General features: G+C 35.4%; 110 protein-coding genes, 1 tRNA gene and 1 riboswitch (1 of these 112 running past the window's edge). Of the genes, 25 read left to right on the top strand and 86 right to left on the bottom strand.

The features are described 5' to 3' along the window. The 5 genes from ACSV4D_RS09765 to ACSV4D_RS09745 all read right to left on the bottom strand — a co-directional run. Window positions 1-285, bottom strand: partial view of a cellulose binding domain-containing protein gene (locus ACSV4D_RS09765; RefSeq protein ID WP_439228139.1) — the start only. 6,330 nt of this gene lie to the left of the window's left edge; 285 of the gene's 6,615 nt are visible here — the first part of the coding sequence; its start codon is at window positions 283-285; the stop codon falls past the left edge of the window. A gap of 723 nt (window positions 286-1,008) precedes the next feature. Further along, window positions 1,009-2,058: an IPT/TIG domain-containing protein gene (locus ACSV4D_RS09760; protein ID WP_439228138.1), complete on the bottom strand. Its 1,050-nt coding sequence runs from the start codon at window positions 2,056-2,058 to the stop codon at window positions 1,009-1,011. Between the two features lie 81 nt (window positions 2,059-2,139). Then, the gene (locus ACSV4D_RS09755) at window positions 2,140-3,915 is read right to left on the bottom strand and encodes a RagB/SusD family nutrient uptake outer membrane protein (protein ID WP_439228137.1); all 1,776 of its coding nucleotides are present in this window, start codon (window positions 3,913-3,915) and stop codon (window positions 2,140-2,142) included. A gap of 35 nt (window positions 3,916-3,950) precedes the next feature. Continuing rightward, window positions 3,951-7,214: a SusC/RagA family TonB-linked outer membrane protein gene (locus ACSV4D_RS09750; RefSeq protein WP_439228136.1), complete on the bottom strand. Its 3,264-nt coding sequence runs from the start codon at window positions 7,212-7,214 to the stop codon at window positions 3,951-3,953. Between the two features lie 452 nt (window positions 7,215-7,666). Then, window positions 7,667-11,857 (bottom strand): two-component regulator propeller domain-containing protein, encoded by a 4,191-nt coding sequence (locus ACSV4D_RS09745; protein WP_439228135.1) that lies wholly within the window; start codon window positions 11,855-11,857, stop codon window positions 7,667-7,669. Window positions 11,858-12,371: 514 nt separating this feature from the next. Between ACSV4D_RS09745 and ACSV4D_RS09740 the strand changes: the two genes are divergently transcribed. Then, on the top strand, window positions 12,372-13,094 hold the full coding sequence (locus tag ACSV4D_RS09740) for a hypothetical protein (RefSeq protein ID WP_439228134.1): 723 nt from the start codon (window positions 12,372-12,374) through the stop codon (window positions 13,092-13,094). 77 nt (window positions 13,095-13,171) lie between these two features. On the opposite strand, the gene ACSV4D_RS09735 is transcribed toward ACSV4D_RS09740, so the two are convergent. The 20 genes from ACSV4D_RS09735 to ACSV4D_RS09640 form a co-directional block, all read right to left on the bottom strand. After that, window positions 13,172-13,834 (bottom strand): DUF3826 domain-containing protein, encoded by a 663-nt coding sequence (locus tag ACSV4D_RS09735; protein WP_439228133.1) that lies wholly within the window; start codon window positions 13,832-13,834, stop codon window positions 13,172-13,174. Between the two features lie 84 nt (window positions 13,835-13,918). Further along, entirely contained in the window at window positions 13,919-14,878 is a 960-nt protein-coding gene (locus tag ACSV4D_RS09730) for a M20/M25/M40 family metallo-hydrolase (protein ID WP_439228132.1), read from the bottom strand. A gap of 30 nt (window positions 14,879-14,908) precedes the next feature. Continuing rightward, window positions 14,909-15,247, bottom strand: a complete 339-nt coding sequence (locus ACSV4D_RS09725; RefSeq protein ID WP_439228131.1) for an L-rhamnose mutarotase — start codon at window positions 15,245-15,247, stop codon at window positions 14,909-14,911. A 49-nt stretch (window positions 15,248-15,296) separates the two neighbouring features. Next, window positions 15,297-16,349: a sialidase family protein gene (locus tag ACSV4D_RS09720; RefSeq protein ID WP_439228130.1), complete on the bottom strand. Its 1,053-nt coding sequence runs from the start codon at window positions 16,347-16,349 to the stop codon at window positions 15,297-15,299. Between the two features lie 10 nt (window positions 16,350-16,359). Continuing rightward, window positions 16,360-17,682, bottom strand: coding sequence for a sugar MFS transporter (locus ACSV4D_RS09715; protein ID WP_439228129.1), 1,323 nt, complete (start codon window positions 17,680-17,682; stop codon window positions 16,360-16,362). 56 nt (window positions 17,683-17,738) lie between these two features. Beyond that, window positions 17,739-18,464 carry a copper homeostasis protein CutC gene (locus tag ACSV4D_RS09710; RefSeq protein ID WP_439228128.1) on the bottom strand — a complete coding sequence of 242 codons (726 nt, stop codon included), beginning with the start codon at window positions 18,462-18,464 and terminating at the stop codon, window positions 17,739-17,741. A gap of 106 nt (window positions 18,465-18,570) precedes the next feature. Next, a complete protein-coding gene (locus ACSV4D_RS09705; RefSeq protein WP_408082085.1) occupies window positions 18,571-20,157 on the bottom strand; it encodes a SusD/RagB family nutrient-binding outer membrane lipoprotein in 1,587 nt (528 codons plus the stop codon). Window positions 20,158-20,173: 16 nt separating this feature from the next. After that, entirely contained in the window at window positions 20,174-23,260 is a 3,087-nt protein-coding gene (locus ACSV4D_RS09700; protein ID WP_408082086.1) for a SusC/RagA family TonB-linked outer membrane protein, read from the bottom strand. A gap of 362 nt (window positions 23,261-23,622) precedes the next feature. Then, the gene (locus tag ACSV4D_RS09695) at window positions 23,623-26,271 is read right to left on the bottom strand and encodes a glycoside hydrolase family 3 N-terminal domain-containing protein (protein WP_439228127.1); all 2,649 of its coding nucleotides are present in this window, start codon (window positions 26,269-26,271) and stop codon (window positions 23,623-23,625) included. Between the two features lie 14 nt (window positions 26,272-26,285). Continuing rightward, on the bottom strand, window positions 26,286-28,499 hold the full coding sequence (locus ACSV4D_RS09690) for a GH92 family glycosyl hydrolase (RefSeq protein ID WP_439228196.1): 2,214 nt from the start codon (window positions 28,497-28,499) through the stop codon (window positions 26,286-26,288). A 54-nt stretch (window positions 28,500-28,553) separates the two neighbouring features. After that, the gene (locus ACSV4D_RS09685) at window positions 28,554-30,038 is read right to left on the bottom strand and encodes an alpha-L-fucosidase (protein WP_408082089.1); all 1,485 of its coding nucleotides are present in this window, start codon (window positions 30,036-30,038) and stop codon (window positions 28,554-28,556) included. Between the two features lie 38 nt (window positions 30,039-30,076). Then, entirely contained in the window at window positions 30,077-32,398 is a 2,322-nt protein-coding gene (locus ACSV4D_RS09680) for a glycoside hydrolase family 20 protein (protein WP_408082090.1), read from the bottom strand. A 4-nt stretch (window positions 32,399-32,402) separates the two neighbouring features. Continuing rightward, entirely contained in the window at window positions 32,403-35,678 is a 3,276-nt protein-coding gene (locus ACSV4D_RS09675) for a glycoside hydrolase family 2 TIM barrel-domain containing protein (protein ID WP_439228126.1), read from the bottom strand. Continuing rightward, entirely contained in the window at window positions 35,569-36,582 is a 1,014-nt protein-coding gene (locus ACSV4D_RS09670; protein WP_439228125.1) for an isoaspartyl peptidase/L-asparaginase family protein, read from the bottom strand. Before ACSV4D_RS09670 ends, ACSV4D_RS09675 begins: the two co-directional genes overlap by 110 nt. Window positions 36,583-36,626: 44 nt before the next feature. Further along, window positions 36,627-37,706 (bottom strand): family 10 glycosylhydrolase, encoded by a 1,080-nt coding sequence (locus tag ACSV4D_RS09665; protein WP_439228124.1) that lies wholly within the window; start codon window positions 37,704-37,706, stop codon window positions 36,627-36,629. Between the two features lie 11 nt (window positions 37,707-37,717). Continuing rightward, window positions 37,718-38,860 carry a glycoside hydrolase family 18 protein gene (locus tag ACSV4D_RS09660; RefSeq protein WP_439228123.1) on the bottom strand — a complete coding sequence of 381 codons (1,143 nt, stop codon included), beginning with the start codon at window positions 38,858-38,860 and terminating at the stop codon, window positions 37,718-37,720. Between the two features lie 30 nt (window positions 38,861-38,890). Further along, window positions 38,891-39,970, bottom strand: coding sequence for a carbohydrate-binding family 9-like protein (locus tag ACSV4D_RS09655; protein WP_439228122.1), 1,080 nt, complete (start codon window positions 39,968-39,970; stop codon window positions 38,891-38,893). Window position 39,971: 1 nt separating this feature from the next. Continuing rightward, on the bottom strand, window positions 39,972-40,937 hold the full coding sequence (locus ACSV4D_RS09650) for a glycoside hydrolase family 130 protein (protein ID WP_408082096.1): 966 nt from the start codon (window positions 40,935-40,937) through the stop codon (window positions 39,972-39,974). A 38-nt stretch (window positions 40,938-40,975) separates the two neighbouring features. Next, window positions 40,976-42,853 carry a sodium:solute symporter family protein gene (locus tag ACSV4D_RS09645; RefSeq protein WP_439228121.1) on the bottom strand — a complete coding sequence of 626 codons (1,878 nt, stop codon included), beginning with the start codon at window positions 42,851-42,853 and terminating at the stop codon, window positions 40,976-40,978. Between the two features lie 2 nt (window positions 42,854-42,855). Then, on the bottom strand, window positions 42,856-45,111 hold the full coding sequence (locus ACSV4D_RS09640) for a GH92 family glycosyl hydrolase (protein WP_439228120.1): 2,256 nt from the start codon (window positions 45,109-45,111) through the stop codon (window positions 42,856-42,858). 123 nt (window positions 45,112-45,234) lie between these two features. On the opposite strand from ACSV4D_RS09640, the gene ACSV4D_RS09635 reads away from it, so the two are divergent. After that, window positions 45,235-46,302, top strand: coding sequence for a sensor histidine kinase (locus tag ACSV4D_RS09635; protein ID WP_439228119.1), 1,068 nt, complete (start codon window positions 45,235-45,237; stop codon window positions 46,300-46,302). 59 nt (window positions 46,303-46,361) lie between these two features. Beyond that, a complete protein-coding gene (locus ACSV4D_RS09630) occupies window positions 46,362-47,075 on the top strand; it encodes a LytR/AlgR family response regulator transcription factor (protein ID WP_408082100.1) in 714 nt (237 codons plus the stop codon). A gap of 108 nt (window positions 47,076-47,183) precedes the next feature. On the opposite strand, the gene nagB is transcribed toward ACSV4D_RS09630, so the two are convergent. Both nagB and ACSV4D_RS09620 read right to left on the bottom strand, forming a co-directional pair. Then, on the bottom strand, window positions 47,184-49,097 hold the full coding sequence (gene nagB / locus ACSV4D_RS09625) for a glucosamine-6-phosphate deaminase (RefSeq protein ID WP_408082101.1): 1,914 nt from the start codon (window positions 49,095-49,097) through the stop codon (window positions 47,184-47,186). Between the two features lie 134 nt (window positions 49,098-49,231). Beyond that, the gene (locus ACSV4D_RS09620; RefSeq protein ID WP_439228118.1) at window positions 49,232-51,328 is read right to left on the bottom strand and encodes an alpha-L-fucosidase; all 2,097 of its coding nucleotides are present in this window, start codon (window positions 51,326-51,328) and stop codon (window positions 49,232-49,234) included. Between the two features lie 172 nt (window positions 51,329-51,500). Between ACSV4D_RS09620 and ACSV4D_RS09615 the strand changes: the two genes are divergently transcribed. Beyond that, window positions 51,501-51,851 (top strand): tetratricopeptide repeat protein, encoded by a 351-nt coding sequence (locus ACSV4D_RS09615; protein WP_439228117.1) that lies wholly within the window; start codon window positions 51,501-51,503, stop codon window positions 51,849-51,851. Window positions 51,852-52,061: 210 nt separating this feature from the next. On the opposite strand, the gene ACSV4D_RS09610 is transcribed toward ACSV4D_RS09615, so the two are convergent. Then, complete coding sequence (locus tag ACSV4D_RS09610; protein ID WP_439228116.1) at window positions 52,062-52,583, bottom strand: DUF4252 domain-containing protein; 522 nt, start codon at window positions 52,581-52,583, stop codon at window positions 52,062-52,064. 200 nt (window positions 52,584-52,783) lie between these two features. Here ACSV4D_RS09610 and ACSV4D_RS09605 point away from each other — a divergent pair, with 200 nt between their 5' ends. Together ACSV4D_RS09605 and ACSV4D_RS09600 are read left to right on the top strand one after the other, a co-directional pair. Further along, complete coding sequence (locus ACSV4D_RS09605; RefSeq protein ID WP_439228115.1) at window positions 52,784-54,238, top strand: S41 family peptidase; 1,455 nt, start codon at window positions 52,784-52,786, stop codon at window positions 54,236-54,238. A gap of 56 nt (window positions 54,239-54,294) precedes the next feature. Continuing rightward, entirely contained in the window at window positions 54,295-54,429 is a 135-nt protein-coding gene (locus ACSV4D_RS09600; RefSeq protein ID WP_439228114.1) for a hypothetical protein, read from the top strand. A gap of 80 nt (window positions 54,430-54,509) precedes the next feature. Here the strand turns inward: ACSV4D_RS09600 and ACSV4D_RS09595 are convergent, their stop codons facing one another. The 8 genes from ACSV4D_RS09595 to ACSV4D_RS09560 form a co-directional block, all read right to left on the bottom strand. Further along, complete coding sequence (locus ACSV4D_RS09595; protein ID WP_439228113.1) at window positions 54,510-56,441, bottom strand: TonB-dependent receptor plug domain-containing protein; 1,932 nt, start codon at window positions 56,439-56,441, stop codon at window positions 54,510-54,512. Window positions 56,442-56,540: 99 nt separating this feature from the next. Continuing rightward, a riboswitch (cobalamin riboswitch) is annotated at window positions 56,541-56,796 on the bottom strand. Between the two features lie 95 nt (window positions 56,797-56,891). After that, on the bottom strand, window positions 56,892-57,413 hold the full coding sequence (gene cobC / locus ACSV4D_RS09590) for an alpha-ribazole phosphatase (protein ID WP_439228112.1): 522 nt from the start codon (window positions 57,411-57,413) through the stop codon (window positions 56,892-56,894). Next, window positions 57,398-58,189, bottom strand: a complete 792-nt coding sequence (locus tag ACSV4D_RS09585) for an adenosylcobinamide-GDP ribazoletransferase (RefSeq protein ID WP_439228111.1) — start codon at window positions 58,187-58,189, stop codon at window positions 57,398-57,400. The genes cobC and ACSV4D_RS09585 overlap by 16 nt, the downstream gene beginning before the upstream one ends. A gap of 164 nt (window positions 58,190-58,353) precedes the next feature. Next, entirely contained in the window at window positions 58,354-58,794 is a 441-nt protein-coding gene (tnpA, locus tag ACSV4D_RS09580; RefSeq protein WP_439228195.1) for an IS200/IS605 family transposase, read from the bottom strand. A 199-nt stretch (window positions 58,795-58,993) separates the two neighbouring features. After that, window positions 58,994-60,670: a nicotinate-nucleotide--dimethylbenzimidazole phosphoribosyltransferase gene (gene cobT / locus ACSV4D_RS09575; protein ID WP_439228110.1), complete on the bottom strand. Its 1,677-nt coding sequence runs from the start codon at window positions 60,668-60,670 to the stop codon at window positions 58,994-58,996. 95 nt (window positions 60,671-60,765) lie between these two features. Beyond that, a complete protein-coding gene (locus tag ACSV4D_RS09570) occupies window positions 60,766-61,407 on the bottom strand; it encodes a diphthine--ammonia ligase (protein ID WP_439228109.1) in 642 nt (213 codons plus the stop codon). After that, window positions 61,404-61,919, bottom strand: a complete 516-nt coding sequence (cobU, locus tag ACSV4D_RS09565; RefSeq protein ID WP_439228108.1) for a bifunctional adenosylcobinamide kinase/adenosylcobinamide-phosphate guanylyltransferase — start codon at window positions 61,917-61,919, stop codon at window positions 61,404-61,406. Before cobU ends, ACSV4D_RS09570 begins: the two co-directional genes overlap by 4 nt. Window positions 61,920-62,025: 106 nt before the next feature. Further along, entirely contained in the window at window positions 62,026-62,412 is a 387-nt protein-coding gene (locus tag ACSV4D_RS09560; RefSeq protein WP_439228107.1) for a DUF5522 domain-containing protein, read from the bottom strand. A gap of 71 nt (window positions 62,413-62,483) precedes the next feature. Between ACSV4D_RS09560 and ACSV4D_RS09555 the strand changes: the two genes are divergently transcribed. The 3 genes from ACSV4D_RS09555 to lpdA all read left to right on the top strand — a co-directional run bounded on the left by ACSV4D_RS09555 (window position 62,484) and on the right by lpdA (window position 66,413). Continuing rightward, on the top strand, window positions 62,484-63,626 hold the full coding sequence (locus ACSV4D_RS09555; RefSeq protein ID WP_439228106.1) for an ABC transporter substrate-binding protein: 1,143 nt from the start codon (window positions 62,484-62,486) through the stop codon (window positions 63,624-63,626). Between the two features lie 6 nt (window positions 63,627-63,632). Beyond that, the gene (locus ACSV4D_RS09550) at window positions 63,633-64,664 is read left to right on the top strand and encodes an iron chelate uptake ABC transporter family permease subunit (RefSeq protein WP_439228105.1); all 1,032 of its coding nucleotides are present in this window, start codon (window positions 63,633-63,635) and stop codon (window positions 64,662-64,664) included. A gap of 360 nt (window positions 64,665-65,024) precedes the next feature. Next, the gene (lpdA, locus tag ACSV4D_RS09545) at window positions 65,025-66,413 is read left to right on the top strand and encodes a dihydrolipoyl dehydrogenase (protein ID WP_439228104.1); all 1,389 of its coding nucleotides are present in this window, start codon (window positions 65,025-65,027) and stop codon (window positions 66,411-66,413) included. Between the two features lie 263 nt (window positions 66,414-66,676). On the opposite strand, the gene ACSV4D_RS09540 is transcribed toward lpdA, so the two are convergent. The 20 genes from ACSV4D_RS09540 to ACSV4D_RS09445 form a co-directional block, all read right to left on the bottom strand. Next, window positions 66,677-67,315: a thymidylate synthase gene (locus tag ACSV4D_RS09540; protein WP_439228103.1), complete on the bottom strand. Its 639-nt coding sequence runs from the start codon at window positions 67,313-67,315 to the stop codon at window positions 66,677-66,679. 168 nt (window positions 67,316-67,483) lie between these two features. Then, a complete protein-coding gene (locus tag ACSV4D_RS09535; protein WP_439228102.1) occupies window positions 67,484-68,017 on the bottom strand; it encodes a phage tail protein in 534 nt (177 codons plus the stop codon). Between the two features lie 13 nt (window positions 68,018-68,030). Continuing rightward, window positions 68,031-69,413 (bottom strand): hypothetical protein, encoded by a 1,383-nt coding sequence (locus tag ACSV4D_RS09530; protein WP_439228101.1) that lies wholly within the window; start codon window positions 69,411-69,413, stop codon window positions 68,031-68,033. Window positions 69,414-69,419: 6 nt separating this feature from the next. Continuing rightward, entirely contained in the window at window positions 69,420-70,196 is a 777-nt protein-coding gene (locus tag ACSV4D_RS09525) for a hypothetical protein (RefSeq protein ID WP_439228100.1), read from the bottom strand. Next, entirely contained in the window at window positions 70,193-70,654 is a 462-nt protein-coding gene (locus ACSV4D_RS09520; protein ID WP_439228099.1) for a hypothetical protein, read from the bottom strand. Before ACSV4D_RS09520 ends, ACSV4D_RS09525 begins: the two co-directional genes overlap by 4 nt. Beyond that, on the bottom strand, window positions 70,644-71,477 hold the full coding sequence (locus ACSV4D_RS09515; RefSeq protein ID WP_439228098.1) for a nucleotidyltransferase: 834 nt from the start codon (window positions 71,475-71,477) through the stop codon (window positions 70,644-70,646). The genes ACSV4D_RS09520 and ACSV4D_RS09515 overlap by 11 nt, the downstream gene beginning before the upstream one ends. A gap of 1 nt (window position 71,478) precedes the next feature. Then, window positions 71,479-71,778 (bottom strand): hypothetical protein, encoded by a 300-nt coding sequence (locus tag ACSV4D_RS09510; RefSeq protein WP_439228097.1) that lies wholly within the window; start codon window positions 71,776-71,778, stop codon window positions 71,479-71,481. Next, window positions 71,756-72,124, bottom strand: coding sequence for a hypothetical protein (locus ACSV4D_RS09505; RefSeq protein ID WP_439228096.1), 369 nt, complete (start codon window positions 72,122-72,124; stop codon window positions 71,756-71,758). Before ACSV4D_RS09505 ends, ACSV4D_RS09510 begins: the two co-directional genes overlap by 23 nt. Further along, window positions 72,125-72,625, bottom strand: coding sequence for a hypothetical protein (locus ACSV4D_RS09500; RefSeq protein ID WP_439228095.1), 501 nt, complete (start codon window positions 72,623-72,625; stop codon window positions 72,125-72,127). It abuts the gene before it with no gap. Next, window positions 72,625-73,599: a late control protein gene (locus tag ACSV4D_RS09495; RefSeq protein ID WP_439228094.1), complete on the bottom strand. Its 975-nt coding sequence runs from the start codon at window positions 73,597-73,599 to the stop codon at window positions 72,625-72,627. Before ACSV4D_RS09495 ends, ACSV4D_RS09500 begins: the two co-directional genes overlap by 1 nt. Beyond that, window positions 73,599-74,198, bottom strand: coding sequence for a DUF6046 domain-containing protein (locus ACSV4D_RS09490; protein WP_439228093.1), 600 nt, complete (start codon window positions 74,196-74,198; stop codon window positions 73,599-73,601). The genes ACSV4D_RS09495 and ACSV4D_RS09490 overlap by 1 nt, the downstream gene beginning before the upstream one ends. Beyond that, window positions 74,198-75,946 carry a tape measure protein gene (locus tag ACSV4D_RS09485; RefSeq protein WP_439228092.1) on the bottom strand — a complete coding sequence of 583 codons (1,749 nt, stop codon included), beginning with the start codon at window positions 75,944-75,946 and terminating at the stop codon, window positions 74,198-74,200. Before ACSV4D_RS09485 ends, ACSV4D_RS09490 begins: the two co-directional genes overlap by 1 nt. A gap of 217 nt (window positions 75,947-76,163) precedes the next feature. After that, window positions 76,164-76,712: a hypothetical protein gene (locus ACSV4D_RS09480; RefSeq protein ID WP_439228091.1), complete on the bottom strand. Its 549-nt coding sequence runs from the start codon at window positions 76,710-76,712 to the stop codon at window positions 76,164-76,166. Between the two features lie 67 nt (window positions 76,713-76,779). After that, a complete protein-coding gene (locus ACSV4D_RS09475) occupies window positions 76,780-77,193 on the bottom strand; it encodes a hypothetical protein (protein WP_439228090.1) in 414 nt (137 codons plus the stop codon). Continuing rightward, a complete protein-coding gene (locus tag ACSV4D_RS09470; RefSeq protein ID WP_439228089.1) occupies window positions 77,193-78,371 on the bottom strand; it encodes a DUF2586 family protein in 1,179 nt (392 codons plus the stop codon). Before ACSV4D_RS09470 ends, ACSV4D_RS09475 begins: the two co-directional genes overlap by 1 nt. Continuing rightward, a complete protein-coding gene (locus tag ACSV4D_RS09465; protein WP_439228088.1) occupies window positions 78,371-78,898 on the bottom strand; it encodes a hypothetical protein in 528 nt (175 codons plus the stop codon). Before ACSV4D_RS09465 ends, ACSV4D_RS09470 begins: the two co-directional genes overlap by 1 nt. 3 nt (window positions 78,899-78,901) lie before the next feature. Continuing rightward, on the bottom strand, window positions 78,902-79,312 hold the full coding sequence (locus ACSV4D_RS09460) for an N-acetylmuramoyl-L-alanine amidase (protein ID WP_439228087.1): 411 nt from the start codon (window positions 79,310-79,312) through the stop codon (window positions 78,902-78,904). Window position 79,313: 1 nt separating this feature from the next. Continuing rightward, a complete protein-coding gene (locus ACSV4D_RS09455) occupies window positions 79,314-79,721 on the bottom strand; it encodes a hypothetical protein (RefSeq protein ID WP_439228086.1) in 408 nt (135 codons plus the stop codon). A gap of 1 nt (window position 79,722) precedes the next feature. Further along, entirely contained in the window at window positions 79,723-80,565 is an 843-nt protein-coding gene (locus tag ACSV4D_RS09450; protein ID WP_439228085.1) for a hypothetical protein, read from the bottom strand. A gap of 19 nt (window positions 80,566-80,584) precedes the next feature. Beyond that, window positions 80,585-81,583: an HK97 family phage prohead protease gene (locus ACSV4D_RS09445; protein ID WP_439228084.1), complete on the bottom strand. Its 999-nt coding sequence runs from the start codon at window positions 81,581-81,583 to the stop codon at window positions 80,585-80,587. Window positions 81,584-81,751: 168 nt separating this feature from the next. On the opposite strand from ACSV4D_RS09445, the gene ACSV4D_RS09440 reads away from it, so the two are divergent. The 8 genes from ACSV4D_RS09440 (at window position 81,752) to ACSV4D_RS09405 (ending at window position 88,149) form a co-directional block, all read left to right on the top strand. Further along, entirely contained in the window at window positions 81,752-82,039 is a 288-nt protein-coding gene (locus ACSV4D_RS09440) for an oxidase (protein ID WP_439228083.1), read from the top strand. Beyond that, window positions 82,023-82,511 (top strand): hypothetical protein, encoded by a 489-nt coding sequence (locus tag ACSV4D_RS09435; RefSeq protein ID WP_439228082.1) that lies wholly within the window; start codon window positions 82,023-82,025, stop codon window positions 82,509-82,511. Before ACSV4D_RS09440 ends, ACSV4D_RS09435 begins: the two co-directional genes overlap by 17 nt. Further along, the gene (locus ACSV4D_RS09430; protein WP_439228081.1) at window positions 82,504-84,093 is read left to right on the top strand and encodes a hypothetical protein; all 1,590 of its coding nucleotides are present in this window, start codon (window positions 82,504-82,506) and stop codon (window positions 84,091-84,093) included. Before ACSV4D_RS09435 ends, ACSV4D_RS09430 begins: the two co-directional genes overlap by 8 nt. Then, window positions 84,090-84,575: a hypothetical protein gene (locus ACSV4D_RS09425; RefSeq protein ID WP_439228080.1), complete on the top strand. Its 486-nt coding sequence runs from the start codon at window positions 84,090-84,092 to the stop codon at window positions 84,573-84,575. The genes ACSV4D_RS09430 and ACSV4D_RS09425 overlap by 4 nt, the downstream gene beginning before the upstream one ends. A gap of 2 nt (window positions 84,576-84,577) precedes the next feature. Continuing rightward, the gene (locus ACSV4D_RS09420; protein ID WP_439228079.1) at window positions 84,578-85,009 is read left to right on the top strand and encodes a phage protein Gp36 family protein; all 432 of its coding nucleotides are present in this window, start codon (window positions 84,578-84,580) and stop codon (window positions 85,007-85,009) included. Then, a complete protein-coding gene (locus tag ACSV4D_RS09415; protein WP_439228078.1) occupies window positions 84,999-85,496 on the top strand; it encodes a phage morphogenesis protein in 498 nt (165 codons plus the stop codon). The genes ACSV4D_RS09420 and ACSV4D_RS09415 overlap by 11 nt, the downstream gene beginning before the upstream one ends. Before the next feature lie 2 nt (window positions 85,497-85,498). Next, window positions 85,499-86,761 carry a phage portal protein family protein gene (locus ACSV4D_RS09410; protein WP_439228077.1) on the top strand — a complete coding sequence of 421 codons (1,263 nt, stop codon included), beginning with the start codon at window positions 85,499-85,501 and terminating at the stop codon, window positions 86,759-86,761. Window positions 86,762-87,000: 239 nt separating this feature from the next. After that, entirely contained in the window at window positions 87,001-88,149 is a 1,149-nt protein-coding gene (locus ACSV4D_RS09405; RefSeq protein ID WP_439228076.1) for a phage minor head protein, read from the top strand. On the opposite strand, the gene ACSV4D_RS09400 is transcribed toward ACSV4D_RS09405, so the two are convergent. The 26 genes from ACSV4D_RS09400 to ACSV4D_RS09275 all read right to left on the bottom strand — a co-directional run bounded on the left by ACSV4D_RS09400 (window position 88,128) and on the right by ACSV4D_RS09275 (window position 100,276). Then, window positions 88,128-88,301: a hypothetical protein gene (locus ACSV4D_RS09400; RefSeq protein ID WP_439228075.1), complete on the bottom strand. Its 174-nt coding sequence runs from the start codon at window positions 88,299-88,301 to the stop codon at window positions 88,128-88,130. The genes ACSV4D_RS09405 and ACSV4D_RS09400 overlap by 22 nt on opposite strands. A gap of 55 nt (window positions 88,302-88,356) precedes the next feature. Next, window positions 88,357-88,575: a hypothetical protein gene (locus ACSV4D_RS09395; RefSeq protein ID WP_439228074.1), complete on the bottom strand. Its 219-nt coding sequence runs from the start codon at window positions 88,573-88,575 to the stop codon at window positions 88,357-88,359. A gap of 89 nt (window positions 88,576-88,664) precedes the next feature. After that, entirely contained in the window at window positions 88,665-89,033 is a 369-nt protein-coding gene (locus ACSV4D_RS09390) for a hypothetical protein (RefSeq protein ID WP_439228073.1), read from the bottom strand. Then, complete coding sequence (locus tag ACSV4D_RS09385; protein ID WP_439228072.1) at window positions 89,030-89,236, bottom strand: hypothetical protein; 207 nt, start codon at window positions 89,234-89,236, stop codon at window positions 89,030-89,032. Before ACSV4D_RS09385 ends, ACSV4D_RS09390 begins: the two co-directional genes overlap by 4 nt. 37 nt (window positions 89,237-89,273) lie before the next feature. After that, complete coding sequence (locus tag ACSV4D_RS09380; RefSeq protein WP_439228071.1) at window positions 89,274-89,600, bottom strand: hypothetical protein; 327 nt, start codon at window positions 89,598-89,600, stop codon at window positions 89,274-89,276. Window positions 89,601-89,604: 4 nt separating this feature from the next. Further along, a complete protein-coding gene (locus ACSV4D_RS09375; RefSeq protein ID WP_439228070.1) occupies window positions 89,605-90,099 on the bottom strand; it encodes a hypothetical protein in 495 nt (164 codons plus the stop codon). Between the two features lies 1 nt (window position 90,100). Next, on the bottom strand, window positions 90,101-90,523 hold the full coding sequence (locus ACSV4D_RS09370; protein ID WP_439228069.1) for a hypothetical protein: 423 nt from the start codon (window positions 90,521-90,523) through the stop codon (window positions 90,101-90,103). Further along, a complete protein-coding gene (locus ACSV4D_RS09365; RefSeq protein ID WP_439228068.1) occupies window positions 90,501-91,247 on the bottom strand; it encodes a hypothetical protein in 747 nt (248 codons plus the stop codon). Before ACSV4D_RS09365 ends, ACSV4D_RS09370 begins: the two co-directional genes overlap by 23 nt. A gap of 5 nt (window positions 91,248-91,252) precedes the next feature. Further along, window positions 91,253-91,492, bottom strand: a complete 240-nt coding sequence (locus ACSV4D_RS09360) for a hypothetical protein (protein WP_439228067.1) — start codon at window positions 91,490-91,492, stop codon at window positions 91,253-91,255. Window positions 91,493-91,500: 8 nt separating this feature from the next. Further along, window positions 91,501-91,941, bottom strand: coding sequence for a hypothetical protein (locus ACSV4D_RS09355; RefSeq protein ID WP_439228066.1), 441 nt, complete (start codon window positions 91,939-91,941; stop codon window positions 91,501-91,503). Further along, entirely contained in the window at window positions 91,942-92,274 is a 333-nt protein-coding gene (locus ACSV4D_RS09350) for a hypothetical protein (protein ID WP_439228065.1), read from the bottom strand. It lies immediately after the preceding gene. After that, window positions 92,271-92,630 (bottom strand): hypothetical protein, encoded by a 360-nt coding sequence (locus tag ACSV4D_RS09345; protein ID WP_439228064.1) that lies wholly within the window; start codon window positions 92,628-92,630, stop codon window positions 92,271-92,273. Before ACSV4D_RS09345 ends, ACSV4D_RS09350 begins: the two co-directional genes overlap by 4 nt. 397 nt (window positions 92,631-93,027) lie before the next feature. Beyond that, the gene (locus ACSV4D_RS09340) at window positions 93,028-93,282 is read right to left on the bottom strand and encodes a hypothetical protein (RefSeq protein WP_439228063.1); all 255 of its coding nucleotides are present in this window, start codon (window positions 93,280-93,282) and stop codon (window positions 93,028-93,030) included. Then, complete coding sequence (locus tag ACSV4D_RS09335; RefSeq protein WP_439228062.1) at window positions 93,282-93,629, bottom strand: hypothetical protein; 348 nt, start codon at window positions 93,627-93,629, stop codon at window positions 93,282-93,284. The genes ACSV4D_RS09340 and ACSV4D_RS09335 overlap by 1 nt, the downstream gene beginning before the upstream one ends. Continuing rightward, complete coding sequence (locus ACSV4D_RS09330; RefSeq protein ID WP_439228061.1) at window positions 93,616-93,852, bottom strand: hypothetical protein; 237 nt, start codon at window positions 93,850-93,852, stop codon at window positions 93,616-93,618. The genes ACSV4D_RS09335 and ACSV4D_RS09330 overlap by 14 nt, the downstream gene beginning before the upstream one ends. A gap of 22 nt (window positions 93,853-93,874) precedes the next feature. Then, a tRNA-OTHER gene (locus ACSV4D_RS09325) sits at window positions 93,875-93,998 on the bottom strand. 19 nt (window positions 93,999-94,017) lie between these two features. Beyond that, window positions 94,018-94,167 (bottom strand): hypothetical protein, encoded by a 150-nt coding sequence (locus tag ACSV4D_RS09320; protein WP_439228060.1) that lies wholly within the window; start codon window positions 94,165-94,167, stop codon window positions 94,018-94,020. Window positions 94,168-94,169: 2 nt separating this feature from the next. Then, on the bottom strand, window positions 94,170-94,379 hold the full coding sequence (locus ACSV4D_RS09315; RefSeq protein ID WP_439228059.1) for a hypothetical protein: 210 nt from the start codon (window positions 94,377-94,379) through the stop codon (window positions 94,170-94,172). 137 nt (window positions 94,380-94,516) lie between these two features. Further along, entirely contained in the window at window positions 94,517-95,197 is a 681-nt protein-coding gene (locus tag ACSV4D_RS09310) for a DUF3164 family protein (RefSeq protein WP_439228058.1), read from the bottom strand. Next, window positions 95,197-95,439, bottom strand: a complete 243-nt coding sequence (locus tag ACSV4D_RS09305) for a hypothetical protein (protein WP_439228057.1) — start codon at window positions 95,437-95,439, stop codon at window positions 95,197-95,199. The genes ACSV4D_RS09310 and ACSV4D_RS09305 overlap by 1 nt, the downstream gene beginning before the upstream one ends. A gap of 21 nt (window positions 95,440-95,460) precedes the next feature. Further along, window positions 95,461-95,682 carry a hypothetical protein gene (locus tag ACSV4D_RS09300; RefSeq protein WP_439228056.1) on the bottom strand — a complete coding sequence of 74 codons (222 nt, stop codon included), beginning with the start codon at window positions 95,680-95,682 and terminating at the stop codon, window positions 95,461-95,463. Window positions 95,683-95,933: 251 nt separating this feature from the next. Continuing rightward, on the bottom strand, window positions 95,934-96,338 hold the full coding sequence (locus ACSV4D_RS09295) for a hypothetical protein (RefSeq protein ID WP_439228055.1): 405 nt from the start codon (window positions 96,336-96,338) through the stop codon (window positions 95,934-95,936). Between the two features lie 12 nt (window positions 96,339-96,350). Continuing rightward, the gene (locus tag ACSV4D_RS09290; RefSeq protein ID WP_439228054.1) at window positions 96,351-96,989 is read right to left on the bottom strand and encodes a hypothetical protein; all 639 of its coding nucleotides are present in this window, start codon (window positions 96,987-96,989) and stop codon (window positions 96,351-96,353) included. Further along, entirely contained in the window at window positions 96,970-97,422 is a 453-nt protein-coding gene (locus ACSV4D_RS09285; RefSeq protein ID WP_439228053.1) for a helix-turn-helix domain-containing protein, read from the bottom strand. The genes ACSV4D_RS09290 and ACSV4D_RS09285 overlap by 20 nt, the downstream gene beginning before the upstream one ends. After that, entirely contained in the window at window positions 97,403-98,269 is an 867-nt protein-coding gene (locus tag ACSV4D_RS09280) for an AAA family ATPase (RefSeq protein ID WP_439228052.1), read from the bottom strand. The genes ACSV4D_RS09285 and ACSV4D_RS09280 overlap by 20 nt, the downstream gene beginning before the upstream one ends. 63 nt (window positions 98,270-98,332) lie before the next feature. After that, on the bottom strand, window positions 98,333-100,276 hold the full coding sequence (locus tag ACSV4D_RS09275) for a hypothetical protein (protein ID WP_439228051.1): 1,944 nt from the start codon (window positions 100,274-100,276) through the stop codon (window positions 98,333-98,335). Window positions 100,277-100,378: 102 nt separating this feature from the next. Between ACSV4D_RS09275 and ACSV4D_RS09270 the strand changes: the two genes are divergently transcribed. Then, a complete protein-coding gene (locus ACSV4D_RS09270; RefSeq protein WP_439228050.1) occupies window positions 100,379-100,789 on the top strand; it encodes a hypothetical protein in 411 nt (136 codons plus the stop codon). Here ACSV4D_RS09270 and ACSV4D_RS09265 read toward each other — a convergent pair. Next, window positions 100,776-100,976, bottom strand: a complete 201-nt coding sequence (locus tag ACSV4D_RS09265; protein WP_439228049.1) for a hypothetical protein — start codon at window positions 100,974-100,976, stop codon at window positions 100,776-100,778. The two genes, ACSV4D_RS09270 and ACSV4D_RS09265, sit on opposite strands and share 14 nt — an antisense overlap. A gap of 88 nt (window positions 100,977-101,064) precedes the next feature. Here ACSV4D_RS09265 and ACSV4D_RS09260 point away from each other — a divergent pair, with 88 nt between their 5' ends. Beyond that, entirely contained in the window at window positions 101,065-101,457 is a 393-nt protein-coding gene (locus ACSV4D_RS09260; protein WP_439228048.1) for a helix-turn-helix domain-containing protein, read from the top strand. Window positions 101,458-103,053: 1,596 nt separating this feature from the next. Here ACSV4D_RS09260 and ACSV4D_RS09255 read toward each other — a convergent pair. Next, complete coding sequence (locus ACSV4D_RS09255) at window positions 103,054-103,263, bottom strand: hypothetical protein (protein WP_408082120.1); 210 nt, start codon at window positions 103,261-103,263, stop codon at window positions 103,054-103,056. A gap of 313 nt (window positions 103,264-103,576) precedes the next feature. Here ACSV4D_RS09255 and ACSV4D_RS09250 point away from each other — a divergent pair, with 313 nt between their 5' ends. The 4 genes from ACSV4D_RS09250 to ACSV4D_RS09235 all read left to right on the top strand — a co-directional run bounded on the left by ACSV4D_RS09250 (window position 103,577) and on the right by ACSV4D_RS09235 (window position 110,617). Then, window positions 103,577-106,318 (top strand): hypothetical protein, encoded by a 2,742-nt coding sequence (locus ACSV4D_RS09250; RefSeq protein WP_439228047.1) that lies wholly within the window; start codon window positions 103,577-103,579, stop codon window positions 106,316-106,318. Window positions 106,319-106,443: 125 nt separating this feature from the next. Then, entirely contained in the window at window positions 106,444-107,238 is a 795-nt protein-coding gene (locus ACSV4D_RS09245; RefSeq protein WP_439228046.1) for a DUF1961 family protein, read from the top strand. A gap of 66 nt (window positions 107,239-107,304) precedes the next feature. Next, entirely contained in the window at window positions 107,305-109,389 is a 2,085-nt protein-coding gene (locus ACSV4D_RS09240; RefSeq protein WP_439228045.1) for a beta-galactosidase, read from the top strand. A 448-nt stretch (window positions 109,390-109,837) separates the two neighbouring features. Beyond that, complete coding sequence (locus ACSV4D_RS09235; RefSeq protein ID WP_439228044.1) at window positions 109,838-110,617, top strand: hypothetical protein; 780 nt, start codon at window positions 109,838-109,840, stop codon at window positions 110,615-110,617. 163 nt (window positions 110,618-110,780) lie between these two features. Here the strand turns inward: ACSV4D_RS09235 and ACSV4D_RS09230 are convergent, their stop codons facing one another. Then, on the bottom strand, window positions 110,781-111,626 hold the full coding sequence (locus ACSV4D_RS09230; protein ID WP_439228043.1) for an NAD(P)H-hydrate dehydratase: 846 nt from the start codon (window positions 111,624-111,626) through the stop codon (window positions 110,781-110,783). A gap of 179 nt (window positions 111,627-111,805) precedes the next feature. On the opposite strand from ACSV4D_RS09230, the gene gcvT reads away from it, so the two are divergent. Together gcvT and ACSV4D_RS09220 are read left to right on the top strand one after the other, a co-directional pair. After that, on the top strand, window positions 111,806-112,888 hold the full coding sequence (gcvT, locus tag ACSV4D_RS09225) for a glycine cleavage system aminomethyltransferase GcvT (RefSeq protein ID WP_439228042.1): 1,083 nt from the start codon (window positions 111,806-111,808) through the stop codon (window positions 112,886-112,888). A gap of 56 nt (window positions 112,889-112,944) precedes the next feature. Beyond that, window positions 112,945-113,667, top strand: a complete 723-nt coding sequence (locus tag ACSV4D_RS09220; protein ID WP_408082127.1) for a YebC/PmpR family DNA-binding transcriptional regulator — start codon at window positions 112,945-112,947, stop codon at window positions 113,665-113,667. A 231-nt stretch (window positions 113,668-113,898) separates the two neighbouring features. Here ACSV4D_RS09220 and ACSV4D_RS09215 read toward each other — a convergent pair whose 3' ends face one another. Then, a complete protein-coding gene (locus ACSV4D_RS09215) occupies window positions 113,899-115,236 on the bottom strand; it encodes an MATE family efflux transporter (RefSeq protein ID WP_439228041.1) in 1,338 nt (445 codons plus the stop codon). Window positions 115,237-115,343 lie beyond the last annotated feature (107 nt).

The raw sequence follows: 115,343 nt of genomic DNA, 5'->3' as shown, positions 1-115,343 counted from the left end.
AATCATATCTGTTTTCCATGCACCATTGTTTAAATCCGGTGCCCGGGTTACTGTCGCAAAAGGACCTCTCATTGTGTAAGAAAGCTGCGATCTATAATCATTTTTTAAAGCATTATAGCCCGAAAGCCAAGGCTCTTGGGATATATTTGTTTTCAACTGATCTAAATCAGATTGGGTAAAAGGAATCCCTGGATGGACAAATGTCTTTTGTGCTATTATGGATGGATTAAATCCGAAGAATAGCAACAAAATTCCAAGTAATAGAATTGGATTAAGTTTTCTCATGGTTTTAAAAAATTATAATTTGTGGTTTGTTAATAGTGAATTCTATATATTTTAAAATAATACAATAGATAAGAGAATTTATGGACTTGATACTTTGTTCTTGAAATAAATTAAAAAGTGGTCTGTTCTTAAACAGATTTTAATATCTAGTCAGTATTTTAAGACTATTAAAAAAGACAATCATACTATTCATTAAAAAAATAAATAGAAATTAAAGTAGTTGTTTTTGCATACTGTTAAAGGTAAAACGCGGTTAATAATTAACTAAAATGAGACTATTGAGTTTTTTTAAAACCCAATAGTCTTACTATTATCAAATTATTTCAAAGTATAAATTAAAGTACAATCACATATCCCAATTAGCTCAATAATGAGAAAAACAAGCTGCATTGTGTCTTTCTAAAAAATCCTGACTAGTTGGTAAAATCAACGGTTCAATATTGGCATCCACTCTACTTTTTATCCGATTAAAATCGGCTTGAGTATGTAATAACCGTGGATGTAAAATGTCTTGTTACGGTTAATTGGGATAGGAGTAATGCGGAGGTACTATAGCTGGCGGGTGTGTTTTTGGATTATCTTCATCCAAAGAATTACTACCGCATAAGACTTAATATCATTATAGTTTTAATAAAAATTAAAAAAAATCATGATGCTATTTTTCATTTAATTAAAATCCAACCTACCTTATTAACCTGATAGGTTGGATAAATTCTAGAGATTCTATTCTTTTTTACCATAAAATTCTATTTCAGCTACATTATTACCATTTCCAGCAGTATCATTGAAATAATAAATGTAACGGTAACTAGTTGAAGTGTCTGAAATTACTAGTTGATTCCATGCATACAATGGTAATACTGAAATTGTAGCTAAAAGAGTTCCTCCATTAGTTCCCACCTTAGTAGGATCATTTGTACCATAAATTTTAGCATTTAACATTCGAGAAGCAAAAGTTGCTCTAGGATAAAAACGAACTGCTTTTAGTTTTGCCTTAACAGTTGCTCCAAAATCATATCCCAAATAATAAGTTGTCCCTGCCGCTCCATCAACAAACGTTGAAGTATTTCCATCAAATGCTGCAGCAATTGTAGCATTAGCATTATTGTTCCAAGATCCAGGCGTACCAATGATAGTACCTGTTATCTTTTCAGCATCTACAAGAAAAAATCCGGCATCAATTTTTTGTAAACCAACATATACATTCATAGTACCAGTAATACCGCCTACTGGAATTTTTGCTTGAATTTGGGTATCAGTAACGGAGATAACTTCTCCATATACTCCACCAAAAGCTACTTTTATATCATTTTTTACAGTTCCAAAATTCTTCCCAACTATAGTAACTAAGTCTCCCTCTAGACCTAACAATGGTGAAACACTGGTAACTTGTCCTCCGGTTATAAAAGTAAAATCGCTTGATAATAATGGTTTAGTATATTTCCAAACCTTTACCGTTATTTGACCTGTACTTTGAGTATTATCAGGAACGGTAACAATAATTTTATCATCTACAACACTCACTATATTTGCCTGAGGTACAGCTATACCATTAAAATAAACAGTTACAGCTGGTTTTAATGTTCCAAAATTAGAACCATTAATTGTCAATTCTTGTGTAGGTCTGGCAGTTACTGGTGAGAAATCTGTTACTGAAAACTCTGGATACTCATAAATTTTAAAATTGGCATCTTCTTCCTGACAACCTGTAAAAGTAATCAGAGTCCCAATTAACATCATCAATTTGATGCTAAATTTTAATACTATTTTCATAATTAAAAAAATTAAGTTGGATAATTATATTTTTTAGAATTGGCAAGTTTAACCAATAGTAAACTTGCCAATTTCATATTGTTAGTTATAGCCTGGGTTTTGTTTCAGAGCAGGATTTAAATCTCTTTGTTTTTGAGGTAAAGGCCATAAATAGTTTTTCTTTGAAAAATTACGGTTTAGTTTACTGTCGATAACCACACATTTTAAAGGTCCTTTAGCTGTTTGAACAATTTCTTCTCCCCAAACATAAGCTGACGGATTATAAGCAGCAGTTGCAGCACCTGTTCCGTCTCTGTATGCTGTAGTGTAAGAAGCATCACCTACTACCTGACCACAAGTAGATTGATTTAACTCTGCTTCGGCTATACCCCAACGTTTCAAATCATCATACCGAAATCCTTCTTTATACAACTCTAAAGTTCTTTCTCTTCTAATTTCAGTTAACATATCTAAACTATTAGCTGCAACCAAGGCATTAGTTAAATTGGCAACACCTGCTCTTGCTCTAATTTTATTAATTGACAGATTTAAATCAGCATCTGAAATTGTTCCATTTTTTTCAAACAAAGTTTCTGCATACATTAAATACACTTCTGCCAACCGGATAATAGGATAATTAGGTGACTCTTGATTTGCATTTCTATAGATTCCATATTGATACGAAACAAATTTTCTATTTCCATACCCCGCCACTCCATTAGTGATAGGTGCTGTAGTAGGAGTAACGCCTATATAGCCTAAAATTCTCAAATCTCTATTTTTATATTCATCCCCTATTGCATGATATCCTTGAAACAATGGAGATTTAGAAGCTGGTAAACCATCGGTGCACAAGAACATATCCATCATTTTTCTGCTTGATCCTGAGTTTTGAGATGTTAGGGATAAATTTTGATTTCCTGTTCTCAAAACAACATCATATACACCATAAAGAATAAATTCCTTGTTAGTCGCTTTGGTAAATCCTCCAGGATTACTTCCTGCATCTTCTAAGTTGAATAAATAATAATAACTCTGATTTGCAATAGAGGTATTACTGTTATAATTCCACAACTCATACCCTCCATTATCCATGATATCTTTACATTGATTGACAGCATCAGTTAAAAAAGTATCAATCTGATCTGAAGCAGGACCTGTAGAACCTTCAAAATCAGTTGAAGTTCCATTGTATTTTCGCCAAGTCGCTTCGTACAATTCTACCTCTGCTTTTAAGGCTTTGGCAGCCCATTTACTAATACGTCCCTTATCTGCACCAGGAATAGATTGTTCTGTTGGCAGATTCGCTATAGCATTATCTAGATCCGATAAAATTAAATCCACCACTTCATAACGACTATTACGTGGTCCGAATAATTCTGGTGAATTAACCTCAAGTACTCCTGTTACAATAGGAACACCACCAAAAGTTTTTAACAAGCTGTAATAAGCATTTGCTCTAAAAAAATAGGCTTCTGAAACATAAGGTGCAATATCATTAACGTTACCAGGATAGGAATCGACTTTTGACAATAGGATATTGATTTTTCTAATCCATGAATATGGATTATTCCAGCGATTATCATCATTTACTATTTGTATTGTACCACGACCTACATCCGCTTGAAAATTAAAATAATTAGACAAATCAGAAGAAAAATCCATATTATTATAAACTGTATTACCTCCATAAGGTGATCTCCATCCCATCAATTGGCTGTAAAAATCCCCTGTATATGCTTTAAAATCAGATGGCTTTTTAAAATAAACTACATCTGTAAATTGATCTTGAGGATCTAAATCCAAATAGTCATCCTGACATGAGAAAAGCCCTAATGAAAGCCCTCCTATCAAAGTCATATATATAAATCTTTTCATATTATTTCTATTATTTTACTATTAAATTAATTTGCTTATAAACCTACATTAATACCAAAAGACAGGGTTCTGTAAAAAGGATAACCCACATTTTGAGTAGTCTCTCCCATCTCAGGATCATAACCATCTTTAATTTTAGAGGTTTCCCATAAATCATTTCCTGAAAAATAAAATCTTACTTTTTCTAATCTAATTTTATCTGTAATAGTTTTAGGTAATGTATATCCTATAACCAAAGATTTCAAACGGATATAAGCATTGTTTTCTAACATAAAATCATTGTTTGCATAATTCCATCGGGCTCTATTTGAATTTACTGTCAAACGAGGATATTCGGCATTCGGATTTTCTTCAGTCCAAGTTCGTCCTTCAAAACTAGTAGGTTGATTAGTTGAAAGTACCGCAAAAGGATAGGCTAGAAAACCGGAACGCATAATTTGCTGTTTGCCAACTCCTTGAAAAAAAGCATTTAAATCAAATCCTTTATAGTTTCCTCCTAAATTAATTCCGAATGTATAATGTGGATTAGCATCTCCCATGTACTTGAGATCACTTGCATTATTAGTGTTATTACCCCCATTTCCCGTAATAACACCATCACCATTCAAATCAATTCTCTTAGTATCTCCTGGTCTTAAACCAGAAGCTGATCCTACTGGCACAGGAGATAAATCTGCTCCACCTGCAGCATATTGCGCATAATAAGCATCTACTTCAGCCTGATTTTTAAAATAGCCATCGGTTTGATACAAAAACCAAGAATTTAATGGGTATCCTACTACATTGCTAATTTTTCCTGGCGTATAATTATCTCTTCCTTGCATATCTTTCAAAAGACTACGCGTATCACCTATATTGAAAGACACATTATATGAAAAATCTTTAATTCTGTCTTTCCATGTAATTACTGCTTCCCATCCTTTAACATTCAGTTCTCCATTATTCGTTCTAGGAGCTGCACCACCTAATACTGATGGATAGTCTACATTTACTAACATTCCTTTATTGTCTTTAACAAAATAATCAAATGCCGCAGAAAGTCTTCTATCTAAAAAACCCAGTTCAATACCAATATTCTTTTGAGATACTCTTTCCCATTCTCTATCTCTACTTATTAATCCATTAGCTGCTAAAGAAGAAGATGCTTGCGAAGATGCAGGAAGTCCTAAAATAACTGTACCATTATTAATGGCCGAGATATAGTCATAATTACCAATACCTACATTATTTCCTGATACTCCATAAGTTGCTTTAATTTTTCCAAAATTTACAACTGAACGAATACCTTCTAAAAATTTTTCTTTAGTAAAAACCCAACCTACTAATACTGATCCAAAATTTTTGAATTTATATCCTGGAGCAAATTTTGAAGAACCATCAATACGCCCTGTAACTTCAGCAAGATATTTTTCATCATAATTATATTGTAATCTGGAAATATAAGCATATTGTCCGTTATGAAATTTACCTCCTCCATTACCTAAACTGGTTGCTGTAGCATCAGCAGCATTCAAATCATAAATTCCCAGATCAGTAAAAAAAGCACGGCTACCGGATAAAGTATTTACTTGCGTATGTTCTGCATTAATTCCTACCATAGCAGCAAAATTATGAAGATTATTCAATGTCAAATCGTACCTTAATCTTCCTTCATAATATTGATACAAAGAATTGTAAGTACTACTTTTATAACCTACATTAGAAGCGCTTTGTACAGTACTGGAAAGGTTCTCTACTGATTTGTTACCATACCAATCATACAATTGCACTGGATTTACATATCTTTCATCTCTATACTGTTCATTTTGAAGAGAAGCTATACCTTCAAAATTTAATCCTTTAACAATATTAACAGTAGCTTTCATATCTAATCTACCTGTTAAAGAATTTTTGTCAAAACGTCCCCCATCTGAAGTAGCTGCAGCTGCATTTCTGTTTCCTACATTACCAAAATTAGCATTCCATTGTCCGTAAGGGTTCTTAGCTGGAAAGAAAGGCATGTCTTGAGCATAAAGGGAACCGTCCAATCCTACTGAAGGTGCACTAGTAATGGCATTAACAAAACTAATTCCTGTTTCTAACTTTACTCTTTCTGACAGTTTATAATCGTAATTAAAGCGGAAGTTGTATTGCTTTTGTCCATCATAAGCTGTTGCTAAGTTTCCTTGATTGTCAGCAAAAGCAAGAGACAAACGATATCCCATAGTGTCAGTATTATTAGAAATACTTAAATTATGCTGATACGAAACGCGTTGAGCAAACATTTCATCGATTCGATTTCCTTTTCCTATAAAAACATCCCCCCAAAATTGAGTGGTATAAATGCCTTCGTCTCCAGCGGCCATTTTCTCCATATTCTCTTTAGTAGCCCAACCCCACCAATTTGGAATTGCCTCTTCCTTATTTGCGGCTAACCAAAGGGATGCATACTCCCTTCCTGTTGCTGAATATCCAGTAATCCCATTTACCGTAAAACGAATGTTATTACTATAATCAATTCTTACCTTGCCTTTTCCCTTCTTAGTAGTTACTAAAATAACTCCATTAGCTGCTCTAGCACCGTAAATACCCGCAGCAGCATCTTTCAGTACACTAATACTTTCGATGTCATCTGCATTCATATTCTGAAATGAGTAAAAATTAATTGCAGGAACTCCATCAATAACTACTAAAGGCTCTCCTCCATTTACTGAAGTTGCACCACGTATCTGAAAATTTATACCTTCATTTCCTGGTCTAGAGGAAGATCTGGTAACCAGTAATCCTGGTGTTTGTCCTTGCAGAGCTAAACCTACATTTGTAACAGCACGATCTTCAAAAGCCTTAGAGCTTACTACTTCCACAGCACCAGTTAAAGTAGCTTTTTTCTGAGTACCATATCCTACAACTACTACCTCATTTAATGTAGAAACATCAGCAGCCATAGTCACATTCATGATTGTTTGATTTCCAACTTTAATTTCCTGGCTTTTCATACCTACAGCGCTAAATACTAAAACGGCATTTGATAAAGGCACACTGATAGTATAATTACCGTCGATATCTGTACTTACTCCGCCAGCTACTCCTTTTATATTTACATTCACTCCCGGAATACCCATATTATCCTCGGCAGATATTACTTTTCCCTTAATTGTAATTTGTTGCTGAGAGGTATTTAAAGAAAATTTTTCGACCAGATTAAATTTCCCATTATTAACAGCAAATGACTGGGAAGAAACACAAACCAGAAAAGATAAAACCAAAGACGGTTTTAATCTGTTCCATAATTCGGTTTTATTCAAAACATTTATTCTCATAATGAATTGTTTTTTTCGTTATTAATTAATTGATTTAGTTATTAGTTTTTTTTATTAGAATTCACGTTTAAATTAGTGAATCGAAATTGGTAATGAAATTTAGTCCTTTTTACATTTAATTATTTTTTTCAGGTTAATAATTTTAATACTCATAATTTTTAATCATTAATTTTATCATAATGACTGGAATAGCATTACAATATTATATATTAAAAAAAAAGCAGTGTATAAGCTATAATCCAAACTGTATAACTTATCGACCATTTCTCTGTTTTCTCTTGTTTTACAAGACTTCCAAGCTTTCAAAACCTATTAACTTTTGAAAAAAAAATTTTAAAATCTTTTTTTATATGAAGGATTTTCCAGTAAAACACCTTAAATAAATATTTAAAAAAAGGCTCCGTTTTTGAATTAAAACGGAGCCTTTTTAGCAAAATATTATGTTATTGAATTTATTCTTCAGTAGTTTCATCCAGATTTTTTTGATTCTGAATATACTGTGTAGGGGTTACTTTAAAAACTTCTTTAAAGGTTTTTGTAAAATAAGCTGTAGAATTAAATCCGCAATTTAGTGCCACTTCTTTTATCGAATATTGATTTGTTAACAACATTTCGGAAGCATATTTTAAGCGAATAGTTCGAATAAAATTACTCGGATTTTGTCCTGTCAAAGAATTAATCTTTCTGTAAAATTGCGAACGACCCATTCCCAGACTTCCTAATAGATCATCCAAGGTAAAATCGATATTACTGACATTATCCACTACTACTTTGGTAGCTTTATCCAAAAAGTGTTCATCTAATGAGTTAATCGTAATTTCAGAAGAAGCAACTATCCCTCCAATAGCAGCAAAACGCTCTCTGGATCTTTTTCTGGCTTCAAGCAAATTATCAATTCGGGTTTTAAGTACTGCCATATTAAAAGGTTTAGACAGATAAGCATCAGCTCCGGTTTGATAGCCTCTAATCATATCTTCATCCAGATTTCTGGCTGTTAATAATAAAATAGGAATATGACTGATTTCAAAATCAGTTTTAAGCTGTTGACAGAGTTCAAACCCGTCCATCTTTGGCATCATCACATCACTAATAACCATATTTGGCTGGTACCTTCTGATTCTTTCCAAACCTTCTGCTCCATTCGTAGCTTCTTTTACCTGATAAAACTCTTTTAACTCACTCTTAAGATGATTACGAAGCACTTTATTATCTTCTACAATAAGAATCAGTGGTTTATTTTCACTATTAGAAGCCAGTGAATCCGGTTTCATTTTTTCGTCTGAAATAGCAATTTCATATTCTGCAGATTGAATTGCATTCATTTCTTTTCCTTGTGAATTCCAGCTATCCGACTGCTTTTGTTTTACTACTGCTTTTAAATCAACAGGGAGTATAATCGAAAAAGTAGTTCCTTTTTTATACTGACTTTCAACTGTAATATTTCCTTTATGCAATTCGACTAAGCTCTTAGTATAATTCAACCCAATACCTGTACCTGTTTTACTGGAATCAGCATGAAAAAAACGTTGAAACACTTCCTTCAATTGTTTCTTTTTAAAACCAATACCTGTATCGGAAATCTGAATTTGAATCCCTTTTACCTGATTTGTTGGACTAAAGAACATTTTTTTATATTTCTTTTCTGAAATCATCACTTCGGATAAGGAAAGCGTAATTATTCCACCATTATCGGTAAACTTTATCGCATTGGACAACAAATTAGCCAGCATCTTTTCTATTTTATCCGGATCAAATTGTCCGTAATACTCTTTCAATGCAGATTGAAAAACAAAACGGATATCCTTCTTTTTAGCTAAATCTTCAAAAAGAGAAAAAGTATCTCTGGCAAAAGCAACAATATCTATATTAGAAAGTTCTAAACGGGATTTACCCAAATCCATTTTTCTTAAATCCAAAAGCTGATCCACCAAATAAAGCAATCGCTTACTACTCTTTTGAATAATCAGAGCTGATTTTTTGACTTCTTCGGTATCATTAAAATGGGATAAAATCTTTTCTACCGGATTTAAAATTAAAGTAAGCGGGGTTCTGAATTCATGAGAAACATTGATAAAAAAGCGTAATTTCATCTGATCTAATTCATGTTCTTTCTCTTCATTAATTTTATTGGTATAATAATCAAGTCCAAACCATATTAAAGCAACAAGAAATGTAAGATATAAGATATATGCCCACCATGTTTTCCAAAATGGAGGAAGTACCCTTACCAAAATACTGGTTTTACCTGCATTTTTCCATTGCCCGTCAATGGCTGCCATAACTTCAAAGACATAAAGCCCCGGAGCCAGATTAGCATAATTAGCAACTCTGTTATTATCCACATTTACAAACTCTTCATCCAAACCGCTCATTTTATAGGCATATTTTACACGTTCCGGATTTTGATAATTCAAAGCCACAAATCCAAATGATATATAACCTTCGTTGTATTTTAATTCAATTTCTTTAACATTTGAAATTGCTTCGTTGTACAGCACCCTTCCGTTTACAGAATCACCAGCATTTATTCGTTTATTAAATATTTTAAGATCTGTAATAATAGGTTTTACTTCATCTGAATTCAACGAAATATCATTAGGATAAAATATATTAAAACCATTAATTCCTCCCACTATGATTCGACCATCAAAAGTCTTAACAATCGATTTACTTTGAAACTCTAAACCCTGTAATCCATCATGGATATTAAAGTTTTTAATATTCTTTGTTCTAGGATTTAGTAGTGATAAACCACTTTTGGTACTTATCCAGATATTCTTATTATTATCTTCCTGTAAGCCTACTACTAAGTTATTTGGAAGACCGTTTTTAGATGAATACGCCTGTTTTAATTTTAAATCAGTTCCTAGCTGGTACAATCCCATATCAGTAGCCACCCAAATATTGCCTTTATAATCTTCAGTTACCTGGTTAACCCGGTTACCCTGGATATTTTTTAATTTTATTTCTTCAAAATTGATATTTTTAGGGATCCTGCTTCCCAAATGATTAAGCTTTACATAACATAATCCTAAAGAGGTTCCTACCCAAAGACGTTGTTTAGAATCTACAAATAAGGAAAAAACAAAATTACTTATTAAACTTTCCGAATTGTTAAGTTGGTTTTTATATTGGTAAAACTTATCTGTTTGAGTATCCAAAAGATTTAATCCGGCTGTAGAAGTACCTACCCAAAGTCTTTTTTGATTGTCCTGAACTGCGCACCAAACTGTATTTTGACCGATAGAAAAAGGATTTTTAATATTGTTTTCATAACGCTTTACCGTTCCGGATTCAGTATCAAATCTGTTAAGTCCCCCATCCCAGGTACATACCCATAAGTCATTATTATCTCCGGTAGCCAAGTATAAAATTTTATTAGAACTTAAGGTATTTGCAGCACCAGGAACCGATTTGAAATGCTTAAAAGTTTCCGTTTTACTGTCAAATAAATCTAAGCCTCCTCCATCAGTACCTATCCAAATACGTTGTTTATTGTCTTCTATCACCGATTGGGCAATTTTAGTACTCAGGCCTTTATTACCACTATTGGGTTTATAAAAATGATGCCCGAAGGATGATTTAAATAAAGCCAGTTTATTAATCCCTTTATTATAACTGGCAATCCAGTAAATTCCGTCTTTATCTTCTAATACATTTGAAGGTTGGTTATTAGGTAACGAAAAAGGATCATCCTGATTTTGCATCAGATGCTGTATAACCCCTTTATTTCTGTCTAATAAATAAAGACCACTTCCGTCAGTTGCTGCCCAGACTGTTCCTTTTTTATCCTGAAATAAATGAAAAACCGGGGTGCTTTGACCTACGGGTGCTATTTTCTTAGTCGTTTTAGTAATTGGATTATACAAATAAAGATGTGACAAGTCGTTGCCAATCCAAAAATAACCCGAATTATCTAAAAGAATTTGTTTTGGTAAATGATCCAGATACTGACCCGCTTCAAAGGCGATATTAACTCTTTCAAATGTATTTGTCTTAAAATTATACTTATGCAAATTATCCCCTTCAGTACCTATCCAAATATTTCCTTTTTTATCCTGTATAACACTGGTGACATTATTATTATCAATAGATTTTACATCTTTTGGCTTATGGACATAACGGACAAAATCGAGACTTTTAAATATAGTATAGTCTACCGATTTTAAACTGATTTTTACCAATCCGTTTTTAGTTCCCACCCACAATAGGTTGTTGCTTTTATCAAATAATAAACTGTTAATTTCCTCTCTTACACTGACTTCATTATCATTCTTTTTATAAAGATTGATTCGGTGAAATTTTTGGCTTTTTTTATCAAAAACATTCAAACCATTGCTGGTCCCCACCCATAAATACCCCTTGCTATCCTGTGATATAGCATTAATCCTGTTATTACTTATAGAATGAATATCATTTATAATTGGTCGGTAGATTTCAAATTCATAACCATTGTATTTATTCAAGCCATCAATAGTACCAAACCACAAAAAACCATCACTATCTTGAAAAATTTCCACACTAGTACTACTGGAAAGTCCTTTGTTAGTATCAAAGTTTTCAAATTTCAGATTGGAATATTGTGCATGACTTAACTGGCTGATAAACAATAACAGCATCCAAAAAATGATTGTTTTTTTCATTAATGGTTAATTTAGTTTAGTTTATCTTGGTATTTTAAGAAGTTTTCAAAATTATAAATTAAAAATTAAAAGCGACTATTTTTCTACTATAGAATTAAATATTCTTAAAATTTTATAACATCTACAATCTGTTAACACTAGTTTCATTGTATACACTCTTAATAATTGATTATGAGAAAGGGATAGTCATAATCAAAAAAATTACAACTAATAAAACGACTCTAACTAATTAGAGTAAAAAAACTTCATCAAAATTTGTCATTTTATTACAACCAATCGCTCCAAATCCTCTACAAAATAGTTCGACATTTGTTCGGTATTGGTACCCGTTTTATATTCATAAAAATACTCATCCACCTATTATTAGGGATATTTTACCTTACTATTTTCCATCAAATAGTAATTACAGATAACTTTAAAAAAAATTATTTATATTAAATCTAAATAAGTTGCAATAAAAAGATTTAAAAAGTATATTTGCGTTTATTTTAAACAATCTAAAATTTTCAATTTTATGAAATCAAACTTTTTTAAAACAATAACGGTTGCGTTTTTATTGTTAGTTACCAGCCAATCATTTGCTCACGCTTTATGGATCGAAACTAAAGCTACCGGAACAAAAGGAAAACCTCAGGAAATATCCGTTTATTTTGGAGAGTTTTCGGAAAATGATATTACAAAAGCAGAAAAATGGTTTTCGGATTTAAAAGATTTTACGCTGGTGGTCATTAGTCCTTCTAAAAAAGAAATCAGACTGAAATCGATTCCATTAGAGAATAAATACCAGGCCTTTTTTACTCCTGAAGAAGATGGGGTTTATACTGTTGTCATGCAACATACCGTAAAAGATGTTTACGGAACCATGAAACTGGATTATAATTCCAGTGCTAATATATTGGTAGGAAATAAATTAGCAGGGAACGAAGCTGCTGCTAACACTAATAAAATTTCTGTATTTGCTGAAAATGCCTCTTCACTGGCAAAAAACACTAAAGTTACGGCAGTTGCTACTTATAATGCGGCTGTTGCCAAAGAGCAAAAAGTAAAAGTAATTGCTCCGAACGGCTGGGAAAAAGAATTATGGACCAATGAAAACGGAGAGTTTTCATTTACTCCTATCTGGTCCGGAAATTACATGGTTGAATTTTCTCAAACAGAAAAAGCCGGAGGAGAACACAATGGGAAAAATTACAATGAGATATGGAAAATGGCTACCTGCCACCTGACTGTTAAATAATTACCAATCATTTTACCTAAAAAAAGGTCTTTAATCAACGAATTAAAGACCTTTTTTGTTTTACAGAAGATAAGAATCTACTCTTTTTTCTTAGCTGCTTTCTCCGCTTTTATCTTTTTAGTGTAATCACTATACATTTGGCGCCAGTTACGACCGTGGTTATTCAGATATTTTTCGGCTTCTGTTTTGTAAATTTCGAAAATAGCCGATATCTCTTTCATGCTTTTATAATCTACCGCCTGCTCACGTGCTTTTTCCAGTAATTTTCTAATTTCTGCACTTTCGGCAGCAGTTAAATTAGGAACGATAGCTTCATATCCTTTCATCGTAAAGGCAACTTTTCCAATCGTGTATTTGTCTAATACTGCCGCTACTTGTTCTTCCGTTAAATCTTTTCTCAGTCCGGTCATCAAGTCTTCATGTATTGTTGAAGGCATTGCGGAGTCGGCAATAATTTGTCTATGCAAATCTGAAAGCGGCTTACCGTCTAACGGATTGATACCGGCCGGAACGGTAGAAAAAGGATGCGTATTATGCCAGTCTTTGATTGTTGATAGATGTGTAGCTACTACCTTTACTACTCTGTCTTGTTTCTCAGCATTATTCAGATTCAATTCACTAACCCATTCCTCTGCTTTTTTAATGTCATCAGCTGTTGCCTCTACAGATTGGGCTTTTACAAATGAACCTGCAGTCATGAAGGCAATAAGTAATGCTATTTTAATTTTTTTGGTTTTCATATTATAATTTAAAATTAAACATCCGGCAAAATAAGGCTTTCTTTTTAATTTTTCTTTTATTATTTCCAAAAAAATATACTTTGACTAATCCTGACTGATAAAATAAAGCGGCTGATCATAGTTAGCAATTGCCTTCAGAACTGTATAAATATATTGAGAAACCAATGCGCCGCCTTCTGTATTTATCAGTTCAATATCATCTTCCGGAGTATGATACTGCGGATGACCTCCTGTATGAAATCCCACCGCAGAAATTCCTGCTTTGTAAAAAGAAACATGGTCTGAACCTCCTACATCTCCGGAGTGGACAACAGGATTAAGACCGCTGTTTTCGCCTGTTTTTTTCATTAGTGCAACGCCGTCAGGAAAAGTTCCTGCTCCACCCATATAGAGTTCTTTTTCCGAATTTAATCTGCCTACCATATCCATGTTCAACATTACTTTTACTTTCTTTTTGTCAAAAGGCAAATGCTGAATAAAATATTTGGAACCTAATAAGCCTTCTTCTTCCCCGCTGAACGAAATAAAAACGACACTTCTTTTAGGTTTGTTTTCCGGTTTAGATAATTCTTTTAAAATACAAAGCAGTGCCGCAACACCAGATGCATTGTCATCGGCACCATTATGAATTGCTACCGTATCCTTTTTTTTACTGCCCGAAGCTGTTCCTCCCCAACCCCAGTGATCATAATGCGCGCCTATTACTACAAACTCATTTTTTAAATTTTCATCAGAACCTTCCAGATAACCCAGCACATTTTGTGTAACCACAGTATCTGATTTCACTTTATTGAGTCCTTCTTTTACAAAAAGACTAAAAGACTGATAGTAATTATCATTAAACTTTTTTAGACCATACTTTTTAAAATGCTTTTTTACGTATGCTGCTGCATCGTTATTTCCTTTAGTTCCCGGAAACCGTCCTTCCATTTTATCCGAGGACAGAAATTGATCATGTTTATAAAATGTCTTACTGCTAATATCAGTTTGAGCATTTGTAACAACATTAAAAAGTAGTATAATAATTAAAAAAAGCTTATTCATTGTATTTATATTTTCAAAATTCAATTGTAATTACTGTTGATCTAACTGAAATATTTTTTCCGTTAACAGCCATTTTTCTCCCTTCTTTGCCTGAGGAAGCGCTTGCTGAAATTTCCACATCAATGTTTCCCATTCCAGAACTTTTGGATTTTCGGCATCCATTTCAGCTTTCTTTTCGAAAGAAAAATCAGCACTAGCTTCAATTAGCATCACCAGTCGGTTTCCTGCATTATAAATTTCCAGATTTGTAATTCCGGAGTCTTTTATACTTGCTATAACCTCAGGCCATACATGCTGATGTAATAATTTATATTCAGCAATTAAATCAGCATCTTCTTTTAAGTCCAGAACCAGACAATATTTTTGCATAATTTTTTATTTTTTTTAAAAAGGAATTTATATTTTTAAAATCGGTTTTCTATTTTCTAATATTAAAAGTTACATGTTTAATGTATTTTCGATTATAGGTATACAAAACATGTATTTTTTTATCCTCAGTCTGAATAACAGCAGGATAACTAAACTCTCCTTCTTTTTGATTTTCCAAATCGAATAATTTTTCCCAACGTAAACCATCTCCTGAATATTCTACGTCCAGAATATTGCGACCGTTAAACCAGTCTTTTCCCTGCCGTAACGGATTGTTAACTAATAGAAACAATTTTGGTGACAGCGTAAGGGCATCAATCCCTGAATTAGAATTCACAACCTCAATACTATCAGTATTTTTCCAGCTTTGTCCGTAATCTTTAGACCAGCTTGTGATTAGTTTGTTGTGCTTACTTCTGGACAAAATTTGAATATTTTTTTTCGAATGCACCAAAAATGTGGGTTGAATAATATCAAAATTTTTCTTGTTTTCACCCGGGATTTTTTTCCAGTTGTTTGTAGCTTCAGTATAAGTTTCGACATGTACCCGCCATTGATTATCTGTAACACTTTCAGTACTGCTTCCGCATAAAATAACACCCGGAATTACTTCGACAGGTTTATTTTTAACAGGACCTAAAATTCCGTTTGGCAGGTATTCAGGTTTACTCCAGCTCATACCGTTGTCATTTGAAACAATCATAGCTCCGAACCATTCCCTTGGATTTTTACCAATTTTATAAAACAAATATAATTTTTCACTCTTACTTTTATATAAAACCGGATTCCAGCAAGGCAGAGTATCGCCGTCTTTTACTAAAGGAGCAATACACATTTGCGGTTGGGACCAGCTTTTTCCATCATAATTTGACGTATAAATACCTACATCCTTAGCGCCTTCATGTTTTCCGCCAAACCATGCTGCCAAGAGCTGATTGGATTTTATTTCCTCAAGAGTCGCAGCATGACTGTTAGCCGTCAGAGGATTATCCGTAATAAATTGTTCCGTTTTATGTTCTGCCTTGATTTTTTTAGAAACAGAAACACAGGAAAAACAAAATCCTGCCAGCACAATTACTACATATTTTAATTTAGAAATCATGATTTTATTTTTAATTTTTCTTTAACCCTAATTTATGTCCTGAAATAGCATAATACAAAATCACAACATAACAAGGTAACAGAATCCAATATCCTTTAGTAGAAGCTGTAGCTGTAGCTAATGCTTCATTCATTCCCTGTGCGATATATGTTGCTTTGTTGCTATCAACTAATTTTCCATATAAAGGCGGAATAATAGCTCCCCCGGAAATCGCCATAATCAATAATGCCGAAGCTGTTTTGGTGAATTTCCCCAGACCTTTTAATGTTAACGGCCATACTGCAGGCCAAACTAAAGCATTAGCAATTCCTAATGCAGCTACAAACAATACAGAAGTAAATCCGGTGGTGAACACGATACAAAAAGAAAAGACAATTCCGATTATAGCACTTGCTCTCAAAGCCAAAGCCTGACTGATGTATTTAGGAATCAAAAATACACCTAAAGCATAAGTAAGTACCATTGCTAATAAGGTAAACGTGGTGAAAAACTTGGCATCAGCGGCAGGAAATCCTAATGAGATTCCGTATGCAATAATAGTATCTCCGGCAATTACCTCTACACCTACATACATAAAAAGTGTAAGTACACCCAGCCATAAATGAGGAAACTGGAAAATACTGCTTTTTGTGGTTTCACCCGCCTTAGATTCATCTATAGGTTCTGCTTCCACATGAGGAAGAGGAGCTTTTCTTATTAAGATGCCTAAAATAAATAATACTACTGCCATAATAATGTATGGTAGCACGACACTATCGGCCATGGTGTCTAACAGCTGTATTTTTTCTGCATCTGAAACCGTAGTTAATTTTTCATTTATTTCATCAATTCCGGATAATAAAATAGCTCCAAAAATAAGTGATCCTAAAGCTCCTGCAACCTTATTAGCGATGCCCATAATAGCGATACGCTTGGCAGCACTGTCGATAGGTCCCAGGATGGTAATATAAGGATTTGACGCTGTTTGTAATAAAGTCATTCCGGCTCCCTGAATAAAAATTCCTGCCAGAAAAATCCAATAAGTTCTTGCTTCGGCTGCCGGTATAAAGACTAAGGCACCTGCGCCCATAATAAATAATCCCAGTGACATTCCTTTTTTATACCCTATTTTAGACAAAATATAAGATGCCGGTAAAGCCATTACCACAAACGAAATATAGGATGCTGAAGCTACCAGAAGAGACTGTGCCGAGGTTAATTCGTTAATTGTTTTCATAAACGGAATTAAGGCTCCGTTAATCCATGTTACAAATCCGAAAATAAAGAATAGTCCAGATATAATCAGAATCGGAAGTAATGTATTGTTTTTCTGCTGAGTATGTAATTGGCTCATATTTAAATATAATTATTTTAATGTGTTGTAAAAAGAAGTCTAAAGTTAAAATTTGCTTAGGAGGCCATACACCTAATAATTGCTTTTATTTTATCAAAATCAGAATGAACAATAATGCGTTCATCAAATAATTTGGTGCTGTTCATCGGGATTTTACCTAAATGATGGTCATAGATTATGCTTGTTGCCGAACAATGAATTTCGCCAAATCCATTTTTTTTAAATAAAATGACATTGTCACTATTTATTCCGCTTCCAGGTAAAATAGTGATAGTATTCCCTGCTTTTTCTTTTAAAGCTGTAAGATGGGAAATTCCTTCTACGGCAGTTATTTTAGAACCTGAAGTTAAAATTCTGTTTACTCCGATTTCTTTTAACTGTTCCAATGCTTCCAAAGAATTTTCAATCCAGTCAAAAGCGCGATGGAAAGTAAATTGTAATGGTTTTGCCAGTTCGATTAATTCTTTTGTTCTTTGAATATCAACAGTATTATCAGCATTCAGAACCCCCGAAACAATTCCTTGACATCCTAAATCCTTACACAATTGAATATCGGTTTTCATTACATCAAATTCTTGTTCTGAATACGTAAAGTTCCCACTTCTGGGACGTATTAATACAAAAACCGGAATAGTAATGTGTGTCAATACATTTTTAAGCAATCCGTATGAAGGTGTTATCCCGCCCAGTGCAAGCTCTGAGCATAATTCTATTCTGTGAGCACCTGCTTCCTGAGCATTTATTGCAGATTGATAAGACGAAGCACAAATTTCTAGTAGCATTTTCTCTTACTTTATAATTTTAAGTACTTAAAAAAACAAAAGGAGAGTTACCTCTCCTTTTATTTATTATTAAATGAAAGAGATTTATTTATCTCTATTATTTTGTTTATTTAACATCCCACCAAATCTTAGATCCACCTGTATCAGGACCTCCTAATTTAGAAATTCCATCTATAACGGCCTCTCTGTTTGCAGAATATTCATTCGTTGTATAGATAATTCTTTTCATCAAAGATTTACCAACTCCCGCATCATTATTATCGGTATTAAGCGGTGCATAAATAACTTTAGCATCACTTCGGCGCAAGTCTGCCCAGGATTCCCAGGATTCCGGAAAAATTGCCAGGTATTTTTGAACCGCAATTTGAGTACGTTGATTTGTAGCAACAGCAGACCAGGCTACAGGTAATTTCACTGGAGTATCTTCTAAACCTAAACCTGGATAAACAGTAGCAATATTTGGTACAGTAGGTAATGTGTTTCCTGCTACATATGCATCTATTACTGTATTATCTGTAATTCCCCATTGTCTTAATGACATTCTGATACCTTCTTCATACAGAGTTTGAGCAGTTCCACCCATATTCCATCCGTTTAAAGCACCTTCTGCTCTGCTGAAATAGTTTTCAGAAGCCATAAATACTTCTATATTTTTAGACTCACTAAGATTTCCTGCAGCACCATTCCCCATAACATCGTTATTAAAAGCAGAGAATTTAGTTGTTCCAAACTGATTTTCTAATCCTCCAACAGGCTGACCACGATACTCACCGGTATCAATTGTAGCAAACCATTTAGCTAAACGTGGATCATTATATCCTACAAGAATACTTTCCATAGAAGCAGTCATCGTATACCCCCAGCTGTTTACAATCATATTTAAGTTATTTGGGGTAATATTACTTGCCTTAAAGAAAGCTCCCTGCTCATTATTCACCATAACTCCCGCAGCTACCGCAGCTTCAGCTTGTGTTTTTGCTTTCTCAGGCTGAACATCAGATATTCTTAATGCTAAACGTAATTTTAAACTGTTTCCAAATATTCTCCAATTATTAACGTTTCCTGAATAAAGACGGTCATTAGGCTGAAATGAAGCCACTGTTGATATAGATGCAGCACTTAATGTAGTGTTTGCTTCATCTAATAATTTAAAAAAGTCTTCATAAATAAATTCGACACTATCATAAGGTACTTTTTCCTTACCATTCCCGGCTTCAGTATAAGGAATTGGTCCGTAAGCATCTACCATTTGGTTATACATAAAAACTTTCCATATTTTTAATATTGCAAGTGCTTCAGCATTTCCTTCAGATGCCTTAAAAGCATTATTTAAAGCAGGAACCGCAACAGTATAAAACCTTGTCCATCCACGTCCTTCATATCCATTTACAAATGCATTTCTTTCAGTACCATATCCACAATTTAAATAATGAATAAAAGTTGATGATAAAATTCCTGTAGCAATTCCCCAGGTTCCCTGATCATCTACTCCTGGTGATGAATAAGAACCATTATGAATACCTGCATATAATGCTGAAGCAAATGCAGGTCCTGCTAATGTAGCATCTAACTGATCTTCAGTAAGAGAATTAGGATCGGTATTTATCTCATCAAAATCGCCTGTGCAGCTTGATAAAATAGAAACTGCTAATAATGCAACTCCTAACGTTTTTATTTTAAAACTATATTTCATGATATCTTTTTTTTAATTAAAATCCAAATTTTACATTCACTCCATATTCTCTTGTTGAAGGAATATTGAAAGACTCTATACCTTGTAAGTTTCCTGTACCGGCTCCTGCTTCAGGGTCAAAATATTTTGCTTTATTAACAAAGAAGAATAAATTTCTTCCCACTAATGAAAAGTCAATACTTGACAAACTTGATTTTTCAAGCAGGCGTTTTGGTAGTGAATAACCCAAAACAACTTCCCTTAATCTAATATTGGTAGCATCGTAGATAAAAGGTTCTGCAACAGGTGTTCTTTGTCCAATTGCTGTCCAGTATTGCTCAGCAGTAATGCTGGTAGTATTTGGAGTAAAAGTTCCATTTCCGTTTGATACAACACCTGGAACAACAATTCCGCCTTCTCTTCCTGCCAGAGTGATATCATTTACACCTAAACCGGCCTGTCTTGCCTGAGTATAAGAGATAACTTCTCCACCAATTCTAAAATCAACTAAGAAACTTAAATTAAAATCTTTGTATTTAAAGTTATTTTTAAAACCTGCTGTCCAGTCCGGGTTAAAGTTACCGGCACGAACATCAAAACCGTTTGTTGCTAATGGAATACCAGCGCTATTTACAATAATGTTCCCATTTGGATCTCTTTGAAAACCTTTAATATATAAATCACCATATTCTCCACCTACGATTACTTTACTTCTGACTAAACGTCCTTCACCCAGAACTAATTCGTCTCTTCCTTCGAAAATAGATTTCACTTTTGATTTATAAGAAGCATAGTTTGCTGTAATATCCCATGTAAAATCTTCTGTCTCCACAGGAGTTGCTGTTAGGGTAAGTTCAATACCTTCATTTTCAATATCTCCACCATTCACAATCGCTCTTGAATAAGCAGAAGATTCCGGTGTATTGATATAGAAAATCTGATTATCCGTTAATGTTTTGAAATAAGTGAAATCTAATCCTAAACGATTATTAAAGAATCGAATGTCTGCACCAAATTCTGTAGAAGAAGATATCTCAGGTTTAAGGTTGCGGTTTGCTGCAGTTGTTTGTCCGTATAACATACCACCGTTACCTCCGATATAGCTTAGCAATGGTAGTGTCTGATAAGGATTGGTATCATTCCCCACTTGTGCATAAGAAGCTCTTAATTTTGCAAAACTAATTACCTCAGGCAAAGCAACCATGTCTGAAATTACTGCTGAAAGACCAACAGACGGATAAAAATAATCTTCAGGTAAGGTAGATGACCAGTCGTTTCTGGCCGTTAAATCTAAGAACAAAAAGTTTTTAAAACCAAGTTGTCCAAATCCGTAAACAGAGTTAATTCTTTTTTCTGAAACTGTAGAAGTAGATTGAATTGTCTGTACGTTTGATAAAGCAAAAAAGTTTCTTTTACTTAAAACCCCTCCTGAATTCAGAGCAGAACTTTTTTGTTGCAATGCACTTGCACCAGCATTCAATCCAACAGAAAAATCTCCAAATTTTTCATTATAAGAAAGTAAAGCATCAACATTAAGCTCGCTTACTGTTTCATAAGACTCACTGTATGAACCTAGGTTGTTGTTAAAAGCAATTGTAGCATATCTGTTTCTGACATTTTTGTTTGTCATTTGATCTAAACCGGCTCTACCTTGCAAACTTAATGTTTTTGTAAACTCATATTTAAGAGAAGCTAAACCTATGAATCGGTTTCTTTTATCTGTACGTGCATCATCTCTTAATGCTGACCAGTAAGGATTTCCTCCCGGAGAACCAGTTTCATCAATAAAATAATTCATCTGTCTTTGTCCGGCAGCATCAAAATATTCGAAATTTTTATAGTCATTGAATGCAATACTACGAGGTAATAAATAAGCTGATGTTCCGATAGACTCTTCTCCTGTTCTCAATAGGTTATCAATATCCTGAACAATATAATTTGTCTTTGCATCTAATGTCAGCTTATCAGATATTTTACTTGTCAACCTTAAATTAAGATTGTGTCTGTCTAATTTATTTCCTCCAACAATACCTTCTGCTTTTGTATTGGTATAAGAAAAATAAGCTTGTGCTTTTTCAGTTCCGGAAGTAACGGTTAAGGTATTAGCTAAATTATAACCCGTTTTATAAAAGTCAATAACATTATCCGGTTGTGCAGAATAACTTTGTGTAGCAGGTCCTTCAAAATTAGGATTACGAACTAACTGCCAGTTTGAAACCTGACTTCCGTCTAACTTTCCACCCCAGCTTGAGCTGGAAGTAGGATTATAAACACCATTAGATCCCTGACCATACTCATTTTGTAAATTCATCAAATTATAGGCAGAAGAGGCCATAAAATTGGAAGACAACGAAACTGAAGTTTTACCTGCTTTACCAGATTTAGTTGTAATTACAATAACACCATTACTTGCTCTGGAACCATAAAGAGCAGCAGCAGATGGTCCTTTCAATACTGTCATCGAAGCAATGTCTTCAGGATTGATGTTAGAGATACCATCAGGTTGTGTAGTCCCTCCTGTATCAATATCCGGATTACTATTTGTTGTTCCATTACTAATTGGTACACCATCTATTACATATAACGGCTGATTATTACCGTTAAGTGAACGGTTACCTCTCAAAGTAATCCTTGATGAACTTCCTACCCCGTTAGAAGTAGTAGAGAAATTAAGACCCGCTACTTTCCCCGAAAGAGAATTGGCAACGTTTAAGGATCTTGCCTGAGAAATTTCATCCACATCTACATTTTGTGCAGAATAAGTAATAGCTTTTTTCTCTCTCTTAATTCCTAATGCAGTTACAACTACCTCCCCTAATTGTTCTGCATCTTCTGTTAACGATACATTAATAGCAGTCTGATTTCCTACAGTAACTTCTTTTGAAACTGATCCTATATAGGAAAAGACTAAAATGGCCGACTGACCCGGAACACTTATACTGTATTTACCATCCATATCGGTTGAAATACCATTTGTTGTTCCTTTCACAATGACATTTGCTCCAGGCAGTGGAAAACCGCTCTTAGCTTCTGTAACTGTCCCCTTTACTGTTATTTGTGCCTGAGCCTGATGAAAACCAAACAAGCAAAATACAAACAGTAGCTTTAATACATTTTGAATCATAATTTTGTTTTTGAGTTAGTAATTTTGTTTCTGATAAGTTAACCTTAAGTTAATGCTTAGTTAAATGTAAAGAGAAAGATTTGTTTGTATTTCATAATTTCGACCAATGACAAATTTGAAAAGGTGTTTGTCAATTTTAACTGTTTTTTCATTAAAAAAATCATTTTGATACAAATTTAATAAAGAAACTAACCACAACCTATTTATAATTTAATCATTAAACATTTGCTTACTTCAAATACTTTTTACTAAAAATGTTAAAACAAGAATGATTACGCAACAAAAGATAAAATTCCTAATAAAAAAACGCACCCATATTTTACGGGTGCGTTTTTTTATTATCTGTAATTTTGTTAAAACGTTTAATTATCCATAATGGAAAACTTTGCTGTGAGTAAATCTGTTGAATTTCCTCCAACCATCACTTCAAAATCGCCCGGCTCTACAACATTTTCCATTTTTCGATTCCAAATAGCCAATTCATCAGAAGTTAATGTGAATTCAACGGTTAGAGTTTCTCCTTTTTTGATAAATACTCTTTTAAAACCTTTTAATGTTTTTTCCGGAGTTGTTACAGAACTGTATACATCATTAATATACAATTGTACCACTTCGTCACCATCATAATTCCCTGTATTTTTAACATCAACACTTGCTTTCAGACTTCCGTCAACTTTAATTTCCTGAGTATTTAAAGTTAAATTTGAATATTCGAATGTGGTATAACTCAAGCCATATCCAAAAGTATATAACGGATTTTCACTTTCTGAAACATATCTGTGTATTGCAGATGGTTTTTGATTGTAATAAATAGGCAATTGTCCAACGGATTTTGGAAAGGTAATTGGTAATCTTCCTCCCGGATTGTAATCCCCAAACAACACATCGGCCACAGCCTTTCCTCCTGCTTCTCCCGGAAACCAGCCTTCAACAATGGCTGGAATATTTTCATTGATCCAGTTTACAGAAAGCGGACGACCGTTTAACAACACACAAACTACCGGAGTTCCTGTTTTTTGAATTGCTTCAATCAATTCCTGCTGCATACCGTGTAAATCTAAAGTAGCAACATCTCTGTTTTCTTCAACTAATTCATTCGATTCTCCTAAAACAACCACAGCAACATCGGCTTTTTTAGCTATATCAATCGCTGGTTGCAAGTCTATTTTTTCAAGATTCCATCTCAAATGCGCCCGGGCTCCCCAGCCTCCTTCCCACATTTCAATACGGACTTTATATTTTTTTCCTGCTTCAATATTTTTTGGAGTTGTAACAATACTCGTTGCTCCCTTTGTCCAGTTGTCAATCACTAACTGATCGTCAATCCACATTCTGATTCCGTCATCAGAACTTAGACCTAACCAACCGTCAAATGATTTTTCTGATTGGATATAACCTGTCCAGCGAATAGAAAAATCGTCATCATTAACTCCTGCACCCGGATTCCATGGCCAGTCAAATTCCAACTGATTGTCAATACGCGTCAATGCCGGAGTTCCTTCTACATTTCTGTTATTGAAATATTCTCCTTTCAATCCGTGTTGAGAACCATCTGGTGTCCATAAATATCTGGATGGTATGATTTGACCTTTTACAATTAATGGGACACCTTCTTCATAAATTACGTTTGTATTTTTACCAACCACCTGTTGGATTCCTTCAAGGACTGTAGTACCTACTTTGTTGTGAACGGAATAACCTCCCAATCTGGACGCATTGGCGTTAGGACCAATAACAGCAATAGTTTGTAAATCTTTTTTAAGTGGTAAAAGATTGTTTTCATTTTTCAGTAAAACCATCGATTTATGCCCTGCTTCAAGAGCAATATCCTGATTTTCTTTGGTATGAAAACGCTCTTTGATTAGATTTTTATCCGTATATGGATTTTCGAACAGACCTAATAAAAACTTCAATCGTAATACACCACCGGCCGCACGGTTAATTTGCTCCATCGTCAATTTTTTCTCATTTACCAATTCGATCAGACTTTGTTGCCAAAATTCATTGGTAAAATCATAAAATTGCATATCCACACCTGCAGCAACTGCTTCACGGATACTTTCTTTTGGTGAGTTAGTAACATAATGTGTGGTTTGAAGGTATTTGATAGCCCCTAAATCGGATACAACAATTCCCTTGAAACCCCATTCTTTTCGCAAAACATCAGTCAATAACCAATGATTAGCAGCACATGGAATTCCGTCTAATTCAGAATAAGCACACATAGTCCCCAATGCTCCTCCTTTAGTAAATGCTTTTTGAAAAGAAGGCAAATGATCTTCACGAGCCGAACGTTCTCCTACTAAAATAGGAGAAGAATTTCCTCCCGCCTGAGGAATTCCGTGAACGGCAAAATGTTTGGGTTCTGCAATGATAGAACGATCTGATGTTAAATCATCCCCTTGCATTCCTTTAATCATGGACAGACCAAGTTCGCTGTTCAAATATGCGTCTTCTCCAAAAGTTTCAGCAACTCTTCCCCAACGTGGCTCACGGCCTAAATCTAAATTAGGGCCTAAACCAAAATGAACACCATGGGCTCTGGCTTCGGCAGCGATTACTTTCCCTACTTTATCCATTACACCAGTATCCCAAGTCGCTCCAAGACCTATATTCATTGGGAAAGCTGTACTTCCATCGTCAAGATAACCGTGAAGCATCTCGCACATAATCAATGCCGGAATTCCCCAACGGTTGTTTTTAATTACTTCTTTTTGAAGATCATTAATCATTTTTGCAGAACGCGGATAAATATCATGAATGGCTCCAATTCCTAATTTTCCAATTTTAGCATCCGCTTTTGTTTTAGAAAAATCTTCTTTTTCTTTGAAATATTCGCCTTTGTACATATCCATCTGGCGTACTTTTTCTTCTAAACTCATCCGGCTCAACAAGTCAGTTACTCTGTCTTCAACAGCTAACTTTGAATCCTGATAAGGATATTTTTTTTGGGCAGCTCCCTGGTTTATCAAACCAAAAAATACCACTAAAGCAATTATTATCTTTTTCATCTTGTTTCTTATTTTTATTCCTGAATCACTTTTAGTGTTGTCCCGTTTACAAAATCATCATGAGTGATAAAGTAACTTTTATACTCCTTTCCGTTTAATTCCATGCTTTTGATTTTGCCTTTATTATTGGATTCTTTTTCGATTATTATCTTTTTATTTTTATAATATTCAGAGTCTAATTCAATAGTAATTTTATCAAAGACAGGCGTTGTTATGGCATATTTAGTTTCGCCCGGAGCCAGTGGATAAATTCCCATCATCGAATACACCAGCCAGGCCGACATCGTCCCTGTATCATCATTTCCGGGTAAACCGTCGGGTTTATTCTGAAAATACTGTTTTATCAGTTTTTGTACTAACTCCTGACTTCTCCATTCTTCTCCTTTGATATAATTGAATAAATAAGGGTAAGCAATATCCGGTTCATTAGCCATGTCAAATTGTTTGCTGTCAAAAACCTTTTGCAGCTGACTGCTAAATACTTTTTTGCCTCCCATTAATTTCATGAGTCCCTCTATATCATGTGGAACCATAAATGCATATTGCCACGCATTTCCTTCGATAAAACCAATATTTTCTTCAAAATTAGCTCCTGATAACGGATCAAAAGGTTCATAAAAACTACCGTTTTCTGTTCGTGGTCGCAATAATTTTAAATCCTTATCATACAGTTTTCGATAAGATATCGAACGGTTTTTAAAACGCTGATAATCCTTTTTATTTCCTAAGGCTTTCGCCAAAAGTGAAATGGCATAATCCGAAGCGTTATATTCCTGCGTAGTGGAAACGGAGCCTTTGTCTTTTGTTGTCACATAGCCTTTCTCAATATACTCTTTTAGTCCGGGACGCAATGGATTATTTTCTAACTGATCCGCACCTTTCAGCATCGCTTTGTATGCTTTTTGGACATCAAAATCCTGAATTCCTTTTAAATAAGTGTCTGCAATAACAATGCTTGCCGGATCGCCCACCATGGTAAATGTTTCAGTCGAATTTAATTCCCATTTAGGCAGCCAGCCGTTTTCATCATACATTTCGAGCATACTTTTTACCATATCCGACTGCTGTTTGGGGTAAACCAAGGACATCAGCTGATGTAAATTGCGGTACGTATCCCAAAGCGAAAAAACCGTATATCGGGTTCCGTTAGTTTTACCTGTGTTACCCGTTTTGATTTCCGGAAACTCTCCGTTGTAATCATTGAGCGTATTAGGATGAATCAGCGTGTGATACAAAGCCGTATAAAAAACCGTTTTGTCTGCTGTCGTACCACCTTCTGTTTTTATTTTGGAAAGCAATTCATTCCATTGCTGATAAGTTTCTTTATAAACTGCATCAAAGGATTTATTCCCGGTTTCTTTTGCAAGATTTTCTCTCGCATTGGCAATACTTACATACGAAATACCAATTTTAACTTCTACTGTTTCTTCTTTATCGAATTGATAGCTGAAATAACTTCCGATGCTGTCTCCCACTACCATTTTAGTATTGTTGTCCATCATTCGGGTTTTACCATTGTAAGTCATCCACTGTGCTTCGGCTCCATCATATTTTGCCGGCTTTTTCCAGACACCGAATTGATCGGCTGGTCTTGAAAATTTAGCTACAAAATACACCGGATAGGCATCTTCGGGACTGTTGTAACAAAATGAACCTACACTTCGCATGCCTTCAATCTCAGTTGCTGAAACTATCTGTAACATTCCGCCTTCTTCATTGGTTAAACCAACGCCCAGATTCAACAGAATATTAGATTGCCCTTTAGGGAAAGTAAAGCGGCTGACTCCTACACGTTTTGAAGCTGTAAACTCCGCTTTGATATTGTATTTATCAATTTTAGAACTGTAATAGGCTGTTTTAGCTATTTCTTCAGAGTACACAGAACCGTATTTTAAATGATTGGTTTCTACTTTTCCTGTAGTGGGCATTAGTAATAAAACACCTAAATCAGGACAGCCTACTCCGCTTAAATTTACCTGAGAAAAACCGGTTAAAAAAGTATTTTCATGCACATAAGGAGTAGACAGCCACTGACTGTCTTTTTCCAAAGGTTTATTTTGAGGCCCCGCAACATTAAACGGACTAATACCTGCCATTCCTCTGGGCGCAACAGGTCCGGGATAAGTAGCTCCATAATTAGAAGTTCCAATAAACGGATTTACATAATCTGCAGGCTGTTGCTGTGCATAAAAAACAGAACAGCACATATATACCAGCGCTATAAATATGAATTTTACTGTTACTGCGGTTTTTTGTCTCAAAAGCATATCAATTGATTGTTACTATCTGTTTATTTTTTCAATTTTTAAAGTCCAAGCTTCTTTTGAAGGTAGATTATTTCGTAAACTTTCAGGAATAATCACTTTGAAACCTTCGGAAACTTTTTCCCATTTTAATTTGGTTTTAGAGCCAAGCATTGTGATAGCAGTTCCTTTTTTTGGACTAATTGATTTTACAATTACTTCAGCAGGAATTTTGTTTTCACCTTCTTTAGCCATATAAAACAAAAATACATTTCCGGCTTTATTCTGAGTCATACAAATATTATTTTCTTTAAAAGGAGCAATTGGTTTGGTGTTATAAATTCCGCTTCCGTTTATTTTTAACCAGGCACCATATTCTGCCAATAAATCATAAGCGCCTTGTTGCCATTCTCCATCCGGTCCCGGAGCAACATTTAAAAGTAAATTTCCGCCTTTAGCCACAATGTCAATTAGCATATGAATTCCTTGTCTTCCTGTTAAATATTTAGCATCAGGAGTGTAAGACCATCCACCGCCTGAAGTAATACAGGATTCCCATGGATAAGGTAAGGTTTTTTCAGGAACACGGTTTTCAGGAGTCAAATAATTTTGATTTTTACTGTGTACCGCTCTGTCTACCACAATTAAACCCGGTTGTTTCTTACGTGCTTTATCAACCAATTCGTCCATTTTGATATCCTGATCTACTACTCTGTGCTTTATGAATCCATTTCCTGATTCATTCTCAGCAAATTTTGCCTCATATCCTTTTTTTATTTCTTCTTTATCTAATTTCTGAACCCATCCGCCATCTAACCATAAGATGTCTATTTTGCCATAATCCGATAATAATTCTAAGATTTGATTGTGCGTAAAATCAGTATATTTTTTCCATTTTTCAGGATAAGCAACCGGATCATAGTTTACATTTCTGTCAAATGGAGGAAAATAAGGATCCCAGTAATTCTCATTATGCCAGTCCGGTTTAGAGAAATAAGCACCAATCCACATATTTTCTTTTCTAAAAGCATCAAAGACTTCTTTAGCAATATTTGCTTTTGGATTTGTACTGAAAGGCACATCTTTATCAGTAACCTTATAATCTGAATATTTTGTATCAAACATATTAAATCCGTCATGGTGTTTTGTAGTGAATACCATGTATTTGATTCCGGCATTTTTAGCTGCTTTTGCCCATTTTTCAGGATTAAATTTTACCGGATTAAATGTTTTTCTCAAATCTTCATAGTCCTTTACATAAGCATTATAATCAGATGGATTGCTTCCTTTTTTACGTTCGCACCATCCATAATCTTCAGGACAAATAGACCAGGATTCTACAATTCCCCACTGACTGTAAGTTCCCCAGTGCATTAACAAACCAAATTTCTGGTCCTGCCATTGCTCTAATTTAGCTAAAACTAAAGGATCCGTTTCCGGAATATAACGTTCGTCTTCATAAATGGCTTGTGAAAACAACTGTACGGAAAACAACAGGGCTATTATTGCTATTCTTTTTTTCATTCTTTGTTTATTTTAATTTATATCTATTATCTTTTTTATTAATTCACCAAAATTTCATCTGCAAACAACCATGAGCTGCCTCCCGAAGCGGTCTTTTTTAAATTCGTTGCTACTACTTTTATAAATCGTGCCTGAGTTTTATCAAAATCAACTTTAAAGTCCAGCAACTCATCGTTTACATTAGGAGCAAAAGCACGTTTTATTTTACCCACTTCCGTGTAATTTTTCCCGTCATTAGAAACAAAAACTGTAACTGCTGTTGGAAAATAAATTCCGGATCCCTGGCTCTCTAAACTTCCTAAAATTACTTGTTGAATTTCTTGATTTTTTTCTAAATCAATAACTACTTCCATGTCATCCTCCAGCCAGGCCTGCCATTGACCATCATGAAAATTTTTAGTTCCCCGGATAACATTCACTAAACTTAAATCGCCATCTCCTTTGTAATTTTTATTAAACGGAGTTTTAAAAATCAGCTTCGCCGCAACAGCTTTATGAAATTTAATTGTGTCGATATAAGTTTTACCTACCGGTTTGTCATTTTTAAACAACGAAGCTTTTATCAAAGTTGTTTCTTTTATTTCTATTGGATTTGTGTATGGAACAGCCTTATTATTAATATCTTTATCTGCTGTTACGTAACGAATATCAGGATTAGGAAATTCATTTTTTAAACTCAGGAAAACATTTTTGGATTTTAGATCCACTTTGCTTGAAGCGGTAATCAGATACGAACTTTTGGAATAATTAATTCCTAAAACATCATAACGTCTGAACATTGTTTCTAATCTTGCCGAAAAATCCTCCCAGTTACGGGATTCTTTTGTACTCCATAAAACCTCTGATAAAGCGGCTAATCTTGGAAAAAGCATGTATTCAGAAAGTGCATCAGTATCAATATGTTCTGCCCATAAATTAGCATGTGCTCCTAAAATGTGCTTCGCTACTTCCGGACTCATCGCATCGGCAACCGGATCAAATTCATATACTTTACTCAAAGGCAAATAAGCATTAAAAGCTACCGGTTCCTCATTTTGTGGTCCCTGATAAAAGTTAAAATAGCAATGAGATTCAGGAGTCATAATGACATCATGTCCTTGTTCAGCAGCTTCAATACCACCTTTTGTGCCGCGCCAGCTCATTACAGTCGCTTCGGGAGCTAAACCGCCTTCGATAATTTCATCCCAACCGATCATTTTTTTGCCTTTGGAATTAATATATTTTTCTACTCTTTTTACCAAATAACTTTGCAATTCATTGACATCTTTTAAACCTTCTTCCTTAATTCTTTTTTGGCAATGAGGACAGGTTTTCCAATGGTCTTTTGTAGCTTCATCCCCGCCAATATGAATGTATTGAGACGGAAATATAGCAATCACTTCATCAATTACATTCTCAATAAATTCAAAAGTGTTTTCCTTTCCCGGACAAAAAATATCCGTAATGGGCCAGACACCACCGGAAGGCACGCCAATAGGAGTCCCAAAACAAGACAGTTCAGGATAAGCGGCAATAGCAGAACTCACATGTGCCGGCATTTCAATTTCCGGAATGATTTCCACATTCTTTGTTGCAGCATAAGCAACAATTTCTTTTAATTCCTGCTGAGTTAAGAAACCTCCGTAAGTCCCTTTTTCATTAGGATCATTAACCGCTCTGGCATTCCAGGCTTTATCTTCCTGATTGACTCTCCAGGCTCCAATTTCAGTTAATTTTGGATATTTTTTAATCTCCATTCTCCACCCCTGATCGTCTACCATATGCAAACGCAACACATTCATTTTATGCATGGCAAGGCGATCAATCGTTTTTAATATGTAATCTTTACCAAAAAAGTGACGCGATAAATCCAGCATCAGTCCGCGTTGCTGGTATCGGGGTTTATCATTTATAGCAAGAGTAGGAATTTCCCATTTTACATTCGTGATTACTGTTTCACTTTCTATTGCAACAGGCAATAATTGTTTTAGTGTTTCCAGTGCATACATAAAACCAATACTGCTCTTAGCTGTAATAATTATATTTTTTTCAGATACTTTTAAGCTATAAGCATCTTTAGCCATCTTATTATCAACTATAAACTGTACAAAATTGTTTTTAGATTTTTTGGTTACGCGCTTTAATCTGAATCCAGATGCCTTTTCAAATTGATCTAAAAAATAAGCAACACTTTGTTTTGGTGAATCGTCGGTTACCACAAACTTTGTTTGTGCTGAAAATTCAAACGTTCCTTCCGAACGCACTAATTCAGTTGGTTTTGGAATAATATGAATTTCTTTTTCGGTAAATACTTTCTGAGCCATAGTCAGGTTACAAATGGCTAACAGAAGTACAACAATGCTTTTATTTACTATTTTCATTTACTTATTTTTTTAAACTTGGTGTAATTTTAAACCGGTACTGATAGTTTTTTGCTTTAAGCAAATAGTTCTCCATGGGCCAGGCTCCCCAGCTGTCAATGCCACCTAATCCCATTTGTTTACTATCAATTTTCAAACTCGTTAAATCTCTTTCTTTAAGATCAGCTGCGTTTCTTTGTTCTTTTTCTAAACCATCATCCAAATCTTCCGTCAGATAATGTAAGGCGGTCATATTGAATAATTCATCGGATTCTACTTTTAATTTTATCTTATCATCAGATAATTCCAGCCATCTCAAATCGGTTTTATTTCCTGTTTCCTGAGGACGGATATAAGGATAGTATTGCTCAGAAACCGTTTGATGATACAACCCCACTTTAGTATTGTATTTTCTGTCGGCATAATTTTCAATCGGACCCCGACCGTAATAGGCTATTGTTTCAAAATTTTCAGGCAAAATCATTTCCATTCCAAAACGGGGCAACATAGGTACTTCCTTGTCTTTAGCAATAGTTAGCGATTGGTTTACCAGCAATTCTCCCTTACTGTTAAACTCATAAGTCAATACTAAAACAGCGTTTACAGGAATGAGTTTATAAATTGCTTTTGCTGTCATTTTATTATTTTTTGCAACAGCATAATCAAAACTCACCAAATCCGGATTTTCCATAGCCTGTTTCCACACTAATAGATTTTTTTGAAAATTAGCGCCCATATCATTATCAGTAGGTGCTCTCCAAAAATCAGGTCTCAACTGAAAACCTTCTTTTAAAATGGCTTCTTTGTTAAAAATATAACCGCTAATAAATCCTGTTTTTTTATCGAATGTGATTTCCGACTGATTGCTTTTAAAAATAATTGATTGATCATTTTTGGCTACAGTTATTTTTGCATCACCGGCAATAGCAAGATTATTCTCCCAATTGCCTTTTAGATGCAATTGTTCTGATGCAATTTCAAATCCTTTTGTTAAAAAAGGTTCTTCTCCTTTTAGAGTGTAACTAATATTTACAAAAGCTTCTTTGTATTCTTTCCCTTGTAAATCAACCGGCAATTGTACGGATATTTCCTGTTGCGGATGGATTGCTAAATCTTCGATTGTGCCTTTTGTATCTTCCACACCATCCAAAACTAATGTCCAGTTTAGTTTTACATTCTTCAGATCTCTGAAGAAAAACTCGTTAAATATTTTTATCGAAAACCGTTCTTTATCTCCCCAAGAAGTCAATATATTCTGCAATACATTCTTAGCTTCAAAAGCATGTGGATTGGGTTTTCTTTCCGGATTAAAAACGCCGTTATTCAGAAAGTTATTGGCACTGGGCACCTCTTTAGGTCCAAAATCTCCACCATAAGCAAAAACTTTGGTTCCGTCTTCTCTGGTTTTATAAACAGACTGATCGATCATGTCCCAGATAAATCCTCCCTGAAAGTTTTTTTCCTTTCGAAACAAATCCCAGTAATCTTTAAAATTCCCCATCGAATTTCCCATTGCATGGGCATATTCGCTTAAAATATAAGGCCTGTCGGGATTAGGATTTGCAGCAATGTATTCCTGCATTCCCTTAGGCGAACTGTATTGCGGATCAATAATATCCGAATTCCATTCAAATTTCATACTTTTTCCTTCCCAGCCTGAAGTTGAAGCTCTTTCATACTGAACAGGTCTTGATGCATCTCTGTTTTTCAGCCACAAATAAGCACGATAAAAGTTATAACCATTTCCGGCCTCATTTCCCATACTCCAGATAATTACCGAAGGATGATTTTTATCTCTTTCTACCATCCGGCTAATGCGCTGCCAGTGTGCGAGTTCCCAATTGGGATTATTCCCCAGGGTTTTAGTGATTTCATACCCCATTCCGTGGGATTCTAAATTGGCTTCATCAACTACATAAATCCCGTATTTATCACATAATTCATAAAAATATTCGTCATTAGGATAATGTGACATTCTAACCGCATTGATATTATACTGTTTTAAAATGCTAATATCCTGCTCCATTCTTTCTCTAGAAATGGTTTGCCCCGTAACCGGATCTGTTTCCTGGCGATTCACTCCTTTTATATAAATGGCTTTGCCGTTAACTAAAAGTTGGCCTCCTTTAATTTCTACTTTTCTAAAACCAACATTCTGTGGAATTACCTCTATAATATTTCCTTTTTTATCTTTTAAAAAGAAATAAACCTGATACAAATTAGGAATTTCGGCACTCCATTTCTTTGGATTTTTTACCTCAAAATTAAAGACGTTTTTCTCTGTCGCTGCCTCTATTTTAATACTTTGAGAAGCAATCAGCGTTTCCTTGTCTTTTAACTGAACTTCTAAAGTGTATTTGTCTTTTTTGTTTATTTCAGAAAAGGAAGTTTTTATTTTCAAACTCCCATCTGTGTAAGATTTGTCTAAATCAGAGATAATCTCGAAATCAACCAGATGCGAATTATTTCTGGCATATAAATACGTATCTCTGGTAATTCCGCTCATTCGCCAGAAATCCTGACATTCTAAATAAGAACCATCATTCCATTTCATTACTTTTAAAACAATACTATTCTCCCCTTCTTTTAAAAAAGCATTGAGTTGGAATTCCTGAGGTAATTTTCCATCTTCTCCATAACCCACATATTTACCGTTAACCCAAACGCTAAGGTTAGATTTTGCTGCACCTACATGCAGCAAAATCGCCTTTTTCAACCAATCACTCCCAATTATAAAAGTCTTTCGGTATATTCCAACAGGGTTATAAGTTGTAGGAACAAATGGTGGATTTACTTTAATTACAGGTTCAAAATCGTAAGTTGTATTGGTATAAACAGGGTAACCATAACCGTTTACATCCCAGTTTGCAGGAACTTTAAAATGATCCCAAGCAGAGTCATCAAAATTGATGTTCTCAAATCCTTCCGTTAAATCATTGGGACTTTCGAAATATTTAAACTTCCAAATTCCATTTAAACTGATATAATTTTTTGACTTTTTCCAGCCTCCTTCTTTGGCTACAGACTCATTTTCATAAACATAATACGAAGCATGCATAGGCAGCCTGTTGTCCTCATTTATTTTTTCATTTAACCAGAAAGGAGTACTTTCCTGTGCTAAACATGACAAAGAGACTGTTAAAAGTAATAGTATTGCTGAGAAACTGATTTTCATCAAATGTATTTTATAATTATTTCCAGGACATTTTAAATTGAGCATCTTCCATTCGGTGCCCTTTTTCATCATCAGAAACGGCATAATTAAATCCGGAACGTAAGCTGTAAGCTCCGTATTCACCATTTTTATTTAATGCGATGAATCCCACCTGTAAATACTCCATATCCTTATGATTTTTATGCTTATTATAAATACGCTCTGTGATTTCTTTACAGGCTTCAAATGGTGATTTTCCCTGTCGCATCAATTCGACCACCATAGCACTTCCTGCGGTTCTTATGACTGCTTCCCCTAAACCTGTTGCTGCAGCAGCACCTACTTCATTATCCAGAAAAAGTCCCGCTCCGATTATGGGAGAATCCCCTACACGTCCGTGCATTTTCCAGGCTGCTCCGCTTGTGGTACAACCTCCGGAAAGGTTTCCATCAGCATCAATAACAAGCATACTTATCGTATCATGATTTTCTATATTGATAACGGGTTTGTATTTAGATTCTTCCAGCCATTTTTCCCAGTCGTTTTTTGATTCCGGAGTTAGTAGATTTTCTTCTTTAAATCCTTCTGCTAAAGCAAACTGTAAAGCTCCCTGACCGGATAACATCACATGAGGTGTATTTTGCAATACTCTTTTTGCTACTGAAATAGGATGCTTAATGCCTTCGAGAAAAGAAACAGAACCACAATTACTGTTATGATCCATGATGCAGGCATCGAGGGTAACTTTACCTTCTCTGTCAGGATAACCGCCATACCCCACACTTCTCACATTGGGATCGGCTTCCGGTATTTTCATTCCTGCTTCTATAGCATCCAGAACGTTTTTACCATTCTTTAATTGTTTCCAGGTTTCAGCATTAGCCGGTAAACCATGATTCCAGGTTGAAATTATTAGAGGTTTCTTTTTAGATTTTGCCATGATACTTGTAAAGGGAGCCTCCGGCTTAACCATACCGTTGACTCCCAGAAAAGTACCTAAGCCTATGGTTCCTAAAGTCGTTTTTTTTATAAAATTTCTTCTGTTTGACATAGTCTTAGTTTTAGTTAGGGTTTGTGTTTAGATTTAGTTTGCAATTATAATTTCAATGCCTTTTTTGTTTCTTTGATTGTTTTCAGATTTTCTGCTGTTAATGCATTTCCGTCAAAAAAAGAAACGCCTTTGGCACCGTTCTCTTTGGCAAGTAGAATAACATCTTTTAACTCTTTATCAGATTGTAATCCTGGTATATAAATCCCTGTATTTATTTGGGTTTGTTTTCCTTGTAAATCCGTTACCCCTTGTTTTGTAGCATAACCAATCCAGTTTATTTCTTCATTGTAAAAATTATGGTAAATCATAGGATATACTTCATCAATATTCCATTTATCCCAGCGCTGACGCACCATGTGATCAGCCATTTCCGGATAAGGAAAAACTGCCGCTGTTAATTTTTTTCCGTGTTTGTGTGCAATTTCCTGAGCGTGATCTACTATATTTTTAATCTGATTCAAACGAAATTGCTTCCATTCCATATCAATTTCAGGATGTTCCATTTTTCTTGGATCTCTGCCAAATTCCTTCATAAAAGCATTGACACTGGCATCCGAATAATCAAAATCATAATCAGGAAGTTCTGTATTTTGTTCTAAATTATATTTAGGCAACAATCCAACAGGTAAAAACACATCAGGGTAACGGATGTAATCCAAGTGTACACTTTCTATTCCTTTAACCTTAGCTAAGGCTTCTAATAGATCATAAATATGCTGGCGGGCTTCGGGATGACTTGGCGACAACCATTGGTAATAATCCACATACGGACGTTCATCAAAACAGGATTTCCCGCTTCGGCTCACCATATACCAATCCGGATGTTGCAAGGCAACCGAATCACCCGGTCGGTTCATAGTCATAATCCAGGCATGCACTTTTAAACCTTGTTCCTGAGCTATAGGAACTAATCTGTTTAGTAAAACCGGATCTGTGTTCGTATTTATTAACACCTCATCAATTCCGGCCTCTTTGTATTTTTTGAATTCAGCTGTATACTCTTCATCTGTTTTTTTAGAATCGGCTGTTGTCCATACACCAAAGTCAAAAGTTTCTTTTGCTGTTTCTTTGCCGGAGCAGGCTGAAAAAAGTACCGCTATTACCAATAGTATTGTATATTTCATGTTTTGCTGATTTACTGCATATTTTTAAAAAGTGTGTTTAACAACTCCTGATTATTATCCAGACTATATTCCCAGAACATAGCACCACCCAGGCCTTTACTTTTTATAAATTTTGACTTTAATTCAATTTCTTTTGGTGTTTCGTAAGACATAAAAATCTTGTCCTGAGCATTCCATAAATAAGAGGCTTTCGCCGAATCATCGTATAATTTTTCAAATTTTCCGGATTTTAATTCCTCAGCTATTTTCCAACTTGCAATAATTTCACTCCCTGAATGTGCAGACTGATACAAACCTTTATTTTGTGGCTCTACTCCAGTCCATTTTCTTCCGTAAAACGGAATTCCTAAAACTAATTTGTTAGCAGGAACAGCAGTTTTCAAAAGTATTGTAATTGACTGACTGATACTGTTTCCTCCAAATTTTTCATATTCTGAAGGAAATAAATTGGCGTGATGTCCCGTTTGATACATCCATCCGTTATAAAAATCGTAGCACATCACATTAATAAAATCAAGATACTGATGTGCTTTTCCCAAATCAGTGTGATTGATGTATTCCTGATCTGCGGCTGCAGCAATAGTTAACAAATAAGGTTGGTTATCCCGTTTCGTTTCTGCGTTTAACTGTGTTCTTAATTCGGCTAGCAGTAACGTAAAATTCTCTTTATCTGAAGGCCGGAACACATTATCCTCTGCCCGTTGTCCCGGAAATTCCCAGTCAATATCTATTCCGTCGAAACCGTACGATTTCATTAGTTTCACTGCGCTTTTAGCAAATTTGACTCTTGAATCATTATAAGCAGCTATATTGGAAAATTGGTCTGACCAAACCCAGCCTCCAATAGAATATAAAATTTTCAGTTTTGGATTTTGTTTTTTCAGCTTCATCAGACTCTCTATTTTTGCTTTATCTGTAGCCAACTCAAACTGTACATTTCCATCAACAATATTCGCAAAAGCATAATTAATATGCGTTAGCTTAGTCGCATCCACTTTTGCCGGATCAAAATCCTCATAACCTGCTACATAAGCTATTGTTTTTAAATCTTTTGGAGTGTTTTTTTGTTCCTTTACAGCAGAACAGCCAACAAAAATGCTTACCAACAGTACCAAAAAACTGAACTTTTTTAAAGGTTTAGAAATAGTCATCATTTAGATTTATTTTATAAAAATTTGCTTCGATTAATTGCTCTGTTCCAAAAACTGACCATCTTCTTTAATAATAAATTTTTTATTAGAAAATGGACTTTTTATCGAAATGGAATATCCGGAAGAATAATGCTCTAAAAAAGGTTTTACAATAACTGTATCTATAGCAATAGTCTCTTTAGAAATATCCTTAATTGATTTAGCCCAGGATTTATGAGTTTTATAATAAGATTTTTGCTTTCTGTACAGATTAAACAGCTCCCATTTTATTTTTTCATCTTTCGGAATGCTAAAGTTATCGCTATTTCCAATTTCTTTTGAAGAAAAATAAACATAGGCCCATTTTTCCGGCTCGTGCATATTGATTACTCCTTGCGGCGACCAAACCCAGTTATACTCCGGAAGGAATTTTCCCTTAATATCTTTCTTGCGTTCGTATTTTCTGTTAACAATAGTATGCTGCCAGTTGACTCTTGAGAAATTGACTCTCCAGAAATTATCTCTTGGCACATTGTCTTCTCCATAGGATTTTTGATATACAGCCCATGGAATTGCAATTTCTAAAACCCATCCTTCATCAGTATCCGATGGATTATTGAGGGTTCCGTGGATTTTAACTGCTGATTTTAATCCGCTCATATTCCAATCGTTCAGAACAACATTTTTTTCTCTGTAAGGTTTGCTCAAAAATAAATCCCAGGCAGTATTCAATGCATTAATTTCCAACTCATAATAGTTTTGAGCATCGCCATCAGGATCTATAAAAACCTCAAAATCATTGTTGTAAAAAATAATAGTATCCCGTTGTTTTAGATTTCCCCAAACATGCGGTTCTTCCATTTTTGCCAGTATGTAGTAATACTTCTCATCCCAAAGCATTTTTACTTTGGTATCATATTTGGGTTTAATAATTCCTTCAATATCGATAAAAGAAGTTGTCCATTCTGCTTTATCCCAAGCCGATTCAGAAGCTTCTCCATCAATTACAATTGTTTCAGAAGTTTTATAAGCTACATATTTTTGGGGTATCATTTCGCCATTTGCCTGAGCAAAACCCAGCAAAGAGTAAAAAAACAAAAGCGAAGACATTATTTTACTACTTTCTTGCATCATTTTATAAACTATTATCTTTAGTAAATTGAATCACTTCACTTAGTTTTCCAAAAGCCATTGCTACCACAGTATCAGCTGCACCGTAATAAACAGCTAATTTGTCTTCTTCAGTATCATGTAAAGCAGCACATGGAAAAACCACATTAGGTACATCTCCGGTTTGTTCATAATCTACTGCCGGTCCTAATAAATATGGCTGTGTTCGGTATTTTACAGTATCCGGTTTTTCGGTATCTAAAATAGCTGCTCCCATCGCATAACGGAAACCGTTACAAGTGTTAATTACTCCGTGGTAAATCATCAGCCAGCCTTCTTCAGTTAAAATAGGAATAGGTCCAGCTCCAATTTTGGTACATTGCCAGGCACTGTCTTCAAATGGTGTTGGTTTCATCACTAAACGATGCTCTCCCCAATATTTCATATCCGGGCTAAAGCTTATCCAGATATCCCCAAAAGGAGTATGCCCGTTATCACTGGGGCGGCTTAACATCGCATATTTTCCATCTATTTTTTGCGGAAATAAAACACCGTTTCTGTTAAAAGGCAAATAAGCATTTTCACATTGAAAAAATTCTACGAAATCAAAAGTATAACCAATACCAATTGTTGGACCATTATACCCGTTACACCAAGTAATCCAGTAACGGTCTTCAATAAAAACTACACGAGGATCATATTTATAAGCAGATTCAATCATTTCGGTATTACCGGCCTGCATTACGATAGGCTCATGGTTAATATCCCAATTGATTCCGTCTTTACTGAAACCGGCAAAAATATTCATCTGAACCGCTTTGTTATCACATCTGAAAACACCTGCAAAACCATCTCCAAAAGGAACTACTGCGCTATTGAAAACACTGTTAGAGGATGGAATCGCATAACGGTCAATGATTGGATTATTAGAATATCTCCACATTACATCGTTGCTGTTTTCAGGTTTATCTTGCCAAGGAATAGTGCTCATTTTATTTTTGTTTTAATTATATTGTTTTTGTTTTTCAGCTAGTTGTTTATTTTTCGAACCTTATCTAACCAAGTATATTTTAATATCACAGAGGTTATTAAAAAGATAAGTAATGACACAAACATTTTAGGATAATCTCTAATCAGTAAAAAAATAGGAAGTACAATCATACTGGACTGCCATACAATTCCGACGACACAATTAATCATATCCATTGCAAACTCAGTATTTTTTTCAAAAGCCTGATCTTCTTTTTGCAATAAACTATAAACAGGTTTCCAGAAACCCCAGGGTCTTACATTCGCATAAAAAGATTTTAAAACTTCGGTATCTGTCGGTTTTGTAAAAAAAGTCCCCAATACACAACCTAAGACTGAAAAACTAAAAATTATAGGAAACATATAAATATCCTGCATTTCTGATAAATCATAAAGCCAGGTTCCCACTTCAAAACTCCCTTTACTTTGCCCTAAAATGAATTGTAATGACGCAACAATCAATCCGGCAAACATTCCCCAGAAATACCCCCAGCCGTTAAAACGCCACCACACCCATTTTAGAAAATTAGCAGCTACATAACCACCAAATAAGGCGCTGGTGATCCATAAAGTCAATGAGTTAATCGAATCAGCAAAAAATCCCATGAAAACCCCAAGTCCCACAATAACAAAAGAAGCAATATGACTTATCTTAATGTAATGCTCACTGGTAGCAACGGGCTTAAAGTATTTTTTATAAATATCATTTACGATATACGCAGGTCCTGCATTTACAAAAGCAGAGAAAGTAGACATAAAAGCCGCTAATAATCCGGCTAACAACAAACCTTTGATTCCTACCGGTACGTGGAAATTAATAACTGTAGGTAATAATATTTCTAAATCGGCTCCGCTTAATTTCGGATTGGCAATCATTTGAGGAGCAAGAGTTACTAATGCAATAACTACAATTCCGCCAATTAATAAATACCTTGGAATAAAAAGAATCAAATTAGTGAAACCACTCATATATGCTGCTTCTTTTACCGATTTTGTAGAAAGAATACGTTGTAAATCATAACTTGGTGTAGGACCGGCAATACTGGCAAAGAAACCTTTGAACAAAGACATTCCTACTAATGCTCCAAACATTTTATACCCTTCGGTGTTGATTAATTGATCAAAAGCTTCATATTTTCCTGACCAGTGACTTCCTAATTCCATATCAAAGAAAACATTTTTCCATTCCTCTGTAATAATCGAATTGATCTGAACATCTGTATAATTAATAAGTGTATATCCGGCAACAAGAACACCTGATAAAATCATGATTCCGTATTGCAATACTTCGGTAGCAACTACCGAAAACATACCTCCTTTGATAGTATAAAGAGTAGTCATGAAGATGATAATTAATGCATAGGACTGCTCTGAAGTAAGTAAAATATCTCCATTAAAATGCAAAGCCAAATCCCAGGGTAAAATAACAGTCATAAACTTACCAATTCCTTCAAAGAAATAAGCAATAAAACCTATAGTAGAAATAATTGCAAAAACAGCAACAATAATATGCGATGCTTTTCCTGCTCTGTCATTCCCAAAACGGGTTAAAATCCATTCTGAACCCGTCATTATATTGGAACGTCTTATCCAGACAGCCAGAAACATCATGACAAAAATCTGGTTCCAGATAGGCCATAACCACATAAACATAAAACTTTTAACGCCGTATAAAAACAAAATCCCCACCATCCAGGCTGTTCCTGAAACATCAAACATACCAGAACCGTTACTCAGGCCCAGGTAATACCATTTGATGGAGTTTCCTCCAAGAAAATAATCGTCCAGACCTTTAGAGGCTTTTCTGGAAATCCAGATTCCTATCCCGATAGTAATAAGAATGTAAATTATAATGATACTCAAATCGATGCTGTCCATACTTACTTTTTGTTTTTAATAGTTAAACCCCAATTTTCATTTGGCTTAGATCCCATAACAAAATGCAGTATCCCACCTTGTGTTATTTGTTTGTGCGAAATAGTTGTTTGGTTAAATGGCTTTCCGTTTAATGTTGCCGACTGAATGTAAAAATTGGCTGCCGAAACATTTTCGGCTTCAATTACAAATGTTTTTCCACCTTCAAGTGTAATAGTAGCTTTTTCAAAAATCGGACTTCCTATTTCATATTCTCCCGAAGCAGGGTTCATAGGATAAAATCCTAAAGAGCTGAAAATATACCAGGCCGACATTTGTCCGCAATCTTCATTTCCACTCAGTCCGTCAGGTGTAGTATTGTATTGCGTATCTAAAATATGACGTACCCAATATTGAGTTCTCCAGGGTTTTCCGGCCTTATTAAACAAATAAGCAATATGATGACTTGGTTCATTTCCATGAGCATACTGTCCTATTAATCCCGAAATATCAGCTGAAATATTATTTCCTGTAATCTCTGAACTCTCCGTGAATAATTTTTCTAAACGTTTCGTAAAAATGGCATCACTTCCGTGCAATTTTATAAAATCATCTACATTATGTGGTACAAACCAGCTGTGTTGCCAGGCGTTTCCTTCGGTATAATCAGTATGTTCTCTGTGATTGGAATGTTTAGGATCAAAAGGTTCATTCCATGATTTTCCATCTTCTGATTTTCCTCTCATGAATCCGGTTTTCGAATCAAATAAATATTGATACGCCTTAGAACGATTCAGGAAATAATTATAATCATCCTCTTTGCCCAATGCTTTAGCCATTTGTGCCACACACCAGTCGTCATAAGCATATTCTAAAGTAATGGTTACCGATTCATCCAGTAAATTATAAGGAATGTATCCAAATTGTTTATAGAAATTTAAACCTCGTTCGTTTTGAATCATCGTCGCTTTCATCGCTTCGTATGCTTTTTGGGCATTAAAACCTTTAATTCCTTTTAGATAAGCGTCCACAATTACAGGAATTGAATGATAGCCGGTCATTGTGTTAGTTTCATTTGCAGAAAGTGTCCAGACCGGCAATATTTTTCTGGTTTCGTAATAGGCCAACATGGAGTTAACAATATCGGAAACTTTATCCGGAGCCAGTAAAGTCAATAAGGGATTTTCGGCTCTAAACGTATCCCAAAGTGATAATGTGGAATAAGCTGTATAGTTTTTAGCGGTAATAATGCTGTCGTCTTCTCTTCTGTATTGACCATTTTTATCACTGTAGGTTACCGGTGCTACCTGAGCATGATACATCGCTGTATAAAAAATAGTTTTGAGAGAATCTATTGGAGTTTCAACTTCTATTTTTCCTAAAGAAGTATTCCAGCTATTTATTGCTTCTTTTTTTACACTATCAAAATCAAAGTCATCTGAATCTAAATTATCTTTTGCATTAGCAATACTCACCGATGAAACGGCAACTTTCACTAACAGCTCTTCTGTGTTTTCGGTATCAAAAAAGAACTGAGCCGAAGTTTTTTCTCCTTCAGAAGCGATTCCATCAACAGCTTTGTGATTGTTTGCTAAAAAATATTCGCTTATTGGTTTAGAAAATTTGGCAACAAAAAATACTTTTTGATTTTTAGCCCATCCTGTACTATAACGATATCCGCTTACAGTATGTTTATCTTCAATAGATACTGCTGTTTTTACAGCTTTGTCCCAATTAATTGCATAACCTAAATCCAGAATTACAGCCTGAGGTCCTCCTTTTGAAAAAGTATATTTATGATAAGCTGTACGCTGGTTTGCTGTTAACTCTGCGGTAACTTTGGAATCATTTAAAAATACCTGATAATATCCCGGACTTGCTTTTTCTTTAGCGTGACTAAATGAGGATTTATACGGAACCTCATCTCTCGATTCAGGATTAACCGTCAGATCGATTTTTTTACTAACGGGCATTAACAAAATATCCGCTAAGTCACCAATACCTGTACCGCTTAAATGCAAATGAGAAAAACCTACAATCACAGAATCAGAGTAATGGTATCCTGAACACCAGTCCCAGGCAGAAATCCCATTATCCGGACTTAACTGCACCATCCCAAAAGGAACCGTAACACCAGGATAGGTATGACCATGTCCGCCTGTACCTATAAAAGGATCAACATGATTGAAAAAAACCGGTTCTTTATGCTTATTTTTGTCTTCATTCAGTTTGCAACTGCTGGCTAAAATCAAAAACAAAACAGCTATTTTTAAATCCCTCATATCTATTAATCTTAATTTAACTTTAAATTTAGATAAATTTGATTTCCACCTGAATAATTTTAGACGGATGACACATAAACTTAGTTAAACATCAAAAAAAACTAACAAACACTACATTTTCTTATGCTCTTTAACAATAACAAACTTTACCGACTGCCATTACGATACCATGTGCTTTTCTGGTCAGTGTATTTTATATTTAACACTTTTCGCTGGGGAAGCTATTTTAACGATTATATCTATTCGTTAAAAACAAATCTGCTGGGTTTTCCTATACATATGAGTTTATGTTATCTCAATATTTTGATTTTAATGCCCAATCTGGTTTACAAAAAAAAATACCTTTTATATATAGTCTCCATTTTAGCGGCTATATTCCTTATGGTTCTTGTCAAGTTCAATCTTACTTATTTTTTGATTAACCATAATGTATGGCCGGAAGGACCAGAATACATGGACACTTTTTCGCTGAATTATTGTATTGACATGATGCTGGGCGAACTTTACGTAATCACTTTTGTTACTGCCATTAAAATAACATTTGACTTTTTAAAAGAACAAAAAAGAGTAACCGATCTGGAAAAGTCACAATTAGAAACCGAGCTACTTTTTTTAAAATCACAAATCTCACCTCATTTTTTCTTTAATACCCTCAATAACATTTATTCTTTATCTGTCGAAAAGTCAAATAAAACTCCTAAAGTCGTCATCAAACTTGCTGAATTGATGCGTTACATGCTTTATGAAACAAAAAACAAGAGACAAACGCTTGAAAACGAGATTGTATGCATCCAAAATTATCTGGATTTGGAAAGAATCCGAAATGACGAACGACTAGAAATCGACATGTCTATTTCCGGCGACATCCATGATAAAGAAATAGCCCCTGTGTTATTGCTTACTTTTATTGAAAATGCGTTTAAACACGGCGTTAATAAAAATACCGGAAAAGTAAAGATTACTATCGATTTTAAAATAAAAGACAACATACTGGATTTTAAAGTCAGTAATCCGATGCCTGAAATTACAAAACACAAAGAGAATTTTAAAATGTCTAGCGGAATAGGAATTGAAAACGTAAAAAAAAGACTTGAGCTAGGATACAATAAAAACGATTATAAGCTTTCATTTAAAAATAAAAAGAATATTTTTGTTGTAAGGCTTGTAATTAAGGTGTCTGAACCTGATTAAAGTCCCTTTTATAAGGCTTTACCCCCCTAATTATTTCGTTATAAAAAAATTATTACCAAATGAAAGTAAATTGTTTAATCATAGATGATGAGCCACTAGCTATTAATGTTATTAAAAATCACATAGAACATATTGAAAATTTTGAAGTAATAGAAACCTTCAGTAATTCGATAGAAGGTTTAAATTATTTAAAAAACAATGCTATTGATGTGGTTTTTTTAGATATAAATATGCCGGTTCTGGATGGTATTAATTTTATAAAAAGTTTAGAAAATCCTCCGCTGCTTGTAATAACAAGTGCCTATGATCAATTTGCCATTGAAACTTATGAACTGGATGTATTAGATTATCTGGTAAAACCTATTGAATTTCCAAGGCTGATGAAGGCCATTAATAAAATTAACAAAAGACTCAGTAATACAAATAAAGTTCCGCTGGAGGCAAACAAAGAAAATCCTTTTATTTTTGTCAAAATCGACAAAAAGAGAATGAAGAAAATTTTTCTCAATGAAATCTTAGTAATCGAAAGTTTAAAAGACTATCTGAAAATAAATACTTTAACCGGAAAATATATTATTCACAGTACCTTGTCTGACTTCACCGGTTTATTACCTGAAAAAGATTTTTTAAGAATACACCGTTCTTATACGATTGCTATTGATAAAATTGATGCTGTGGAAGGCAACAGCATTGAAATCGAAGGTCTAAGATATGTTATAGGAAGATCGTATATCGACGAAGTAAAACAGCGAATATTAAATGCATCTATATAATTTTAAAAACTGTAATAAATAAAAAAATGCAATCAATTAAGATTGCATTTTTCATGTAGTAACCCAACCAAAACAAAAGTTACCACCACTTATGTAGTTAAAAGAAAATTAAAAATGATAGCGCTTGAATGCTTCAATAGCAGCATATTCAGCCAAACCTAAATCATTGTATTTTTTTGCCGTAGCCCTGTTTCTGTCTTCAGCTCTTACCCAGAATTCTCTCGAATCATCTCCCTGAAACATTACACCATCTTTTTGAGACTGATGGTAAAAAATAGCATAACGCTTTTTAAGTACCTGATCCGGACTCATCGGTACAGCCATCTCAATTTCATAGGTTTCCCATTCATGCCATGCCCCTCGGTACAACCATACCCAGCAATCATCCATGTAGCTGTTACTTTTTAATCTTTTCAAAGCTTCAAACAAACTATCCAAACATACTTTGTGTGTTCCGTGCGGATCAGCTAAATCTCCGGCTGCATATATCTGATGTGGCTTTACTTTATCGATAAGATTACACATAATATCAATATCAGCATCGGTAAGATTTCCCTTTTTTACAGTTCCTGTTTCATAAAACGGAAGATCTAAAAAATGAACATTTTCATCAGGAACTCCCATGTAGCGGGTGGCGCCTAAGGATTCGCTTCTTCTGATTAATCCTTTTAATTTTCTGACTGCTACAGAGTCAATATCGTTTTTAGACTTATTTTTTAAGAAATCAATAATACTGTCTGATTCTGTTGAAGCTGAATTTAAAACGGTAGAAACTTCAGCAAATTTCAGCGCTTCATCATTAGAAACAGCAATATTTCCAGAAGTCTGATACGCAATATGCACTTCGTGCCCCTGCTCTACCAGCCTGTCAAAAGTTCCTCCCATTGAAATCACATCATCATCAGGATGCGGACTAAAAATGATAATTCTCTTTTTAGCCGGCTCTGAGCGTTCCGGACGATAGGTATCATCTGCATTCGGTTTTCCTCCGGGCCATCCGGTAATCGTATGCTGTAAGGTATTAAACATTTTAATATTCAAATGATAGGCTGTTCCTTCTTCGGCTAATAATCCGGACATTCCATTATCATTATAATCTTTATCTGTCAGCTTTAGAATAGGCTTATTAGTCAGCCCGCTTAACCACACCACGGCTTTCAGTTTCAACTCATCAGTCCAGAGACATGATTTTACTAACCAAGGTGTTTTTACCCTTGTCAGCTCTGATGAAGCTTCTGTATCCAAAACAAAAGTAGTATTGTTATGCTCTTGCAAATATGTCGCAGGTACCTGAGAAGAAATTTCTCCTTCGATAGTCTCCTTAACAATATCCGCTTTACTGATTCCCCATGCCAGAAGCACAATGCGTTTAGCATTCTTTACTGTACCAATTCCCATTGTAATGGCTTTGCGGGGCACATTATCCACACCTAAAAAAGCCGGAGCCGCATCAACACGGGTAATATGATCCAGAGTAATACTTCTTGTAGCCGAATTAACGTGTGATCCCGGCTCATTAAAACCAATATGTCCGGTTCTTCCAATTCCTAATAACTGAAAATCCAAGCCTCCGTAAGAGTTGATTTTCATATCATAATCAATGCAATACTGACGCAGCTCCTCAGCACTTACTTTTCCGTCAGGAATATTAATATTTTCGGCTTTTATATCTACATGATTAAAAAGATGTTCGTGCATAAAATAAAAATAACTCTGAATGTTATCTTTATCCATTGGGTAATACTCGTCTAAGTTAAAGGTAACCACATTTTTAAAACTCAAACCTTCTTCTTTATGCATTCTTACAAGCTCTTCATATACCTTTATTGGTGAAGATCCAGTTGCTAATCCCAAAACACATGGTTCATTTAATTCTTCTTTTCTTTGAATCAAATTAGCTATTTCCTGCGCTACTAACAAAGAGGCTTCTTTAGACGAATCAAAAATTACATTATGAATTTTCTCAAAACGCGTTTCTTCAAACCTACCCGCTTCTTTAAAATTGATATCTTCTTTAATCATTTTTATTGTTGAATTAAATTATTAAGATAAAATTACACATCTTCTGTTCCTGAAAATTAATTATTCGACTAATAACCTATGTGCGTCGGCAAAAAACACAATTAAAAACATCAAGATTATTTTTAATATTCCAGTTATTCTTCTAATACATTTATTTCATTTATTGAAACTGTTTCTCCGCTTCCTATAGCTGATAAAGCTACGAAACGTAAATATCTTGCTTTAACGCTATCAAAAGTTTTAACTTGCTCAATTGGATTATTTTTTATGTTGGAAAATTCTCCCTGAGACTGTTTAGTCCATTTTTTAATATCAGTGCTGGTAAAAAATTCATAATTGGCTATCAAATTAAGATTGTTTCCCAGTTGTTGCGGAAGGTAACTAAAGCCTTTTATGTTTTTCACGCTTCCCATATCAATTGTAATTTCTTGTGGCAATGGATGTTTTTCATTCCCAAAAGCCCAGATAGTTTCAGGATTACCGTCAATAATTCTTTCCGCTGATTGAATATCACCACTGGAAACTGCAATTATTTTCCAATTCTCTTTAGATGCGCTGTATTTTACCGTTGCAACGGCACTGCGGATTCCTTCTGCTTCCTTTCTGGCGATAGCTTTAATGGTTACTGCTTTTTCACAATTAAAAACGCCCTGATATAAGTTGCTTTTTTCCGAAGGGATACTTCCGTCGAGCGTATAATAAATCTGACTTGCTTCTTCGCTTTTTATAGTTATCGCTCCTTTACGATCTCTTTGTATAACCGGCATTTTTACAAAAGTGGGCGCATTATAAGCTTCTATGTTCGAAAGCAGCACACTGGCTTTAGCATCCAGAATATTTATTCTGATAGCAGAAGCAATTACTCTGTCCATTCTTAAAATTCGTTTATAACCAATAGTCGTTTCATTTGCGACTGTCTGCCATTTTCCATCCACTTTCGCTTCAACAGAAAATGCTTTGACCCGTTGCCCCAACTTTATATACTCCTGAAGCACAATTCTGTTAATAGCTGTAGGTTTTTTAAATTGAAATTCAACACTTGCTTTTATAACCTCATCATCAGTTGCCCAATACGTATTTTTATCGCCGTCAATCAGGTTTTTAGCACTAAACCGAGAACTGTTTGCTCTCACATTATCTGCTTTGGTTTTTGTATGGGCTAACAATTCTGTTTTAAAATCTGATTTTATAACAGCCACTAATTCTTTCAGTCTCTGAATATCATTTTGATGAATCAAACCTCTTTGATCCACAGGCAAATTGAGTAAAAGAGTCGCATTTCGGCCTATCGAATTATAATATATATCAACCAGTTCGTCCAGCGACCGTACTTTATCATCTTCAACAGCATGGTAAAACCATCCGGGTCTGATAGAAACATCAGCCTCACCGGGAACCCATTTTTCTCCATCTTCATGACCGGACATATAGTCTGTATAATGTACTTTCCCGGCTAAGTCATCTTTTTGACGTAAAAGACTCCAATTGGTTTTATTAGCATAACCTTCCTCATTTCCTATCCATCTTGCCTCAGAAGGTCCTATTCCCCAAACCAGTGTTTCAGGAGCTATTTTATATATTAACTTATAGGTTTCTTCCCAGTTGTAATATTCTAAAGTATTTATTTTTCTAATTTCATTGGCACCGCCATAATAGCCATCGCCTCCATTAGCCCCGTCAAACCACATTTCAAAAACATCTCCATAATTAGTCAGTAATTCTTTTAACTGATTTCTAAAATAAGTTACATATTCCGGTTTACCATAATCGGCACGACTTCTGTCCCAAGGAGAAAGATACAACCCCAGCTTAAGATTGTATGTTCTGCAGGCTTCCGCCAATTCTTTTACCACATCACCTTTTCCTTGTTTCCACGGAGAGTTTTTCACAGAACGTTCCGTATAAACTGAAGGCCACAAACAAAAACCATCGTGGTGTTTTGCTACTAAAATAATTCCTTTCATTCCGGCCTCTTTAACCGTACGGGCCCATTGTTGTGCATCAAGAGCGGTGGGATTAAAAAGTTGCAGAGATTCGTCTCCATATCCCCATTCTTTATTGGTAAATGTATTTAGAGAAAAATGAATAAAAGCATAAAATTCCATTTCCTGCCAGTCAATTTGTTTTTGCGTAGGCAAAGGACCAAAGGGTTTGGGTTGGTTTTTTAGTTCCTGAGAATTACTAAATTGGATACCTAAAAAAAAGCTTACTATAAAAAAAATATTTCTCATCCGGTTGCTTGTAATGATTTATAAAACAATTTAATTATAAATTTAGAGTTATTTATTATAGCTGGAATCACTATTTCGACCAACAGCTGTTGAAAAAGGAGTTTTGTCATTTTTTCATTAAAAATGGCTTAAAAACCAATTTGAAATGATATTTTTATAAATAAAAAAATGTATGAAAAATCTACTTTTATTTTCCTTCACATTATTATCAATATGCGGATGGAGTCAGACTGCCGAGAATTATTTTGATCAGGCAATGAAAAAATCAAATGCGGGAAACACACAAGGAGCGGTGATGGATTATACTAAAGCCATCAATTTAAAACCTGAGTTTAGCCAGGCTTATTTAAACAGAAGTATGGAAAAACTCAAAATAAATGACCTTGATGGAGCCTTAGCTGATGCTAATAAAACATTAGAACTGCATGATGACAATACGTATGCTTATACAACAAGAGCTAATATTTATTATAAAATGAAGAATTACAAAGCAGCTCTTCAGGATTGTAATATTTGCTATTAAAAACAACACTAGTGATTATGTTGTTTATAATTTAAGAGGATTGGTTTACGACCATCTCAAAGACAAACAAAGTGCCTGCGATGATTTTTCCAGAGCTATGGGATTAGGTAGTGAGAGTGCTGCCAAAAACTTTAAAACTTTTTGTCATTAAAACTAACAAAGCTGCTTCATAAAAATGAAGCAGCTTTTTTTCTTAAAACGGGTTTACTATTATTTTTCAGTGAGTTTCTTTAACTCAGTACCTCCGGGAATTTGCATTTTATCTGTTAAAATTGAAATATCATTTAAATTAAAAAGACCTGTTAATGACATTAAAACCGAACGATTAATCCCATTTGCATCATCATCAATAAACATTAAAAATTCTTTCAGCTGATTACCGGAACGTTTTACATCTATGGTAACTTGTTTTCCATTTTCATTTACTTTCTTTAATTCCTCTAATGCAGCCGTTTTGATATAATTATCAGCAGCATCTCTCATTTTTTGAGCTGCAGCGGTATTAGTAGTTGAATACACTTTTAAATTATCTAAATTTTGAATTAACTTCAAATATTGATGTGTTTCTTTATCAGAAGCATCTACTTTTACTTTACTCATTAACTCGAACATTTTCTTATTTACAATTACGGAAACAATTTCTTCCTGTCCGTCAAACTGATCAAAAACCGTTTGTCCGTAGAATGTTCCGGAAGCAAAGGCAGCTATTAATACAATTAGTATTTTTCTCATTTTCATATCTTTATATTAAAATTTAGGTTCCTATTTAAACTATGCATTACCATTTCTATGCCAAAAAAACAGCACAATTATAACTCTAACGTTAGATAATACGATTTATGCAAAAAATCTATTACTATTTTAACTAAAAAAGCAAATAATAAAACTAAAGATAGTATTTTTACGTTAATAGCCATAATCATTAACAAAATATGAACACTTTGTATAAACACATAATAGCACTGATTATCCCATTTTTGTTTTTGCAAAGTTGTCAGGATAATGATGATACCCTACCGGAACCAACAGCCATGGATGTCAACAATTTTATATGGAGAGGAATGAATTCCATGTACTTATGGCAATCTGAAATTCCTGATTTAGCCGACGACAGATTTACTTCTGGTGCCGAATATGAAAGTTATTTACAAAGCTTTTCTTCTCCGGAAAATTTATTTGAAAGTCTGCTGTATTTTCCTTCCAATCAAAAAAATATCGCTGATAATACTGTCGTAGACCGCTACAGCTGGATTGTTAACGACTATCTTTCACTGGAGCAACAACTACAGGGAACTTCTAAAAACAATGGAGTAGAATATGGTTTGAGTTTAGTTTCTTCAGGAAGCAATCAGGTTATTGGCTACGTACGTTATATAATTCCGGGGTCTGATGCTGCTACAAAAAACATTAAACGTGGTGAAATATTTTATGCGGTAAACGGAACCCGCCTCACACTGACCAATTATCTTAGTTTGCTAAGAAGTGCTGCACTGGATTACACCTTAAATTTTGCCGACCTTACTTATGACAACAATAACAATCCTGTAATTACTCCTAATGGAAAAAGTTTAACATTGACAAAAACGACTTTAGCTGAAAATCCTGTTTTTATCAAAAAAGTCATTAACAATGGAACTCATAAAATTGGCTACTTGATGTACAATGGTTTTTATGACAATTATGATTTAGAACTTAATGATGCTTTTGGGTATTTTAAAACCGAAGGGATAACTGATCTGGTATTGGATTTAAGGTACAATGGCGGAGGTTCTGTACTGACTGCTACCCGATTAGCCAGTATGATTACGGGACAATTTACAGGACAGATTTTTAGCGAATTGGCATACAATAACAAAAAATCTTTTCTCAACAGAAAATACACTTTTACAAGCACTATTGACAAAGCGGGTATCAATGGTTTAAATCTTAACAGAATTTATGTTTTAACGACCAGGAGTACCGCTTCGGCAAGTGAACTCATTATTAACGGTCTGGATCCCTATATCAATGTAATCCAGATAGGAGATAATACCGATGGAAAAAATGTAGCTTCGGTTACTCTTTATGATTCCCCTACTTTTTCAAGAACTAATGCAAATCCTTCTCATCGTTATGCAATGCAGCCTATTGTTGCCCGTTCGGTAAATGCAGCAGGTTTTGGTGATTATTTAGAAGGATTAGTTCCTGAATACCCCTTATTTGAAAGAATTAGTACCATGGGAATTCTTGGCGATCCAAATGAGCCTTTATTAGCTACCGCTATTAGTAAAATTACCGGAACAGCTAAAAATATTCCGCAAAAAACAACAGCTGATTTTCCTTTTATTGATGATTCTAAAACACTACGAGGACTTAATTTGATGTATTTTAGTACAGATAAACAATAATTCACAATCCATTTGAGTTTATAGCAATAAGAACCAACCATTTAAAAATAAACCAAATGAAAAAAGTCGTTTATGTATTGTTGATTGTGACACTAATGGTGTCCTCAGGATTTGAAAAAGCATCAGATACTAAAGCACAGGACAAAATTGCACATTCTATTTCTGAATTTATTTCAAACTTGGAACAATAAAATTTCTATTTTACACCAAACAAAAATCCCATCTGCTTATTTAAAAAGTAGATGGGATTTTTTTAATTGTATCAGCGGTTTTACAAAGTAATATTCAATCCTAATTTAAAGTTTCTGCCTTTGGTACTAAAACCTCTGGCTTCTACAAAGTCTTTATTCAAAATATTATCTGCTGCCGCAAAAAGGTTTAGTCTGTTTTTAATAACGGTATAACGGATATTTGCATTTACTAATTGATAATCTTTCAGTATTTCTGAGTTAACAATAGTTTCAAAATCCGGCGCTGGTCCATAAGTACTATACTCTGTATATCTGTCAGATACAAATTGATAAGTAGCACTAAAAGCTAAGCGGTCAGTTGCCTGAAAATCAATTGCCGAATTTACCTTATGCTTCGGGTTTAAAACTCTTGACTGCTTCTGCATTTCTGTAAAAGTGTAATTAGCACTCCATTTTAATTTGTTTGTCAATTGATACGAAAACATAGTTTCAAATCCTCTGGCTTTATTAATTCCTGAAATATTATAATATTCATAAGTACTCAAATCAAAACCAATAGCATCAGTTTCATCTCTCAAAAAAGCTATAGATGTGAAAGTCAGTTTTTTATTTAATAATTCTAATTCCACTCCTGCTTCCAGTGTTTTATCTTTTTCAGCAACCAAATTCTCATCACCATAAGAAGAATATAACTGATACAAACTAGGTGCTATAAAAGCGGAACTGTAAGAAGCCAATAATTTTATTGGTGTATTTGGTATAGAATACGAAGGATTTAAGTTAAAAACCCAATTATTTCCAAACATACTATGAATGGTATAACGTGCTCCGGCATTAAAATTGAATCCAAAATCAGAGTTATAAACTGCAGTTACATAAGGATCAATCATATTAAAATTAGCTAATTCAGTACGAATATCTACATAATCACTTTTATTAGACATTTCATGAAATTGAAACTGAGCTCCGGTTACCAGAAATAATTCCGGTAAAATGCTGTATTTATTAAATAAATCGGCATTCACGCTTCTTGATTTATAATACGAAAAACTACCATAATTAAAAAGAGCCCTGTCCATTACATTTGCACTCGAGTTAAGGACAATTTCACCATTGGTGTACTTGTATTTTGGAGAAAAACCAATTCTGTATTGTTCTGAAGTGGCAAAATTCTCGATATTATCAGCAAAAGAACCAGCATCAAAATCATTTTTAATTTTATCATAACTGGCAAAGAAATCCAATGCTAATTTGTTATTTGGTGTAAAACCAAACTTTACAATAGAATTTACTCTGGAAAAATGATCAGCTTCAAAGTTTTCAGTATCCAAGGCCGGTTTAGCTTCAGAAATTCCGGTAGTTTCAGTACTGTTTAAAGAGGCAAAATAATTGAACTTCTCCGATTTTCCGTTAAATGAAAATCCCTGATTGTAATCCTGAGCTGAATAATCCTTATCCTTAGCTGTAGTCTGAGTTCCTACATTCATATACACATTTCCTGCAATGGATTTTTTAGCTGCCTTTTTCAAAGTAATATTAATTACTCCGGTAGCTGCTCCAGAACCATAAAGTGTACTGGCCGCCCCTTTCATTACCTCAATACTTTCTACCTGATCGGCTGAAAGTAAACGTAAATCATAGGACAAACTGATTCCGGAAGCATCGGTAACAGGAACACCATCAATTAAAATTAAAGCCTGATGTCCTCTTCCTCCTCTGATATAAAGACCTAAATCTTTCCCATTTCGGCTCTGATTCCCATTTACTTCTACTCCCGCAACTGTACTCAAAACTGAAGCTACTGATTGTCCGGGTCTCTTTTTTAAGTCATCAGCAGTAATCTTTACAATTACTTTTCCGGATTTTTCTTTTGGTAAAGCAAATTTAGAATCAGAAATAACCACTTCTTCTAATTCATTCGTTCCGGAAAGAACAATTCCTTTTTTTTGCGCCACTGCACAGGTACTTATTAATACGAATAACGCACTAATACGAACGATTTTTTGGTTCATTTTAATAAACATTTAATAACAGCTATTTGCTGTTACATGACTAAAAATGGGAGAAAAGCATAGAATGACCCCATACCCAAACCTTTTTTCCCGAAAGTTTGATACTCGATGTATTAGGCAGGTCTCCTGGCTTGCGTCTTGTTGTTTACCTTCCCATTCCATTTTAGATTTAGGATTTTTGATTTTAGATATAACTAAAATCTGAATTCTAAAATCTATAATTAAAACAGTGGTTTTGCAGATAACAACAAGCTTGATAGCTTACAGTTGCGGGTACAGCTTAGGATTTAAACCTAATTCCCTTTTAATGCCATTTTCAAATAGAAAACAGCAACCTCAATACGGCGGCAAAGATAAAACTTAATTCAGCTAAAAATCAAATTTAAAGTACTATTTGGCTTTACTAGCATAAAGCACTAAAAATCAATTAGTTTAAAACACAAAACAAAATCACAATGTTATTTTTATCACTGCTCCAAAATCTACTTTATTAGAAAAAGCATCTTTTAAAGGTAAATTTGAAACCGTACACAAAATACTTCTGATTACTCCGGCATGAGTTACCAATACTATTTTATTGGTATTATTTTCTGAAACAACTGTCTCAAAAAAATCAGTCACTCGTTCGTGTAAAGCAACAAAAGATTCGCCGTTAGGAACAGCGACATTTACAAAATCGTTCATCCAAGGGCTATAATCGGCTTCGGGAATGGCATTCCAGTTTTTTAATTCCCAATCGCCAAAATGCATTTCCATTAGTCGGGAATCGGTAATAACTGTATCTGATAAATACTTTGCTAATTGGGTACAACGCAACAACGGACTGGAATAAACAATAACATCAGCTGGAATTTGGCTTTTTATACTTTCAAATTGATCCAAATAAGGTTCTTTCAAATCCACATCACTTTGTCCGTAGCAAATGCCTTTTTCACAAACTGTCTCCGTGTGTCGGACTAAATAAATTTCCATAATGCAATTGCTGATAAATAAAAAACTACTTCACAAACCTGCTGTGTTGCTCCCAGACAATCTCCAGTGTAACCATCAATCCATTTTTGGAAATAGCGAGCCAGAAAATATCGGAATATGAAAACAGGAATAACAACTAGCAACATTTGTGCGTAAATGAATGAAAGAGCAAAAAGTGGTAACAATCCAAAAAAGAAAGCCCCAATAACTTCTCTCCATGTAAAATTCTGAGCAATGGGTTTGCTTTTACTCGTGGCATCTTCTCTGGAATATTCATGAGTAAAAACAATGGAAATTGCCGCTAATCGGCTCAAACTATGAGCAGTGATCAAAAGAAGTAAAACTCCCAAACCCGAATCCGATATTTGAACTTTATTTGTTAACTGAACTAAACTCTGAAACTTTAATAAAAAAAGTAAAACTATACCAATAGCTCCATAAGCTCCTATGGCACTGTCTTTCATAATTAGAAGAATCTTTTCCTTAGTCCATCCGCCACCAAAACCATCACATACATCGGCAAAACCATCTTCATGAAAAGCGCCTGTAACCAGAATACTGGCAATAATTGATAAAATAACCGCTATTTCATTCGAAAAAACAAAAGCCGAAAGATAATAAACCACAAAGCTTATTCCGCCTACAATCCAGCCGATAAGCGGAAAATAACGGGAAGCTTTGTTTAAATAATCCGGATGATGATTGATGTTTTTGGGACAGGGAATTCGGGTATAAAATAGTACTGCGGTAAAAAATATATGGAGTTCTTTTTTCATTTTGTTTAAATATCAATATCATTTTGGCTAAAGCCAATAAAATTCACAACCTACAAGCCAACAGCTAAAGCTGTTGGCAATTCAAGCTAAAGCTCCTACCTTTGAATTGTCTCCAGCTTTAGCTGGAGAAACCTTGATTAAAATCATTAATGGCTTCAGCCAAACTATTTATCATTAATCTTCTTAAATCCATATTTATCAATGAATTCATCATATTCTTCTTGAAATGTTTTCTTTTTATGATGTTCTTCTTGATTTTTGATATAATCTCGAACTTTGTCAATAATCGATTCCGAAACAGAAACGGCAAAATATTCATCTTGCCATTCAAACTTTGCTTTAGTCAAACCGTTCTTATTTATCCAGAATGAAGACTCTCCTTTTATTAATTGCATTATTTTTTGAATATTTTGATCAACACCCAATGAAATAAGACAATGACAATGATCAGCATATCCATTTATAAAATCTATAAAAATCCCTTTTTGAACTGCATTTTCTCGTATATGCTGCCAAACTTTTTGACGCAATTCTATTGAATCTAAATAAGGAAATCTATTTTTAGTACTCCAAACACAATGAATATATACTTTAACAAAAGGCATAATTGTATTTTTAAATTGTTTTATTTTTTTGGCTAAAGCCAATCAAAGATTTATCTTTCTCTCTCCAATAGCTATTGGCAATTCATTAAAAAAATTCTAATTGCTTTAAATCTCGGAATATCAAATCTCCTTTTTAATTGCCTCCAGATTTATCTGGAGATTTCCAAATTTCTTTTATATTGGCTTTAGCCAAAAAAATCTATTTCTCACTCACTCCGGCACTTTCAAAACTAGCCATATCATTTAAAAAAGCCACAGCCGATTCTATTATTGGGAAAACCAAAGCACAGCCAGTTCCTTCGCCCAAACGTAAATCAAGCTGAAGTACTGCTGAGACATTCAAATATCCCAATAGTTTCTTATGAGCTTTTTCCGCCGATTGATGACTGAAAATAGCATTTTTTAGTATTTCAGGATTCTTTTTGTACGCTACCAAAAAAGCCACACTACAAATAAAACCATCCACTAAAAAAATCATATTTTGATGATAAGCCTCCAGCATTCCTCCTGCCATTTGCAAAATTTCAAATCCGCCAAAGTAGGTCAGATAACTATCTAGATCCTTTTCTCCATCGTAATTAGCAATGGCTTTTCTAAGAATGTCTATCTTGAATTGTAATTTTTCATCATTCACTCCTGTCCCTCTGCCCACACAATCTTCAATAGAAAAATTACACAACATACTCATTAAAACTGAAGCCGTAGCGGTGTTACCAATTCCCATTTCGCCAAAACCAACACAATTACTACCCTGTTTTGCAAGGTTTGTTACAATTTCAGCTCCTTTGGTAAAACACAATTCCATTTGCTTTTTACTCATCGCCGGGCCGTTTAAAAATGAATGTGTTCCTTTGTCAATCTTAGCCGAAATAAGTGCTGTATTAGATGGAAAATCATAATTCACACCAGCATCAACTATTGAAAGTGCAATATTATTTTGCTTGCAAAACACATTGATCGCCGCACCGCCTTCTAGGAAATTAGTCAACATTTGGCGGGTAACATCCTGCGGATAGGCACTTACACCATGCTGAGCAATTCCGTGATCAGCAGCAAAAACCACAATGTGAGGTTTAGTTATTTTAGGTTCCAAAGTTTGAAAAACAGTACCAATTTGCAGTGCTATTTTTTCCAAAACACCTAAAGAACCTGTCGGTTTTGTTTTTTGATCTATTTTATGTTGCAAAGCAGTTATAGAAAAAGCTGCATTAGATTTTGCAACAGCTTTTACTTCCGTTTGTTTTTTATCAATTGCTGAAAGTTCGTTTATTTCTGTTATACAAGGGGCTTCCGATTTTTGTTTCCAATGCAGCTGTTGTAACATGGGTTGGTTGTCATAATTGGTTGCAGGTTTGCCTACGCAAAAATATCCCAGCGGTTCAATATATTCTGGTAAACCCAGTATTTTTTTGAATTCGTAATAATTCAAAATCGAGACCCAGCCCATAGAATAGCCTTGTTCCGTAAGTGAAAGCCAAATATTTTGCGCCGCACAAACTGCACTAAATTTAATCGCTTCATTACTCCCCACAGTTCCAATAGTAAAATGATTCAGCACCGAACGATCGTAACAAATTACCAATCCCAACGGAGCGTCCTCAATTGCTTCGAGTTTTAAATTTTGATATTGTTCCTTTTGGGATTCATCATCGGTACTTTTTGCTGCTTTTTTATCATATTCCAAAAACAATTCTTTGATAGCTTTCTTAACTTCAGCTGACTTAATAAGATAATACCTAGTAGCTTCAGTCAAACCAACAGAAGGCGCCCAATGTCCTGCCTGCAACGCTTTTTCAATAACAGCATCAGGAACGGCATCATTGGTAAAATGACGGGTATCGCGACGGGATTTTATTATTTCGTCTAATGTTTGCATGGAATATGATATTTTTTTTCATCGTCTTAGCCCTCTCAGACTGAACTTGAAAATTATGACTTAATTCTAATTTATGCTTTCTGAATACTGCTCACTTATTCCCAAACTACAAAACAATAGTCATTATGCTCTACAGTTTTAAAAATGGGCAATGTTATTTTATCTGAAAACAAAGGACAATAAATTACCATGGTGTGAAATTCTCCATTTTCACCGCATGGATCAATACCTTTAGCTGCTAATTCGAGCGCTAATTCTTTGGTTAGAACCTTTCCCAAATAAGACTCACCCATCATGGTATTACAGGAAACAATCATCGTTTCTATCCCGCTTTCAATCATTTCATTCACTAAAATAATGCGGTCTTGTTGCCACAAAGGCAAAATAGCCTCTAAATCAGCCGCTTTACAAACTTTCTCTTCCCAATCTCTATGAGGCTGCAAATCGATATCTCCAAAAACGGCAGCATCTAACTCAAAATTGGCTTTCAACTTTTTTAAAATACCAATAAACTTTTCCTCATAATCACCCCAGGTTGCTGGAACCGTTTCTATCGGTAATTGCATTTTTTGTGCCTGCTGATGCAAAATGGATAAAGGCAAACCATGCGAACGCGAAATCTTTCCGTTTTCATTCATCATGTTCAGTAAAACTTTTGGCTTCAATCCTAGCTTTACTGCCTGCATCATCGCATAACAGCTGTCTTTTCCACCAGACCATGAGGTTACAAAATTCATAATCCTCCTTTTATCGTTACCGGAATTCCGGAAACCATTAATATTACTTTATCAGCTTTTTGAGCTAAATATTGATTCATCCAACCTTGTAATTCGGTAAATTTTCGACCAATATGTGTATCAGCATGAACACCCATTCCTATTTCATTCGAAATAATGATAATAGTTGCATTGGGTTGATTGGCAACAGATTCAAATTCGGATTTGGCCTGAATCAAACTCGATTCCACATCATTTTTTGTATCTACAAAAAAATTAGTCAACCATAAAGTTACGCAATCAATCACAGCAACATGCCCTGAAAAATCAATTTCACTCAAAAATTTTTCTTTTTCAATATTAATCCAACGTTCGTCTCTGTCTTTTTGATGGCGGTCAATACGCTTCTGGAAATCATCATCCCATTTTCGTGCTGTAGCCACATACATTGGTCGTTCTGATAATTCTTTGGCTAAATTTTCGGCATAACTACTCTTTCCGGAGCGTTCCCCTCCTGTTACAAAGTAAATCATTTTAATTGTTAATGATAAATGGTTAATTATTAATTCTAATTGTTTTTTATAATGAATGTTTCTGTTCGCATAACTCATAACTCACAACTCATAACTCATAACTTTTTTAATACGGACAATGACGGCAACCATTGCCACAACAATTCCCTCTTTTGAGATGAAACCAGGCTTTGAAAACATAATTTCCGTTTTCCAGATAGTAATCAATTCCTTCTATTAAATGAGTCGTTTTGGGTAAATCTTTGGCTTTGTTATCTAATGCATTTTCCGGTGAAACCGTAGTTATGTATTCCTCAATTTTAAGCGAACAGCTCTTTTTAAAACAATTGGGACAAAGACAATCTCCTTCTTCGGAAAAATTAAAAATGGGTGGAAAATCATTGCACCAACATTTCTTCTGTTCCGAAATATCTCCGCAATCAAAGGAAGTTCCACAACCGGAACAGCGTTTTAGCTTTATAGTATTCATGAGGTAAAGATACCATTTGTTCATTTTTTTATCCTAAAAAATAAACAGTAATTTTTACAATTTCATATACCTTTGCTTGCAAATAAATTTTGATGATGAATTCTTTTTATAATAAAATCCTGTTTCTAATACTCTTTTTAAGTTTTTCCGCTTGCAAAAAGAATGAAAAAACAACCTCTGTTTCAGCAGCAACTGAAAAAAATGAAATTGAATATTCGACGAATCTTTCTATTCATAAATACGATGGTTATTCGATAGTTAAAGTTTTAAACCCCTGGCCGGATGCCAATAAAGATTTTGTGTACATCCTGAAAGAAAAAAACACAGCCGTTCCAGACAGTTTACAAAAGTATACCCAAATCACAGTTCCTCTGAAATCCATTGTAGTGACTTCAACAACTAATATTCCGTTTTTAGAAATGCTGGGAGTTGAAAAATCCTTAGCGGGATTTCCCCATACCGATTATGTTTCTTCTGAAAAAACCCGTAAATTAATTGATGCCGGAATTGTTAAAAATGTGGGGCAAAATGAACGCTTAAACATGGAAAAGCTGATTGATTTAGCTCCTGAAGCTATTATAACTTTTGGTATCGACAACAACAATCCGATGATTGCCAATTTAGAAAAAAATGGCTTAAAAGTACTCATTCAGGCCGATTGGATGGAGCAATCGCCACTGGGAAAAGCCGAATGGATTAAACTTTATGCTGCTCTATTCGGTAAAGAAAAAGAAGGCAAAATACTGTTTGACAATATTGTAAAAAGTTATAACGATGCTTTGCGATTAGTTGCCGGTGAAAAAGCTGAAAAAACAGTTCTATACGGTTCAATGTACCAAAACCAATGGTATGTGGCCAAAGGTAACAGCTGGGTAGCTCAATTTATGAAAGATGCCAAATCCAATTATTTATGGGCGGATACAAAAGGAAGCGGAAGCTTAGGTTTATCGTTTGAAAATATATTAGAGAAAGCCAAAAATGCTGATATCTGGATAGCCACAGGCTCATTTAAAAATACAAGAGAATTAGGTGACAGCAATCCGCATTACGAGCAGTTTAATGCTTTTGCTACTAAAAACGTTTATACCTTTGAAAGCAAATTAGGAGCCACAGGAGGAACTGTTTATTACGAATTGGCTCCTAGCCGACCTGATTTGGTTTTAAAAGATTATATCAAAATTTTTCATCCTGATTTACTTCCGGACTACCATTTTACATTTGTACAAAAACTAAATTAGTCTGACTTGAAAAATCAAAAAAGAAATACTATTTTATTCTTATACCTGATAGCAGGGGTGCTTTTTTTGTTTTTTGCAAACATTAGTCTGGGATCTGTAACGATTCCGTTCAAAGAAATTTTTCAGAGTTTAACTGGCGGACAAGCCAGTAAATCTACCTGGGAATACATTATTATCAATTATCGTTTACCTAAAGCTATTACAGTAGTTTTAGTGGGAACCGGACTTTCAATAAGTGGTTTATTAATGCAAACTTTGTTTAGAAATCCATTAGCAGGACCTTATGTTTTAGGATTGAGTTCAGGGGCAAGTTTGGGAGTTGCTTTTGTGATTTTGGGGGCGGGCTTACTTCCCGTTTTTTTACAGCAGCTAGTGCTCTCGTCCTACGGAATTGTTTTAGCTTCAACCCTGGGGAGTTCCTTTGTATTATTAGCCGTTTTATTGGTTTCCGTGCGATTACGCGACACCATGAGTATTCTGATTGTAGGCTTAATGTTTGGCAGTTTAAGCACAGCCATCGTAGGAACATTAAGTTATTTTAGCACTGCCGAACAATTGCAGAAATTTACTTTCTGGTCGTTAGGAAATTTGGGAAACCTTTCCTGGACATCTATTAGCATTTTAGCTCTTTGTGTATCTGTTGGTTTATTATTGACTTTAGGCAGTATTAAATCACTGAATGCCTTGCTTCTTGGCGAAAATTATGCCCGGAGTCTGGGCATGAACTACAAGAAATCCCGATTGATTATTATTCTGGCCACCAGTATTCTGGCAGGAAGCATTACTGCTTTTGCCGGTCCAATAGCTTTTATAGGTCTGGCAGTTCCTCATATTGCCAAATTGGTTTTCCAAACCAGTAATCACAAGATTTTATTCTGGAGCAGTCTCCTTTTTGGTGCCGTTATCATGTTAATCTGTGATACTATCTCACAGGTTCCGGGTGGCGATATTACCTTACCTATTAATGCGGTGACTTCTATTTTTGGTGCGCCAATAGTGATTTGGTTGTTGCTAAGAAAACAGAAAATGGTGGGTTAATTTTCTTTTTATTCACTGATAATTTGCGAATTTGCGGTAAAAAATTAAAGTTGAACCAACACAACTCCTCACACAAAATCATTGACATATCTCTAAAAATATATAAGAAACCGAATCTATTTTGTTAGATTTTGAAAATTCAGGCTTTATAAACCGTATTCTGTTAATATTTTGTACTTTTATGAGTTTCAAAAACAGAATAAATCCTTAAATTCGCAGTCTCAATTAATTTAGAAATACATACAAGGTGAAAACTGCTTGTACAAATTTCATTTTGGACAACGTAAAAAATAAATTAGAATAAAAAGGCTTGAGCTTGCTCATTGCATTTCAACAATAAAAAACAAAAAATACATAGAAATGAAATACGACGTTATTGTTTTAGGAAGTGGTCCGGGCGGATATGTAACTGCCATCAGAGCATCACAATTAGGCTTTAAAGTAGCCGTAGTTGAAAAAGAAAATTTAGGTGGAGTTTGTTTGAACTGGGGTTGTATCCCAACAAAAGCTTTACTGAAATCCGCTCAGGTTTTTGATTATCTAAAACATGCTTCCGATTACGGATTGACAGTTTCTGAGTTTGATAAAGATTTCCCTGCTGTGGTTCAGCGTAGCCGAAATGTTGCTGAGGGAATGAGCAAAGGGGTTACTTTTCTAATGAAGAAAAATAAAATTGACGTTATTAATGGTTTTGGAAAACTAAAACCAGGTAAAAAAATTGACGTTACTGATAAAGACAATAAAGTTACTGAATACAGTGCCGATCATATTATCATTGCTACAGGTGCCCGCTCTCGTGAGTTGCCTAACTTACCTCAGGATGGTGTAAAAGTAATTGGTTACCGTCAGGCGATGACTTTGCCAACACAACCTAAAAAAATGATCATCGTAGGTTCAGGAGCTATCGGAGTGGAATTTGCTCACTTCTACAACTCAATGGGAACTGAGGTTACTATCGTTGAATTTATGCCAAATGTAGTTCCTGTAGAAGACGAAGATATCTCAAAAGAATTTGAAAAATCTTTGAAAAAATCCGGAATCACTGTAATGACAAACTCTTCTGTGGAGAAAATCGACACTAAAGGAGACGGAGTTAAAGCATTTGTAAAAACAGCTAAAGGAGAAATTGAACTTGAAGCTGACATCCTGCTTTCTGCTGTTGGAATTAAAACCAACATCGAAAACATTGGTTTAGAAGAAGTAGGAATTGCTACTGACAGAGATAAAATCTTAGTAAACGCTTACAACGCAACAAATATTCCTGGTTACTACGCTATTGGTGATGTAACTCCGGGACAGGCTTTGGCTCACGTAGCTTCTGCTGAAGGAATCAACTGTGTGGAGAAAATTGCTGGAATGCACGTTCAGCCTATCGATTACGGAAACGTACCGGGTTGTACGTATGCTACTCCTGAGATTGCTTCAGTAGGTTTAACTGAAAAAGCAGCCAGAGAAAAAGGATACGATTTAAAAATTGGAAAATTCCCTTTCATAGCTTCAGGAAAAGCAAAAGCTGCCGGAAATGCTGATGGATTTGTAAAAGTAATCTTTGATGCTAAATACGGAGAATGGTTAGGATGTCACATGATTGGTGCCGGAGTTACTGATATGATTGCTGAGGCAGTTGTAGCCCGTAAACTGGAAACTACAGGTCACGAAATCCTGAAATCAATTCACCCACACCCAACCATGAGTGAGGCAGTTATGGAAGCCGTTGCCGCTGCTTACGGTGAAGTTATTCACATCTAGTAATCAGTCAACAGTTACAGACTAAAATTATAGAATCCGATTGGTGTAAACCAGTCGGATTTTTTTTTTGGGGTATTTTTTTTGGGCGTGCCCCTGCTTCCACTCCGTTCCATCAGCGTCGGGCTGTACGCTCCCGCTTTTATAGTTTCCATAAATATAATCGGAAAAACGAAAAGTAATCATTTTTCAAACGAAAAGTATCAAAATAAACCTAAAGCCAGCACCTAACAGTACTGGCTATTTAATTACAGTTTAAACACCATTTAACCCACGTTTAAATTAAACTTAACCGCTTCACCGTTCAATAGCTGCTTAGTACCTTCGATATTGTTCTCATAAATATGAACATTGCCCAAAAATAACGTGATAGACTTCAACGGTACATTAATTTGTTTACTTATCAAATACAAGTGATATATATCACTGGGTAATCCTAATGAAGCGTCAGAACTACGCTGATATGCACTTAAGATAAGTTTTCCTTTCTCTATCTGGAACTGTATCAAACTAAGGCACGGCTGTTGGTTGCTCTCGGTGTTGTTAGAACCAAGGAACAGCACATAATTCTTTGAGTTGCGTTTCTCTTTATTGATCTTTTCAATCAATTTTGGTAACTGCTCGAAGTATGTAGGATAGCTATTCACTAAAATAGGACCGCAATAATCCCACCAGCTTACGCCTATGCCACGATAAGCCTCTGTTGAACGTTCGCCCTGCATAAATAAATTTAATTCATCCTTGAGCTTCTTTTTGGCTAATCCGTGACTTTCAAATAATTCCAATAAGTCAATTGGTTTTAGCTCTAGTTTTTCATTCAACAAATAAGTTATTGATCCTTTTTTGTTTTGCTGTACTTTTCCTTTTTGGGTAATTTTACTTAAAATTTCGTGGTATTTATTCATTTTGATTGTATTATATTTGCAACTCTCACGATAATTTAAAACATACGAAAGCCACAACATTAGAAGACCTATGTCCTCCAACGCTGTGGCTTTATGCTTAATTAAATTACCGTGAGAAGTTTTTAATTTGTTGGAGGACTATTTTTTATTCCCGCCTCCTGGGAAATACTATTCTTGTACCGGTAACACCCCATACAATGAAATAAAATAGTTCATTGCTAAGTAAGGGTTTTGAATATCAACAGATTCACTGGCACCAACACTACCTGTATTCCCAGATGTTTCAAATCCATTTAACTTAGAAGTTCCTGTTAACGTTTCTGTGTATAAACTTGCAGAAGCTAATCCTATATACATACCACCTGGTACAGATTCATCAGCTGATTCATCAGAAACTCTTAGCTCTGTTTTTAAAGTTCCTGAATCGTGCTGGTGAGATGGTAAATTCTCTTGTGATAATTGTACAGAAGAACTACCTCCAACAGCACCTAATAGTTTAGTAGCAGATTGATGCACAATCGATCTATCTCGAAGATCGGGCAACTTAAAATTAGTAGTTCCATTACCACCGTAATTGATTCCGATAACTGAAAATAATGCAGGATAATCAGCCGTTTCCAAAGTTTGTCCTTCACATTTCATGAAGCCTTTAGGAGATACATTTGTCGCTAGACAAATAATTTGAGATACAAAAAATTCCATATAATTAATTTATTTAGTTAAGTATTATAATTTTTCTATTAATGTTATATTCAGGCAATGCCATGATATAAGCTGAGTCTAAGTAAGGTTTCGTTGGGTTCTGAAATTGCCCGGTTGCATTAACTCCTACAATGCTGTCAACGAAATAAGTGTTATAGACATAACTCCCGTTAACATCTAATTTATTTAGCTCTAATTGTTTCCCCATCTCAGCGGTAAGAGCTTTAGTTGTTCCGCCAGTTGTTAAGTCATTTACAAGCATCGAGGCTAATGAAGTTTGCATCGATTTAATTGCGTTTGCCAACTCCTGTAGTGTATCAAAATCAATATCATCAGACGCTAACAGTGTATTAATAGTATTGATTTGTGTTTGAATAGTTCCACTACCGGACAAAGCCACCCACTGATTAATTGCGCCATTGTACATAACAAGGCAATTAACAGTACCACCGCCAACAACTGGTGACAAAGCTAGGGGTGACAAAGCATCATTTACATTGGCAATATCTCCGGCTACTCCGGCAGGCAAAGTGGCAACAGTATATCCAAAACTCAATTGAAACCTTGGTGCAACTATTTTAGAATTGGAAGTCCATTTACCTGATCCTGGTACTAAAGTTACTCCAGCTGAAAAATCGCCAAATAAAGGAGCTAAAAATCCCAAAGCGGCATAACCATAGCCCGAGACATAAGTATTCCCCTTTACCTGGTGTTTATAATTGGCACCAATTGAATTCTGAAAACCAACCAAAACACGTTGCTCATAAGGTTGATCATTTACACCAGCGACTAAATCCCCAACGCCATTTCTACTATACAATGATGCAAGTGTATCAACTAAACCTTTCAAGGTTTTCCCCATTTCAGCGGTTAAAGCTTTCGTAGTTCCGCCCGTGGTAAGGTCATTAACCAAAATAGTTTCAAGCCAAGTTTCAACCTCTTTGATGGCGTCAACAATTTCCTGAACTGTATCATAATTAATATCGTCAGAGTTTAAGATTAAGTTAATGGCGTCAATTTGACCTTTCAGAACCTTTCCCTGTTCCGCACTCAACAAAGCATCAGAACCGCCAGTTAATAAATCGTCAACGATATTCAAGTATTGACTTGCAATACGTGCAAGCGCGTCCAATGGTACGTAGCCGTTGACTTCTCCTTTATTGGCTTTGTCTTCTTTTCCGGAAAACAAATCTTCGTGCGCATTAGGATTGGTTAAATGATCAGTCAAAACTGCTCCTTCAGCTTTTGAGTTCAATAGACTCTCAATTTGGTCAATTGCCGTAATTGGTATTTTTTCGTCCTTAAACCAAATCCAATTGAAGAATTGGTAAAATTGAGCTTCCGTAGGTTTTAAATCGGTTTTAAACCAATTTTTAACTGTGTCTTTAAATGCCATAATTCTTTACTTTTTCCAAATTGCTAAATAGCTCACTTCCGCATTTGCACGTGACTCTGTGTTGTTACAAATCACCGTTATGCGGTCAATTTTTAGTTCATAATCACAAAACAAAGCATCGTCTCCGTTTACGTCCCCAGAAAAATAAATCTTATTAATCGAAGGAATGAACGCCTTTAAATGACTCATTGTGTATCCTTCCGGCGGGAAAACATCGACATTGTTTTTCGAAAAATCGCCATGAATACCGTTGCCCAAAGTTCTGTTTTGAGTGAGCAACTGTCCGTACTGGTAATATTCATCTTTATTTTTTTGAGCGCCCTCCTCAACAGTCAGCATTTTCGTGTAAACCAATGCAAAGGCATCCGCCAGTGCATCAAAAGAAGTTTGATCTGCTTTACCCAGTAAACCGGCTGCAATATCCTTCGTGGGAAATCCTTGTTTGAAATCTGCCCAGTTCATTTGCCCTACACCAGTTCCAAAAGTCACATAACGGATTTTTACAGCGGGATAAGTGTTAGCATTTTTGTAAACCAAATTCGTTACATCCTCTTTGATAATAACTGTAGTTTGCTGCACACCGCCACGAAATTCAAAGATTTCACCGTTAACATACACGACACCATTACTCACGGTACCCGTTCCGGTGCATCCTGAAATAATAGTTTTGTCACCTACAATATTTCCAAGCGCGTTGAATATTGTATAAGCCATTTGCATTCTGTCTAATGCGTCTTGGTTCATAGGAAAGCCATTATTCAGCGTAAAGTCCTGTTTATTCATATTGCTATAATTTTATAAAGCTTTCCCGGCAGTTTGTAGAACTCCAGAATTGCTGTTATTTCAATAATTTTATTCGTTACATCATTAGGCACAAAAACAATAAAATCCACTGTTTCACCTCCTTCGCTGTAGTCTAAATCCAGCCACATAGTGTCCAGGTAATAATCTAAGTTTTCTTCGGACTGATAAATGTAGTTTTCATTTACTTCTGGCACTTCATCTATATAAATACGCCTGAGTTCCGGGTCACATTTGTCATTCAAAGCTTTTCGCAAATAACACCTTTGTGAGTTGTAGCTCAGTTTATTTAAGTTGTCATCCCGCATCCGCAACCAGATGTAATGCAAACTAGCGATTGGTGATATCAACGCCCTGAGATAACCAAACAAAACAGGCTTTCGCAAAAACGTAGGCAGCAATAACAAAATCAATCTGTCCCAATCTACTTTATACCACATAAGTCACATTATCAAAGTTAGGAACGGTAAAATAGCCGCTCTCTGGAACAGTTTTAACCGTTATTGGCTGAGCCGGTAAATAAGACTCAGAACCTTTATCATAAATTTGCGTTTCGGCATTAATAATATTTGGAATTTTCACACCTTCGACCAGCTGTAACTTATCTACTAAATGAGCAAGAACCAACTCCCCGTTAAATGGCAGTTCCTTCATATATTGTAAAATAGCCTCCTGAACAGGGTAATTTCCGTTAAGCCTGCTCATGCCATTTTCGTCCAGTACCAAAGCATCATAAAATATTTGAAGCGTTAAAATCAATATATCCGGTTGCGTGTTAATCACCAGATACTTCACGCCACAATCGGCTATTTCTTTAATGTAAGTGTCAAATGCCGCTTTTTGGGAATCAGTGATCGGAGCTAAAACTCCGCCATTTTCTGAAGCAATTTTAATAAGCAGTTGACCAGCGTTTGGAGTTACCGCGCTGTAGGTAATAATCTTTGAAGCTTGGATTTCTTCATCAGTAAACCCAGTATTGTCGTATTTATCACTGTCTTCTATCAAATCAAAACCGTACTGAAATGCTTTAGCTTTAGTACGATACCAACTCGGACGGTGTGGCATTTTTTGCTCAATTATATCCTCAACTTCTTTTTTGTGGGTGTCGAAAAGCATTTCAAGAACCCATATTGAAAAAGAAACCACAAATACAAACAGTCGGTAAAGAGCTGTTTTACTCGTAGAATTCAACTCAACTAAATTTTCATCCGCTCCAATGCGGGTAAATATTTCCTGTTGTATCGCCTGTATTGTTCTTGCCATTTTATCCTACTATAAATGTTGAGCCTATTTGCATTGATCCAATGCCTAATTGTGGTATTATATCTTCATTATCTGAGCCATTGAAGCCCGTCGCAATCATTTGATTTTTACCCTTAAAATAATCCACAAGCTCCGTATCGATTAAGTCACTTAAAGGAAATTCAATACTTTGTCCTGGTATTAATGTTTCAGTAACGGAAAGCCCGTTTTTAAGTGCTAATTCAAAAACATTAGTAACAAAACCATTGTATTGAATAGCAACATCTAAAAGCGATTGATTATGTAATACTTGCTTTTGCATTGGCTTTTAATGTTCGGTTCTCTCGTTTCAATTCGTTAATCTCCTGTTGTTGGAGTTTAATTTTTCGGTCTTTTAACTTGTTTTCCTCCTCCAATAATGAAATCTTTCGTTGCATCATTTCGTCATACTCCTTAAACTTAGTTTCATAACGACTTTTAAGGTCGTCTAAGAGTTCTTTATAATGCCCGGACAGTTTAATATCATTATCAATGGCAGTTGTTTCGGCATTTTCTTTAGCCTGTAAAACATCTACTTTATACTTACTTTTAGTAAACAAAAAAGTAAACAATCCTGTACCGCCAATGGCACTTAACAAAAGCCCTATATTGTTAAAAATCAAATCCATTTAATTCCCTTTTAAAAACTGATTAAACCTATCTTGAACAGCCTGAAATTGAGCTGTATTATTTAATGTTGTTGTTGCTCCTGGACCCGATGGTGTTGATACAACAAAACTCATAGCTTTAATTGCTGTAATTAAATCACTCATTAACTCTTTAAGCGTTTCGTTTTCTTTTTTCAAAAGAAATCCACTTTGATCTACTTTAAACTGAACCGTTTTAATATTCAATTCCAGACTTTCAATTTCCGAATAAGCCTCAACGTAAAGCCTGTGTAAATCTTCATTAATCGGGCTAACCAGTACCGAACTTTCAATAGCCGGAAACAAATAATACTTTTGGTTATTGCCGTCAATTATTGCCGATAGTTGCACTTTAGTAAACTCTAATTCATCCGCTTTAACTGTGCAGGTTCCCTGTTCTTTATCCACCGAAAGAACCACAGCCGGAAAGGTGTCAACATCTCTTTTTTTTAATCGTCTAAATGCTTCGGTTAATTCATCCATTACAGTCTGTTACCTAATGTTACTTTTCGTCTTGCGCCTCCGGTGTCAAATGTGGTTACTACCTTTTTTATAAAATAGTTTCCTTCACGGTTGGGATGCTCATCGTCAATCAATTTAGCTTTCATTCCTCTGGTAGCGTATGGAATTAAAAAACTTACTACGTCACCGTCAAAACCATCGTATTTCAATTTTTCTAATTCAGCGTTGGCCATTGCTTCTAACTGCTTTTTGTCCGACACTACCGAGGTGGTAAATTCCCTTTGTTCCCCATCCGCATCGCCCACCTCAATACTTTCTTTTTGATTGGTAGCAGGATTCATATAATTGTATTTTATCTTAATCCTGCGTTCGGCTGCACTCCTGAATTCAAGGTTATTCTCAACCAGATTATAGTTTAGATCATAAACCACCGTTTCGCCAATATTGGTAAATTGCTGCAATCCTACATACAATTTTTCTTCATCATCAATAAAGACCGTTTGGGCTAAATCTTTTCTGAAACTTTCCAGAACTTGTGCGCCGTTGGCATTTCTAACAATCCATTTATCCAGGAGAACGTTTTGTTTTTCCATGTATCGGGAAATCAAAATCGATGTCCCTTTTATAATTTCCTGAACAATTTCTTTAATACTCGTTTTACCCCAAACCTTATTGATGTTTTTACGTCTCAATAACCAAATAGCATCTTCGCAATGAATTTCAATCGGTATTTTTGGGCTAATCTTTTTAACATACCCTTTAAATTCCACCCCTGAATATTTACCTTCATAGGCAAGGGTTATCGTTACTTTGTCACCTACTTTTATAGCCTCTTCAGTATATTTTCGCTCACCATTCTGACGGATTTTAAAACGGCTGGGTAATTTTATAACTGCCGTATCGCTCAATTCCTCAACCGACTTGGTTATTTCAACACCATGAACAGCATTAAAAACATAATCGCCTATTTCTACTTTACCGTCCAGTATGTACATTAGCTCAATAGATTGGTTTTGTTTTTATCTTTTTCGTTCAAATCAGCAAAAAAATCATCGTCGCCTAAGGCTCTAATAGTATATTTTTGCATCCCGCTTTCGCCTATCATTTCGTCCCAGTCTAAACTTTCCAATACTATTTTTCGAATTCCGAAAAGCTCAAAAAAGGCATTGTCTTCAATGTCAACAGCATCATTAATTTCAAATAGATCATTAATTAACTTTACCTGATCAGCGGGATATCTTTCGGGGTCATTTAAGTCAATGCAAACTCCTTTAATGGTTATCACTTCATCGTCTGTGGTGATGTATTCTTTTACTGATCGTTTTTTCTTCTTTCCTACCGTTGCTGTTTTAACAATGGTTTTTGACATACCAATAGAAATAATAGGCTCGTTTGGAAATAAAAATTCTTCGCCTTTGTACGACACTTTTAATGTCATAAAATATTTATAGCCTAATAACTGCTTAGCATTGATACCTAATAAATCAGGTAACTTGTAGCGAGACTGATTTTTTTTCCACCACATTGGGAAAGCAGGACCTATATAATCCAATGATGCCCGAACGAGCAATTCTTTTATATTAAATTCAGCCATTAGTTCGTTTGCATTTGGTTTACACTATTCACGGCACGTAATAATATTTCCTGTACTTTTTCGCCTAGTTTTTCAACTCCTTTTTCAGTACTTTCAACGTATATTTTAGTGTCGTCCTGAAGCTTTTGAATAGTCACATTAATGTGTGTCATTCTGGAACCTCCCGAAACGATACCGTCTGCTTTTGAGCCTTTTTCTTTGCCTTTTTTACCTTTTCCGGTATCATTCATCAAATCGGCAAAAGCTTTGGATTTATCTTGTTTTAAATAATCAGGTGTAGGGACTTTTGCAACAGTTTTTACTCCTGCCTCCTGGGCTTTCATATTCACACCGTCATTATAACCTTTAGAAAATGTTTTGGCTGCTTTCCTTCCGTCATCAAAGAGTTTCTTTGTAGAATCCACCCCCATCAAATCGCCAACGGCTTTTTTACCAATGTCAAAAGCGTTTCTAAAATCGCCTTTAAAAAATGCCAGCAATGCGCTACCCATTCCAGTAATACCCGATAAAAGTTCTTGAATTCTATTAATGACATAATCCTTTATAGCAGTTCCAAAGCCTTTTATAACTTCCCAGACTCCCATGATTGCACCACGGAATCCATCAAAGCGATTCCAACACGTCCAGACAATAGCAATTAAAGCAGCAATAGCAATTACAACCAGTCCGATTGGATTCATGTTCATTACATAGTTGAAAGCAGTTTGAGCAGCAGTAGCCAGCCATAAGCGAGCTTCAAATAAGGCAAATTGAGCCGAAAATATCCAAAATCCCGCATTAGCTATTAAAAAATTAATTCCTAACCCGGCTATTAAAGCCCCAAAGAAAAACAGTAGCGGTTTAGCCTCAATAATCCAATGGACTATATCTGCAATAGCCTGACCAAAAGGAATAATACTATTTGTTACTGTAATTCCAATATCAATTAATGGAGAAATCCAGTTTGCAAATGCCATACCTGTTCGGGAAATTACATTTTGTAAAGTTCCCATCATAGTACTCCATTTACCTCCCGCTGTTTCTGCCATTTTGTTAGACATATTGTAATAGCGGCCGCCTTCAGAAGTGGCAAGCCTGAAAGCCTCTTCAATCATATTAGCACTAATGGCACCGTCTTCCATTTTCTTTTTCAAATCACCCATTGAAATACCTGTGTTTTCAGATATTACCTGAAGTGGATTAAAGCCCTGGTTAATTAACTGCAACAAATCCTGCCCCATTAATCGACCGGTTGCCATGATCTGAGAATACACAAGGGAAAGCCCGGAAAGCTTTTGTTCGTTACCCATCGCCACATCACCCAGCATTTTCATATTGCCCATGATCTTTTCCTGAACAATACCAAAACCAAGCATCGTTTCAGAACCTTTTATAATTCCTTCATTACTGTAAGGTGTGGCATTGGCATAAGCGTTCAATTGACCGAGTAACACCTTCGCCTTATCGACGGAACCAAGCAAGACTTCAAACTTGATATTGGTTTGCTCCATTTCGACACCCATGTTAAAGAGCGCCTTTGTTCCGGCAACAACACCGAGTGAAATTCCTAAAGCTCCAACCAGTCCAATTAAACTTCTAAAACCTGCTCCCATAGTAGCACTCCAGGCACTAGAATTCTTTTCGGTAGTTTTAAATGTATTATTCAATCCATCCACCTTGTTATTAGTCATACCTACACTAGCAGCTATCTGATTTAGCGATGAGCTGGCATAGTTTTTCATTCTTATGATAAATTCGTAGGCGTTCATAACTGGTTTTGTGAGGATTCTTTTTCTTTCGTTCTGATATAATGAAGGTTTTGCACCTGCTCAGCCCAATCGACATCACTCAGTTTATGAGGATGATTGATGTGCATAAAGTATCTTAAATAGGCATCTAACAACCTGAAATTAATGTGTAATTTTTCTCCTGATTGCTGTACATAATCAAAAGAAGAGGCGTCATTGGTGTCAATGACAGCCCCGTCTAAAGCTTTTTTATGAAAGCAATTTTTTGGTTTTGCAACTTCTCAATGGCTTGGTACAACGGAAAACGAATGGCTGCGTTATTCCTGTCGTTGTAAGCTTCGTCTTTTTCGATACAAACCGCCTCGAATAATTTTTCTTGTGTTACAAACGGTTTGTTACCCGGGTTTTTCTTTTCGGCAAGTTTCAAGTCATCACGAGTAATGATTCTCACTTTGCATACTGCTTCACCAATAGTGATAATAGACTTATTACCGTCTTTAGTAATTTCAGCATCATCAAAATTGAAAAAGGATGCCATCTCTTTACGAGCTGGTAAGAAGTAGGTATCATTGGATTTAATTTCTTCATCACCACCAATAAATAAAGAAGTAAGCATTGCTTCACCAAAGGCTAAATCACCGTTCGTTTGCATAGCGGTGAAAGCTCTCTTAAAGTCTTTCATATCCGGCTCACGTAAATAAGCCGTTTTGTCTTCTACCGGTAAGGCATAAACTCCACCGTATTTTTCTTTCCATTCCTGGATTTGTTTTTCGTCTATGTTTTTCATGCTGTTTGTAGTTAAAAAAACCATCCACCTCAATAGTTGGATGGTTTTTTACATTTAAAATTTTAGATTATTGTTGTGGTTTTACATCAAGGAAGATAAATGGCAATTCAATAAGCATGTTTTTATCGCCTTGCTTCATTCCTTTTTTATATTCAGTAATCTCACAGGTTGTAAGAACATCGGTAACCGTTGCGCCACCATCTTCAGGAACGAATGACCAAATAACATCAAAGCTCAATGACAAAATATCTTTATTTGGAGCATCTTTAATCATAGATTCAACTTCCGACTGCCAAAGGGTAATTTTGCCTTCAAAATCTTTATTTCCTCTAGTGATTCCATGACCTTTTCCACCTCGACCTCTCAAGACTGCTTTATCTTGTTTAGCTGTGTATTCAACATCTTCAATGCCTTCGATTATTCGACCGCCAATAGCTATGGAAATATCATTCCAGGAATAATTTTTACTGCTATATATCATTATTGATCAAGTGTTGTGGTAAATCCAATGTTTACCGTTATGAAATCAGAATAACCCACAGGAAGCAATTGCAGTGCTACATTGATATTGTTACTTTGCAATACATTTTGATTTTCATCAATGAATGCCTTAACGCCTGAAAGTTTTCCCGCATCGACCATATTAGATTTAATTTGATTTTCAATACTACTTTGCCAGCTTTTAATAATAGCCGGGTGGATAGTTCCCGCTTCAGTGATTGGAATTTCATCGGATAACTCTTGTACCAATGTGGTATAAGCTATCAAAACTGCTTCATCCATTACTAAACCTCTGGCTAAACTATTAAAGTCGTCTGTAGCTGCTGTTAAGGTTTTATCTCCTGTAAAATAGAAACCCGACAAATTAGCGAAGCTTCGCATAAAGTTGTAATTCTTGTTATCGATAGCATCCCATGCAGTGTCCAGAGTAGAAACGGCTTCACCATTAGTAAAATATGCCGCAAAAGGTTCAATTGCACCATCTTTTACACGGCTCAATTTTCTTTGCGTTGGTGTATTTGCCAATCGACCTAAAGCCAATCCAATAGAAGCTTCTTTAGAACCGTCAGTATTTGCAAGAAGAATAGCCACTTTATTAAAGTTGGTTGTAGCATAATCCTTCAAGTCGGCAACTACACCGCTAAATTTATTACCCGAAATCAACACGCGTACCGGATAATAACTATCTGCATATTGTTGCGCTAAAGCTTGAGCCTTTACTACTGCTAAATGCACATCAGCATCCAATCCGTCGGTAATGGTTTCGGTAGTACCGGACTTTTTCAAAAGTCCTAAAACTCTAATTTTACCTTTGGCATCACTCAATAGTTTTGCGGCATAAGCGTTAGCAATATCGGCTTGATCTTCCATTGTTACAGTCGAAGCCACTAGCATAAACCACAATTCAGCTCCTTTTTTAGCTTCGGTATAAAACGCTGCAATCTGCTTATAAGCAAAGTCATTCGTTCCGCCTTCAGTAATACCCAAATTTACCGCCTCTTCCAAAGAGAAGATTTGATACGAAGTTCCTACGGTTACTTTATTAGCTCCCGCAACGGTTACACCTGTCAAAACAAAACCCGGTATCTTCTGAATTTCTGCCTGTGGCAACCCCAAACCATTGCTGGAGATGTTAAAAATTATATTTGGTAAACTCATTAGCTAAATATTTTACGGATAAATGTTATTATATACATAAGGGATAACCCAATGGACAATCCTGTTAGAAAAGCGACTATAATGTCTAATAAGTTGTAGCCGCTCTTTGTGGTTTGATTACCTACATCGCTCCGGGCGGTGGCACTAATTTGTGACCGTAATTCCTGCTTTATTTTGGCTGCTATCGCCAGACTGTCGCAGATCGCCGTGACGGTTAAATCCGTTGGCGTAATTTCAACTTTAGCCGTGGCGTTGCCGTTTTTTTGGGTAAAGACTTTAGGTCTTGAAATACTGTTTAAACCCTCTTTAAATGCCAATTCATTGACGGGAATTTTCAGGCTTGTTTCAGCCTTTGGTGTAAAGAGAACCGTATCCCGGTAGCTCTCTTTTTGCTGAATAATTGTTTCGGTCGTCGATGTGCTTTTTTGAGTTTCCTGCCGAACTGAACGGCAGGAAGTCAAAAAACAACACACAAATACTAAAACACAAATCAGCAAAAACTTAAGTCTTATATTTATTCTTTTCATTTTTTACAAGTCTTTATATTCTTTTTTAGCGTCAAAACTCGGACAGGCTTTATGCACGTTAGGGAAATCCCTGTGTCCTTGAATGATTGCTGTTGGAAATTTTTGTTTTAACTCTTTAAGCAACTTTAAAATGGCTGCCTTTTGCTGTGGTGTTCTGGTATCTTTTGGAACATTCTGAGCATCAACACCGCCTATGTAGGAGATATTAATGATCTGACTGTTGAAACCTTTAACACCGTTAGACACCTGTTCAATAGGCAACAAATTCACTACTTCGCCATCAGCTTTGATAATAAAGTGGTAGCCGGGCATTTTCCATCCTAACTGATTTTTCCAATAGCTTTGAATTGCGCTAATGCTCGCTGTTTGAGAAGTTGCGGTACAATGCACGGCTAGATACTTTATTGGTCTCATCTTACAACAACTCTTTATATCCAGTTAAAACTGCAATTAATGTTTCCGCTTTTAGATCAGCGGAAGCAAGCTTTAAGTTTTTGGCTAGTGCCTTCATGGCGTTGTAATTCTTGCTTTCCAAGCCAGATTGTAACAACTCTTTATCGGCATCGGTTAATTGATAGCTTTCAACAGTCAACTCTTCTGCATCAACTACCTTAATATTTTTACCTTTGCTGTGCGGCGTTACGGTTTTATCGTCTAAGGTTTCGGCATAATTTTTGGCAAAAACAAGGTTTTCAAAAACAAAACCGTCAGCAGTGGAGTACACTTCGTCTTTAGAATCTTTTTTCTCAAAATATTCAGTGACTTTTTTAGCTACGACGTCTGCAATAGACGCCGCAACTACGTTTTTTTTTACTTCACTCATATTAGTCCAAAATTGCCCCTAAGTATTTAGGGTTAGTTGCACGAATGTTTCCAACAAGAGCTCTTTGAGCAAAAGAGATTTCGTCAGCTTGTGAAGCCGCTGAGCGTAAAGTTTCATACATTTCTGTATCACCAAAACATCTGAAGGTTTCGTCTGAACACCAAGAGAAAGAACACACTTTGTCGCCCGCATCTTTAGTGGTACCGAAAGGCTTTTTAGCATTGGCTGAAGTGTACAAAGCATTTTTGTTATTGCGGTGCACTTTGAAACCATACAGTTCTTTAGAATTCAACACTTCTTTGTACAATTTTACATCCTCTTTTTTAAGCTTGGCCATGTGAGCAGCCGTAAAACAGATGTGTAAGTTGTCGTACATATCTAAACCGTTATAAAAGGCCTGTAAATCAATCACTGCATCAATGATACTTCCTTCGCCAATAACAATGATTTTATTGTTGGTATTGTCTGCCGCCGGTGCCCAGGCAAAAGCTGCTCTTACACCAATGTTTTTAGCTAATGCCACTTTATGACGATTAGTAACTGAAGCACGTTTGTTATAAGATAACTCAACTTCCTGAAGGTCTCTATGCCTCGTACGGTCAGTAGAGTATGTTTTTAAAACTACCTCGTTAGGAATATCATTAATTGTTGCTAACGGTAAATCCGTTTCAGAGCCCGCAAAATAATCTTCGTGAACATCTGGCTCAATACCCGCTTCCGCAAGGTGTAATTTGTTGTTTTCTACATACTCGGATTTATCCGTAGATGCAAAAACAAAACTATTGTCCGGGATTGGGTTTTCTTGAATACCTGCAATCCATACTTCTTTTTGTAAACCTGCCATATCTATTTTTTGGGATTAATTATTTACTTTCTTTGTGTCTTAAACCATTGGCGTAATCTTTAGCCAGTTTGGCGTATTGTTCCGGCTGTTCGTCTCTGATTTTTGCCAATTTCAATACATCGTATTTTTGCAAATAGTCAAATGTTTCCTCAGTAGTAGCCGCAGCACCTGTTTTTCCACCGGCCAAAATCACTTCTTTAACAGCAGCCTGATTTGTGTTTTGCGTTGCAGTAGCTTCTTTGTCTCCAATTAACTTGGATAAAATGACCGTTTGCCCATCATGATCATTTTCAAAAGCCGCCAATTGAGAAGCTTTTAAAGCCTCAGGAATTAATCCTAACTGTACTGCCTGATCTACTAATTTGCTAGCCGCTGCCAAACGAATTTCTTTGATTTCCGCTTCCAAAGCTGTAACCTTAGTTTCAGCAGTTTCTTTAGCCAATTTTATTTTTGAAATCGTATCCAGTAACACGCTTTCTGAGGTGTCAGCCTCCTTACCCAATGCAAGGGCAATAGTTTTTAATTGTGACATATCGTTTTGATTTTCTTGATTAATTTTTTGAAGTTTTAATTCACCGCCGTTTCTTGAAAGCCTGATTGCACCATCATTTCCGCCTATATCCACAATTGATATTTCAACCAGTTTACATTTAGTCACGGTTTCATATAGTTGTCCTGGTAATACTAAATCAGGATCGGTGGTGGTTGCTTTTACATCAGCAAACATGGAAGCCATACGGATATAGCCTCGATCCACTTTACCAGCTATAGCTGCGGCAAATTCGTCGTCCATATCAAATTCTATGGTCGCAACTAAATCAGTTCCCTTTTTCCAAAGTTTGAGACAACGCCCAATTACAGCAGTACCTTTTTTATCGGCATTTTTTTGAAACTCTCTTTCGTGCATAAACAGCACAACTGGGTTACGCATGTATTGTGTATAATCGATTCCATCGGTTAAAACACGGTAGTAGAATTCGTTTACATTTTCAGTATTGATTATAAAATCGTAAGTCATTTTACAATGGGGTTCGTTTGATTCGTGAGGACAAAATTGTAGTGTTTTCAAAGCAAAAAAAAATACTTCTCCAAGGCTTGTACTCAATAAATACAAGGCTTGTGCTAATTTTTCACAAGCCTTGAAACACTTTTTTTTACAGCCACTTTATATGTAGAAATTTGCTCTATGACTGACTTATTATTAGACCAAACAGGTGATTTAAAAATCACAAATGGAGACTTTGAAATAGGGTATTCCGACAATCAGCACCAGGAACATATCCTGCTGGCCAATAAGGGCGAATTCAAAGAATTTCCCGAGCTAGGCGTAGGACTTAACAGGATGTTAAGCGATGACGATTACATGCCGTTTTTGATTGACGCTAAGAAAAACCTAGAGTACGACGGAATGAAGATTAACAATGTAAAGTTTGAGGAAAACGGAAACCTGAATATCGATGGCTATTACAAATAAAACCAAAGGCAGAATGACTGCCGTAGAAAGCGACTATAAAAAAAGCCTTGGGAAAGATTTGTTTATCAAAGGCTTTTCTATGACCAACATTTCCGAAATCATTGGTGTAGGTATCAAAACACTATCAAAATGGCGAGATGAAGACAAATGGCAGGACGAAAAAGACCTGAATAGTTTAAAGCCTTCAACCATTAGAAACCTGACACTCAAAATGGCACTGGCTATGGAAAGAGGGGAACCGTTACCATACAAAGCCGATGACGTTTCAAAAACGGTAGCAGCCTTTGACCGTATTTCTGACTCGAAGAAAAAAGTAGTGTACACAATGGAAAGTATTGACGGCTTTAGTCAGTTTATGATTGTTCAAGCCGGCAACGCCATTGGTAAGAAGCGGGAAGAGCTTTTGGAACAGCTTAAAACAATCAGACCTTTTTTTGACAAATACATCTCCGAACTTTTACAAAATGACTAAAACGGAATTAAAAGCAGCAATTGAGCAATACAACCTTAACAGTAAAATGATTAAGGAGCTTACTTATGCCAGTTTAGTAAAAGAATCGTCAAGTGAACAGGAAGCACGTATTAAACACCTTTTAAAGCCGGAAAACTACGGGGAGTATTTTGACTTCTATTTTGGAATACACAGCGGTTTACCTCTTGGAGATGCGCCTACACCTCAATTTCATATCAATGATTACGTAAAAGTTTACAACAATCCATTCATAAGACAATTAAGAAAAAAGTTTCGAGGTGCGGGTAAATCGATTCAATGTAATGTTGGAAATATCACGCATCTTAAGCAAAATGACAAACTGTTTTTTGCGGTACTAATTGGAATGAATGAGGGACTTGCAAAAATTTTGCTTAGTGACCTTCAGGCGCATTTAAAACACAATGAGCGATTTATCAAAGATTTTGGTACCCAATTTAGTTACGGCGACTGGACAGATGGAGATTTTCAGACAACAGATGGGAAAAACTTTAAAGCATTAGGTTTAAATCAGCCTTTTAGGGGATTGCGTTTTGGTTCTAATCGTATTGATTTTGCATCCGTGGATGACTGTGAAGACCGTGACAGAGCCAAAAACCCTGATATGATTAGAAAGTATGGTGAAAAGCTAACCGGAGATTTAGCAAAGGCATTCCATCGTAAACGAGGTAGATTGATAGTAAATAATAACTATATCGTTCAGGATGGAATACTTGACTTTTTGTCAAATCAATGGAAAGACAACCCTAATTTTCACGATAGTGTTACCAATCTTACCACCGTAAATATTGACAAGAACAATTACAATACCCTTAAGTGGGAACCAAGCTGGCCGGAACGTGATACTAAAGAAGAAATTATAAACATCATCTTATCCGATGATTATTACACGAGTCAAAGAGAAGATTACAATAACCCAATTGAGGAAGGTAAACTGTTTAAAGCTGATGTAATCATTCACAGGCTTGTACATCATTTGGAAGTTTTTGACGGTTTTGTAGTGCATTGGGATTTAAGTTATACCGCTACAGGTGACTACAAAGCAGGAATTTTGTTAGGAATTAAAGGAATTTCATTAACCGTACTTGAGGTATTTTGTCAACGTTGTGAGATTCCGAGTGCTATGGAAGTGCATTTTCAATGGATTGAAAAATACCTTTTTAAATATGGTATCGCTCCAATATCATTTTATGACGCGTCTATTTCACAAGAATCGGTTTACTCTCCAATTATACTTCAGGCTGCCGAAGACAATAATTGTGCTTATATCCCTATAGCCACGCACCAGCAAGGAGATAAACACAACCGAATTGCTGCGGGACTAACAAACATCTTTCATAGAAAAATATTAACGTGGGACGAAAGCCTGAAAACACGTTCAAAAAAGGATTATGATGCCGCTATGAATCAATTAAAGTCTTTTGAAAAAGGGGTAATTACCGATGACTTCCCGGACACTTTAGACAGAGGCTGTGCATTGTCTCAAATTTATTTTGGTTATAGTAAAAATGAGGGAAGCCATAAGCCAACAATTGGTAAACGCAAAAAAAATCGCAGAGTATGACACCACGAAAAGAACTATTTATAAAAGTAAAAGAAGCCCTGGCACAATTGCCGGAACTGGAACTGGTGGACTTACAGCGCAAACAGTTTAGCAATCCTAAAGAAAATTGTCCAAGCTATTTTACCGCTGCTTTAATCGAAATCAAAGCCATTAAATGGGAAACGATGGTAGAGCAAAAACAGGAAGGAAAAGCAACCGTTGATGTGACTTTATATACCAAAGATGGTTGGATGGATCAGTTTAACGGAACCAGTGACCCGGAAAGCGGTTTAATTGAAATTGACATTATTGATAACATTACCGAACAGCTTCAGGGACTAAAAGGAGATTATTTCAAAGCCTTGGATTTAACGGATGAGGAAAGCATCGACGAAACCAGCGAAATGATGAGTTACAGACTTTCGTTTTCGACCGTGATTTACCGAAAAGTCAACCCGAAATATAGCCCTAAAAAACTAAGTATTACCGAAACAACTCTATAAATATGTTTTTAGAAAAAGTCGAATTAAAAACCGTAGGACTGGACGAAATTATCAATAGAATCATTAATAGTGATGATTCTATTGTAACCGAAATAATTAAAGAAAGTATAGACGTAATGAGCGGTTATCTATTCCAGTATTATGATACGGAAGCCATTTTTAACGCTACTGAAGGAGACCGTAATCTTACCATAGTCAAACATCTTAAAGGACTGGTTTTATTTGAGATTTACAACCGTAGAACTAAGCAAATTAACGAGGTGGCGAAACTTCGATATGACGAAGCTATGTTGTGGCTTGAAAAAGTTTCTACCGGAAAAATAAAACCCAATTTACCACCAAAATTGGTTGACAGCGATGGTGATGGAACGCCAGACAGTGAAGTGCCGTTTATGAAGCTCGGTAGTCGCAAAAATTACCAAAATGGCTGGTAATCTAAAAGATTTGCAAAAGCTTCTCTGGAAAGCATCCAACGAAATACCGGACAAGGCTTTGCGGATTATAGGTGTTGAGGGAAAAAAGTTTATTGAAAAGAATTTTAGAGACCAGGGCTTTACCGACACCACCACTAAAAAATGGGAATCCAGAAGAACCCAAGACAACAGCGGAAAAGACATAACCCGCTACAGAACCAACCGGGTAGGACGTTCAGGAAGCCTTAACCGTTATGGAAGCCGAAACGCCGACCGTGCCATATTAGTAGGTTTTAACACAGGAGGTGACAAACTAAAAAACTCTTTTAAGTACAGCGTGAGCCAAGGCAGCCAACGAGTTGTATTTAGAACTTACAAAGGGTATGCAGCACGCCACAACGAAGGACTGGACGGAATGCCAAAACGCCAATTTATAGGGAAATCGGCTTATTTAAATCGTCAAATATTTGACAAACTAAAAAGAGTATTAGACCAAACTTTAAAGTAAAGATGAGTTCAAAAAATAAAAATATCGCCTACGCTCAAAAGCGCGTGAATAAAGTAAGTCTTTCCGGCAATGCCATTGGCAAAAAGATTGATATGTCTAAAGTGGATGCTAACGACATTACCAAAATAACTAATTTGATGGTCGATGTTATTCGCCGTCAACGCAGGTTATGGCGCAAGGAAATTAACGACTGGCAAGCGGCGCGTTATGCCTATTATCAATCGGACATTCCCCGTTTTTTTCCGATGCAAGAAGTCTATGACGACATTATGCTTGACGGACATTTAACGGCGGTAACTGAAGACAGAACCCTAAGAACCATTAACGAAGATTACATTTTTTCGATAGATGGAATAAAGGACGATAAATTAACCGCTTTTATCGAAGACCAGGAATGGTTTGACTATACCTTAGAAGAAGCTCATAAAACGACTTATAAAGGCGAAGCTTTACTTTGGGTAAAAGAATTCGAAAAAGGACAAATCAAAGAAGTCGAGGTAATTGACCGTGGCTTATTAGTACCAGGACAAAAGATATTGCTGTATGACATTAACGGTAATAAGGGGCTTGACGTGTCTGAGGTAAATGATATTTTGTTGTATGCCAAATTTTACAGCAACATAGGCATATTAGAAAAAGCCGCCGTTTATACTATTTTAAAACGCCATTCGTGGGGTTCATGGGACGAGTTTGAAGAATTGTTTGGCGTGCCTATCCGTATTGCTAAAGTAGCCAGTCAAAGCGAAACCGTAAAAAATGAAGTTGCCGGATGGTTGGAAGAAATGGGAAGCGCACCTTATGGAGTTTTCCCAATAGGTACGGAAATTGACATTAAGGAAAATAGCAAAGCCGATGCTTTCCAAGTTTTCTACATGAAAATCCAAGCCCTGGACAAAGAGCTTTCTAAATTGATTTTACATCAAACCATGACCACCGAAAACGGGGCAAGTAAAGCGCAAGGAACAGTACACGAAAATACCTTAGAAGAGGTTATTAAATCGGATAAAAAGAAAATGCTTTCTTTCCTTAATAAACGATTGGTTCCGGCTATGCGTAAACTAGGTTACGCTATTCCGGAAAATGCCAAAATAACCATTGAAAAAACCAAAGACCCTGGGAAACAAATCAAAATTGACAGCCAGTTAATGAGTAACGGTTATATTTTGAAGCAACAATATGTTGAGGAAGTTTATGGGGTGGAAATTGAGCGTATGCCATCAGAACAAACGTCACCTGAAAAGCCTACAAATGCAAAAAAGCCTTAAGCCTGCTTAAACTGTACTATCGTTCCAATTGTTGTGATGACGATCATTCGCACATCCAATTAAACAAGCAGGAAGACGATACTTTAAGCGGGCTTATTGAAAACTATATTAGGCAGCTATTTGACGACAGGAATGTTTCTGAAGAAAACAAACAGGCACTTTGGGACTACTACAATACAGAGTTAGGCAAAGCTCTTGATTTAGGATATAATGAGCAATCCGAGTTTTATGATGCTGATTTGGCCGCCTCATTAAAAAATGATATTGCGCAATTTTCGGCATTCAAAGAAACGAGTTTCAGATCACAATTAGAAGCTGCTCTAACTGAAGATGACAAAGTAGTACCGTGGTCAGAGTTCAAAAACAAAGCAGCTGCTTTAAATGTTGATTATAACCAACGCTGGTTAAAAACGGAATACCATCATACGGTGGCTACAGCCAACAGTGTAGAAAAATGGAAAGGTTTTGAAGCCGATGCCGATCTATACCCGAACCTGAAATACAATGCGGTTAACGATGCCAGAACCCGAGAAAAACACCGGGCATTGGACGGTTTGATTTTGCCTATCAATCACCCGTTTTGGAAAACCCATAATGTACCGCTAGACTGGGGTTGTCGTTGTAGTTTGGAGCAAACAGACGAAGAGCCAAGCACGGTAATCCCTAAACTGGACATTAAAGGAGCATTCCAAAACAATGCAGCTTTGAGCGGAAAAGTGTTTGGCGAAATGCCTTATGAAAATGGATTGTCTAAAACGGAAAAGAAGAATGCTAAAAAACTATCCGAACAATTTATTGCTGATGACAGGTACAAAAAAGACGTTGAATTATTACAACAAGATGATCGTTGGAGAAAAGCTTATGAAGATGTAAAAGCAACTAATTTAGTTTCAAAACATCCAAACATGAGTTTGGAGGAATTAACAACCATACAACATTATACCAATATGGGGTATTGGGACTTAAACGAGGCATTGTACACAAAACGAGTGTTTCCTTTAGAAGAGGCAAACGAACGAATGTTAAACCGAGCGTTATCTAAACTTCCTAAAACTGATAAAACTAAAGTTTTTAGAGGCATGCCGTTCAACGAAGAAATTTATAAAAAATATGCTGATAATGTTGGAAAAACAATAATTAATGAAGGTTTTACTAGTACAACTCTAAATGAAGAAATTGCTAAGGCTTTTGGGCAAGATGAACCGACAATGCTATTTTTGATTGATCATAAAAACGGTAAAGAATTAAAAGACATTTCTTTCTTTTCCGAAACGTTTGAAAACGATGAAGAGTTTGAGGTTTTATTTCAGTCTAAAACAAAATTTAAGGTAAAAGAAATCGTTTCAAAAGGAGATACCTTTGAAATTTACTTAGAAGAAGTGGATTGAGGAACTGTTGGTACGACCGATCTTGATTTTTGAGCAAAACGACGACTTCTTTCTTTCATTTTTGCTTTTTCCTCATCGGTCATTTTGTCCCAGCGTTCCTGCGCTTCTTCTCTTAATTTATCGAATTGTTTTACAAATTCACTTTTAGACATGATATTAAGAGTTTTAACAAAGATACAACTATTTTAAATAGAATTTAAAAAGTGTTTAAAATAATGAAATTTGGGAGTTTGGGGTTGATGGAGTTTCGCCATAGATGCCCTCATATTTTATGATTGCTTCAACAGTGCGACTAGCCAGAAACATTTTTCCGGCCACTTCGTCAATAACCGCATCAATACGCCACTTCTTGTTCTTTTCCTGAAGTTCATAGAACAGTTTGCGTACCTGCTTATTTCTTTGGTCAAATCGTTCCTTACGTGTCATAAAACAAAAATATAAAACTTTTCAACATAAAAAAAGCCCAGTTTTTAGCTGGGCTTTTTCACGTGGTATTAGGATTATTGCATTGGGAATTATTGTTTTTGAACTTGTTCCAGAAGCCAAACAGCATCGTTGTGTAGTTTTGGATCATTAGGTATTTTGTAGTAACCGTATTCCGGTTTATTTGCTAAAACAGTTGCAGTCAACTTATTCAAATTAAATGCTTCATTTTTAAATACTGATAAATCTATCGATTGATTATATACAAAAAAGTGACTGGTTTGATTTGGATTCGCCCATTTGTTTACATATTCCTCAACATCTTTTTGAGTCGCTCCGTCTTCATACTGAGCCACCCAGTACCAGGCACCGTTTAACTCAAAAGCGGCAACCTCGTTCACTTTTGATTTGCTACAGGAGAATAAAGTTAAAGTTATTAATAGTAATAATAGTTTTTTCATGGTTTTGATTTTAATTGATCTATTTGTTTTTTTATCTCGGCGCAAAGCTCGTATTCTTCGTTTTGCTCAGCTATAAGTAAGTCGCTCTCTAGTTTGGCAAGATTAACAGGTTCATTATAATCTATCGATACAATGCCTTTCATTTCTCTGCCGCCTATAAATACTTTAACTCCTCTCCATTTATTTTCGTGTTGGTTACTCATAACTTCGTTTTTATTTCAAATGTAGTAAAAATTCTAATTATTTTTTGTCTTCAAATTGAATTACGTGAATAGCGGGTTTAAAATAATCAGGGTTAATGTGATAATCTTTAAAAAATAAAACCACTTCATCTGTATAATGAGGTCTGATTTCAAAATCATATAGCTTCCTTCTTTCTATTTCGGCTGAAGGATGGTAGCTGATATAATCAACCAATGGGTAATTTATTAATACTATCTTTAACCAATTAGGAATGCATATCATAAGCTCACATGCCCGGCAGCCCATATATTCAAAATGATGCCTTGATTCCCTTATAAAGTTGTGAATAGCGTCAAGCTCTTCCAGTGTTATTTTTTTTTTCATAGTTCTAATATTTTAAATCCGTCCAGTGAATTATTTTACCTTTAAAATCTTCATTGAAGTAAGCAAAGAAATCTTCTATAGTGTCGAACCCATCGTTTTGGGCTAATGTTAACCATTTATCATTTGGTAATATTTTATCGTCAATATAAATGCTAGGTTCATTATAGCAGTATGGCGCATCAGTAATATAAAAAACATGAATTTTTTGCGTACTCACCACAGGAATTCGAGGAGCAAACCGGAATATATCCTTTTGGCGGCAATTGATAAAGAAGTCAATCATTGTCCCTTTTTTCCAACGGTCTTTTTCATCTTTACGGATGGTGTGGAGTTTGGGGTTATGAGTACCAACTATATAATTTTTAGGAAGAGCTTCACGAGCTAATTCTAAAAATTCACCCATTTTAATCTGGATACCTTTTTGAAATATAGTTTCCCAAATCTTCTCCACAAAATAAGTGGGCTTTCCGTTGAGTTGTGTGCTAAAGGGTAGTATCATTTTACTTATATTTATTAATTATACCCAACATTTGAATTTCGTTTTTTTGTATCTCTACGAAGCTATTAACCACTTCACAAACTGCTTTAGCCTGTTTGATATAATTTGGATCATCTTTGACTTTTTGCAACGTCTCTAACAAAGTTTCTTTGATGGCTTTGTTCTCAGCAGTGGGTTCAAAAACAATTAGCTTCTTTTGCGGTACCAGAACCTGAGCTGCTGTTAGTGGTTTGTTTGTGGGTTCAAATAAATTGTCTAAAAATTCGGGAATTTCATGGTTTAGAAAATTCATTGGGTGAGGCGCAAAAACAACTGTATTAGTACTGTTTACCTCTTTGTATTTGTCGATAGTGATGTTTTTGCCTTTGTAGTAAAATGTTTTACCTATGATGGCATCTAGCTTATTGATTGTTTCTGTTGTCATTGTTTTTAATGGTTTTGTTGATTTTATTTTTAAGTGTAATTATTTCCTTGAGCTCCTGTGGCAACTGGCTGTATTTTCGTTTGTTTCGAATGGCAAGCTCAGCGTTAGAAATTTGTTCTAAAAATTCAATGGTGGGTATTTCGGGACAACCTTCTTTTCGTACAATGTTGAATCCTGGAGGAACTTCGCCATAATGTTGTTTCCAAAGCCAACGGGAATAATGCACATAGCCGTTTTCTGTTTTTATATGCGCCATTTGATAGCCATTGGTATTCCAAAACAGAATAGTTCCTATTGGGTTACTTCCTGTAATTTCCCAACGTTTTTTATTAGCAACCGCCAAACGACCACTTATTTTATTTCGCAAATGGACTTCCTGTAAGGCTGTTTTACTACGTTTTAATCCCAAATAGCGCCGCTTTTTCTCAATGTGCTTTTTTGTCCAGGGTTTATTTTTAGGCCATTCGTTTTCGAAGATTTCCGCAAGCTCCACATCACCTATATTTTGATAGTTCTCTTTCAAAAAAAGTACTTGTGTAGGTGTCCAATATTCCATTTCTATACGTTTTAAACCAAGGCTGTAAGCTTTAGTACGTACAATGGTTTTCTTGCAATTTAAAGCAGCTGCTAACTCATCATTAGTCATTTTATGAAAGTTGTCTTTGATAAACTGAACATCCTGATCAGAAAAAACAACTTTTCCGTATTTGCCTATTGTTGCCATTTTATTTAATTAGAATTTGGAAACCTTTGAATTTTTATTGTTTTTACTGAGCTTACTATTTCCTTAACGATTGACCGCCATTTATGCGGGAGGTCGGTTTGGGAGTTCCATTGTTCCAGCCCGAGGTGGCGGGCTTGGATTATGGCGTCTTCAATCTTGAGGCGGTTCACGCGCTTGATTACCATTTGTTGGGCGTGTGGCTCGAAGCTTTGATAAGCTTTGGAGTTTTCTATTAGTTCTTTCATAATTTTATTTATTGATCCCACCATCCAGCTTTTATATAAACTTCGAGGTACGGGAATGCTGTTCCTTCTTTGTTTTTTAGCCTAATGAATTCAGGTGTTTTTTGGAATATTTTAATGAGTTGCTCTTTAGTCAATTTTTGCCAACGTTCGAGTGCGATTTTCTTTTTTGACAGTGGATTGTATGGATATACCTTTTTATGAAATCTTTCAAAGGATAAATCAGGCTCTCCAACTTCTACCAGAATTTTTGTGTTTTTCTTACCCCAGTTTTTAATCTGATCTTCTTTCCAGGGGAATTTACCTTTGATAAATAAAAACTCTTCATGCTCTTTAGATAAATCGCCTTTCATTACATCGTAGTACACTAAAACACCGTTTAAATTGTATTTAAATTGCCATACATCGCCACGCTCAATTGTTACTGTATAGGTTCGGGTGATTTGTTCCATTTAAGCAAGTTTTTGATTTAGATCATTAATTGTTTTTTGGATTTGTTGTCTAATGTAAGTGTCTTGAATTCCTTCTAATTGTTGAATAAGTAGTAATTCCAACATATCGGCTTCGTGATACTTTAGTGTTACTTTTATTTTCTTTTTGGCATCAAAAAGATTCATTTTAGCTTTAATATGAATCGCTTTTCCATCGAGTTTAGCAGCAACATCTAAGGCAATTGATAAAGTCGATTTATGTCGCCTGGTGTGTGCTTTAGTATTGTAAACCGCCTCAATTGTTGCAGCTATAATTAAAGCTGTTTCGGGGGCTAATCTTAAGTCTATTTTCATTTTAATTTTTCTCCTAGATTTTTTAAGTACTCAATTTTCTTAATACATAATTCATAGGTGTCAATGTCATAAACTCCTTTTGGTACTCTAAAAAAGAATTGATTCCGTTGTTGGTCTTCAAAAATTTCAACACCTTGATGAGTTCCTACTGGTTTACGTAGTTTCCATTGCGTTTCAAACCAACTCCCCATTCCAACGGTTTTTTCCAAAACTCGTTCCCTAATTAGTTTGAGAACTAAGACTTTCCCGACTTTGGTTTTATGAAAATTCGTTAGATAGCAAATGTGTCCATCGCTTAGGATATTTTCTTTCTTTAATTTTTTAAGAAGTTCTTCTTTACTTGTTATTGCTCTCATTGTTCCATTTGTTTAATTTGAAATTCTATTTGTTCGCGAAGTACGTCGTCTTCGGTTTTAAGTCTGGCTTGAAACAATATTGAGTATTCAACACCCATAAACCAAGGTTCTTGTCGTGAATAAAAAACATAATGACGGCGACTGAAATCCTGTGGTAAAATCAAATCGTTTTCCTTACAATACTCAATGATTAATCGTTCTATTTCACTATTAAACAAATGCCGCGGGACGATTCTCCCAAATTGAAATTGACCAAATTCGCTCATGTTAACATTCTGTTTTAGGTGGTTCTAAAGGTTCGCCACAATCAGAGCAAACCAGTTGGGTAGTTTCGCAAGTAACACAGCTGTGTATTACTTTAATTTCGGCTATGTCGTGCGGACATACTTCGGTAATACTAAACCCCTCCATTTTGCCAGTGAATTAATCCGCAGTTGCTGCAAAACAGTTTTCCGTTTTTTTCTTTTACCGGCATTTCTGTTTCACACTCAAAACAGTAGGCCTCTAGCGGTTTTTCGGGCTTGCTTTTTACTTTATTTTTCTTCTTTTTCTTCTTTTTCTTTGGAGGATCGGGCGGGAATAAACCGGCACAAAAGACCAAAAAACAAATGCTGGTTACAGCTGCAGTGATAAGAATTTTTATTGTTTCCATTATTTATACCTTTTTACTACCATTGATTTAAAACACTCGATAATTTTTGAAACTTCTTTCGGTTCCATTTCTTTTAAAGGCTTATTAACCGGTGATTTATCACTTTTTAAAAAGTCAGATAATCTATTAAGGTCTGCCACTTCGCCCCATTTTTCACTTTTAACCGTCCATTGTAAGGTTCGGAGCTGTGAGAGCAAGGTTAGGTGTTGTTTGTTTTTTTTATCGAATAAACCCCAATTTTTGGAGTTGTTTGTTGTCTGTTTTGGGTTATCGGTTTTGGGTTTTAAGTAGTCATCTATTGCAGAACCTTGTCCTTCGAATAGATAGGGTGATTTAGTTGCTGTCATCTTTGATAAGTTCTAATTGTTCGCACCATACACCACAGATAATAATCCCCTTATCAGACTCTATGTCTAAACCAATACCGCTGTCTCTTGTTTTATTCAGTATTGTTACAATCTCATTCTGATTAATTTCATCACCGCCAATGTTTCTTTGCTTAACCAATACTTTGGCTTTTTTACCGTTGAAATAGTCTTTTCCTTTGTTTTTTAAAAATGTTGATGTCATCTTGTTGTTGTTTTATTGTTAGCTCCTGAGGCGGGATTCGAACCCGCATAAACTCAAACCTTTCCGCTGCCGCTACTTTACGAGTATTTTCACGCGCTACCGCTACCGGGTTCATATTGCCCGCTTACCAATTAAGCCACTCAGGAAAACCGTTTTCAGGGTTTGTTATCTTTTTTGCATTATTCCGTAAATACCATCATGCACATAATTTTCGTTAAAATCCTTAAGGGCTTCAACTATGCTCTCAGCGTCTATTATTGTAGAATAATAACCGTAATCGGTATGCTCGTAAAAAACTATAAATTCTTTGTCCATAATTATTTTGTTTTATAGGTTGCTTTGGTGTGTTTTTTGAATCTTGGGTTGTTGATTACTGTTTTCTCGTAGTTTTTAAAGGCGCTCATTTGGGTGGGTGTTAAATCAACCATACAAGACCAGTTTCCAAATTTGTCCTTGTAAACTAGTAAGCCGTCGACTGAGTACCGCTCGTGGTCTGTTATTGGTTTTATTTCTATTTCTACGCTCATTTTGTCGCTGTTGTATTGATTTTGTAATCTTGAATTTGAGCCATTGGAAGTACTCAATGATTTGTTTTCTGTTAAGTACTACCAGCAAGATTGCCAGTAGTACTGTGGTGGTGCTAGGCGGTTGCATCCTCGGGAAGCTATTCGTTATAAAAATCAAACTTATAGCCTTGTGAGAAATCAACTGATGATATGGCTAACGGGATTGGTATTCTGGTACCGTCTTCAGCTATTAGTGTGGCATCGACAAACCAAACAGAGCGACGTGGCTTGTAAGCGGCTGCAATGATCTCAACACCGTCGGTAAATTCTTCATTGTCGAACTCCTTAGTCAGTTTTTGGAGTTCTAACACTCGAGATCCTTTCAAATTGCCTTTGGCGTCTTTTTTTAGCAGACTGAAAACAACGTTAACCAAAGCCGCGGTTTCGGTATCTTTTGATAGGGAGCTGATAAAGTTGTTTACCTTGGCAATTCCCTCATTGACTGTGTCGTCCCAACCGTCATTGATACGGTAACCGATGGTAATTTCGCCACCGTCAAATCTAAAGGTGTGGCTCTGCTGTTTTGCCTTAACGCCATACAAGTCGGCTTTCATTTTTAAAATGTTTTCAAAGTATTGGAATACTTCGGTTTTGGCGTTAGATAAAACTTCGGAAGCAATCGACAGTTTAAAAATCGCTTTAGCGGCTGCCTCTTCTGATAAATCTTTATAAGCGGCTCTGTCTTCGTCCTTCTTCTCGTTTTGCGCGGCTAAGGCTGCTTTTAATTGCTCTGGTGTGAATTTTTTTAATTCCTCGGGGATAAGTGTTTCTGTATTCATTATTCTTTTGTTTTTTCAGTTTTTACTTCATTCTCAGTTTTCTCGGTTTTTTCCTCCTGTTCAAAGAGTTCTATCAAATTGTGAGTTTTTGCCATTTTTATAGCCATGTCAAACAATTGCAAGGCTTGTTTATCATGCACAAACAAGTGGGTTAACTGGTTCAATAGGTCTTTTCCTGAACCTTCTATTTCGCATTTAATTAATTCTTCTGTAATGTCGATTTTAACTTTTACTGTACTCATTATTTTTGTTGTTTATGTTACTTATTTAATTTCTTGAAAGGTTCCCCAACGTGTGGTTTCTATTCGTTCTAAAGTGAATTTTACTTTTGCCTCAATGTGCGCCGGTAATTCGTAGGTTCTTACGTCCTCGGGGCAGTTTTCGCCGTAGTAGCGGGATAACTGACTGAATAATGCCGCTCGTTCCTGATTGATCAGGATTCTTTCCCCAACCCGAAAAACATAAATCCTACCTTCTTTTTGCATATCTGAGCAGTACCACAATACGGTGTGGAGGTCTTGGAGTCGTTGGCTTATTTGTTCTATATTCATGGGCGTGGATAAAATTGATGTTCTCTAAGGTCGAAGGTGTCGCGTTCGTAGGTTCGAGGGATATTTTCCTCTTTGAGCTTTCGTAGGTCAGTTTCTATAATCGTTCGGTTCTCGTGGTTGGGGTTGTCACGTAGCCACTGTTCTAATTCGGCTATTTTGTTGGTGATTTGTTGTGGTGTCATTGGTTAATTTAGATTTATGATTGGTGACTCGATATGTATTCCGTTTACTTTGGTATATTGTGGCTTCACTTCTCTTTTTTGTGCTTGATCTAAAAGAGCTTTTGGAAATTTTGACATCATTTTATTGATACAATCACAGTACAGCCTGTCTCTGTCTTTACCCTTAATTTCTACGTAACGGGCGGCGAGTATTCGAAACTCGTTTTCTTCTTTGGCTAATTCGAATAAAAACCATTTGTTAACGGATGAACTTGCTAAAACGTTTTGAAAATCACGGGTTCGAATAGTTACATTTTCTACCCAATGTATCCAGAACAGAAGTAAAAAATCTTCTTTAGTTTCTGTGGACTGTAAACAATCCATTAAATACTCTACTGTGTTTTCCTGTGTTGGTTTTGTTGTTTTCATGATGTTGTTACTTTATACTATTTCTTTCCAATATTTAGCGGCTTTTTGCGCCCAAATAACGAATGGCTCACCACCACCGTTTAACCGTCCGTCAGGGAATAACTTAAATCCCTCAACCCATAATTTCAAATCAACGTCAAACATGATATCGTCTGCTAATGCTCCTTTTGGACTTTTACCTTTAGCTTGTGATATCCAAATGATTCCTTTTCCTTTTTTTAACATCAACTCTTTAAGCTGATAATATTGAGCCTTCGTGATCCTGGTATATTGAACCGAATCGATAAACAAAAAATCGGGTGACTTTGGCTTATTCATTCGGATTAATAACTCATCAAATGGCTCACGATCTAAAAGGATAAAAGAGTTTTCTAAGTCTTCCATGTGATTCCTAATTAATGCGTCTCGTATTGTTGCCGAGAGTCCCTGTTCTAAGGAATCATAAGCCACTTTTCCAAAATTGGTTAAATACTTAGCGAGCTTTATAGCTGCTTCGGTTTTACCGTTGGTTGTGTTTCCATAGATGATAGCAGAAAAGGCTTTGTCTGGTTGTCCGAGAGAGGCTTTCCACTCACCCGTAAAATCTAGCGGGTTGAATTTTTTTGAAAGAACGTTGGATACTGAATAGGCTCTATTTATCTTTTTCGACATATTTATCTCTTAATCGGCTTATAGTTGATTGATGTACTCCGTAAATTTGGGCTATGCTTTTAAGCGATTTTCCCGTCTCAATCATTTGCAATATTTCGTCAACATCTGTCGCATTAAGTTTTTGTTTAAAATTGCCTACTCCATTGGATGCTCCTTCTTTCCATTCCAAATTCGAATAATGATTGTTTGACAGCTGATTAATTTTACTGGCTCGTTGGGAGGTGGTTTCACTCAATCCATTCCAAGCCTCGCAAACCAAACGAATAACTGAATGCGCCCGATTTCCAAAATTGACTTTGAGTGTAGGGTTTTGACGATTTACATCATTTACAAATTGCTTTAGCAACAGCCCGTTTAAATAAATTTCAGAACCGTCTTCGTTTATCTTAAGTCCTACGACTATTGGATGGTACCTAAACTGTAATTCTTTCATTGTTGGCTCTTTTGTGACTGTTTACTAATCTTTTGATGCGTCGTCCGTCTCCTTTAGAATCTCTGTATATGGTTCTGATTACCTCCTCGTTGGTTACACCGTTTGTTGAACAGATTTTCAAAGTATCGGCGTAGTTATTTGGTTCTAATTCAAAAAATTTACCGCCCACTCTGGATAAAACCTCGCGATAGCCCATTTTGTCCAGGACAACTCCTTTAGCTATTTTTCTTTCTAAGAAATGAGTTGCTGAAATCACCATTCCGCAATCATCTTCAAGTTCGTTGAAAAGAGAAATAAACAGATAGATTACTTTATCGTTGAGTTTGTCAAATTCATTGAAAATAAATAGGATATTTTCTTTTGATTTCACTTCTAAAACTATCTTCCCCATTAGTTTGGTAACTGTCATACCCGCCGAATCCTTACCCATTTTTGCTAATACTTCGCTTAAAAAACTGCGTTCATCCATATAGTTGGTACAAAAAATGTTAATGACATTTCGGTTATTTTCTTCATAAACTTTGGCTGATGCTGTTTTCCCATGCCCGGAAGGTCCTACAATACCATATACCTCTCTAAATCGTTGTGCTTCGTCATAAATTCTTCTTAGTTCCGCAGCGTTACGTGTCTCTGAACAGTACACCCACTCTTTGTCATTGGTACCTAAATAAGAAGCTACTTTACGCCACATTTCATCTGCAATGTTTTCCCAATTATGGTTTCGCATTTGCGAAAGCGTGGCAGCTGATACGCTTTTCATTTCGGCAGCTACTTTGTTTTGAGAGCCTTTTTGAAGGATTAACATTTCTAAATCTTCTACAATTTTTATTTTTTGTTGTTGTGTCATTTTATAGATTTTAAATACTTTTAAATGGTTTTAAATACTTTTTTAAACAGTTTTTAAATGGTTTTAAAATTTGGAATAAAAAGAGGTTCGGTCGGTTTCCATTTGCTCTTCTTTGGGTAAGTGCCCCTGAAACTTAACCATGAGTTCCTGCTCTTCAATTAAGCTCTCACGTGTAATTCCGGTTCGCTGGATTAATCTTTCGTAGGCTTCCTGATCTCGTTTTAGTTCGGCATCTCTTACGGCAATATCTTGATCGAGTAACGCTCTTGAATTTCCTTTCATTAGAACCGGAATAGACTCGTGCATTCGTTTGGATTGGGCATAAGCAACAAATTTCTTTTCTCCTGATGGTGTCAGTTCATACAAGCCTACAAATTCATCCAATCGCTCAGGATCATAGCGAACAATCAAACTTTCGCCAACATATTTTCTTCTAAATTCAAGGTCGATGTTGTTGGTTTCGTCATACACCTCATAGATGTAATCTTTACCTTCAACCGTCAGTGGCATTCCGTGAGCGTAGTATTTTTTGGTTTTAGTTTCGTCAATCCAAAACATTGACAATTGATCCATGATGCTAATTTCTTCACGATGCTCGGTTTCCTCGTTATAGCGTTCGTTTCGGCTATAATCCCAGTCTTCTTGTTTTCCGGCATTCCATTTGTTAACTAATGCTGTGAAAATTGCATTGAACTGATCTACTGTCGGAAGTGCTTCTTTGTACTCTACAATAAAATCGGTGTTCGGTTTGTTAGTAGCTGTTCTTACCTTGATGCTTTGCTTGTCAGAGAACCACATTTTAGAGATAACCTGTTGTTGCAAGCGGTTAAATATTTGTTCTGCCGGACTTGATTTTCTGTTCACTTTGTGGCTGTAATGGTGTCCTTTTACGGGTAGTTTATCGTAAAGGTTTTGCATCTTGCCTGAGGTGTGTCCTGACTGCTTATCATAAGTGAACAAATACGGGCGACAACCTGCCTCGTTAACGGCCATTTTGATAGCTCTAAAATGCGATGCGTGGTTTTCAGAGTATGCAATGTCCCACCCAATGATTTTTTCGCTGTGAACGTCAAAAACAACGTTTATTTTCAACTCAGCAGCCATTTTTTGTTTGTTATTGGCAAAGTGTACCAAATCCAGTTTGGTACCATCGATAGCCCACCAAGCATTAGGAAACCATTCTTTACGATTTCGGGTCACTGTATGTCCAAAGTGCTTCATGTAATTTTCTTTTCCATCGCGAGCCAGCATCCAAATGCGTTTTTGCTCTGTTTTGTCTAACCAAGCGGAAATGGCACGCTCACTTAAGGTTTTCCAGCCTCTGGTCTCTCTTACTGATTCGTAAATTTTTAATACTTCAGATGTCGTGTATTTAACAGGCAGGCAATATTGAGATAAAATAAAGTCAGCCACTTCATCTACAATTTTGGAAGGGTTTGAGTTCATCCATTTACCAGACACAATTGAACTGTAGCCTTCATCTTGATACTTTTGCAAAGCTCTTTTGAACGAAACCACGTTTTTATAACGGGTGTGGAGCCATGTCTCAGGCAGGTTCCCGATTGCTTCTAACATTCTATCCCACATTTGTTTTTTGCCACCAAAACGTTTTTGAACCACTACATTAGTAGCGATATGCATAACGGCATTGAACATTATGGCTTGATGCGTGTATTCGGATTGCTTTTCCTCTGGAAGGTGTGAGCCGTTTTCTAAAATGTAATCTCTGAAATAATGTTCAGCATCATGATCCCATTCCATATAATCACCAAAGACAATATTTTTGACTGATGCGTAAGGATCAATTCCTTTTTCACGAATTTTTTTCTTAAACCGGTCAGGAATAGATTCGTAGGCTACTAATGCTTTACGACCGTTACCGCCGATTGTTACTCGTTTAATTTGACCTCGTTGAACAAGATTATTAAAATTAACCTGTGAGACAATTTGATTATCCCAAAGCCACGTACTAGCAACGCAAAGTGTATTTTGTTGATATTCAAACATAATTTTATTGTTTGGTTTTGTTCCCGCCGTGGTGTCGAAACCACGCTAAGCCGTGGCGGGATTTTTACTATTTTTACAATCTCACTTATAAATAATAGTAATATGAAATTTCCTAATTCCTTTGATGAGTTTAAAGACTCTAACTATCAAATGCTTGCTGCTTCTTTTGATTTTGTAAAGCATCTGGTTACCACCGCCTCCGCCGTTCTTGCCATATTGATTTCTTTATCTCAGAAACCATATCACAGCATCCTGATCCTATGTTCACTCGTCTTATTATTGGTGTGTATCCTGTGCGGCACAATTGCTTCATACATTGTATTATTTTCTTTTCGCAAGACTTGCATGGATATTGTGGAAAATATAGACGAACAGGTAAGTAAGGGGGCAGAAGCATACAAGCCCTTCTACCCCGGATATAACATCGGAGCCAAAATCTTAGAAGTCGTTTGCGTATTGTCATTTATTGTAGCGATGTTGTTGTTAGTACTATTTGCTTTTACAAATCTTTGATTGCGTTATTGATTTCTTTCTCCATTAGCTTGTAATCCTCACAAATTTTAGTAGAGGTTTCACTAGTTCTATCGCCTCTAAGTGACTGGCCTATGAATTGGGTGGATAAACCATACTTTTCTTTTAGTTTTTTGATAATTGCAGGATTGTAGGTTGCGTAGTCCTTTTTTTGCTTATTTTTGCTCATTGCTTAATTTGTTTCAAATTGTTAAGCAAATATAAATCAAATTATTTGACATTGACAAATTATTTTACATTTTAATTTATACAATCCTATGAATTTTAGCAAAAACCTCACATATCTAAGAAAACAAAAAGGGTGTAAATTGGATGAAATAGCTTCAAAAACAGGCTTTTCAAGGTCTCAATGGAACAATTACGAGCTAGGAACATCTTATCCTAAATTTTTGGATTTAATTAAAATATCTAAATATTTTGACATTTCTGAAACTGATTTAATACATCACGATTTAGAATTAATGCCTATTAATAAGATTATAGGTGAACAAAAAATTACAAATCAGTTAAATGAAGAAACCGAAGTGTACAATATCAATTATAAAGATTTAGCAGAAGCCCGAAAGGAAACTATTGACTGTTTAAAAAAAGAGATCAATCACCTAGAAGAAAAAATAGCCTCACTTACCAATAAAAGAAAGGCAGGATAAACCTGCTATGTGGATTGTCAGATAGTTTTTAGACAAAAATCAACAACAAACCAAGTTAAATAATTAATTTACAATGTTTTACGTTGTGTTTTAGCGGTTTTTAACCGCTTTTTTTATGGTATTATCCCCCCTGTTATATACTTTTTTTAAGTGTCTAAATCACTTTTTAAAGTTTTAACTCTTTGTTAATACTCCTTTTTTTATGCCTTTTTGAATACCCAACTGAATACCCAACTGAATACCCAAAACAAAAAATACAATTGTTTTACTAAATAGCTGAATCACTCATTAACGAGCATAAAAAAACCGTTTAAATAGTGTTTTAAACGGTTGGTATATTATAGAAAAACGTTATTTTTAAGGCTCTAACGGTAGTTTTTAAGGGTTTTATAGGTTTTAGTGGTAATAAGAGTATTTAAAGCGTTTAAAAAGGTTCTTTAAATGGTACTTAAATGGTAGTAAAAATACATTTCGTTTTGAGTTGCTTTGTCGGTCTTTTTTATGTTAAGCCTTGATTTTATTGACTTTTTCGGGCTTTTTTATATTATGTATTTTAATACTTTTGGTTATACCCCCTATATAAAGAAGGAAAACTATAAAGAGCTCCACTCCCATCCCTCACGCAAACGCTGATACAAGGAAAATTCTTTTTTAAACAGATTGTTTTGTAAGAATATTTAAATATATTTGAAAATAATAAAAGCGAAACAAACCTTCGCTAATCTACCCGATTTTGGGTGTATATACGAAGGTTTATTTCGCCTATATACTAGTTGGCGTCAATGCATAGAAATAATAACCGAAAATGATCTTTTATATTTTAATAGCAACTACTATCCATATAATATTCTTCTTTAAAAGAGAATTTCTTTTTGATAGAAAGAATAACATTCGTTTATTAATAGCGAGTTTTATATTGGCTCTCATATCCTTTTTGTTAAAACAAAGTAGTATAGAGGTTGATGATATTGAATTGCTTCAAATACCATTTTTCGCCCTATTGGATTTTAAAATTCTGCTATTTCTCTATAAAGAAATGTACGGTTCGAATCCTCAAGACACATTTTGGTCTAACGATTTGAAATTATTAAAAGATGGCTTTTTTAATGCAATCTTTATAGCAACGGGAGGAATTTTTCCTGTCCTTGTAGTAGAATGGATCAATTAATTTGCACAGCCGCCAACAGCCTGTAACCTCAATCGCTGGTTTTCGGTAGCCAGAAAATATCATTTCACGATTTAATTTTTATCTTCGGCAACAAGAAATTCGTCTCGCTTAGATCGCGACTGCGGCTACAGGCGGAACGTCAGGCTGTGAAAAAACCTCTTCAAATTTAGAAAGTATTCGGAGGGCTACCAAAGAAAAATCTCAAATATGAGATTCTCAATAGACAGATTCAGACTGACATTGTGTGCAATGATAAATCACTTTACCGGAAAGTAGAATCTATGAAAAAACTTTTACTAATTTTTATATTCTTGCAACTTGCAAGTTGTCAATACAAACCTGACAGCAAAGCCTCACACCTTTCGCAAAAATCCTACTTATATCTAAAAAAAACGGCAAGTTAAAATTAATAACTTGCCGTTTGTTTTTTATGATGCCAATGGCATTTTATAAAGCAATTCTATCAGGGGTTCGTGAATATCCGAATTTTTATGTTTGTAAAGTTCAATTTTCAAACTGGATACAATAGTATTTCTCTTTTTTTCGTCCAGATTTTTCAATCTGCTTCTAAGAACGTCAACTGTTGGATATTTAAAAAGGGTCGATTTAAGTCTATTGATAATGTAATTTGAATCCATGGCTTTTATAATTAAATATTAATACTAATTGTTATTATTTACAATTGCCAAATTAGAGACGAAGCCATAAAATCCTGTTACATGATTATCGCATTAATTTATATAATTTTATAGACAGCTGTTGGATTTTGCTTTCCATAAAGCAGTTTAAAAATGAATCAGTTGGATTTACCACCTCCACATCAATACGAAAAATCGTATTTATAAATGATTTTATTTTTATATTTGATACTTTTCAAAACAGATTTTGTTATCTGTAATTGAAAGATTATCAATCGATAAGCAATTCATTAAAATCAATTCACAAGCGATCATGAAAAAATCATCCAATAAAACTGGTATAAATATACCAACACTCCTTCTTCAGCTTTTACTGCTGTTTCCACTATCTTTTTGGGCACAGGAAAATAAGTGGGTTGTTTCGAATGCATCTTTTGCAGAAAAAATTTATCTGCAATTGGATCGAAAAGTATATACTAACGGGGATACAGTCTGGTTTAAATGCATTGTTTCAAATGCTTCCGAACATATTCCTTCCTCTTTGAGCGGTGTGTTGTATGCAGAGTTAATCGGTGCTGATGAAGTGATACTGCAAAAAAAATTAATCAAAATAGAAAACGGAATTGGTCAGGGGAATTTTGATTTAGATAAAAAAATACAAAAAGGCAATTACCTAATCAGAGCGTATACGCAATGGAATCAGAATTTTGATGATGCTTTTTTCTTTGAAGAATACATTCAGGTATTTCCAACAGAAAATCAAAATACGGCTGCAATTCAAAACATCAGACTAATCAAAGAAGAGACAGCCAGCGATCATCTGGAAGTAATTTTTAATCCGCAGCTTATTGATTCCCTGCAAAAAAACAAATTAAACGTATATATCAGTGTTGATGATAAAAAAGACAGTTTGCTTATTAAAAAAGGAAAAAATGAGCAGTATATTCTGGACTATCCTATTGAAAAAGAAAGCCAGTTCGCAACTTTAAAAATAGAAACTGAAAACCAGAAAACGGCTTCCAAAACATTTGTTTTAAACCAGGAATATACAGACCTGCAGTTTTTCCCGGAAAGCGGAGAACTGGTTCACGGACTGAATAATAAAGTGGGTTTTAAAGCCACAGCAGCTACCGGAAAAGGAAAAACAATTGAAGGAGATATCATTGATGAACAGGAAAACCACATCACAACGTTTAAAAGCAACAGCCTCGGAATGGGAAGTTTCTTTATTACTAACGCAGATAGTTCTAAAAAATATTATGCCCGATTAAAACCTTCTCTGAACGACAAATCTTTATATCCTCTACCTGATGTGGCTGCCAGCGGAACTATTTTATCCGTTTACAAACAAGGTAATAAAGTGGTGCTTAAAGCCCTATCCAACTACATGAAAAACGACAGTATTTTTGTTCGGATTTCATTTAGAGGAATTGATTTGTATGAAAAAAAGATTCGCCTTAATCAGGGATTTTACCAGTCCTTAATCTCTACTACTGAAATTCCCGAAGGGATTATTGCATTTAGTATTTTAAACAATTCCAAAAAACCAATTGCAGAAAGACTTTATTTTAATGAAAAACCGGAAAGCCGGATAAAAATCAATCTTACTACTGACAAACAAAATTACAACAAACGGGAACGGACTAATCTTACTATTCAAACTACTCATAATAACGGAGAAGCTGTACATGCTAACACTTCTGTACTGGTCGTCAATAAAGAAGAATTAGGAAAGATGCAAAACCTGCGTCAAAATATCCTATCGTATTTTTTAATAGACTCAGAATTAAAAGGAAACATCGAAAATCCCGGTTATTACTTTAAGAATGACAGTAGCATGCATGAAGATTTAGAGGTTTTAATGCTTACCCAGGGATGGAGTAAATACAATTATTCGAAACCTAATAAATCTTCTCTAAGCATCAATCCTGAAAAATCGCTTACCGTATCAGGGAGAGTCAATAATCTTTTTTCAGCAAAAAAAGGAAAAAAAGATGTCGAATTAACCATGATGACTTCCGGTAGGGATAAATCATTTTACAAACAAAAAACAGACAGTCTGGGGAAATTTAAATTTGATTTAAATGACGAATACGGAAAAGAAATAGAAGTCCTTATCCAGACTGCCAATAAATCAGATAAAAAAATAAGCAATTCGGTTGTCTTAGACCAAAAAAAATCACCTGCAATTACCTTTGAACCTACTCAGGCTATTGAACAACCCGACAGCATTGTAGTGAAATTCATTGAAAAAAGTAAAAAACAAAAAGAAATCGATGAAAAATTCAATTTACAGTTTGGCGGTATTCTTTTAGATCAGGTAAAAGTGAATGCTAAAATGACGCCAAATAAACAAAAAGTAACAGAGAAATACGGCAAACCAAAAACCATAATCAAAGGAAAAGAAATTCTTTCCAAAGAAAAAAAATGGTCCTACGGATTATACAGTGTGCTGTTATTTAATTATCCCGATAAAGTAAGAATAGAAATAATGCCGGATCAAAATTTATATGCCACAGTGAACAACGAAGCTACCCTTGTTCTTGTTGACGGTATTGTTATCCCTCATTATGATTATATGCATATTCCTAACATCTCACCGAGTGAAGTAAGTAGTTTTGAAATTATCGAAAATGCCAAAGGTTTTACCACATTGTATTGTGAGGTATTTAATGACCTTCCCAACTGTGCTTTTCTAGCTCCTCCCTGGGGAAATGTCATAGCGATTTATACCCATGCCGGAATAGGTCTTGGAGGTGCGCAAAAATCAAAAGGTTTAACCCAGACCACTGTTCCTGTTTTTGCTGCAGCCAAAGAATTTTATGCTCCAAAATATGACAACATTCAGCCGGATGATTGGCAGCATACTGACATTCGTACACTGATACACTGGCAGCCCGTACTAAAAACAGATGCATCAGGCAAAGCATTTGCTTCTTTTTACAATACAGATAACAAAGATGAAATGATGGTCATCGTAGAAGCCATTTCCGACAAAGGAGAAATTGGTTATCAGGAACTTAATTATGAAATAAACGACACTATCAATAAATGAAATATAAAGAAGAACTGATAAGCATTATAGAAAAAGATATATTTATCATGGAAATACTTGCCATTGTTAAAGCATTAGAATTAAATGATTGCCGGGTAGGTTTCTGAACAAACAAAACATCAAAAATGAATTTACAGCAACTTCTTATACTGTTTTTCTGCATTTCGATAAACGCTCAAAATACTGAAAATAAAGAATTTGACATTATCAATGAGTCCAGACAATGGAAATTAGAGTTTCAGGATAGCGGAACTAAAAACTGGCAAGCGAAATGGTTTCTGGACGGACTTCAGGCTTCTGTCAAAAATACCAAAGCCGGAATGCTGTTTAATGCCGGAGTAAAAGCAGCATCCGATTCGGATCATGCTGTTCTTTGGACAAAGGATTCTTTTAAAGGCAACATCAAAATAGAATACAACTTTACCAGAAAAGATTCGGCAACTAAATGGGCTGTTATTTTGTACCTTCAGGCAACCGGAACCGGCAAAACACCTTTTGTGAAAGATATTTCAAAGTGGAATCATTTAAGAGAAATTCCTGCTATGAAAATCTATTTCAACAACATGAAAGCATTACATATCAGCTATGCTTCTTTTGACAATAAAAATACTGATAAAAACAAAGATTACATCAGAGTGCGCCAATATCCTGTGGAGAAAGGACAAAACTTCAACACTACCACAGAAATCCCGAATCCTTTTTTTGAAACCGGACTTTTTAAAACGGATGAAACTTATACAATTACGGTTATCAAAACCAACGAAAAACTCTTCTTTAATGTAGTAGCAAAAAACACTTCAAAACTTTTCAGTTGGGATCTTAAAAATCAGCCTTCGCTTCATGAAGGTCGAATTGGTTTAAGACAAATGGCGAGCCGTTCAGCACTTTATAAAGATTTTTCTGTTTACACAAATAAGTGAGAAAATTACACTTTATAACTAAAAAAACTTAGATTTGTAATTCACTATTAACTAACCATCTTTAATATGAATCACAAAACTACTCAATGCTTTCTGGCATTGTTACTTTTATTTAGCGCAAGTACTTTTGCTCAAAAATTCGAAAAATTCTTTCCTTCCAAAGATTTAACAACTGTTGGAGTGTATTATTATCCCGAACATTGGGATCCTGCGCAATGGGAACGCGATTTTCAAAACATGGAAAAAATGGGATTTGAATTCACGCATTTTGGCGAATTTGCCTGGGCACAACTCGAACCCGAAGAAGGAAAATACGATTTTAAATGGCTTGACAAATCTTTAGAATTAGCTAAAAAATACCATCTTAAAGTAATTCTGTGTACATCTACCGCTACGCCTCCGGTGTGGCTGGTTCGCAAACATCCGGATGTTTTGGCAACTAATGAAGACGGCACGAAGATGGATCACGGCACAAGACAACACGCTACTTTTTCAAGCAATTATTACCATTCGTATTCGATGAAAATGATTGCCGAATTAGCCAAAAGATATGGAAATGACAAAAATGTTATCGGCTGGCAATTGGATAATGAGCCACGTCGTGCTCTGGATTATGGAAAAGATGCACCACAACGATTCCGCGACTGGTTAAAAGAAAAATATAAAAATATCGAAACGCTTAATGAAACCTGGGGAAATAGTTTCTGGAGCGGTACTTACAGTACTTTTGACGAAATTAATCTTCCGTTGCATTCGTTATGGGGAATGAATTTACACGCCCAACTGGATCATTACCGTTTTGGTGATCATGAAACAGCATCATTTTTAGATGAACAGGCTAAAGTGATTCGTCAGTATGTCAATCCAAATCAATGGATTACTTCTAACTATATTCCAATGTACGATGTGGGTTATGTAGGCGCAAGTAAAGAATTGGACTTTGTTTCTTACACCCGCTATATGGTTTACGGAGGCGATTTAGGCATTGGTCCAAAAGGGTATCGTGTGGGTGAATATTCCCGAATTGCGATGGCTAACGATTTTTTCCGTCCCATGAAAGGCGCTTATGGCGTAATGGAATTACAACCCGGTCAGGTAAATTGGGGAAGCATTAATCCGCAACCTTTACCGGGAGCCATGCGACTTTGGTTGTGGCATGTTTTTGCCGGAGGAAGTAAGTTTACTTGTACCTATCGCTATCGCGCGCCATTGTACGGTTACGAACAATTTCATTACGGAATTGTTGGTCCTGATGGCGTTACTCCAACAACTGGCGGACTAGAATTCAGCCAATTTATCAAAGACATCAATATTTTACGTAAAAAATACAATCCTAAAGCCCAACTGCCAAAGGAATATGTACAACGCAAAACAGGAATCTTATTCAATGCCGATAATGTAATGGGAATTGAGCTGAACAAACAAACCAATCAATGGAACACGGAGAATCATTTCTTAAAGTATTACAAAGCGATGAAATCCTTTGGCGCTCCGGTAGATTTTGTTCGAGATACGACTGATTTTTCTAAATACCCCGTTTTAATTGTTCCTGCTTACCAAATGATCGATCAACAAATGATTGATAAACTGGCGGCTTACGCACAAAACGGAGGAAACTTAATATTGAGTTGTCGTACTGGAATTCAAAACCGAAAAGGACATCTTTGGGAAGCCAAATTCTACAAACCAATGTGGCAATTAATTGGTTCCGAAATTGAATCTTATGATTTATTAATGCCACAATCTCCCGATAAAATTAAATTCAACAATCGGGATTTTGAATGGGTTTCTTGGGGCGATTTGTTAAAACCAAACAAAGGAACTGAAATCTGGGGTACTTTTCAGGGGGATTTCTATGCAGGAACTCCTGCGGTAACTTCGCGTAAATTAGGCAACGGAACGGTAACTTATATTGGTGTGGATTCTAAAAAAGGAGATTTGGAAAAACAAGTCTTGACTAAATTATACCAACAACAAAATATTGCGATTGAAAATTATCCGGAAGGAATTATGGTTGAATACCGTGATGGTTTTGGGATTGCCGTAAACTATTCGGATAAAGTGTATGAAATGAAATTGCCTGCCAATGCTGAAATTATCATTGGAACAAAATCCATGAAAACGGCTGATGTGTTGGTATGGAAAAATTAGGCCACGGATGACACTGATTTTAACGGATAGTCACTGATTTTTAAATCAATACCTATTTTAAAGTATGAATTGGGTCGGGCTTTAGCCCGATTTATAAAATAAATTTCCAAAAGTCTTTAGCAAAAATCTAAATTAAGATTGGGCTAAGGCTTTTTTTTATTAATCCTAAAATCACAATTTAATTAAGTAAAAAAATCGTCACTTCGAGTGAATTTTCAGAAAATGCGAATCGCTTTTTCTGAAAATTTGTATCGAGAAGCCTTATTTTACGCTACTAAGCTCAAAAAAGACTTAACTAATTAAAAATGTAGTTTGTAAGATTTAATTTCTATATTTGAAAAACGAATAAACGCTGAAGTTTATCAGACATTTCCACCCAAAACTGAATCGCTTTGTGTACTTTTATGACACATATACAAGTTAGCGATAATTTTCAGAAACTGAAGCTATGAAAGAGATGAAAAACTTAATAATTTTTCTTTTGTTTTTTAATTTTTTGTCATTATTTGGGCAAAATGATTCAATTAATTTTAATGAAATTAGAAAAAAAATCAATGTAATGACAATAAAAAACAAAGACCTATTTAAAGATGAATTAAAAAAAAGAAGTGGCTTTACTTTCAAAATATATGAGAACTACTTTATAAGATTGGGTATTCACAACAAATATTTAATTGAAGGAAAATATGAACTTAAAGAAATAATAATAACCAAATCTTTTCCAAGTAATGTTGAATTAAAAATAAATATTGTTAATGTTACTCCCGAATATTCCGAAGGGAAAATACAATTTGACGCAACAGTTAGTCCAATAGATGCAAGACCTTATGAATATATGTGTTTCTTTTTGCCAAATTCTCATAACGATATCTTTCTTAAAATAATTAAAGAACATGAGATTAATCATATTAGAACAAATGAGTTAATAAAAAATAAGACTGGTGAATTAAACAGTTTTTATTCTGAGATTTTGGCAGATGTTTTATGGCTCAATGAAGTAGATTCCAAAGATTTGATAACTTTAAAACAAAATGATGTCAATACCTTATTGGAAAGCAATAATTTACCTAATTACTATAGGAAATATTTAAAAATCATTCAAAGCATTATATTTAAAGACAACTACAAGTTTATAGCTAAAGATATTCTTGAAAAAGCTATAAAAAACGAGTTTGAATATGAATCAATCGAAGAAATTGAAAAGGAAATTTTTAAATTAACCCGATAGGCGGATTTATAATCCATTTCCACAAAGATGAGCAACTTTGTTGAGTTACTTGATGAGATTCCTCATTCTTCGGAATGACAAGTTTACGGTAAAAGTCCTAGTGTGGTAAAGTCTCCTAACTTCGAAGAACAGAAACTAGTTTTAGCTTTTACCCGCAGCTATTTCATTCCAAAATCAAAAAAGCTTCACCAATATGACTAATAACATCCGAAGCAATAAACGATTGAAATCTGGTTTTGGGTACAGCAATATCAGCTGTTAATCCGTGTAAAAAAACACCTAAAATCGCAGCCTGAACTGATTCATAACCCTGTGCCAAAAAACTCGTAATGATTCCGGTCAATACATCTCCACTGCCGGCTGTTGCCAGAGCTGGATTTCCGGTTGTATTTTTATAAATGGTTTCGCCATCAACAATATGCGTTGGTGCGCCTTTCATCACTAAAATCACATGGTACTGCAATGAAAAAGAAATGGTTTTTTCGAATTTCTCTTCTTCTGAATTCCATTTTCCTATCAGGCGTTCTAATTCTTTGGGATGTGGTGTCAATATGGTTTTCGGTTGCAAAAGCAAAAACCATGTTTTATTTGCAGATAAAATATTCAGTCCGTCAGCATCAATAACCAGAGGAGTTTCGTTTGTTTTCAGAAATTTCAAAAAAGCTTTTTGAGTCAGTTCATCCTGTCCTATTCCTGGGCCAATTCCAATAGCATTGGGTTGAAAATTAAAATTGATGTTAGATATGCATTTTTTCTTTACATCCGTCAAAACCATCACTTCGGGAATAAATGTTTGAACTATTTCATAACCACATTTTGGAACAAAAGCAGTCACTAATCCGCAACCTGTTTTCAAAGCGGCTTTGGAAGACAAACAGACAGCACCAATTTTACCGTAACTTCCCCCAATAATCAAAGCATGTCCCTGAATCCCTTTGTGGGTATCCACAGCTATCTTTTGATAATGTTTTAAAATTTCCCTTTTATCAATTGAAACAGAAGTGATCATATCATTTTCATTAGAATATTTTCCTCTAATTTAGTTTTATTTCACCGAATAGAAAACGTGTTCTCTTTATTTTTATAAAAAAACAATGGCTTTATTCACAGTAAACTTTGACTCTCACACCTTTGTTACTCAAAATAAAAGCAATAAATTAGCGCCATCAAAATTTACAAAAAATCATAATGAAAAATACTGCGCTAACGCACATACACGAAGCTTTGGGAGCAAAAATGCTGCCGTTTGCAGGATACAATATGCCTATCACCTATGAAGGAATAAATGCTGAACACGAAACCGTGCGAACGGCTGTTGGTGTTTTTGATGTGTCGCACATGGGGGAGTTTTTACTTTCGGGACCTAATGCTTTAGCGTTGATTCAAAAAGTAACTTCAAATGATGCTGCAACATTAACCGACGGAAGAGTGCAATATTCTTGCTTGCCTAATAACGATGGCGGAATTGTAGATGATTTATTGGTTTACAAAATCAAAGACGAAAAGTATTTGTTAGTCGTTAATGCATCAAATATTGATAAAGACTGGGATTGGATTTCAGCTCACAATGATTTAGGAGTTGACATGAAAAACATTTCTGATGATTATTCCTTATTGGCTATTCAGGGACCTAAAGCAGCAGAAGCTTTGCAATCACTGACATCAGTAGATTTAGCAGCTATAAAATACTATCATTTTGAAGTGGGTGATTTTGCCGGAATCGAAAATGTAATTATTTCGGCTACAGGATATACCGGTGCCGGAGGTTTTGAAATTTATTGTAAAAATGAAGAAGTAGAACAAATCTGGAACAAAGTTTTTGAAGCCGGAGCTCCTTTTGGAATTCAACCTATTGGTTTAGCCGCCCGTGATACTTTGCGCCTCGAAATGGGATTCTGTTTGTATGGAAATGACATCAACGATACTACTTCGCCAATAGAAGCCGGATTAGGCTGGATTACTAAATTCAACAAAGAGTTTACCAATTCAGCGAACTTAAAAGCACAAAAAGAAGCCGGAGTAACTAAAAAATTAGTTGGTTTTGAAATGCAGGAACGCGCCATTCCAAGACACGATTACGAAATTGTTGATACCAATGGAAATCCCATCGGAATTGTAACTTCCGGAACTATGGCCCCTTCTTTGAACAAAGGAATCGGAATGGGATATGTTACAACAGAAAATGCTGCGGTTGATTCAGAAATCTTTATTCGAATCAGAAAAAAAGATGTCCCTGCTAAAGTGGTAAAAATGCCATTTTATAAAAACTAAAAACTTTAAAAAAAACAAAATAATTGTAATTTTGCATCGTCAAAAAATAATCAGAAATGGGAAGAGCATTCGAATTTAGAAAAGGAAGAAAAATGAAACGTTGGGCTGCAATGGCAAAAACGTTTACAAGAATAGGTAAAGATATTGTAATGGCCGTAAAAGAAGGCGGACCTAATCCTGAAGCCAATTCCAGATTGAGAGCCGTTATTCAAAATGCTAAAGCGGCGAACATGCCTAAGGATAACGTGGAACGCGCTATTAAAAATGCAACAAACAAAGATACTGCCAACTATAAAGAAATTTTATTTGAAGGATATGCACCTCACGGAATCGCTATCCTTATTGAGACGGCTTCTGACAATAACAACAGAACTGTAGCCAATATTCGTAGTTATTTCAACAAATGTAACGGTACGATGGGAACACAAGGTTCGGTAGAATTTATGTTTGATCACACTTGTAATTTCCGAATTCCGAAAGAAGGTCTGGATGCCGAAGAATTAGAATTAGAATTCATTGATTTTGGTGCCGAAGAAGTGTTTGAAGACGAAGACGGTATCTTAATCTACGCTCCATTCAACAGCTTTGGAACCATTCAGAAAGAGCTGGAAAACAGAAACATCGAAATACTTTCTTCCGGTTTTGAAAGAATTCCACAAATCACTAAAAAACTGAATCCGGAGCAAATTGCCGATGTGGAAAAACTTATCGAGAAAATTGAAGAGGATGATGACGTGATGAACGTTTATCATACCATGGAAGAAAATGAAGAAGCCTAATCTTCAATAAAATTATATTAACAAAGAAAGAGTTTAGCATCATGTTAAGCTCTTTTTTTATGGCGTTCCCTTGTTGCAGCACTTTTTCGTAAAACAGCCTATTTTTATCCGCAACAAGGCCGGGCTGTACGCTGTATCTTTTGTTCGGGCACTATAAGTTTAAACCTCAGAATCACTGCTCTCACAAAAGGATGCCGCTTCCATCCCTAACGCAGTCCGGAATAAACAAAACTATTTAGTTTGCTTCCACGTCTTGTAAAAAATAGGTGTTTCATAAGATAACATACAAATCCATCCCACTAAACACGCCAGAGCAATTCCTTTAATCCCAAAATAAGGAGCTAGAAAATAAGCGGCAATAACTCTGCCCGCCATTTGAGTAAAAGTAGCATTCAAAGTGACTTTCATCTTCCCTAAGCCTCTAAAATAACCCTGAATCAAATTCGTAATTCCCGGTAACAGATAGACTAAAATCATTATTTTTAAATACTGCTCACCGGCATTAACCACTTCTGATTCTTCTTTCCCCATAAATAATGAAATTAACGCTCTCGAAAAGAATAACACAATAAGAGAAACCAGTACCGTATAAATCACTTCCATTTTCAATCCTGTTAAAAAGCCTTTACGAATGCGTACAAAATTTCCTTTACCATTATTCTGAGCTATAAATCCTGTAGTTCCATGAGCAATATTCTGCTGAACAATCATCACAAAATCATCGATTCGGCTTACCGCGTTAAAAGCAGCTATAGCAACCACACCCAAAGGATTAATAGCGCCCTGAATGAGAAATTTACCTAAATGCAACGTAATTTGCTGCATTGCTGTAACCGAACTGTAACTAAAAATAATTCGGAATAAACCGCGGTCAAATACAAACTCTTTACTGCTAAATCTTAAAACAGGAATATAAAACCGAACATACAAAATACACAACAAAGCAGCTACGGCTTCGGCAACAACGGTTGCCCAGGCTGCACCATGAATTCCTTTCTCCCAGACCACAACAAACAGAATATCTAAAACAATATTAAGCAATGCAGAAGCAATTAAAAAATAAAGAGATGCTTTAGAGTTTCCCATACTTCTCAAAGTAGAAGCATAAATATGATAGATAAAAGTAAAAACAAGACCCGCAAAGATAATCTGAAGATAAGAAGTAGCATCATCCAGAATCGCTAATGGCGTATTCAAAAATGAAAGTATAGTTCGGGAAAAGAAAAAACCCAAAATTATTAGCACTATAGTAAACAAACATCCGGAAATTACAGAAGTGGAAATAACACGTTTTAGTTTATCAAAATTTTGTTCTCCAAAATACTGCCCCATCAACACTGACATTCCCAGACAAATCCCGATAATCAAAAAAAGCAAAACATTCATCACCGGACTGGCAGCACCAAGTGCGGCTAAGGCATCAGCGCCAATAAAACGTCCAACAATCACAGAATCAGCTGCATTGTATGTTAAAACAAAAAAATTGCCTATTATTAATGGTAAGGTAAAATGAATAATTTGCGGAACAATAGGTCCACGAGTCATATCCACTAGTTTTTGTTTTCCCATGATAAGATAATATTTTTACAAAAATAGCATAAAACAAAAAATCCCGTTTCTATCGAAACAGGGTTTATAGAATCTGAAACAAGTTCAGGTTAAAGAAAGGCGACGAA

The sequence above is a fragment of the Flavobacterium sp. ARAG 55.4 genome, from assembly GCF_051846875.1.
Taxonomy (GTDB): Bacteria; Bacteroidota; Bacteroidia; order Flavobacteriales; family Flavobacteriaceae; genus Flavobacterium; species Flavobacterium plantiphilum.
The sequence above is the reverse complement of the archived record's forward strand: the minus strand, read 5'-3'. Positions and strand labels throughout refer to the sequence as shown.

What these genes read in the sequence shown, in the direction of transcription:
- ACSV4D_RS09760 (WP_439228138.1), bottom strand. Translation starts at nt 2,058, where the DNA reads ATGAAAATAGTATTAAAATTTAGCATCAAATTGATGATGTTAATTGGG.
- ACSV4D_RS09755 (WP_439228137.1), bottom strand. Translation starts at nt 3,915, where the DNA reads ATGAAAAGATTTATATATATGACTTTGATAGGAGGGCTTTCATTAGGG.
- ACSV4D_RS09750 (WP_439228136.1), bottom strand. Translation starts at nt 7,214, where the DNA reads ATGAGAATAAATGTTTTGAATAAAACCGAATTATGGAACAGATTAAAA.
- ACSV4D_RS09745 (WP_439228135.1), bottom strand. Translation starts at nt 11,857, where the DNA reads ATGAAAAAAACAATCATTTTTTGGATGCTGTTATTGTTTATCAGCCAG.
- ACSV4D_RS09740 (WP_439228134.1), top strand. Translation starts at nt 12,372, where the DNA reads ATGAAATCAAACTTTTTTAAAACAATAACGGTTGCGTTTTTATTGTTA.
- ACSV4D_RS09735 (WP_439228133.1), bottom strand. Translation starts at nt 13,834, where the DNA reads ATGAAAACCAAAAAAATTAAAATAGCATTACTTATTGCCTTCATGACT.
- ACSV4D_RS09730 (WP_439228132.1), bottom strand. Translation starts at nt 14,878, where the DNA reads ATGAATAAGCTTTTTTTAATTATTATACTACTTTTTAATGTTGTTACA.
- ACSV4D_RS09725 (WP_439228131.1), bottom strand. Translation starts at nt 15,247, where the DNA reads ATGCAAAAATATTGTCTGGTTCTGGACTTAAAAGAAGATGCTGATTTA.
- ACSV4D_RS09720 (WP_439228130.1), bottom strand. Translation starts at nt 16,349, where the DNA reads ATGATTTCTAAATTAAAATATGTAGTAATTGTGCTGGCAGGATTTTGT.
- ACSV4D_RS09715 (WP_439228129.1), bottom strand. Translation starts at nt 17,682, where the DNA reads ATGAGCCAATTACATACTCAGCAGAAAAACAATACATTACTTCCGATT.
- ACSV4D_RS09710 (WP_439228128.1), bottom strand. Translation starts at nt 18,464, where the DNA reads ATGCTACTAGAAATTTGTGCTTCGTCTTATCAATCTGCAATAAATGCT.
- ACSV4D_RS09705 (WP_408082085.1), bottom strand. Translation starts at nt 20,157, where the DNA reads ATGAAATATAGTTTTAAAATAAAAACGTTAGGAGTTGCATTATTAGCA.
- ACSV4D_RS09700 (WP_408082086.1), bottom strand. Translation starts at nt 23,260, where the DNA reads ATGATTCAAAATGTATTAAAGCTACTGTTTGTATTTTGCTTGTTTGGT.
- ACSV4D_RS09695 (WP_439228127.1), bottom strand. Translation starts at nt 26,271, where the DNA reads ATGAAAAAGATAATAATTGCTTTAGTGGTATTTTTTGGTTTGATAAAC.
- ACSV4D_RS09685 (WP_408082089.1), bottom strand. Translation starts at nt 30,038, where the DNA reads ATGAAAAAAAGAATAGCAATAATAGCCCTGTTGTTTTCCGTACAGTTG.
- ACSV4D_RS09680 (WP_408082090.1), bottom strand. Translation starts at nt 32,398, where the DNA reads ATGAAAATAGTAAATAAAAGCATTGTTGTACTTCTGTTAGCCATTTGT.
- ACSV4D_RS09675 (WP_439228126.1), bottom strand. Translation starts at nt 35,678, where the DNA reads ATGGTGAATACGGAGCTTACAGCTTACGTTCCGGATTTAATTATGCCG.
- ACSV4D_RS09670 (WP_439228125.1), bottom strand. Translation starts at nt 36,582, where the DNA reads ATGTCAAACAGAAGAAATTTTATAAAAAAAACGACTTTAGGAACCATA.
- ACSV4D_RS09665 (WP_439228124.1), bottom strand. Translation starts at nt 37,706, where the DNA reads ATGAAATATACAATACTATTGGTAATAGCGGTACTTTTTTCAGCCTGC.
- ACSV4D_RS09660 (WP_439228123.1), bottom strand. Translation starts at nt 38,860, where the DNA reads ATGATGACTATTTCTAAACCTTTAAAAAAGTTCAGTTTTTTGGTACTG.
- ACSV4D_RS09655 (WP_439228122.1), bottom strand. Translation starts at nt 39,970, where the DNA reads ATGATGCAAGAAAGTAGTAAAATAATGTCTTCGCTTTTGTTTTTTTAC.
- ACSV4D_RS09650 (WP_408082096.1), bottom strand. Translation starts at nt 40,937, where the DNA reads ATGAGCACTATTCCTTGGCAAGATAAACCTGAAAACAGCAACGATGTA.
- ACSV4D_RS09645 (WP_439228121.1), bottom strand. Translation starts at nt 42,853, where the DNA reads ATGGACAGCATCGATTTGAGTATCATTATAATTTACATTCTTATTACT.
- ACSV4D_RS09640 (WP_439228120.1), bottom strand. Translation starts at nt 45,111, where the DNA reads ATGAGGGATTTAAAAATAGCTGTTTTGTTTTTGATTTTAGCCAGCAGT.
- ACSV4D_RS09635 (WP_439228119.1), top strand. Translation starts at nt 45,235, where the DNA reads ATGCTCTTTAACAATAACAAACTTTACCGACTGCCATTACGATACCAT.
- ACSV4D_RS09630 (WP_408082100.1), top strand. Translation starts at nt 46,362, where the DNA reads ATGAAAGTAAATTGTTTAATCATAGATGATGAGCCACTAGCTATTAAT.
- nagB (WP_408082101.1), bottom strand. Translation starts at nt 49,097, where the DNA reads ATGATTAAAGAAGATATCAATTTTAAAGAAGCGGGTAGGTTTGAAGAA.
- ACSV4D_RS09620 (WP_439228118.1), bottom strand. Translation starts at nt 51,328, where the DNA reads ATGAGAAATATTTTTTTTATAGTAAGCTTTTTTTTAGGTATCCAATTT.
- ACSV4D_RS09615 (WP_439228117.1), top strand. Translation starts at nt 51,501, where the DNA reads ATGAAAAATCTACTTTTATTTTCCTTCACATTATTATCAATATGCGGA.
- ACSV4D_RS09610 (WP_439228116.1), bottom strand. Translation starts at nt 52,583, where the DNA reads ATGAGAAAAATACTAATTGTATTAATAGCTGCCTTTGCTTCCGGAACA.
- ACSV4D_RS09605 (WP_439228115.1), top strand. Translation starts at nt 52,784, where the DNA reads ATGAACACTTTGTATAAACACATAATAGCACTGATTATCCCATTTTTG.
- ACSV4D_RS09600 (WP_439228114.1), top strand. Translation starts at nt 54,295, where the DNA reads ATGAAAAAAGTCGTTTATGTATTGTTGATTGTGACACTAATGGTGTCC.
- ACSV4D_RS09595 (WP_439228113.1), bottom strand. Translation starts at nt 56,441, where the DNA reads ATGAACCAAAAAATCGTTCGTATTAGTGCGTTATTCGTATTAATAAGT.
- cobC (WP_439228112.1), bottom strand. Translation starts at nt 57,413, where the DNA reads ATGGAAATTTATTTAGTCCGACACACGGAGACAGTTTGTGAAAAAGGC.
- ACSV4D_RS09585 (WP_439228111.1), bottom strand. Translation starts at nt 58,189, where the DNA reads ATGAAAAAAGAACTCCATATATTTTTTACCGCAGTACTATTTTATACC.
- tnpA (WP_439228195.1), bottom strand. Translation starts at nt 58,794, where the DNA reads ATGCCTTTTGTTAAAGTATATATTCATTGTGTTTGGAGTACTAAAAAT.
- cobT (WP_439228110.1), bottom strand. Translation starts at nt 60,670, where the DNA reads ATGCAAACATTAGACGAAATAATAAAATCCCGTCGCGATACCCGTCAT.
- ACSV4D_RS09570 (WP_439228109.1), bottom strand. Translation starts at nt 61,407, where the DNA reads ATGAATTTTGTAACCTCATGGTCTGGTGGAAAAGACAGCTGTTATGCG.
- cobU (WP_439228108.1), bottom strand. Translation starts at nt 61,919, where the DNA reads ATGATTTACTTTGTAACAGGAGGGGAACGCTCCGGAAAGAGTAGTTAT.
- ACSV4D_RS09560 (WP_439228107.1), bottom strand. Translation starts at nt 62,412, where the DNA reads ATGAACAAATGGTATCTTTACCTCATGAATACTATAAAGCTAAAACGC.
- ACSV4D_RS09555 (WP_439228106.1), top strand. Translation starts at nt 62,484, where the DNA reads ATGAATTCTTTTTATAATAAAATCCTGTTTCTAATACTCTTTTTAAGT.
- lpdA (WP_439228104.1), top strand. Translation starts at nt 65,025, where the DNA reads ATGAAATACGACGTTATTGTTTTAGGAAGTGGTCCGGGCGGATATGTA.
- ACSV4D_RS09540 (WP_439228103.1), bottom strand. Translation starts at nt 67,315, where the DNA reads ATGAATAAATACCACGAAATTTTAAGTAAAATTACCCAAAAAGGAAAA.
- ACSV4D_RS09535 (WP_439228102.1), bottom strand. Translation starts at nt 68,017, where the DNA reads ATGGAATTTTTTGTATCTCAAATTATTTGTCTAGCGACAAATGTATCT.
- ACSV4D_RS09530 (WP_439228101.1), bottom strand. Translation starts at nt 69,413, where the DNA reads ATGGCATTTAAAGACACAGTTAAAAATTGGTTTAAAACCGATTTAAAA.
- ACSV4D_RS09525 (WP_439228100.1), bottom strand. Translation starts at nt 70,196, where the DNA reads ATGAATAAACAGGACTTTACGCTGAATAATGGCTTTCCTATGAACCAA.
- ACSV4D_RS09520 (WP_439228099.1), bottom strand. Translation starts at nt 70,654, where the DNA reads ATGTGGTATAAAGTAGATTGGGACAGATTGATTTTGTTATTGCTGCCT.
- ACSV4D_RS09515 (WP_439228098.1), bottom strand. Translation starts at nt 71,477, where the DNA reads ATGGCAAGAACAATACAGGCGATACAACAGGAAATATTTACCCGCATT.
- ACSV4D_RS09510 (WP_439228097.1), bottom strand. Translation starts at nt 71,778, where the DNA reads ATGCAAAAGCAAGTATTACATAATCAATCGCTTTTAGATGTTGCTATT.
- ACSV4D_RS09505 (WP_439228096.1), bottom strand. Translation starts at nt 72,124, where the DNA reads ATGGATTTGATTTTTAACAATATAGGGCTTTTGTTAAGTGCCATTGGC.
- ACSV4D_RS09500 (WP_439228095.1), bottom strand. Translation starts at nt 72,625, where the DNA reads ATGGATGAATTAACCGAAGCATTTAGACGATTAAAAAAAAGAGATGTT.
- ACSV4D_RS09495 (WP_439228094.1), bottom strand. Translation starts at nt 73,599, where the DNA reads ATGTACATACTGGACGGTAAAGTAGAAATAGGCGATTATGTTTTTAAT.
- ACSV4D_RS09490 (WP_439228093.1), bottom strand. Translation starts at nt 74,198, where the DNA reads ATGGCTGAATTTAATATAAAAGAATTGCTCGTTCGGGCATCATTGGAT.
- ACSV4D_RS09485 (WP_439228092.1), bottom strand. Translation starts at nt 75,946, where the DNA reads ATGAACGCCTACGAATTTATCATAAGAATGAAAAACTATGCCAGCTCA.
- ACSV4D_RS09480 (WP_439228091.1), bottom strand. Translation starts at nt 76,712, where the DNA reads ATGAAAAACATAGACGAAAAACAAATCCAGGAATGGAAAGAAAAATAC.
- ACSV4D_RS09475 (WP_439228090.1), bottom strand. Translation starts at nt 77,193, where the DNA reads ATGATATATAGCAGTAAAAATTATTCCTGGAATGATATTTCCATAGCT.
- ACSV4D_RS09470 (WP_439228089.1), bottom strand. Translation starts at nt 78,371, where the DNA reads ATGAGTTTACCAAATATAATTTTTAACATCTCCAGCAATGGTTTGGGG.
- ACSV4D_RS09465 (WP_439228088.1), bottom strand. Translation starts at nt 78,898, where the DNA reads ATGAAAAGAATAAATATAAGACTTAAGTTTTTGCTGATTTGTGTTTTA.
- ACSV4D_RS09460 (WP_439228087.1), bottom strand. Translation starts at nt 79,312, where the DNA reads ATGAGACCAATAAAGTATCTAGCCGTGCATTGTACCGCAACTTCTCAA.
- ACSV4D_RS09455 (WP_439228086.1), bottom strand. Translation starts at nt 79,721, where the DNA reads ATGAGTGAAGTAAAAAAAAACGTAGTTGCGGCGTCTATTGCAGACGTC.
- ACSV4D_RS09450 (WP_439228085.1), bottom strand. Translation starts at nt 80,565, where the DNA reads ATGGCAGGTTTACAAAAAGAAGTATGGATTGCAGGTATTCAAGAAAAC.
- ACSV4D_RS09445 (WP_439228084.1), bottom strand. Translation starts at nt 81,583, where the DNA reads ATGACTTACGATTTTATAATCAATACTGAAAATGTAAACGAATTCTAC.
- ACSV4D_RS09440 (WP_439228083.1), top strand. Translation starts at nt 81,752, where the DNA reads ATGACTGACTTATTATTAGACCAAACAGGTGATTTAAAAATCACAAAT.
- ACSV4D_RS09435 (WP_439228082.1), top strand. Translation starts at nt 82,023, where the DNA reads ATGGCTATTACAAATAAAACCAAAGGCAGAATGACTGCCGTAGAAAGC.
- ACSV4D_RS09430 (WP_439228081.1), top strand. Translation starts at nt 82,504, where the DNA reads ATGACTAAAACGGAATTAAAAGCAGCAATTGAGCAATACAACCTTAAC.
- ACSV4D_RS09425 (WP_439228080.1), top strand. Translation starts at nt 84,090, where the DNA reads ATGACACCACGAAAAGAACTATTTATAAAAGTAAAAGAAGCCCTGGCA.
- ACSV4D_RS09420 (WP_439228079.1), top strand. Translation starts at nt 84,578, where the DNA reads ATGTTTTTAGAAAAAGTCGAATTAAAAACCGTAGGACTGGACGAAATT.
- ACSV4D_RS09415 (WP_439228078.1), top strand. Translation starts at nt 84,999, where the DNA reads ATGGCTGGTAATCTAAAAGATTTGCAAAAGCTTCTCTGGAAAGCATCC.
- ACSV4D_RS09410 (WP_439228077.1), top strand. Translation starts at nt 85,499, where the DNA reads ATGAGTTCAAAAAATAAAAATATCGCCTACGCTCAAAAGCGCGTGAAT.
- ACSV4D_RS09400 (WP_439228075.1), bottom strand. Translation starts at nt 88,301, where the DNA reads ATGTCTAAAAGTGAATTTGTAAAACAATTCGATAAATTAAGAGAAGAA.
- ACSV4D_RS09395 (WP_439228074.1), bottom strand. Translation starts at nt 88,575, where the DNA reads ATGACACGTAAGGAACGATTTGACCAAAGAAATAAGCAGGTACGCAAA.
- ACSV4D_RS09390 (WP_439228073.1), bottom strand. Translation starts at nt 89,033, where the DNA reads ATGAAAAAACTATTATTACTATTAATAACTTTAACTTTATTCTCCTGT.
- ACSV4D_RS09385 (WP_439228072.1), bottom strand. Translation starts at nt 89,236, where the DNA reads ATGAGTAACCAACACGAAAATAAATGGAGAGGAGTTAAAGTATTTATA.
- ACSV4D_RS09380 (WP_439228071.1), bottom strand. Translation starts at nt 89,600, where the DNA reads ATGAAAAAAAAAATAACACTGGAAGAGCTTGACGCTATTCACAACTTT.
- ACSV4D_RS09375 (WP_439228070.1), bottom strand. Translation starts at nt 90,099, where the DNA reads ATGATACTACCCTTTAGCACACAACTCAACGGAAAGCCCACTTATTTT.
- ACSV4D_RS09370 (WP_439228069.1), bottom strand. Translation starts at nt 90,523, where the DNA reads ATGACAACAGAAACAATCAATAAGCTAGATGCCATCATAGGTAAAACA.
- ACSV4D_RS09365 (WP_439228068.1), bottom strand. Translation starts at nt 91,247, where the DNA reads ATGGCAACAATAGGCAAATACGGAAAAGTTGTTTTTTCTGATCAGGAT.
- ACSV4D_RS09360 (WP_439228067.1), bottom strand. Translation starts at nt 91,492, where the DNA reads ATGAAAGAACTAATAGAAAACTCCAAAGCTTATCAAAGCTTCGAGCCA.
- ACSV4D_RS09355 (WP_439228066.1), bottom strand. Translation starts at nt 91,941, where the DNA reads ATGGAACAAATCACCCGAACCTATACAGTAACAATTGAGCGTGGCGAT.
- ACSV4D_RS09350 (WP_439228065.1), bottom strand. Translation starts at nt 92,274, where the DNA reads ATGAAAATAGACTTAAGATTAGCCCCCGAAACAGCTTTAATTATAGCT.
- ACSV4D_RS09345 (WP_439228064.1), bottom strand. Translation starts at nt 92,630, where the DNA reads ATGAGAGCAATAACAAGTAAAGAAGAACTTCTTAAAAAATTAAAGAAA.
- ACSV4D_RS09340 (WP_439228063.1), bottom strand. Translation starts at nt 93,282, where the DNA reads ATGGAAACAATAAAAATTCTTATCACTGCAGCTGTAACCAGCATTTGT.
- ACSV4D_RS09335 (WP_439228062.1), bottom strand. Translation starts at nt 93,629, where the DNA reads ATGACAGCAACTAAATCACCCTATCTATTCGAAGGACAAGGTTCTGCA.
- ACSV4D_RS09330 (WP_439228061.1), bottom strand. Translation starts at nt 93,852, where the DNA reads ATGACATCAACATTTTTAAAAAACAAAGGAAAAGACTATTTCAACGGT.
- ACSV4D_RS09320 (WP_439228060.1), bottom strand. Translation starts at nt 94,167, where the DNA reads ATGGACAAAGAATTTATAGTTTTTTACGAGCATACCGATTACGGTTAT.
- ACSV4D_RS09315 (WP_439228059.1), bottom strand. Translation starts at nt 94,379, where the DNA reads ATGAGCGTAGAAATAGAAATAAAACCAATAACAGACCACGAGCGGTAC.
- ACSV4D_RS09310 (WP_439228058.1), bottom strand. Translation starts at nt 95,197, where the DNA reads ATGAATACAGAAACACTTATCCCCGAGGAATTAAAAAAATTCACACCA.
- ACSV4D_RS09305 (WP_439228057.1), bottom strand. Translation starts at nt 95,439, where the DNA reads ATGAGTACAGTAAAAGTTAAAATCGACATTACAGAAGAATTAATTAAA.
- ACSV4D_RS09300 (WP_439228056.1), bottom strand. Translation starts at nt 95,682, where the DNA reads ATGCAAAAAGAAGGTAGGATTTATGTTTTTCGGGTTGGGGAAAGAATC.
- ACSV4D_RS09295 (WP_439228055.1), bottom strand. Translation starts at nt 96,338, where the DNA reads ATGAAAACAACAAAACCAACACAGGAAAACACAGTAGAGTATTTAATG.
- ACSV4D_RS09290 (WP_439228054.1), bottom strand. Translation starts at nt 96,989, where the DNA reads ATGTCGAAAAAGATAAATAGAGCCTATTCAGTATCCAACGTTCTTTCA.
- ACSV4D_RS09285 (WP_439228053.1), bottom strand. Translation starts at nt 97,422, where the DNA reads ATGAAAGAATTACAGTTTAGGTACCATCCAATAGTCGTAGGACTTAAG.
- ACSV4D_RS09280 (WP_439228052.1), bottom strand. Translation starts at nt 98,269, where the DNA reads ATGACACAACAACAAAAAATAAAAATTGTAGAAGATTTAGAAATGTTA.
- ACSV4D_RS09275 (WP_439228051.1), bottom strand. Translation starts at nt 100,276, where the DNA reads ATGTTTGAATATCAACAAAATACACTTTGCGTTGCTAGTACGTGGCTT.
- ACSV4D_RS09270 (WP_439228050.1), top strand. Translation starts at nt 100,379, where the DNA reads ATGAAATTTCCTAATTCCTTTGATGAGTTTAAAGACTCTAACTATCAA.
- ACSV4D_RS09265 (WP_439228049.1), bottom strand. Translation starts at nt 100,976, where the DNA reads ATGAGCAAAAATAAGCAAAAAAAGGACTACGCAACCTACAATCCTGCA.
- ACSV4D_RS09260 (WP_439228048.1), top strand. Translation starts at nt 101,065, where the DNA reads ATGAATTTTAGCAAAAACCTCACATATCTAAGAAAACAAAAAGGGTGT.
- ACSV4D_RS09255 (WP_408082120.1), bottom strand. Translation starts at nt 103,263, where the DNA reads ATGGATTCAAATTACATTATCAATAGACTTAAATCGACCCTTTTTAAA.
- ACSV4D_RS09250 (WP_439228047.1), top strand. Translation starts at nt 103,577, where the DNA reads ATGAAAAAATCATCCAATAAAACTGGTATAAATATACCAACACTCCTT.
- ACSV4D_RS09245 (WP_439228046.1), top strand. Translation starts at nt 106,444, where the DNA reads ATGAATTTACAGCAACTTCTTATACTGTTTTTCTGCATTTCGATAAAC.
- ACSV4D_RS09240 (WP_439228045.1), top strand. Translation starts at nt 107,305, where the DNA reads ATGAATCACAAAACTACTCAATGCTTTCTGGCATTGTTACTTTTATTT.
- ACSV4D_RS09235 (WP_439228044.1), top strand. Translation starts at nt 109,838, where the DNA reads ATGAAAGAGATGAAAAACTTAATAATTTTTCTTTTGTTTTTTAATTTT.
- ACSV4D_RS09230 (WP_439228043.1), bottom strand. Translation starts at nt 111,626, where the DNA reads ATGATCACTTCTGTTTCAATTGATAAAAGGGAAATTTTAAAACATTAT.
- gcvT (WP_439228042.1), top strand. Translation starts at nt 111,806, where the DNA reads ATGAAAAATACTGCGCTAACGCACATACACGAAGCTTTGGGAGCAAAA.
- ACSV4D_RS09220 (WP_408082127.1), top strand. Translation starts at nt 112,945, where the DNA reads ATGGGAAGAGCATTCGAATTTAGAAAAGGAAGAAAAATGAAACGTTGG.
- ACSV4D_RS09215 (WP_439228041.1), bottom strand. Translation starts at nt 115,236, where the DNA reads ATGGGAAAACAAAAACTAGTGGATATGACTCGTGGACCTATTGTTCCG.